The following is a 115040-nucleotide window of genomic DNA, read 5'->3' on the forward strand; positions in this document are numbered from 1 at the left end:
TGCGGGGAGGCGCTGCTGCGGTCGACGGTGGCGTATGTGAAGCAGCGCACCCAGTTCGGGGTGCCCGTCGGCTCCTTCCAGGCCGTCAAGCACCGCCTCGCGGACACCCTGCTCGGCCTGGAGTTCGCGCGCCCGCTGCTGTACGGGGCGGCGGTGGAGCTGGCCGAGGGGGCGCCCGGGGCCGGGGCGGCGGTCGCGGCGGCGAAGGTGGCGGCGGGCGAGGCGGGGTACGCGGCGGCCCGCACCGCGCTGCAACTGCACGGCGCGGTGGGGTACACCGAGGAGCTGGACCTCGCGTGGTGGCTGCGCCGGGCCCGGCCGCTGCGCGACGCGTGGGGGACGCCGTCGGAGTGCCGGGCCCGGGTGCTGGCGGGGTGAGTGTCCCCTGAGCCGGGGACGCCTCGGCCGCCGGGCGTCGTCACTTCCGGCGTACCGTGCGCAGCGGCTGCCCCGGCCGCCAGGACTGGATGACCAGGGAGTCGCCGTCAAGACCGATGCGGACCACCTCGGTCAGCTCCGCACGGAAGAGGTGGAACGGTTCGGGCGGGGTGGCCTCCTCGATGAAGCGGGCGATGACCGCCGGGTCGGTGATCTCCACGGCCCGGCCGCTGACGCGGACGTCGCCGTCCTTCATCTCGGCGTCGGGGCCCGGGTTGGCGTGGAGCGCGAAGCGCGGGTCGCGTCGCAGGTCCAGGGCCTTGCGGGAGTCCGGCATCATGCCGAGCAGCAGCTCGTCGAAGCGGAAGTCGGCCTCCAGGCCGGTGACGCGGGGCGAGCCGTCCTTCCGCAGGGTGGCCAGGACGTGGTGCTTGTAGAGCCGGAAGCGGCGTTGCACGGTGGCGGCGAAGTCGGGCTCGGCGGTGGCGAAGCCGCCCCAGGAAACCGGTGCGGGCGAAGGCGATGAAGATGTCATGGGCGCTATGGAACACCGGATACCCGACATCTCCTGTCGTCATTCGGGCGCGACAGGCGGACGGGCCCCGGGACGGAGTCGGGCCGGGCCGTCCGTCGCACCGCTCCGGGCCGGGTTCTCCGGGGCCGGGCGGATGAGCCGGAGCATGACCTCGTCGTACTCCTCGTCGACGCGGCGGCTCTGCTCCACGAAGCCCATCCGGGCGTAGAAGCCACGGGCCCGCGTGTTCTTCTCGTACACCTCCAGGGTCAATGAGCCGTGCAGCGCCGCCGCGTGCTCGACGAGACGCCGGCCCACCCCCGTGCCCTGTGCTTCCGGAGCCACGAAGAGGCCGCCGATCTCGGCGTCCAGCAGGCCCAGGAGAGCCACCACACGGCCGTTCGACTCGGCGACCCAGTTCTCGGCGTGGACGAGGTAGATCTCGCGCATCTTGCGGGCGCGCTCGCCCTCGCCCTCGCCGGGGATGAAGGGATGGGCCAGGCTGCCGGCCCGGGACCAGAGGTCCATCGAGGCGTTCTCGTCCGTGGCGGCATAACGGCGGATCACGGTGCGTCCGGATACGTATGCGGGCATGCGGATCACCGTATCCGGCGGCAGGGAACCCGTCAGCCGGATATTTCGCACGCCGCCGGCCGGACGATCACCCGTCCGAGAACGTGATCAGCACCGCCTGGCCCATCGTCCGCAGGACCCCGGGCGACGCCCCGGCAGCCAGCACCGCGTCGTAGCGGTCCAGCCGGACACCGTCCGCGCCTTCCAGCACCGCGCCGTCGTCCAGCGAGAGGGCCAGCACCGCGCCGCCCGGGGGCGGCAGCAGACGGACGGTGCCGCAGACGACCGCGGTCTCCGCCCGCGTGGACGCCCTGCGGTACATGACGTTGAGGTTGACGACGGGCCCGCCCAGCAGGAAGCCGTCGGTGGGCAGATCGCCGGGGAAGTCGTGCGGCCACAACGGCTCGTCGACGATGTGGTGCTCGCCGCCCACGACGAGGTCCATGCCCGGCCCCTCGACCACGGTCAGGGTGCGGTCCACCCCGGGGAAGACGGAGAACGGCCCGTCGGCGGTGACGTCCGCGAGGCTCACCCGCCAGGCGAAGGCGTCGGCCCCCGCGCCCCCGGGGCCGGTGGCGACCTCCCGAGTGAGCCCGCCGCCGTTCTTCCAGGGCACCGGCGCACGGTCGGCGGCGCGCAGGACGCGTGCGGTCATCGGACGATCCCCTGGGCCCCGGCGGCGGCCAGCCAGGACGGGAACTCGGCGACCAGCCGGTCGTACAGTTCGCCGTCCGGGACCTTCCGGGGGTCGAGCCCGGCGTGGAAGTACCCGGCGTTGTCGACGGGCCGCTTGGCGGGGACGGGCAGTTCGTCGAGCCGGCGCAGGAAGTCGAACTGGCTGCTGCGGGTGTTGCCGAAGCCGACGAACTGCCAGAACAGCGGCAGCCGGGCGGCCTTGCAGAGGTAGCGCTCGGCGGCGAGCTTGTTGATCGGCCCGCCGTCCGTCTGGAAGACGACCAGGGCGGGCGCGGTGGAGCCGCTGTCGAGGTAATGGTCGATGACGGCGTCCATGGCCAGGTGGTAGCTGGTCTTCCCCATGTGCCCGAGGCCCGCCACGATCTCGTCGATCCGGCCGTGGTGGTCGTCGAGTGCGATGTCGGTGACCGCGTCGACATCGGTGGAGAAGAAGACCACGGGCACCGTGCCGTCGTCGTCGAGGTTGGCCGACAGGCCCAGCACCCGGTCGGCCAGCGCCTGGACGCTGCCGTCCTTGTAATAGGGCTTCATCGAGCCGGAGTAGTCCAGGACCAGGTAGACGGCCGCGCGGTGACCGCCCAGTCCGTGCTTCTCCAGCGAGATCCCGGCGCTCTTGTAGAGGCTGACCAGGTCCGGAGCCGTCTCCTGCACCTTGGTGAGGCTGATGGCCGGGCCAGTGCCCACCACCGTGTTCACACCGTTCATGACGCCCCCCGTTCTGCGCTCTGCGGACCTTGAGCGTAGGCCACCGCCGGGCCCCGGGCACACGGTCCCCCGTACCGGTTCGCTATCTTGATCGCCGCCGCCCCCACCGGCCCCGTTGCGCACCCCAGTGAAGGAGCCGGCCATGGAGGCCGCCGCCACCGCGTGTTACCGCCATCCGTCCTACGAGGCGTATGTCCGCTGCACCCGCTGCGACCGCCGCATCTGCCCGGACTGCATGCGTGAGGCGGCCGTCGGCCACCAGTGCGTGGAGTGCGTGAAGGAGGGGCAGCGCTCGGTGCGACGGGCCCGCACGGTCTTCGGCGGTGCGGTGTCCGCGGTGACCACGCCGGTGGTGACGTACGCCCTGATGGCGCTCAACGTACTGGCCTACCTCGGCGAGGTGGTCCGGCCGGAGGCCGTGGACCGGTTCGGGGTGCTGGGCGCCGTGCTCACCGGGCCGGACGGCGAGCAGTACTACTACCGGGGGGACACGTACGCCGGGTACGAGCTGACGGGGATCGCGGACGGGGAGTGGTACCGGCTGGTGACCGGGGCGTTTCTGCATCTGCCGCCGGACACCTCGTTCGGGGTGATGCACCTGGTCTTCAACATGTTCGCGCTGTGGAACATCGGGCGGGCGGTGGAGGGGCAGCTCGGCCGGGTCAGGTATCTGGCGCTGTATCTGCTGGCCGCGGTGGGCGGTTCCGTCCTGGTGTACCTGCTGGCACCGGACACGTCCACGGTCGGCGCGTCCGGGGCGGTGTTCGGGCTGGCCGCCTCGTACTGGGTCATCAACCGGCGGCTCGGCCGTGACATGGCGGCGGTCAACAGGTTCATGGCGGGGTTCCTGCTCTGGATGGTGCTCTCGGCCCTGTTCACCTCGTGGCAGGGGCACCTGGGCGGGCTGCTGACCGGGGCGCTGGTGACGTACGGGCTCGCCTACGCACCGGCGAAGCTGCGGACCTGGCCGGTTCAGCTCGCGGGCGGGGCGGTGCTGGTGGCGCTGTTCGCCGTGGCCGTGGCGGCGCAGACCTCGGCGCTGACCGGCGGGTGAGGGCTCCCGGGGCGACCGGCCCCGGACGCGCCACGGCGCCCGCTGAGTCCGGTCGGGGACAGGCAGGCGCCGCGTTCAGTTCCGCACGCCGTTGTACGGGACGTCTTGAGGGGGCTCCCCCGGGCCGCGTGGCCCAGGGGGAACCCGGGTGGTGCTCAGACCAGCAGGGACCGGTCCGTCGGACGGATCGGGGCCGGCAGGGCGCTGGTCCCGGTCAGGAAGCGGTCCACTCCGCGGGCGGCGGAGCGGCCTTCGGCGATCGCCCAGACGATCAGCGACTGGCCGCGTCCCGCGTCACCGGCGACGAAGACGCCGTCGACGTTGGTCGCGTAGTGCTCGTCGCGGGCGACGTTGCCGCGCTGGTCGAGCTCCAGGCCGAACTGCTGGACCAGGCCATTGGACTGGTCGGTTCCGGTGAAGCCCATGGCGAGGGTGACGAGCTGCGCCGGAAGGCGCCGCTCCGTGCCGGGCTTCTGCTCCAGCTTACCGTCCTTGAACTCGACCTCGACCAGGTGGAGGGCCGCGACGTTTCCGTCCTCGTCGCCCTCGAAGTGGGTGGTGGAGACGGAGTAGACCCGCTCGCCGCCCTCCTCGTGCGCGGAGGTGACCTTGTAGAGCATCGGGAAGGTCGGCCAGGGCTGGTTCGCGGTCCGCTCCTCGCCCGGCTTCGGCATGATCTCCAGCTGGGTGACGGAGGCCGCGCCCTGGCGGTGGGCGGTGCCCACGCAGTCGGCGCCGGTGTCGCCGCCGCCGATGACGACGACGTGCTTGCCGCCGGCGTGGATCGGGGAGACCGTGAGGTCGCCCTCCTGCACCTTGTTGGCGAGCGGCAGGTACTCCATCGCGAAGTGGATGCCGCCCAGCTCACGGCCGGGGACCGGCAGGTCGCGGGAGACGGTGGCACCGGCCGCGATGACGACCGCGTCGTAGCGGCGGCGGAGCTTCGCGGCGTCGATGTCCTTGCCGATCTCCACCTCCGTACGGAACTTGGTGCCCTCCAGGCGCATCTGCTCGATGCGGCGGTTGATGTGCGACTTCTCCATCTTGAACTCGGGGATGCCGTAGCGGAGGAGGCCCCCGATGCGGTCCGCGCGCTCGTAGACGGCGACGGTGTGACCGGCCCGGGTCAGCTGCTGGGCGGCGGCGAGTCCCGCCGGGCCCGAGCCGATGACCGCGACGGTCTTGCCGGAGAGGCGCTCGGGCGGCTGCGGGGTGACGTCGCCGCTGTCCCACGCCTTGTCGATGATGGAGACTTCGACGTTCTTGATGGTGACGGCGGGCTGGTTGATGCCGAGCACACACGCCGACTCGCACGGGGCCGGGCACAGCCGCCCGGTGAACTCCGGGAAGTTGTTCGTGGCGTGCAGCCGCTCGGAGGCCGCGGTCCAGTCCTCGCGGTAGGCGTAGTCGTTCCACTCGGGGATGAGGTTTCCGAGCGGGCAGCCGTTGTGGCAGAACGGGATGCCGCAGTCCATGCAGCGTCCGGCCTGCTTGCTGATGATCGGGAGCAGCGAGCCCGGAACGTAGACCTCGTTCCAGTCCTTGACGCGCTCGGCCACGGGGCGGGTCTGGGCGACCTCGCGTCCGGTGGTCAGGAAGCCCTTGGGGTCAGCCATGGGTCGCCGCCTCCATCATCTTCTCGGTGGTCTCCTGCTCGGAGAGACCGGCGAGCTCAGCGGCGTCCTTGGCGGCGAGCACTGCCTTGTACGTGGTCGGGATGATCTTGCTGAAGCGGGCCACCGCGCTGTCCCACTCGGCGAGGAGCTTCCCGGCGACGGTGGAGCCGGTCTCCTCGTGGTGGCGGCGCACCACGTCGTGCAGCCACTGCTTGTCGGTGTCGTCGAGCTCCTCGATGGCGCCGAGGTTGCCGACGTTGACGTTGTCGCGGTTCAGGTCGATGACGTAGGCGATGCCGCCCGACATACCGGCGGCGAAGTTGCGGCCGGTCTCGCCGAGGACGACGGCCTGGCCGCCGGTCATGTACTCGCAGCCGTGGTCGCCCACGCCCTCGGAGACGACCAGCGCCCCGGAGTTGCGGACGCAGAAGCGCTCGCCGGTGCGGCCGCGGAGGAAGACCTCGCCGCCGGTCGCGCCGTAGCCGATGGTGTTGCCGGCGATGGTCGAGTACTCGGCGAGGTGGTCGGCGCCCCGGTCCGGGCGGACGATGACGCGGCCGCCGGAGAGGCCCTTGCCGACGTAGTCGTTGGCGTCGCCCTCCAGGCGCAGGGTCACCCCGCGCGGCACGAACGCGCCGAAGGACTGGCCGGCCGAGCCGGTGAAGGTGATGTCGATGGTGTTCTCGGGCAGGCCCGCACCGCCGAACTTCTTGGTCACCTCGTGGCCGAGCATGGTGCCGACGGTGCGGTTGATGTTGCGGATCGCGACCTGGGCGCGGACCGGCTGGGCGGCCTCGGCGCTGTCGGCGCCGAGCGCGTCGGCGGCCAGCTTGATCAGCTGGTTGTCGAGCGCCTTGGTCAGTCCGTGGTCCTGCCCGATGATCTGGTGGCGGACCGCGCCCTCGGGCAGTTCGGGCACGTGGAAGAGCGGGGCGAGGTCGAGGCCCTGCGCCTTCCAGTGGGTGACCGCCCGGTCGGTGTCGAGGAGTTCGGCGTGGCCGACGGCCTCCTCGATGGTCCGGAAGCCCAGCTCGGCGAGGATCTCGCGGACCTCTTCGGCGATGAACTCGAAGAAGTTGACGACGTACTCGGCCTTGCCGGAGAACCGGTCACGCAGGACCGGGTTCTGGGTGGCGATGCCGACCGGGCAGGTGTCCAGGTGGCAGACGCGCATCATGACGCAGCCGGAGACGACGAGCGGCGCGGTCGCGAAACCGAACTCCTCGGCGCCGAGCAGCGCGGCGATGACGACGTCGCGGCCGGTCTTGAGCTGGCCGTCGGTCTGCACGACGATGCGGTCGCGCAGGCCGTTGAGCAGCAGGGTCTGCTGGGTCTCGGCGAGGCCGAGCTCCCAGGGGCCGCCCGCGTGCTTGAGGGAGGTGAGCGGGGAGGCGCCCGTTCCGCCGTCGTGGCCGGAGATGAGGACGACGTCCGCGTGGGCCTTGGAGACACCGGCGGCGACCGTGCCGACGCCGACCTCGGAGACCAGCTTCACGTGGATGCGGGCCACGGGGTTGGCGTTCTTGAGGTCGTGGATCAGCTGCGCGAGGTCTTCGATGGAGTAGATGTCGTGGTGCGGCGGCGGCGAGATGAGGCCGACGCCGGGCGTCGAGTGACGCGTCTTGGCGACCCACGGGTAGACCTTGTGGCCGGGCAGCTGGCCGCCCTCGCCGGGCTTGGCGCCCTGGGCCATCTTGATCTGGATGTCGTCCGCGTTGACCAGGTATTCGCTGGTCACACCGAAGCGGCCGGAGGCGACCTGCTTGATGGAGGAGCGGCGTGCCGGGTCGTAGAGGCGGTCGGGGTCCTCGCCACCCTCGCCGGTGTTGGACTTGCCGCCGAGCTGGTTCATCGCGATGGCGAGCGTCTCGTGCGCCTCGCGGGAGATCGAGCCGTACGACATGGCACCGGTGGAGAACCGCTTGACGATCTCGGAGGCGGGCTCGACCTCGTCGAGGGGGATCGGGGCCCGGTCCGAGGTGAAGCCGAAGAGGCCGCGAAGCGTCATCAGCCGCTCGGACTGCTCGTTCACCCGGTCCGTGTACTGCTTGAAGATGTCGTAGCGCCTGTTGCGGGTGGCGTGCTGGAGGCGGAAGACCGTCTCCGGGTCGAACAGGTGCGGCTCACCCTCACGCCGCCACTGGTACTCGCCGCCGATGTCCAGGGCACGGTGGGAGGCCGCGATGCCGGAGGCGGGGTACGCCTTGGTGTGCCGGGCGGCGACCTCCTTGGCGATGACGTCCAGGCCCGCGCCGCCGATCTTGGTGGCGGTGCCGTTGAAGTACGTCGCGACGAAGGCCTCGTCGAGGCCGACGGCCTCGAAGACCTGCGCGCCGCGGTAGGAGGCGACGGTGGAGATGCCCATCTTGGACATGACCTTCAGGACGCCCTTGCCGAGCGCGTAGATCAGGTTCCGGATGGCCTGCTCGGCCTCGATGTTCTCGATGAACGTGCCCGCGCGGACCAGGTCCTCGACGGACTCCATGGCGAGGTACGGGTTGACCGCGGCGGCGCCGTAACCGATCAGCAGGGCGACGTGGTGGACCTCGCGGACGTCCCCGGCCTCGACCAGCAGGCCCACCTGGGTGCGCTGCTTGGTGCGGATGAGGTGGTGGTGGACGGCGGAGGTGAGCAGCAGCGAGGGGATCGGCGCGTGCTCGGCGTCGGAGTGCCGGTCGGAGAGGACGATCAGGCGGGCGCCGTCCTCGATGGCGGCGTCGACCTCGGTGCAGATCTCCTCGATCCGCGCGGCCAGCGCGTCACCGCCGCCGCCGACCCGGTAGAGACCGGCGAGAGTGGCGGCCTTCATGCCCGGCATGTCGCCGTCGGCGTTGATGTGTATCAGCTTGGCGAGCTCGTCGTTGTCGATCACCGGGAACGGCAGCGTGACGCTGCGGCAGGCCGCGGCGGTCGGCTCCAGGATGTTGCCCTGGGGACCGAGCGAGGAGCGCAGCGAGGTGACGAGCTCCTCGCGGATGGCGTCCAGCGGCGGGTTGGTGACCTGGGCGAAGAGCTGGGTGAAGTAGTCGAAGAGGAGCCGGGGGCGCTCGGAGAGCGCGGCGATCGGCGAGTCGGTGCCCATGGAGCCGAGCGGCTCACCGGCGGTCCGGGCCATCGGCGCGAGGATGACGCGCAGCTCTTCCTCGGTGTAGCCGAAGGTCTGCTGGCGGCGGGTGACCGAGGCGTGGGTGTGCACGATGTGCTCGCGCTCGGGCAGGTCGCTCAGCTCGATCTCGCCGGTCGCCAGCCACTCCTGGTAGGGCTGCTCGGCGGCGAGGGACGCCTTGATCTCGTCGTCCTCGATGATGCGGTGCTCGGCGGTGTCGACGAGGAACATCTTGCCGGGCTGGAGGCGGCCCTTGCGGACGACCTTGGCCGGGTCGATGTCGAGGACGCCGACCTCGGAGGAGAGCACGACGAGGCCCTCGTCGGTGACCCAGTAGCGGCCGGGGCGCAGCCCGTTGCGGTCGAGGACCGCGCCGACCTGGACGCCGTCGGTGAAGGTGACACAGGCCGGGCCGTCCCAGGGCTCCATCATCGTGGCGTGGTACTGGTAGAAGGCGCGCCGCGCCGGGTCCATGGAGTCGTGGTTCTCCCACGCCTCGGGGACCATCATCAGCACCGCGTGCGGCAGCGAGCGGCCGCCGAGGTGGAGCAGCTCCAGGACCTCGTCGAAGGAGGCCGAGTCGGAGGCGTCCGGGGTGCAGACGGGGAAGATCCGGTCGAGCTGCGCCTGACCGAACAGGCCGGAGGCGAGCTGCGACTCGCGGGCCTTCATCCAGTTGCGGTTGCCCTTGACCGTGTTGATCTCGCCGTTGTGCGCGACGAAGCGGTACGGGTGGGCCAGCGGCCAGCTCGGGAAGGTGTTGGTGGAGAAGCGGGAGTGGACCAGCGCGACCGCGGAGGCGAAGCGGCGGTCGGAGAGGTCCGGGAAGAACGGCTCCAGCTGTCCGGTGGTGAGCATGCCCTTGTAGACAATGGTGCGGGCGGAGAGCGAGGGGAAGTACACCCCGGCCTCGCGCTCGGCACGCTTGCGCAGGACGAACGCCTTGCGGTCCAGGACGATGCCGGTGGACTCGCCGTCGGCGACGAAGACCTGGCGGAACTCGGGCATGGTGGCGCGCGCGCCGTTGCCGAGGAGTGCGGGGGTGACCGGGACGTCGCGCCAGCCGAGGACCTTCAGGCCCTCCTGGGTCGCGATCTTCTCGATCGTGCGGACGGCCTCGGTGGAGGCGTCGGCGGGGAGGAAGGCGATGCCCACGGCGTAGGCGCCGGCCTCGGGAAGCTCAAAAGGGGTCTCGGCGCGCAGGAAGGCGTCGGGCACCTGGCAGAGAATGCCGGCGCCGTCGCCGGAGTCGGGCTCGGAGCCGGTGGCACCGCGGTGTTCGAGGTTGCGCAGTACGGTCAGCGCCTGCTCGACCAGCTCATGGCTGGCCACACCGGTCAGAGTGGCCACGAACCCGACGCCACAGGCGTCGTGCTCGTTGCGGGGGTCGTACATCCCCTGCTGGGCGGGGCGACCGTCCATGGGCGACCAGGCGTCGATACGCATCGGCTCTCCCGTCGTCGTCGTGGCATGTGCAGTGCCGAGGGACGACGTTGGCCCTCTGCGAAATTTCGTGCAGGTTACATGATGGGGCGCTTCTCAAGAAGCGGAAGGCTCGTTCCAGCATACGGACACCGTGGTGACCGGAAGTGACCGGACGGCCAGGGGGCGGGTCGCCGTCAAAAGGGTCGGCGCCCGGGGGTTCGCAGAGAGCAGGCGTCGTTGCCTGCGGTGCTTACGGCTCTTGCCCGGCGGCAAAGGAAACGAAACCACCGAGTAACGGCTACTTATGTGTAGCGCTGCATAGCGTCTCATTTTACGGCCGCGGAGCCGGTCGCGCCCAGTGGGCGGCGCCAAGACGTACGTCACACGGGCTGCCGCACGGTTGGGCCGTTCGGGCGGCCCGGTTACGCCGTTCGCCGGGCCGCTGCCGGATTCACCCGACCGCCACACCGAACAGCGTGCCGAGTCCGTACGTCATCGCCGCGGCCGCACCGCCGAGCGCGAGCTGGCGCAGTCCGCTGAACCACCAGCTGCGGGCCGTCACCCGGGCCACGACCGCGCCGCAGGCGAACAGCCCGGCCAGGGCGAGCAGCACCGCGGGCCACAGGGCGCTCGCGCCGAGCAGGTAGGGCAGGACGGGCAGCAGGGCACCCAGCGCGAAGGCCCCGAACGAGGAGACGGCGGCCACGAGCGGCGAGGGCAGGTCGCCCGGGTCGATGCCGAGCTCCTCGCGGGCGTGGATCTCCAGCGCCTGGTCCGGGTCGCGGGAGAGCTGACGGGCGACCTCAAGGGCGAGCGGGGCGTCGACCCCCCGGGACTCGTAGAGCGCGGCCAGCTCCGCCATCTCGTCCTTGGGGTGCTTACGGAGCTCCCGGCGTTCGACGTCGAGCTCGGCCTCGACCAGCTCGCGCTGCGAGGCGACGGAGGTGTACTCGCCGGCCGCCATGGAGAACGCCCCGGCGGCCAGACCCGCGAGCCCGGTGATCACAATGGCCTGCTGGGAGACCGCACCGCCCGCGACCCCGGTCATCAGGGCGAGGTTGGAGACCAGACCGTCCATCGCACCGAAGACGGCGGGGCGCAGCCAGCCGCCGTTCACATCCCGGTGGGTGTGGTTGTCCCGGTGCGCCTCGTGCAGGACGGCGTCGGTCTCGATGATGGCCACGATGCACTTCTCCCCTGTGAGTACAACTCTCGACAAAGTCCAAAGTACGCCGGTCGGGCGACCGCCGCCAGCAAGGCAGGCCTGGCTTACCACCTCTCTGACCTGCGAAGAAAGGCCAGCCTCAGCTATCCGGCCGGGATCATCCGAGTGGCTCTTTTCCCGCCGTTTCCCGCCTCCGGCGGCCCTGTGCGTGGCACAGATACGGACAGGGCCCGGATACGGACTCGCCGGACGAGCGGAAGGGCGACGCGATGGACACGGCCGTCGGCAAGGAACGGGCCAGGGGTGCGCTGCTGGGCCTGGCGGTCGGGGACGCGCTCGGCGCCCCGGCGGAGAATCTGCGGCCCTCCGAGATCCGCCGCCGCTGGGGCCGGATCGAGGGCTTCGTGAACGAGGACCCGGCGGGCACGGACGACACGGAGTACGCGATCTTCTCCGGGCTGCTGCTGGCCCGGCACGGCTCCGCGCTCAGCGTCACCCAGGTGGAGCGGGCCTGGCACCACTGGATCGCCGATCTCGACGAGGGCCCGTTCCGGGGGGCCGGGTTCAGCGAGCGCGGCACCCTGGAGAACCTGCGCCGGGGCCTCGCCGCACCGATCTCCGCCCAGCACCGGCACGCCTGGAGCGACGGGCTCGCGATGCGGGCGGCCCCCTTCGGAGTGTTCGCGGCGGGCCGCCCCGCCGAGGCGGCCCGGCTGGTGGCGGTGGACGGCCGGGTCAGCCACGAGGGCGAGGGGATCTACGGGGGCCAGGCGGTGGCGGCCGGGGTGGCGGCGGCCATGGTCGGCTCGGGCCTCGCCTCGGTGATCGCGGCCGCACTGTCGGTGGTCCCGATGGATTCCTGGACGGCCCGCTCGCTGCGCCGGGCGGTGGCGGCGGCCCAGCGGCCCTACCCGGACCGGCTCACGATGGAGCGGGCGGTGCGCTCGGCGGTGGTGATCGCCGGCTACCCGTGGACGGACCTCGCGCCGGAGGCGGTGGGCCTGGCCTTCGGGGCGTTCACGGCGGCGCGGGGCGACTTCCGTACGGCGGTGCTGACGGCCGTCAACATGGGCCGGGACGCGGACACGACGGCGGCGGTGGCGGGGGCGCTGGCCGGGGCGCTGAACGGGCAGAGCGCGATCCCGCCGGACTGGGCGGGCGCGATCGGCCCGGTCCGGGGCAGCTGTCTGCCCTCGATGCGCGGCTACCACGTACTGGACATCGCGGAACTGCTCACCCCGGAGGACCCGGACACGGCGGACACCCCGCAGGAGCGGGGCGGCGGCCGAGAGCCCGCGGCCGTACGGGACATGGCATCGGTGGCGGCCGCCTTCGAGCCGGTACGGGAGGAGCGGCGATGACGGAGCCACGCGAGGCGGGCCGCACCGGGGCCCGTACCCCCTCCCGCCGCGCCCGGATCGAGGGACTGCTTCTCGGGCTCGCGGCCGGGGACGCCGCCGGGTGGCCCGCCGCGCGGCACCGGGCGGCCCGGATGCCCGAGTGGACCCGGCGGCTCACCCGGGAGCTGGACACCTTCGCCGAGCAGAACGCGACCACCACGCTCCCGGTGCCCATCGCCCTCAACCAGCCGCCCGAGCCGCTGCGGCTCGGGCCCTCCGACGACGCCGAGTGGGCCGCGTTCGCCGCCCGTACGGTGCTGGCGGCGGCCGCCGACGGGGCGGACGGCCTCTCCCCCGGGCGCCGGATGCGGGACGCGGTCGACCGGGCCTGGAACGCGCTGGCCGCCGCGGTCGCCGCCGCCAGTGCCCGGGCCCCCGAGGTCGAGGCGGCGGTGCTGCCGCTGCGGGCCCGGATCTCGGTGCGGGCCGGGCTGGGCAATCTGGCCGCCGGGCTGCGGCCGCCCGCCACCGGGCACGACAACCCGCACTACTTCGACGACGCCGCGTGCGTACGGGCCGCCGTCCTCGCCGTGGTCCACCCGGGCGACCCGCAGGAGGCCGCCGCGCTCGCGGAGTTCGACGCCCGCTACACGCAGGACGGCGACGGGGTGCACGGGGCGCGGGCCATGGCCGCCGCGATCGCCGAGGCGCTGGCCGGGGCGGACGTCGACACGGTGGTCGACGCGGCCCTGGCCCAGCTCCCCGACGGCACCGAGATCGCCCGTAACGCCGCGCACGCGGTCCGTCTCGCCCGGGAGTTCACGGACGAGAGCGCCGGGGCGTTCGCGCTGGTCCCGGTCCTGGAACACCAGATCGTGGACCACGTCTACAGCTACGGGATCGCGGCGGCGGAGACCGTACCCGTCGCCCTCGCCCTCACCACCGCCGCCCGGGGCGAGATCGCCCAGGCGCTCCCGGCCGCCGCCTGCCTCTCCCGGGTAGCGGACTCCGCGCCCGCCCTCGCCGGGGCGCTGACCGGGGCGATCGGCTCGGTCTCCGCCGTACCGGCGGGCTGGCGCGAGGCGTGCCGGACGCTCGCCGGCTGCGCGCTGCCCCGGCTCGCGGGCACGGATCTGATCGAACTCGCCGGGCTGCTGGCAGCCACGGAACCGGCCACCCCGGGTGGACAATTCCGGCATGACGCCTACAACGGCCGTGGAACCCGCCCTCTCGGTACCGCACCCCTCCCCCAGCACGCCCGGACTCGATGACCGCATCACCCGGTCCCTCGTCGGAGCCGCCGTCGGCGACGCCCTCGGCGGGCCGGTCGAGGGCTGGACGCCCGAGCAGATCGCCGAGCGCCACGGCGGCCGGGTGACCGGGATCGTCGGCCCCTGGCACGGCGAGAACTGGCGCACCGCGCGCCCCGTCGCCCCGTACCACAAGGGCGACGGGCACGTCACCGACGACACCCTGATGACCCACGCCCTGGTCCGGGTCTACGACCGGGTCCGCGATCATCTCGACGCGTACGACATCGCCGACCACCTCGTACCGGATCTGCTCTCGCCCCGCTGGATTCCCGAGCTGGAGGCCGAGGCGCTGCCGCTCCAGCGGATCTTCCTGGCGGAGAAGTGGCTCGTGGCCCGGCTGCACTACGGGCACGTCGACCCGCGCGAGGCCGGTGCGGGCAACATCGTCAACTGCGGGGCCGCGATGTACATGGCCCCGGTCGGCCTGGTCAACGCCGGTCACCCTCAGGCCGCGTACGCCGAGTCCCTGGAGGTCTCCGCGCCCCACCAGTCCTCCTACGGACGGGAGGCCGCCGGGGTCTTCGCGGCCGCCGTCGCCGCCGCCTGCCACCCGGACGCCACGCCGGACACGGTGGTCGACGCGACCCTCGCGCTGGCCAAGGACGGCACCCGGTCCGCGATCGAGGCCGTCTGCGAAGTCGCCTCGCACCACGACGGCTTCGAGTCCGCGCTCGCCCCGCTGCGCGCCGCCGTGGAGCCGTTCGACACCGTCGGCCCCGACTACCGCAGCCCCTCCCTCGGTGCCCGCCGCCCCTCCCGGCTGCACACCATCGAGGAACTGCCCATCGCGCTGGGCATGCTGCTGGTCGGCGGTGGCGACTACCGGCGTACGGTGCTCGGTTCGGTCAACTACGGGCGGGACTGCGACTCCATCGCCACGATGGGCGGCGCCATCGCGGGCGCGCTCGGCAGCGAGGTGCCCGCCGACTGGGCGGCCACGGTCGCGGAGGCGAGCCGACTGGACCTGGAGGCCCCGGGCCGGACGCTGGCTCAGGTCGCCCGGGAGGTCTTCGCCCGGGACCTGGAGCGCCGCCGGGCCCACGAAGAGGCGTTCACCGCGCTGGCCGGTGAGTGGTGAGCGTCCGGCTGACCTGGGTGCAGCCCGAGGACCTGGTCGGGCACGAGCTGCGGCAGGCCGCGCAGGACGGCCGGGACGCCCGGGAGATCGAGGAGCGCTGGTACGCGGCCGGGGGCGGCCCCGCCCCGGACCGCGCGGGCGCGTCCGAGCCGCCCGCACCACCCCGCCTGCGGGCGCTGGCCGGTGAGCTCCTGGACGAACTCGCCCTGCTGGAGTCGCCGTTGGCGGCCGATGAGCCGACCGCGCTGGACGAGATCGTGGCCGCCTGCCCGCACTGGCCGGGCGTGCCCGAGGCCGCACCCCTCGTCGGGCGGGACCGGCTGCACGCCGCCTGGCTCGGCCGGGCGGCGGGCTGCCTGCTCGGCAAACCGGTCGAGAAGCTGCCGCTGACCGGCATCCGCGCGCTCGCCCGCCCCACCGGCAACTGGCCGCTCACCACCTGGTTCAGCGCGCGCGGGGTGCCCCCCGAACTGCTGGCCGCCCACCCCTGGAACCGCCGCTCGGCCCCCACCTCCCTCGCCGAGAACATCGACGGGATGCCGGAGGACGACGACCTCAACCACCCCCTGCTCACTCTCCTGTTGCTCCAGCGGCACGGACACGCCTTCACCACCGCCGACCTGGCCCGCCTCTGGCTCGACGCGCTCCCGGCCGGGCGCACCTTCACCGCCGAGCGCATCGCGTACGGCAACCTCCTCGCAGGCGTCGAACCGCCGGAGACGGCCCGCCGCCGCAACCCGTTCCGCGAGTGGATCGGCGCCCAGATCCGGGCCGACGTACACGGCTGGACCCACCCCGGCGACCCGGCCGGGGCCGCCGCCCAGGCCCACCGCGACGCGGTCCTCACCCACACCGCCAACGGGGTGTACGGCGCGATGTTCACCGCGGCCGCGCTCGCTGTGGCGGCGGGCGGCGAGAGCGATGTGCACGGCTGTCTGGCCGCCGGGCTGCGGGTGGTGCCGCCGCACTCGCGGTACGCCCGCGCGATCCGCCTCGGCATCGAAACCGCCCGCACGGAAAGGGAGTTCGATGTCGTCGTGGACCGGCTGCACGACACGTACGCCGACACCCACCACTGGGTCCATGTGCTGCCGAACGCCGCCCTGCTCGCCGCCGCCCTCACCCACGCCGACGGCGACTTCACCCGGTCGATCGGCAGTGCGGTCTCCGGCGGCTGGGACACCGACTCCAACGGGGCCACCGCGGGCTCGCTCGCCGGGCTCCTCGCCGGCGCCCCGGACGCCCTGCCCGAGCACTGGACCGCCCCGCTGAAGAACCGCCTCGCCACCTCGGTACCCGGCTTCGACCAGGTCGGGTTCGACACCCTCGCCGCACTGACCCACCAGGAGGCTCTGCGCCCATGACCCGCATCGCGGTGCTCGGCAGCACCAATATGGACCTCGTCGTCTACACGGCCCGCGCCCCGGAGCGCGGCGAGACAGTCACCGGCCGGGAGTTCCGGACGGTTCCCGGCGGCAAGGGCGCCAACCAGGCCGTGGCCGCCGCCCGCGCGGGCGGCGAGGTGACGATGATCGGCGCGGTCGGCGACGACGCGTACGGCGCCCAGCTGCGCGACGGCCTCGAACACGCGGGGGTCGACACCGACCTCCTGCACACCGCCGAGGGCCCCAGCGGCACCGCGCACATCGTGGTCGACGACGCCGGGTCCAACGCCATCGTGGTGATCCCCGGCGCGAACGGCGTCCTCACCGCGCTCGGGCCCGGGGAGATCGCGGCGATCGCCGCGTCCGAGCTGCTGCTGACGCAGCTCGAACTGCCGCTGTCCGCGGTCGTGGAGGGCGCCCGCGCCGCCCGCTCCCAGGGCGTGCGGACCCTCCTCACCCCCTCCCCCGTACAGCCGCTGCCCGAGGAACTCCTCGACCACATCGATCTGCTGATCCCGAACGAGCACGAGGCCGCCGCGCTCTCCGGGCAGGCCGAACCGCACGCCGCCGCCCAGATCCTGCTGCGGCAGGTGCCCGAGGTCATCGTCACGCTCGGCGCGAAGGGCTGCCTGTACGCGGCCCGGGGCGGCGAGCCGGTGCTCTTCGAGGCGCCCGAGGTGAAGGCCGTCGACACGACCGGGGCCGGGGACACCTTCGTCGGGGCGCTGGCGGTGGCGCTCGGCGAGAAGCGGCCCGTCGCCGAGGCGCTGGCCTTCGCGTCCTCGGCCGCCGCGCTCTGCGTCCAGAAACCGGGCGCGTCCACGTCCATGCCGTACCGGAGCGAGATCGAGGCCGAGTCCGTATGAGTACGACAGCAGGCCCCCTGACCGGGCTGAAGGTCATCGACCTCGCCACCCTCTTCGCCGGACCGCTCGCCGCCACCGTGCTCGGGGACTTCGGCGCCGATGTGATCAAGGTCGAGCACCCCCGTAAACCGGACCCCTCGCGCGGGCACGGGCCCGCCAAGGACGGTGTCGGCCTGTGGTGGAAGCTGCTCGGCCGCAACAAGCGCACCCTCACCCTCGACCTGTCCGCGCCCGGCGGCCGGGACGTGGCTCTCCAGCTGGCTGCCGAGACCGACGTGATCATCGAGAACTTCCGGCCGGGGACGCTGGAGCGCTGGGGGCTCGGCCCCGAGGAACTGCACGCCGTCAACCCGCGCCTGGTGCTGGCCCGGGTCACCGGCTTCGGCCAGTTCGGGCCGTACGCCCACCGCCCCGGATTCGGGACGCTGGCGGAGGCGATGAGCGGGTTCGCGGCGATCACCGGGGAGCCGGACGGGCCGCCGACGCTGCCGCCGTTCGGGCTGGCGGACTCGATCGCGGCACTGGCCGCGGCGTACGCGGTGATGGCCGCGCTCGCCGGGCGGGAGAAGACCGGCGAGGGGCAGGTGGTGGACCTGGCGATCATCGAGCCGATCCTCACCGTGCTGGGCCCGCATCCGCTCTGGTACGACCAGCTCGGATACGTCCAGCCGCGCACCGGCAACCGCTCCCGCAACAACGCCCCGCGCAACACCTACCGCACCGCCGACGGCCACTGGGTCGCGGTCTCCACCTCCGCCCAGTCCGTCGCGGAGCGGGTGATGCGCCTGGTCGGCCGCCCGGACCTGATCGAGGAGCCCTGGTTCGGAGCGGGCACCACCCGGGCCGAGCACACCGAGGAGCTGGACGAGGCGGTCGGCCACTGGATCTCCCGCCACAGCCGCGAAGAGGTCCTGAACGGCTTCGAGAAGGCGGAGGCGGCCGTCGCGCCGATCCATGACGTACGGGAGGTGATGGAGGACCCGCAGTACCGGGCACTGGGCACGCTCGCGGAGGTCGACGATCCGGAGCTGGGGCCGCTGCGGATGCAGAACGTCCTCTTCCGGCTCTCCGGGACGCCGGGCGGGATCCGCTGGGCGGGCCGCCCGCACGGCGCGGACACCGACGACATCCTCGCCGGGCTCGGCCTCTCGGAGAACCGGATCGCGGCGCTGCGGGCCCAAGGGGCGCTGTGACCGGCCACGGCACCCCGGTCCCCCCGCTGACCTGGCTGTACGTCCCCGGGGACCGGCCGGAGATGGTGGCCAAGGCGCTGGGCTGCGGGGCGGACGTGGTGATCGTCGACCTGGAGGACGCGGTCGCCCCCGACCGCAAGGAGTACGCGCGCGCCGCCACCGCCGAGCTCCTCGCGGACCAGGTCACGGCGGCCCCGGACGCGGTGCCGGTGCATGTCCGGGTGCACGGCGAGGACGACGTCCGGGCGCTGGCGGGGCTCCCGGGCCTCTCCGGGTTCCGGCTGCCGAAGATCACCCATGCGGTCTCGGTGCACCACGTGGCGGCGGTGGCCCCGGACGTACCGCTGTATCCGCTGCTGGAGTCGGCGCTCGCGATCGAGCACGCGTACTCGATCGCCACCGCCCATCACGACGTACGGGGCATCGCCCTGGGTGAGGCGGATCTCCGGGCCGATCTGGGCGTACGGGAGGACGCCGGGCTCGACTGGCCGCGCAGCCGGGCCGTGGTCGCGGCCCGGGCGGCCGCGCTGCCGCCGCCCGCCCAGTCGGTGTTCCCGGACGTCCGGGACCTGGACGGGCTGTGGGCGTCGTGCGTACGGGGGCGGGGGCTCGGGCTGCTGGGGCGGGCGGCGATCCATCCGCGCCAGCTGGAGACGATCGAGCGGGCGTTCCGGCCGACGGCCGAGGAGATCGAGGCGGCCGAGCAGATCGTGGCGGCGTCCGCCGTGGAGGCGGGCGCGCTGGCGCTGCCGGACGGCCGGTTCGTGGACGCTGCCGTGGTGGCGTCGGCCCGCCGCACACTGGCGATCGCCGGGCGGTCCTGAGGCCTGTCCTCGGGTCCGCCCGGCGATCGGGGGGTGCGGGGTGCGCCGGGTGACGGGCGCGCGAAGGTCAGCTCTTGTCGGCTGCCTCGGGGGCGGGCTCCTTCTTGAGCAGGTCGCTGCCCGTGCTGTCGGGCTCGGGCGCGTCCTCGGCGCCTTCCTGCTTCTCGGCGGAGTCGGCGTCGGCGGTCTTCGCGGCCTCGGCGTCCCGGTCCGGCTCGACGATCTCCTCACGGCCCGGGCGCAGCTTCGCGGAGATCACGATGTAGGTGACGGCCAGGACGAAGACGATGATCGCGGTCCACACGTTCAGGCGCAGGCCGAGGACGTGGTGGGCCTCGTCGACCCGCATGTACTCGATCCAGCCGCGACCGGCGCAGTAGGCCGCGACGTACAGCGCGAACGCCCGCCCGTGGCCGAGCCTGAAGCGGCGGTCGGCCCAGATGACCAGCAGCGCGACGCCGATGCACCACAGCGACTCGTAGAGGAAGGTCGGGTGGTAGGTCCCGGCGACCCGGTTCGGGCCCTCGCTGATCTCCAGCGCCCAGGGGAGGTCGGTGGGCTTGCCGTACAGCTCCTGGTTGAACCAGTTGCCCCAGCGGCCGATGGCCTGGGCGATGGCGAGGCCCGGGGCCAGCGCGTCCGCCCAGGCGGGCAGCGGGATGCCCCGGCGGCGGCAGCCGATCCAGGCGCCGACCGCGCCGAAGGCGACCGCGCCCCAGATGCCGAGGCCACCCTCCCAGATCTTGAAGGCGTCGATCCAGTTCTGGCCTTCGCTGAAGTAGAGCTGGTAGTCGGTGATCACGTGGTAGAGCCGGCCGCCGACGAGGCCGAAGGGCACCGCCCAGACAGCGATGTCGGCGACGGTGCCGGCTTTGCCGCCACGGGCGACCCAGCGCTTGTTGCCGAACCAGACGGCGACGAAGACACCGATGATGATGCAGAACGCGTAGCCGCGCAGCGGGATCGGGCCGAGCTCGATCACGCCGGTCGACGGGCTGGGAATGGAGGCAAGGTTCATGACGGAGTCGACGCTACCTTGCCGGGCGGTGGGTAGGCCAAGCCACCCGGCAACGTCTGCGTAACAGGGGCACGGCCACGGGTCCGTACGTCGGCTCCTTCCGGGGCTGTCCCGGGCCGTACCCAGGGATCAGGAAGCGGGGGCGGACGGGGTGGCGGTGCCCGGCTTCTTGCCCTTGTTGTCCTCGGCGACCCACTTCTTCAGGTTCTCCGGGGAGATCTGCTCGTCGCCCTTGCTCGGGAAGACGGACTCCCCGTTGAGCAGCACGGTCGGCGTGCCCTGGAAGCCGCCCTCGCGGAACGCCGTGTCGGACTTCCTCACCCAGCTGTCGTGCTCGCCGTCCTCCACGCAGCTGCGGAAGGCCGGCGTGTCGAGCCCCTCGACCTCACCGGCCAGCTCGATCAGCCGCCTGTTCTTGCCGAAGGCGTCGTCCGGCTCGGGAGGCTGGTTGCGGAAGAGGACGTCGTGATACGGGGCGAACTTGCCGACGTCCTGGGCGCAGGCGGCGGCGTTGGCGGCGCGCAGCGATCCGTTACCGCCGAGGTTGCCGTCAATGATCGTGGCGAGGTGATACTCCACCTTGACCTGGCCCTGGTCGGCCAGGTCCGTGATGGTGTCCCGGAAGGCGTTCTCGAACTGGGCGCAGACCGGACAGCGGAAGTCCTCCCAGATCGTGAGGGTGGACGGGGCGTCGGAGGCGCCGACCGGCAGCGTCAGGGAGTCCTCGCCGGTAGCGCCCGAGGGGGCGATGGCGGGGCCCGACGCGGTGTCCCCGCCGTCGTCCTTGCCCGCGTTGGCGGCGATCAGGCCGACCACGGCGGCCAGTGCCAGCACCCCGACCACCGCCGAGGCGACGATCAGCGTGCGGCGCCGCTTCTCGCGCCCCTTCTCCCGCTCGCGCTGCTGGGCCAGGCGCTCGCGCGCGCTTCTGTTTCCCTCAGGGATCTTGTCGCTCACACCCGGGGAACGAACCGGGGAGGCACCTCCGCGCCTCCCCGGCCCATAATCCACCCATTCGGGTGATTCAAGGCGTCAGCGCTTTCGAACGCCTACGGCCAGGTCGCCCGCCAGGGAGCGGACGGCGTCCAGACCCGCGGCCTCGTCGGGGGCGTCCAGCATGGCCTTGACGAAGGCCGAGCCGACGATCACGCCGTCGGCGAATCCGGCGACCTCGGCGGCCTGTGCGGCGTTGGAGACACCGAGTCCGACGCAGACCGGCAGCTCGGTGGTGGCGCGGGTGCGGACCACCAGCTCCTGGGCCTGGGCGCCGACGGAGGCGCGGGTGCCGGTGACGCCCATCAGGGAGGCGGCGTAGACGAAGCCGCTCCCGGCCGCCGTGATGGTGGCGAGGCGGGCGTCCTGACTGCTGGGGGCGACGACGAACACGGTCGCGAGGCCGTGCTTGTCGGCGTGCTCGCGCCACAGCGCGGACTCCTGGACCGGCAGGTCGGGCAGGATGCACCCGGCGCCGCCCGCCTCGGCCAGCTCGGCGGTGAAGCGCTCCACGCCGTACCGGTCGATGGGGTTCCAGTACGTCATGACCAGGATCGGGACGCCGGTGGCCTCGTGCGCCTCGCGGACCGTACGCATCACGTCGGCGATGCGGACCCCGCCGCGCAGGGCGATGTCGTCGGCGGTCTGGATGACCGGGCCGTCCAGGACCGGGTCGCTGTGCGGGAGGCCGACCTCGACGATGTCCGCGCCGCCCGCGACGACGGCCTTGACCGCCTCGATGCCGCCGTCGACGGTCGGGAACCCGGCGGGCAGGTAGGCGATGAGCGCCGCCCGGTCCTCGGCCTTCGCGGCGGCCAGGGTGGTGTTCAACAGCTCGATGTTGCCGCTCACTTGGCGTCCCCCTCGATCTCGGCGCGGTCGCTGTCGGCGTCCGCCTCGACGGCGGCGTCGGGGTCGTAGAGACCGAAGTAGCGGGCGGCGGTGTCCATGTCCTTGTCGCCGCGCCCGGACAGGTTGACGAGGATCAGCCCGTCCTTGCCGAGCTCCTTGCCCAGGTCCAGGGCACCGGCGAGCGCGTGGGCGCTCTCGATGGCCGGGATGATCCCCTCGGTGCGGGAGAGAAGGCGCAGGGCCTGCATGGCCGCGTCGTCGGTGACCGCGCGGTACTCGCCGCGCCCGATGTCCTTGAGGTAGGAGTGTTCCGGGCCGATGCCCGGGTAGTCCAGACCGGCCGAGATGGAGTACGGCTCGGTGATCTGGCCCTCGTCGTCCTGGAGGACGTAGGAGCGCGAACCGTGCAGGATGCCCGGCTCGCCCGCGGTCAGGGTCGCCGCGTGCTCGCCGGTCTCCACGCCGTGCCCGGCGGGCTCGCAGCCGACCAGGCGGACCCCGGCGTCCGGGATGAAGGCGTGGAAGAGGCCGATGGCGTTGGAGCCGCCGCCGACACAGGCGACCGCCGCGTCCGGGAGGCGGCCCGCGCGCTCCAGGAGCTGGCGGCGGGCCTCGACGCCGATGACCCGGTGGAAGTCGCGGACCATCGCCGGGAAGGGGTGCGGGCCCGCGACCGTGCCGAAGAGGTAGTGCGTACGGTCCACGTTGGCGACCCAGTCGCGGAACGCCTCGTTGATGGCGTCCTTCAGGGTGCGCGAGCCGGACTTCACGGCGACGACCTCGGCGCCGAGCATCCGCATCCGGGCCACGTTCAGCGCCTGGCGCTGGGTGTCGATCTCGCCCATGTAGATGGTGCAGTCGAGGCCGAAGAGGGCGCAGGCGGTCGCGGTGGCGACCCCGTGCTGACCGGCTCCCGTCTCGGCGATGACCCGGGTCTTGCCCATGCGCCTGGTGAGCAGCGCCTGGCCCAGCACATTGTTGATCTTGTGCGAGCCGGTGTGGTTCAGGTCCTCCCGCTTGAGGAAGATCCGGGCGCCGCCGGCGTGTTCGGCGAAGCGCGGGACCTCGGTCAGCGCGCTGGGCCGTCCCGTGTAATCGACCATAAGCGCGTTGAGCTCGGCGGCGAAGGCCGGGTCGGCCTTCGCCTTGTCGTACTCGACGGCGACCTCGTCCACAGCGGCGACGAGCGCCTCCGGGATGAACTTGCCGCCGTACGCGCCGAAATAGCCCTCGGCGCTGGGGATCAGACCCTCCGGGTCCGGAATGAAGAAGTCGGACGACATGTGACGTGCTCCTTGGCATGGCAACAGGTGGGTTCACCGTATGCGCGGAGCAGCGAGCGCCACCGGGATAGCGTGCGGTCGTACGTACGAAATACGACAGGTACCGCGGTACGTCGGCCGGGGCTCGCTACAGCGCGGACCCCGGGCGCCATCGCATCCCGTTGACCTGGCCAGGCTCGTCACCGATCACGTACCGCACCCGCCGTCCGTGCACGCGCCGGGCCGGGGCTCGGCAGCCTCGCGGCCTGCACCCCCGCGCCAGCGGGGCATGCGGGTCCCGGGCCGGGGCCCCGGCCGCCCTTCGGGCGACGACGGCAGTTTGACGACAGGCCCTACCCGGCCGGGTGCGGGGCACGGGACGGTCGGTCATGGTCGCGGTCGCTCCCGGTCAGCCGCGGCCGTGGCGGAGCGCCGGGTGTGCGCCCGCGGCGACCAGGTCGGCGACGGCGGCGCGCGGGTCGCGGCCGGTGACCAGGGACTCGCCGACCAGGACGGCGTCGGCGCCGGCGTTGGCGTACGCGATCAGGTCGTGCGGGCCGCGGACGCCGGACTCGGCGACCTTGACGATGTGGTCGGGGATCTCGGGGGCGACGCGCTCGAAGATGGAGCGGTCGACCTTGAGGTCCTTCAGATTGCGCGCGTTGACACCGATGATCTTCGCTCCGGCGTCCACGGCGCGCTCCGCCTCCTCCTCGTCGTGCGCCTCGACGATCGGGGTGAGCCCGATCGACTCGGCGCGCTCGATCAGGGAGACGAGGGCCTCCTGGTCGAGGGCGGCGACGATCAGCAGGGCGAGGTCGGCACCGTAGGCGCGGGCCTCCCACAGCTGGTAGGAGGTGACGATGAAGTCCTTGCGCAGGACCGGGATGTCGACCTTGGCGCGGACGGCCTCCAGGTCGGCGAGCGAGCCGCCGAAGCGGCGCTCCTCGGTGAGGACCGAGATGACGGACGCGCCGCCGGCCTCGTAGTCCGCGGCGAGCGCGGCGGGGTCGGCGATGGCGGCAAGGGCCCCCTTGGAGGGGGACGAGCGCTTGACCTCGCAGATGACGGTCACGCCCTCGCCGCGCAGGGCGGCGACTCCGTCCTTGGCCTGGGGAGCGCGGGCTGCGCGCTCCTTCAGCTCGTCGAGGCTGACGCGCGCCTGCCGCTCCGCGAGGTCGGCGCGAACGCCGTCGATGATCTCGTCGAGCACACTCACGCGAGCGGCCCCCTTCCGGAACGGTGAATAGGGAACAGGATCAGCCATACCGATGGTATCCGCAGGAGGCCCCGGGGCTCGCATCCGGCCGCGCCGCGTCCCACTACCTGGGCATTCAGGGGGCCAGCGCCGATCCGAACGGCAGATTCCGGACCACGGAGAAGATCAGGAGCAGGGCTCCGACGCCCCACCACCAGGCGGGAGCGAGCCGGATCCGCAGGGGCTGCCCGCGCCAGGCCCGCACCAGCCACAGCACCCAGACCACGGCGAAGAGGAAGTAGCCGGCGGTGGCGACGGCGTTGGCGGAGAAGGCGGCGCCGAGATCGCCGTGGATGAACGCGTGCGCACTGCGCAGTCCGCCGCAGCCGGGGCAGAGCGCGCCGGTGATCTTGAGCAGCGGGCAGACGGGGTAGTGGCCGGGCTCGTTGGGATCGACGGTCCCGACGTACGCGAAGGCGCCTGCGACGGCGGCGAGGATACCGAGGGGGGTGGCGAGTCGGCGCAGGCGGGTGGGTCCGTCCCCGCCCGTCCGCGCCGGAACGGACCGGGCCCTGTCCGGAGTCGGGCAGCCGGTCGGCGGCACGGTCCGGGGTCCGGGGCCCGGCGGTGAGGCTTCCGCGCGGGCCGGGCCGGTGGGCCCGGGGCCCGGCGGAGGGCTGGTGTCGGAGTCCGGCGGCTGGGCGGCGGCGGGGGTTGGCGAGGCGTCCACCCGGTGATTGTCCCCGCTGACGCGGAAAGGCGCAGCCCCGGTGGGGCTGCGCCTCGCTGCGTGTCACTCCGGTCGGTCGCCGGTGCGGGCCGGCGGCCGGCTCAGTGGGAGGTCTGGGCCTGTCCGGCGCGGGCCCGGGCCTCGGCCATCTCGGCGGACTCCTTCGGCATGCCGAGACCGGCGGCCCTCATCGCGAGGCCCACGAGTCCACCGGCGAAGATGACGGCGATACCGACCCAGAAGCCGAGCGGGTTGTCCGCCACCATGAAGACGCCTGCGACGCAGAAGCCGATGAAGGAGATGATGACACCGGTCCAGGCGGCCGGGGTGTGTCCGTGGCTGCTGCCCGCCATGAGTTGCTCCTTGTTGGTGTTGCGCTGTGGGTATCGCGGTGACTGGGGCCGCCGCCCGGGGGACGGCGCGCTCCCATTGTCCCGTACGGGGTGGCAGGACGTGAGCGGGGGTCACTCCTCGCGCGTCGGGTCCTCGCCGCGGTCCAGGGCCTTCCACAGCTCCTCGGGCCGCTCCGGGTCGGGGGCGGTGCGGGGGGCCTTGCGGGGGCGGGGGGTGCCGTCGCGTTCGTACTTCGCGGACATGGCGGGCCAGCGGCCGCCGTAGCGCAGGGCGAGGAGCCCGGCGAGCAGGATCAGCAGGCCCCCGGCGGCCGTGACGTAGGGCCAGGCGGTGTGGCTGAGGGCGTGCACCGTGGCCGCCGCGTCACCGGTGGTGCGGGCGGCCTCCTCGTCGAGGGCGCTGCTGTCGCCCGCCCCGGCCCAGGCGCTGACCGCGGCTCCGAGGCCGCTGAGGGCGAGGAGGGCCGCGACGATCCGGCGCCCCGCGCCGCGCACCGCGAAGACGGCGACGAGGGCGGCGAGCCCGACGACGGCGAGAGCGGCGGGGACGCCCGTGACGTCCCGGCCGTCGGCGGTCAGCGGCAGTGCGCCGCCGCCGGTGGCCGCCTGCCCCTCCGCCCACGTCTGCCCGGAGGCGAGGAGCACGACGGTCGCGCCCGCCGCGCCGAGGAGCAGACCGGCCGCGAGACTGCGGCGGCTCCCGGCGGAGTCGGGGGCGGTGTCGGCGGTTCGGGCACGGGGCTGGGGTACGGGGACGGCACTCACGCCCTCCACTATCCCCTACCGGTTCAGCGTTCGTTGAGCCGGTTGGCCGTATGGACGGCGCGGAGCACGGCGGCGGCCTTGTTGCGGCACTCGGTGTCCTCGGCGACCGGGTCGGAGTCGGCGACGACACCCGCTCCGGCCTGTACGTACGCGGTGCCGTCGCGGAGCAGGGCGGTACGGATGGCGATGGCGGTGTCGGAGTCCCCGGCGAAGTCGAGGTAGCCGACGCAGCCCCCGTACAGGCCCCGGCGGCTCGGCTCCAGCTCCTCGATGATCTGCATCGCGCGGGGCTTGGGGGCGCCGGAGAGGGTGCCCGCGGGGAAGCAGGCGGTCAGTACGTCGAAGGCGGTGCGGTCCTCGGTGACGCGTCCGGTGACGGTGGAGACGATGTGCATGACGTGGGAGTACCGCTCGATCGACATGAAGTCGACGACCTCGACGCTGCCCGGTTCGCAGACCCGGCCCAGGTCGTTGCGTCCGAGGTCGACGAGCATCAGGTGCTCGGCGCGCTCCTTGGGGTCGGCGAGCAGCTCATCGGCGAGGGCCTGGTCCTCCTGCGGGGTGGCCCCGCGGTGCCGGGTCCCGGCGATCGGGTGGACCATGGCCCGCCCGTCCTCGACCTTGACGAGGGCCTCGGGGCTGGAGCCGACGACGTCGAACCCGTCGAAGCGGAAGAGGTACATGTACGGGGACGGGTTGGTGGCCCGCAGCACCCGGTAGACGTCCAGGGCGCTCGCGGTGCACGGGGTCTCGAAGCGCTGGGAGGGGACCACCTGGAAGGCCTCACCGGCGCGGATGCGCTCCTTAATGTCCTCGACGGCCGCCTGGTAGGCCTCGCCGCCCCACAGGGCGGTGTACGGGGGCAGCTCGGACGGGGGCAGGGCGGCGGGGGCGTTCTCGACGGGGCGGCGCAGGTCCTGTTCCATCGCGTCGAGGCGGGCGACGGCGTCGGCGTGGGCCTCGTCGACGCCGGTGGAGAGGTCGTTGTGGTTGATCGCGTTGGCGATCAGCAGGACGGTGCCGTTCTGGTGGTCGAGGACGGCGAGGTCCGAGGTGAGGAGCATGGTCAGCTCGGGGAGCTTCAGGTCGTCGCCGCCGTGCTCGCCGATCTTCTCCAGGCGGCGCACGATGTCGTAGCCGAGGTAGCCGACCATGCCGCCGGTGAAGGGCGGCAGTCCCTCGTCGACGACCAGGTCTCGCGGGGTGTGCAGGGTCTCGACGGTGGCCCGCAGGGCCTCCAGCGGATCGCCGTCCACCGGGACGCCGACGGGCGGGGTGCCCAGCCAGTGGGCCTCGCCGTCGCGGGCGGTGAGGGTGGCGTCGCTGCGGACGCCGATGAACGAGTAGCGCGACCAGGTCCGGCCGTTCTCCGCGGACTCCAGCAGGAAGGTGCCGGGGCGTTCGGCGGCGAGCTTGCGGTACAGGCCGACGGGGGTGTCGCCGTCCGCGAGGAGGCGGCGGCTGACGGGAACGACGCGCCGGTCGACGGCCAGCTTGCGGAAGGTGTCGAGATCCATGGCCGGTGACCTTACTGGTCGAGGAGGGGAAGCACGTCGGCGTCGAAGCAGGTGCGGTCGCCGGTGTGGCAGGCGGCGCCCGTCTGGTCGACCTTGACCAGCACGGTGTCGGCGTCGCAGTCCAGGGCGACGGACTTCACCCGCTGGATGTGGCCGGATGTGTCGCCCTTGACCCAGTACTCCTGGCGGCTGCGTGACCAGTAGGTGCAGCGGCCCGTGGTGAGGGTGCGGTGCAGTGCCTCGTCGTCCATCCAGCCGAGCATCAGCACCTCGCCGGTGTCGTACTGCTGGGCGATGGCCGGGACCAGGCCGTCGGCGCCGCGCTTGAGGCGGGCGGCGATGGCGGGGTCGAGGCTGCTGGCGGGCGGCGTGGGGCCGGGCGTGCTGGTCATGGGCCCATTGTGCCGTGACGGCGGAGGCCTTCCGGGCGGACGTCCACTGGGCGGACCCCGGGTGACGGTCGTACGCTGGCGGGCATGTCGACCCATGCGAAGCGTGAACGTCTTCTGCTCGCCGATCTGTTGGAGGCGGCCGGTCCCGAGGCACTGACCCTGTGCGACGGCTGGAAGACCCGCGATCTGGCCGCCCATGTGGTGGTCCGGGAACGCCGCGCGGACGCGGCGGGCGGGCTGGTGCTGGGGGCCCTGAAGGCCCGGCTGGAGCGGGTGCAGGCGGAGTTCGCGGCGAAGCCGTACGAGGAACTGATCCAGCTGATCCGGACGGGCCCGCCCCGGTTCTCCCCGATGTCCCTCAAGCAGATCGACGAGGCGGCGAACACCGTGGAGTTCTTCGTCCACACGGAGGACGTGCGGCGGGCCCAGCCCGACTGGTCGCGCCGCGAGCTGGACCCGGTCTTCACCGATGTGCTCTGGTCGCACATCGAGAAGACCGCCCGGCTGCTGGGCCGCCGCTCCCCGGTGGGCCTGGTGCTGCGCCGCCCGGACGGCCAGACGGCGGTGGCCCACAAGGGCACCCCGGTGGTGACGGTGACCGGGGAGCCCGCCGAGCTGCTGCTGTTCGCGTACGGCCGGCAGAGCGCGGCGGACGTCGAGCTGGAGGGCGACAAGGACGCGGTGGAGCGGGTGGGGACGGCCGAGCTGGGGATGTAGGGCCCCTGCGACCTGGAGGACCCGTAGCGGAAGCCGGACAGGTCAGCGGGGCAGTTCGGCGCGGCGCAGCGCGGTGACGGCGAGTCCCGCCGCGCCGCCGCTCGCGCACACCGCCGCGCTGACCGCGAAGACCGGACCGGTGCCCCAGAGGGCGACGGCGGCCCCGGTGACGGGGTGGCTGAGCGGGACGACCGCGTACGTGAAGAACGTCGATACGGAGGTGACCCGGCCCAGGTACGCCGGGTCCGCCGCGGTCTGGACGAGGGCCCCGCACAGGGCCCCGGCCAGGCCGCCGGAGAGGCCCACGAACGCGGCGGTCGCGGCGGCCAGGGCCACGGAGGGCACCTGTGCCACGGCGGCGATGCCCATCGCGCCGACGAATGCGGTCAGGCACATGACCAGCCCGGCGCGCGGCACCCGGCCCCGAACGGCGAGCAGGAGGGCGGAGGCGGCCGCCCCGGCGGCGAACCCGGCGACGATCCAGCCCATGCTAGGCCTTCAGGTGCCGAGCAGCCGCCGCGCGGCCAGGGCGAGCGAGACCTCGACCGCGTCCCGGGGGCGGGTCAGGCAGCGGCCGGTGAGCTGTTCGAAGCGGCGGAGGCGGTTGAGGACGGTGTTGCGGTGGCAGTACAGCCGCGCGCCCGCCCGCTGTGCCGAGCCGTCCGCGTCCAGCCAGGCGGTGAGGGTCTCCACGATGACGTCCCGGTCGGCGGGGTCGAGCCGGTCCAGCGGGCCCAGCACCCGGTCGGCCAGCGCGGAGCCGAGGGCCGGGGAGGACACGACGAGGGCATCCGGGAGGTGCTCGTCGAGCAGGACGGTGCCGCCGGAGGCGGGACAGGCGCGCAGCGCGGTCTCCGCCAGCCGCCGGGCGTCACCGAGCGCGGCCAGACCCTCGACGGCGGAGCCGATCGCGGCGCGGGTCCCGGCCGGGGCGGTCAGTTCGGCGGCCAGCGCGCTCAGCTCACCCGGCGGGCCCGTCAGCGGCAGGATCGCGAACTCGGCGTCCGGGCCCGGGTGCCAGAGCACCGCCGCCCCCGGGAACGAGGAGGGCAGCGTCAAGGGCGGACAGGCGGCCGGCTGCGCGGACCGCGGCCCCTGCTCGGCGTGCCGCGTCCGCTGCGGCCCGCCCGCAGCGACGGCCGGCTGCCGCCCGCGCCCGGTGGCGGCCACCGCGAGCACCGCGTACCGGCCCTGCTCCGGCAGCCCCAGCATGGCGGCCGCCTCGGCGAGGTCCGCGATCCGGGCGGTCCCGTCGAGCAGGGCTGCGACCATGAGCCGCTGACGGTTCTCGCGCCGCCAGGACAGCCGCCGCTCGGCCTGCCGGTAGGCGTCCGCGACGATTCCGCAGTGCTCGTCGACGAAGTTCCAGACGTCGGCGGCGACATGGACGAGCAGCCGTACGTCGTCCGGGTCACGGCGGGCGGTCTCGTCCACGAGGTCCTGCCAGACCATCGCGCCGCCCATCCGGAACGCGTGCAGGACGGCGTCGAGCGGGACGCCCTGTTCGGCGCGGATCTCGCCGATCCCCCGGGACGCGCGGTGGGCGGCCTCCCGGAACTCCCGGGGCCGGATGAGCGAGCCGACGTTGTGCCGCAGCGAGTGGTGGACCTCCTGCCAGACCTCGGCCCGGTCTGCGTCGATGGCCGCCCGGTAGCCGGGCTCCTGTTCGTACAGGGCCTCGACGAGCCTGTCGGTGAGGGCCGGCAGCCCGGCGACGAGGACCCGGGCGGCCCGGTGCAGCACATCGACGGCCTCGCGGTCGGCCAGGGAACGCAGGCGCTGCGGCAACGGCGTCGCGGCGGGCGGTCCGTACGGCGCCCCGATCCGCGAACGTACGAGCTGTGGCATGGCGGCCTCCACCGGGAATCGGCCGGCCGCGCGAATCGGCCGGCCCGGCGCACCCGGCCCGGCAGGGCGCGAGCGCGGCCGAACGATCCTGACGCCCGCAGAATGACATACCGCCCAGTCGGTACCTAGGGGTCTGCGCGGAACTGGTCATCACGGTCCTGCAACCCCCGGCGGCGGGCGGCGGGCGTTGCAGGACCCTGGGACACCCCCTGCGTCAGCGGACGGGGTGGCCCGCTTCCCGCAGGGCGCCCTTGACCTCGGAGATCCGCAGGTCCCCGAAGTGGAAGACGGAGGCGGCGAGCACCGCGTCGGCGCCCGCCTCGATCGCCGGGGCGAAGTCCGCGAGGCGGCCCGCGCCGCCGGAGGCGATGACGGGGACGGTGACGTGCCGCCGTACCGCCTCGATCATCTCGGTGTCGTAGCCGTCCTTCGTGCCGTCGGCGTCCATCGAGTTGAGCAGGATCTCGCCCGCACCCAGCTCGGCGGCCCGGTGCGCCCATTCGACGGCGTCGATGCCGGTGCCCCTGCGTCCGCCGTGGGTGGTGACCTCGAAGCTGCCCTCCGGGGTGCGGCGGGCGTCGACGGAGAGCACCAGGACCTGGCGTCCGAAGCGTTCGGCGATCTCGCGGATGAGGTCGGGGCGGGCGATGGCGGCGGTGTTGACGCCGACCTTGTCCGCTCCGGCGCGCAGCAGCTTGTCCACGTCGTCGGGGGTGCGGACGCCGCCGCCGACGGTGAGCGGGATGAAGACCTGCTCGGCGGTGCGGCGGACCACGTCGTACGTCGTCTCGCGGTCGCCGCTGGAGGCGGTGATGTCGAGGAAGGTCAGCTCGTCGGCGCCCTCGGCGTCGTACAGCTTGGCCATCTCGACGGGGTCACCGGCATCGCGCAGGTTCTGGAAGTTGACGCCCTTGACGACCCGGCCGTTGTCGACGTCCAGGCAGGGGATGACCCGTACGGCGAGGCTCACTTCGTGCCTCCCCGGTAGGCCTCGACCTCGACCTCGACGACCAGGCTCGGGTCGACGAACCCGGACACGATGATCATGGAGGCGGCGGGGCGCACGGCGTCGAACAGCTCCTTGTGGGCGCGGCCGACCTCGTCGACGTCCCGGGCGTGCGTGATGTACATCCGGGTGCGGACGACGTCCTCGCGGGCGAGGCCCGCCTGCTCCAGCGCCGCGAACGCGACGCCGAAGGCGGTGACCGCCTGCTCGTACGGGGAGCCCGCGGAGATCTGGCCGTTCACCACGGAGGTGCAGCCCGCCACCAGGACGAGCCCGTTGGGAAGCTCGACGGCGCGCGAGTAGCCGAACTTCTCCTCCCAGGGGGCGCCGGTGGAGATCCGGCGCACGGCGGTGGCGGAGGCGGGGGTGTCCGTCATACGGCTACCGCCTGGAGCGCCTCTTCCAGGGTGAACGCCTTCGCGTACAGCGCCTTGCCGACGATCGCGCCCTCGACGCCTTCGGGGACGAGGAGGGAGATCGCGCGGAGGTCGTCGAGCGAGGAGACCCCGCCGGAGGCGACGACCGGGCGGTCGGTGGCGGCGCAGACGTCCCGCAGCAGGCCCAGGTTGGGGCCCTGGAGGGTGCCGTCCTTGGCGATGTCGGTGACGACGTAGCGGGCGCAGCCCTCGGAGTCGAGGCGGGCCAGGGTCTCGTAGAGGTCGCCGCCGTCGCGGGTCCAGCCGCGGCCGCGCAGGGTGGTGCCCCGGACGTCGAGGCCGACGGCGATCTTGTCGCCGTGCTCGGCGATGACCTTGGCGACCCACTCCGGGGTCTCCAGGGCGGCGGTGCCGAGGTTGACGCGGCGGCAGCCGGTGGCGAGGGCGGCCTCCAGCGAGGCGTCGTCGCGGATGCCGCCGGACAGCTCGACCTTGATGTCCATGGCCCCGGCGACCTCGGCGATCAGTTCCCGGTTGTCACCGGTGCCGAAGGCGGCGTCCAGGTCGACGAGGTGCAGCCACTCGGCCCCGGCGCGCTGCCAGGCGAGGGCGGCCTCCAGCGGGGAGCCGTAGGAGGTCTCGGAGCCGGACTCACCGTGGACGAGGCGGACGGCCTGGCCGTCACGGACGTCGACGGCGGGGAGCAGTTCAAGCTTCGGCATTACAGCGTCTCGATCCAGTTGGTCAGCAGCTGGGCGCCGGCATCGCCGGACTTCTCGGGGTGGAACTGGGTGGCCCACAGCGCGCCGTTCTCCACGGCGGCCACGAACCGTTCGCCGTGCGTGGCCCAGGTGACCCTGGGAGCACGGATCTTGGCGTTGGTGACTTCGAGGGACCAGTCGTGCGCCGCGTAGGAGTGCACGAAGTAGAAGCGGGCCTCGGGGTCCAGGCCCGCGAAGAGCCGGGAGTCCTCGGGAGCCTCGACGGTGTTCCAGCCCATGTGCGGGACGACGTCGGCCTTCAGGGGTCCGACCGTACCGGGCCACTCGTCCAGGCCCTCGGTCTCCACACCGTGCTCGATGCCGCGCTCGAACAGGATCTGCATCCCGACGCAGATGCCCATGACGGGGCGGCCGCCGGAGAGCCTGCGGCCGATGATCCAGTCGCCGCGGGCCCGCTTCAGCCCGTCCATGCAGGCGGAGAACGCGCCGACGCCGGGGACGAGGAGCCCGTCGGCGGCCATCGCACGGTCGTAGTCGCGGGTGATCTCGACGTCCGCGCCGACGTGGGCGAGGGCCCGCTCCGCGGAGCGGACGTTGCCGAAGCCGTAGTCGAAGACGACGACCTTTTTCCTGCCAGTCGTTTTGTCAGTCACAGCGTGCCTCTCAGTCCCACAGGCCCTGGATCCGCAGGACGCCCGCCACCAGGCACATCACGGAGCCGATCGACAGCAGCACGATGACGCCCTTGGGCATCCCCTGCTTGGCGAAGGAGTAGACGCCGCCGGCCAGGAAGAGGCCGACGACGATCAGGATGGTGTTGAGGCCGGTCACAGGGCGCCCTTCGTGGAGGGCAGGATGCCCGCGGCGCGCGGGTCGTGCTCGGCGGCGTAGCGCAGGGCCCGGGCGAGCGCCTTGAACTGGCACTCGACGATGTGGTGGGCGTTGCGCCCGTACGGCACGTGGACGTGCAGGGCGATCTGGGCCTGGGCGACGAAGGACTCCAGGATGTGCCGGGTCATCGTCGTGTCGTACGTGCCGATCATCGGCGCGATGTTCTCCGGCTCGGTGTGCACCAGGTAGGGGCGGCCGGAGAGGTCGACGGTGACCTGGGCGAGCGACTCGTCCAGCGGGACGGTGCAGTTGCCGAAGCGGTAGATGCCGACCTTGTCGCCGAGGGCCTGCTTGAAGGCGGCGCCGAGCGCGAGGGCGGTGTCCTCGATGGTGTGGTGGGTGTCGATGTGCAGGTCGCCGTCGGTCTTGACCGTGAGGTCGAAGAGGCCGTGGCGGCCGAGCTGGTCGAGCATGTGGTCGTAGAAGCCGACCCCGGTGGCGACATCGACCTTTCCGGTGCCGTCGAGGTTGATCTCGACCAGCACGGACGTTTCCTTCGTGGTGCGTTCCACGCGGCCTACGCGGGGGCTCATGCGTCGTGCTCCTTCTTGATTTCGCGTACCGCATCGAGGAACGCGTCGTTCTCTGCCGGGGTTCCTGCGGTGACCCGCAGCCATCCCGGTACGCCGTTGTCCCGGACCAGGACGCCCCGGTCGAGGATCCGCTGCCAGACGGCGTGGCTGTCGTCGAAGCGGCCGAACTGGACGAAGTTGGCGTCCGACTCGGTGACCTCGTAGCCGATGGCGCGCAGCTCTGTCACCAGCCGGTCGCGTTCGCTCTTGAGCTGCGCGACGTACCCCAGCAGCGTATCGGTGTGCTCCAGGGCGGCGAGCGCGGTGGCCTGGGTGACGGAGGAGAGGTGGTACGGCAGGCGCACCAGCTGGACGGCGTCGACGACGGCCGCGTCGGCGGCGAGGTAGCCCAGGCGCAGTCCTGCCGCGCCGAACGCCTTGGACATGGTCCGCGAGACGATCAGGTTGCGGCGGCCCTCGATCAGCGGGAGCAGCGAGGGGTGGTGGCTGAACTCGCCGTACGCCTCGTCCACGACGACGACCGAGGGCCCGGCGGCCTGGGCGGCCTCGTACAGGGCGAGGACGGTCTCGGCCGCCACGGCGGTGCCGGTGGGGTTGTTGGGCGAGGTGATGAAGACGACCTCGGGCCGGTGCTCGGCGATGGCGGCGCGGGCGGCGTCCACGTCGATGGTGAAGTCCGCCGAGCGCGGGCCGGAGATCCAGCCGGTGCCGGTGCCCCGGGAGATCAGGGCGTGCATGGAGTAGGAGGGTTCGAAGCCGATCGCGGTGCGGCCGGGCCCGCCGAAGGTCTGGAGCAGCTGCTGAAGGACCTCGTTGGAGCCGTTGGCGGCCCAGACGTTGGCGGCCCTCACCTCGTACCCGGCGGTGCGGGTGAGGTAGCGGGCCAGCTCGGTGCGGAGCTCGACGGCGTCCCGGTCGGGATAGCGGTTGAGGTCGCGGGCGGCCTCGCGGACCCGCTCGGCGATCCGGTCGACGAGCGCTTCGGGCAGCGGGTAGGGGTTCTCGTTGGTGTTGAGGCGTACGGGGACGTCGAGCTGGGGTGCTCCGTACGGGGACTGGCCGCGCAGTTCGTCGCGGATGGGGAGTTCGTCCCAGGGGTTGCGCGGGGTGGTGTCGCTGCCGTTCGTCACTGCTGCGGGACCTTCCATCCGAACCGTGCCTTCATCGCGGCGCCGTGGGCGGGGAGGTCCTCCGCCTCGGCGAGGGTCACGACATGGTGGGTGACCTCGGCGAGCGCGTCGCGGGTGTAGTCGACGATGTGGATGCCGCGCAGGAAGGACTGCACGGAGAGGCCCGAGGAGTGGCAGGCGCAGCCGCCGGTGGGCAGGACGTGGTTGGAACCGGCGCAGTAGTCGCCCAGCGAGACCGGGGACCAGGGGCCGACGAAGATCGCCCCGGCGTTCCGGACCCGGTCGGCGACGGCGGCGGCGTCGGCGGTCTGGATCTCCAGGTGCTCGGCGCCGTACGCGTCGACGACCTTGAGGCCGTCCTCGACCGAGGAGACCAGGACGATCGCGGACTGGCGGCCCGCGAGGGCGGGCTCGATGCGGTCCTTGACGTGCTTGGAGGCGGCGACCTGCGGGACCAGCTCGGCCTCCGTCGCGGCGGCCAGCTCCTCGGAGTCGGTGACCAGGACGGCGGCGGCCATCGGGTCGTGCTCGGCCTGGCTGATCAGGTCGGCGGCCACGTGCGCCGGGTCGGCTGTGGCGTCGGCGAGGATCGCGATCTCGGTGGGCCCGGCCTCGGCGTCGATGCCGATACGGCCCTTGAGGAGGCGCTTGGCGGCTGCGACGTAGATGTTGCCGGGGCCGGTGACCAGGTTGACCGGGAGGCAGTCCTCGGTGCCGTACGCGAACATCGCGACGGCCTGGGCGCCGCCCGCCGCGTACACCTCGTCCACACCGAGCAGGGCGCACGCGGCGAGGATCGTGGGGTGCGGCAGCCCGTCGAAGTCCTTCTGCGGCGGGGAGGCCACGGCGACGCCCTCGACGCCCGCCTCCTGGGCCGGGACGACGTTCATCACGACGGAGGAGGGGTAGACCGAGCGGCCGCCGGGGACGTAGAGCCCGACGCGCTCGACGGGGACCCACTTCTCGGTGACGGTGCCGCCGGGGACGACCTGGGTGGTGTGCGTGGTGCGGCGCTGCTCGCGGTGGACGAGGCGGGCGCGGCGGATCGACTCCTCCAGCGCCGCGCGGACGGCGGGATCCAGCTCCTTCAGGGCCAGGGAGAGGGCCTCGGCGGGCACCCGGACCGACGGGATCCGGACACCGTCGAACCTCTCCCCCCACTCGATCACTGCCGCGGAGCCACGATGGCGTACGTCCTCGCAGATGGGCCGCACCGTCTCCAGGGCGGCTTCCACGTCGAACTCGGCACGGGGCAGCAGGTCGCGCAGGGCGGCACCCTCGGGGAGGACGTCACCGCGCAGATCGATTCGAGAGATCACACGGCAATTCTCGCAGACCGCCGCAGGCCGCCGGTCGCCCGTATCACTGGCTGATACATGTCTCGGCCATGTCCGGCTGTCACTGCTGACCGCTAGCTTTCATCGCGTCACAGAGAGGGAAGAACAGCACTACAGCACGTGTGCACGGAGGGAGCGGCCGTGACCGAGCCGCACGAAGGCGATATCCCGGACGGCCTCAGCGCAGCGGAGCTGGGCATGTGGCAGTCCTTCCGCAACGGGACCACCTACGACTTACGTACCTACGACACGACCCGCAACGATCCGTTCGCCCCGCACGCGTGGGGCCCCGAGCGAAGTGTCGGAGCGCGCACGGTGGCGCGGCTGCTGCTGAGCGGGCCGCCCGCCCGGCCCGGCCGGGTGGCGGCGCTGAAGCTCCGGGGAGTGCGGATCACCGGGAAGCTGGATCTGGCGGGCGGCCGGGTGGCTCCGTACGTGGAGCTGACCGGCTGCCGGATCGAGCAGGAGCTGGTGCTCCCGGAGTGCCACTTCACGACCTTGCGGCTGGTGGGATGCGCGCTGCCCCGCCTGGAGGCCGCGCGGCTGCACACTGAGGGCGATCTGCATCTGCCGCGCTGCCGGATCGAGCGGGGCATCCGGCTGACCGACGCCCAGATCGGCACGGATTTACTGATCAACCAGCTCAGCGTGGGCCCCGACCGGCACGGGCAGGCCTTCGCCGGGGACGGTATGGCGGTCGCGCAGGACCTCCAGGCCGAGATGATCGAGACGCGCGGCGAGCTGAGCCTGCGCGGGGCGAAGGTGGGCGGTTCGCTGAGCCTGCGGGGCAGCCGGCTGCGTGCCGGAACGGACCGGCGCGCGCTGAACGCCCCGCAGCTGACGGTGGAGCGCACGCTCTACATGACCGAGGCGTGGGTGAACGTCGACACGGGGAACCAGGGCACCACTCCCCCGTACGGCGTGGTCTACGCCCCGACCCCGGCGCGCGGCACCCGGTCGCAGATCTTCGAGTGCAGGGGCGGGGTGCGGCTGGACGACGGGCGGTTCGGGGACGCGGTGGACCTGCACAAGGCCCGGTTCACGATGACCCGGCAGGAGGAGCTGTCGCTGCGCCGGATCGTCACGCCGGAGCTGCGGTTCAACGCGGAGCGCCCCGAGGAGGGCCGGGTCGTGCTGAACGGGGCGAAGGTGGTCACGCTGATCGACCTGTCGACGAGCTGGCCGGGCCCGGGCGGTCTGGCGATGGGCGGCTTCGTCTACGAGAACCTCGTCCCGTACGGCCACTTCCCGCTCTCGCGGCGGCTGGAGTGGGTGTCGGCGGCGACCCCGGAGTACGTGCCGGAGCCGTACGAGCGGCTGGCGACGGTGTTGCGGGGCAGCGGGGAGGACGCGGATGCGCGGGAGGTGCTGCTGGCCAAGCAGCGCCGCCGCCGGGAGACGCTGCCGCCCGCCGCGAAGGCCTGGGGGTTCCTCCAGGACTGGACGGTGGCGTACGGCTACCGGCCGGGGCGCGCGGCGGTGTGGATGGCGCTGCTCTGGGCGGCGGGCGCCGCGGCGTTCGCGCAGTACGACCCGGCGCCGATCCAGGACGACGGGGCGCCGCTGTGGAATCCGACGCTCTACGCGTTGGACCTGCTGATCCCGGTGATCAACCTCGGCCAGGACGGCTACTGGCGGATGGAGGGTGGCTGGCAGTGGGCGGCGGCCGCCCTGGTGCTGGTGGGGTGGGTTCTGGCCACCACGGTGGCGGCGGGGGCGTCCCGGCTGCTGCGCAGGGGCTGATCGAAAGGCCAGGTCGAACCGGTCGGAAGGCGTCCGGGACCGGGCATCCAGGCCCCCCGCGAGCGGTGACCACCGAGAGGAACGAGCACGAAAGGAGGTCGCATTCAAGCCATCGGATGCCCTTTTCTTTGCCTTTTCTTGACCCGGTCCGATACAACCCATTCACTCGGCACAGAAGCTTCACAGCACACCTCTGGCGCGGCCCTCACCAGCGCTTTTCAATGGTCTGCACCATGGCTTTCCTTCGCGCTCTGCTCCGTACCGCGCGCATGGTCCGGCACAGCCCTCCGCTGTCCGCCGGCCTGTCCGCGGATGACGCGGTACTGCTCGACGCCCCCGACGAGCGGCTCTCTCCCGCGCTGGTCGCCGCCGCCCTGGGCGACTACGAACCGGCCGCCAAGCTGCTCGCCACCACCCGGGACGCGGCCGAGTGGGAGAACCGCGACCGCTACCTCGGGCGGCTCGTCGCGTTCGCCCGCAGCCGGGACGGCTGGCTCGTCGACTGGCTGGCCGCCGCCCCGCGCGACCCGGACGCGCTGCTCGTCAAGGCGGAGCTGTCGGTGCGCCGGGCCTGGGAGTCGCCCGCCCGCGCGGAACGGCTCCGCGAGGTCGGCCCGATGATCACCGCGGCCGCCGAGGCCGACCCGCGCGACCCGGTGCCGTGGCGGCTCGCCCTGGACCACGCTCGCGGCACCCACGCCACGCACACCGCCTTCGAGACGCTGTGGGAACAGGCGGTGCGCCGCTCCCCGCACCACTACGGCTGCCATGTGGCGGCCCTGCGCTACCTGTCGGCCGCCTGGTACGGCTCGCACCGCGAGTGCTTCGACTTCGCCGAGCGGGCAGCCGAGGACGCGCCGCCCGACTCCCTCGTGCAGGCGCTGCCGGTCCGGGCGGCCTTCGCACTGCTCCTGGACAGCCAGGCGGCGGGCCGGACCACCTCCGTACTGGAGGAGCGGATCGACGCGGCGGTCGATCCGGCGATCAGACTCTCCGCCGCCTACCGCCCCGGCGACCCGTGGCCCGCCGAGGTCCGCAACCTCCTCGCGTACGTCCTGCTCGCCCGGGGCCGCTGGGCCGAGGCGCTGGACCAGTTCACGCTGATCGGCCTGTACGCGACATCGTTCCCGTGGTCCTCCGTCTCCGACGACGCCCTGGGCCGGTTCCTCGACGCACGCGACGGAGCACGCCTCCAAGTGGCCTCCCTGACCCCTTTGCGCAACCGGGCCGACCTCGGCCGTCCCCGCGGCCATTACGCTTGAGCGCTGTGACCACCGCCCGACTTCCCCTTTTCCCGCTCAACGCGGTGCTGTTCCCCGGCCTGGTGCTGCCGCTCAACGTCTTCGAAGAGCGATATCGCGCCATGATGCGGGAGCTGCTGAAGAGCGACGAGGACGAACCTCGCCGCTTCGTCGTGGTCGCGATCCGCGACGGCCGCGAGATCGCCCCGACGGCCACCGGCATGCCGGACACCGTCGCGGCGGCCCCTCCCACCGAGCGCGCCCCGGCGGAGGGGTTCGGCCCGGACCCGATCCAGACCTTCCACCGGGTCGGCTGCGTCGCCGACGCGGCGACGATCCGCGAGCGTGCCGACGGCAGCTTCGAGGTCCTGGCCACCGGCACCACCCGGGTCAGGCTGCTCTCCGTCGACACCCGCGGCCCCTACCTCACCGCCGAGGTGGAGGAGGTGGCCGAGGAGCCGCCCGCCGACGACGAGGCCGACGAGGCCGGAGCCCTCGCGGAGGGCGTCCTGCGGGCGTTCCGCTCGTACCAGAAGCGCCTGGCCGGAGCGAGCGAACGCTCGCTGACGACCGGCGCGGACCTCCCCGACGACCCGGCCGTCGTCTCGTACCTGGTCGCGGCGGCCACCGTCCTGGACATCCCCACCAAGCAGCGCCTCCTCCAGGCCCCGGACACCGCGACCCGCCTGCGCGAGGAGCTGACGCTGCTGCGCAAGGAGACCGCGGTCATCCGGCACCTGCCGTCGCTGCCCGCGGCCGATCTGACCCGCGCCCCCACCCACCCCAACTGAGGAGGACCGGCCCCGGTGGCGAAGAAACCCAAGAAGCAGTCGGGCGGCACCCCCGCGACGGTCGCCCTGACCGCGTCGGGCACCGCCTTCACGGTCCACGCCTACGACCACGACCCGGCCTCCCCCTCCTACGGCGAGGAGGCCGCCGAGGCCCTGGGCGTCTCCCCCGACCGGGTCTTCAAGACCCTGGTGGCGGACGTGGACGGCGAACTGACGGTCGCGGTGGTCCCGGTGGCGGGCTCCCTGGACCTCAAGGCCCTGGCCGCCGCGGCGGGCGGCAAGCGCGCCACGATGGCGGACCCCACGGCCGCGGAACGCACCACCGGCTACGTACGCGGCGGCATCTCCCCCCTGGGCCAGCGCAAGCGCCTGCGCACGGTGCTGGACGCGTCGGCGCGGTCGCACCCCACGATCTGTGTGTCGGCAGGGCGGCGGGGCCTGGAAGTGGAGCTGGCGGCGAGTGATCTGGCGGAGCTGACGGGGGCGACGTTCGCGGAGATCGCGCGGGGGTGAGCCGCCCCATCGACCGCCCCTCCGGCGCTTGGGGAGGCTTCTTCAGCCCCTCCGGCGCTTGAGGAGCGGAGTACGGGGCAGCGCCCCGGTTTCGGGAGGGGGCGAGGCGGACGGGAACTGTCAGACAGGCCCTTGGGCCGACCCACCGTCCGCAGGGGGCGAGGCCGACGGCGACCCCGAGGACGACGGCGACGGAGGCCCAGCCAGGGGTCCCTGCACCGGCCCCCCGTAATACCCCGACCAATCCGGCTCCATGTCCCGCGGCCCGAACGCCGCGGTCAGCAGCAGATGGATCGCCATCGCCGCGAACGGCCACACCAGCGCCGCCACCCCCACCGCGTGCAGCTCAAGCGGCGCGTCGAACGTCACGCCCTGGCCCGCCTCCCGGGCCCGGCCCACCACGTCGGACGAGGGTCCCAGCCAGACGCCGACCCGCCACGCCAGCAGCGATCCGAGCAGCGCGCCCAGCGCCAGCCCCAGGACCACGAAGATGCCCCCGCGGCGCAGCCGCCAGAAGACGGCGGCCGCCGTGAGCACACCGAACCCGATCGCCAGCAGGACGAATGTTCCGTCCGCCCCGATCGCCTCCTCGCCCTCGCTGTTCTTCAGGAAGACGGCGGTTTCGTCGGAGACCAGCGGGACCCGCGGCGCGAGCCACAGCCACAGCAGCCCGAGCCCGATGCCCGCGAGCGCGACCAGGACGACGACCGCGGCGGCCTGACGGAGCTCCGTGGCGGTGTCCGGGTCGTCCGGCGAGCCGGAGGAGGGGACGAAGTGGGAGCCCGAGGGCGGGGCCTGCCACGGATCGTGGGGGTTCGGCTGGTGCGGCGGCGTCAACGGTGCGGTCACCGTGCCATCGTGCCAGGCCACCCTGTGCGCCGCCTCACCGGCTGCCGCACCCGTGCCCGGGACCGCGGTCCGGACCGCGACCGGACGCACGACCCGGCCCCGGCCGTCCCGCAGCAGGGCCCTACCGTACGGCCGCCCGCCGGTACGCCCACGTGGCCACGGCCAGCGACAGCACCCCCACCACCGCGCAGATCGCGAGGAAGAAGGCGATCAGCCCCCAGTCCGGGCGGGCGTCGAAGGAACGGGCCAGCGCCTCGACCCCGTACGTGGAGGGAAGCAGGTCACGCGCCCACCCCACCGGCTCCGGCAGCCGGTCGGCCGGCAGCACTCCGAGCAGCAGGGCGGCGGACATGCCGAGCTGCCCCAGCAGGGTGGCCAGCTCCTGGCGCGGGGCGAGCAACCCGAGGGCGGCGCCCAGACCGGCCAGCGCCGCGCCGGAGAGCGGGATGACGGCGGCCAGGACCCACAGATGGGTCAGCGGCAGCTGGAACAGCACGCTCCCGGCGACCGCCGTGAAGACCGTGCCGGGCACGGTGAACGAGGCGTACGCGGCGGCCGCCCCGAGCACCACCGCCGCGGGCGGCACGGGCAGGGTGGCGTAGTGGTCGAGCCCACCGCCCGCCCGGAGCTGGCCGAAGTACTGGGCGAGCAGGTTGAGCGCGACGAACGCGACGACCAGGACGCTGGAGCCGGCGACCACCGCGCGGGCCTCGGACCCGCCGTCCACGACGCCCCGCATCAGGACCATGATCCCGACGGACTGGAAGGTCGCCACGAAGAGCAGCGGAATCCGGGCGACCCGCGCCCGGGAGAGCTGGGCGCGGTAGACGGCGGCCAGCGAGGGCAGCAGCCGGGCGCGCGGCGCGAGGGGCGCGGAGACGGTACGGGCGGGGGCCGTGCCGGAGGTGCCGGGCACGGGCCGGACACGCGAGGGTGCGGTCCCGGCCGGAATGATGCTCGTCACCTGAGGCCGCTCCCCTTGCACCCGTCCGGTACCCGCACCGGGCCCACCACGTCCCGTACACCGACTGCGTACAGCGTCGGCGCGGTGTTCAGCACCCGCGCCCCACGTCCGATCCTCACGCCTTCACCAGCCCCTTGGTCGCATTGGCCGCGTCTCCCCCGAGGGCGAGATAGACATCCTCCAGGCTGGGCGTGGCCAGGGTGAAATCGTCGAGCGCGGCGAAGGCCGCGCCGCCGGTCACCGCGGCGACCGCCGCCCGTGCCTCGTCCGGGCCGAGCCGCAGCACCCAGCGCCGCCCGGACTCCTGCGCGGAGGGCCTCAGCGCCGCCACCTCCGGGACGTCCAGCGGGGCCCGCTCGCGCCACACCAGCTCGACGCGGACCTCCCCGGCCACCTGCTCCTTGAGCCCGGCGGGGGTGTCGCAGGCGATGACCCGGCCGCGTTCGAGGACGGCGACCCGGTCGAGGACGGTCTCGGCCTCGATGACGTTGTGGGTGACCAGCAGGACCGTGGCCCCGCGCTCCGCCCGGCGCCGGTCGACGGCGGCCCAGACCGCGCGGCGGGCGACCGGGTCCATGCCGGTGGTCGGTTCGTCGAGGACCAGGACGGGCCGGTCGCCGACGAGTGTGGCGGCGAAGCAGGCGAGCCGCCGCTGACCGCCGGAGAGCTTCTTCAGGGGCCGCCCGGCCAGCGGGGTGAGGCCCAGCTCCTCCAGGACGGCGTCGCGTTCGGCACGGGCCTCGCGGACCGGTAGTCCGCGCAGCCGTCCGGTGGTCTCGGCGGCCAGGGAGACCGTCAGTTCGTCGAGGGCGGTGGACTCCTGCCCCAGATAGCCGATCAGCCGGGAGGCGCGCTCGGGGTGGCGCACGAGGTCGTGGCCCAGCACCTCGACGCTGCCGGAGTCGGGCCGCATCAGCCCGGTGAGCTGGCGGACCAGGGTGGACTTTCCGGCGCCGTTGGGGCCGAGGAGTCCGAAGATCTCGCCGCGCTCGACGTCCAGGCTGATCCCGTCGGTGGCACGGACCTCGGGCGTCGCGGGGGCTCCCCGGCGGCCCCGGACGGCGGGATAGGTCTTGACCAGATCCCGCACCGCGCACACGGTGCCGGTGCCCCTCTGCGCCTGTGCTGTGCCCGTACTCACGAGGTACGAGGGTACGGGGTCACACGCACCGGTTTACGCCCGGGGGGACCACGCGTCGCGGGGCCCGCGGGATCGGCCGGGGACGCCCGGCCGCGCGGCTGGGGCAGGCCCTACTCCCCGGCGGGCACGTGTTCGGCGGCCGCGCGCACGTCGATCTCGCGCCAGAAGCCCGCCCGGATCGCGTAGCGGTCGTGCTCGTCGATCTGGTCGTCCTTGTGGGCGAGGAGGCCGAAGCGGGCCGCGTACCGGAGCAGTTCGCCGTCGATGCGGTGCGGGATGCGCGGGTACATGGTGGACAGCTTCTGGAGGTGGACGGTCTCCGGGAGGCGTTCCATCCAGCGGCGGGCGAAGACCTGGCCCACCTCGAAGGGGTCGCCGCCCACGGTGGTGATGTCCTCCTCCCGGTCCGCCCAGCGCTGTTCGGCGCTGGTGAGCTGGGCGAGGGTCGGCAGGGACGCGGTCTCCGCCGGTTCCCCGAGGGGGCCGCCGCGCTCCACCCATCCCTTGTCGGAGGACCAGCGCAGGGTGGCGCTCGCGGGCTGGACCGGCTGCTGGCGGTCCGGGTGGGTGGCGTGGGCGCGCAGGGCGGCCAGGTCCTTCGGGGTGGGGACGCCCTTGTGGCCACCGGGGGCCGCGGGGGCGGCTGCGGGGGGCTCCGGGCTCTCGGCGGGGGCGGCCGGGCCGTTGCGGGCGGCGGCCGCCTGGGCCTCGGAGGCGCGCTCGGCGGAGGCGGCGAGGGCGGCCTCGGGCAGCGGTGCGGAGAGGATCGCGGCGATCTCGGGGCGCGGGGCGGGCTGCGGGGCGCAGGCGCCGCCGGTGTCCTTGGCGCGTACGGCCTTGGTGATCCAGGCCCGGTCGAGGACCCGGCGTTCGTCCGCCTCGGCGACCAGGTCCTCGGACTGGTTGTAGTCGCCGTCGGCGGCCTGGACGGCCCACAGATGGACGGCGACGCCGTGTTCCTTGGCTGACATCAGACCGGGCAGCAGATCGCCGTCGCCGGTCACCAGGACAACATCGGAGCAGGCGCGGTTCCGGGCCAGTTCGGTCAGCTCCGCGTGCATGGCCGCGTCGACGCCCTTCTGCGCCCAGCGCCCGTCGCTGCGGGTCAGGGCGCCCAGCCGTACGGTCACCCGGGGCATGACGCGCAGCCTGCGGTGTTCGGGCTGGGGCACCCGGTCGGGGGCGCCGTCGAACCAGTAGATGCGCAGCAGGGGTTGCTGGGTATCGGCCTCGGCCCGTTCCCGCAGCCCCTGGATGAGGGCCGCGTGGTCGACGGTGATACGGGATCGGGCGGGCTCTCCGGCCAGCAGACTCGCGGCTGCGCCCAGCAAGTAGCCGGCGTCCACCAGGACGACGCAACGGTCCACGCTTTCCACCCTCTTCCAGAATTCGGGAACGGTTCAGCGGCCCGCCCCTCGATGACCGGGTCCGCTTACCCAGGGTTTCCTTCGAGTCTGCCCGACCGCGGAAGGGTTAACGGCCGGAACTGGATCATCGGCGTGGCGGATCGGGAAAGAGCTGGAAAAGGCCCGGGCGGATGACGGGGAAGCAAGGCCACCGCGAATACCACTACGCACAGTAATGATCCAACATGCGGCTTTTGCGGTGCCATGTGAGTCTGACAGCGGTCCTGGCCCCCCAGGATTCCCCACAGGAGGCATTCACCATGGCCAAGAACAAGAACCGCAAGCAGGGCAGCCAGCACGACCGCGCGTCCGCGTCGGAGCGTAGTGCGGAGCAGGCGAAGTCGACGGCGTACGAGTCGCAGACCCAGCCGCAGGCGCAGGCCCAGGGCAGTCCCGCCGACGTGGCACGCAAGCATCAGCGGCGCTTCGGCCACAACTGACGCGTCGGCCGCTCGCGGTAAAGACATGCGTTGAGGACAGCGAGAGGGCGTCCCGCACCGGCGGGACGCCCCTCTCGTCGTACGCGGCCGCTCAGCCGGCCAGGCAGGAGGGCCCGAGCAGCACCTTCAGGTCACCGAAGAGCGCCGGGTCGGGCTTGACCCGGTGCCGGTCCAGGCGCAGCACTGTCGTCGTGCGCGGCCCCTGGAGCTTGATCCGCACCTCGGTGTCGCCCCGGTGGTGGCTGAGCACCTCGCCGAGCCGGGTGACCATCGGCGGGGTGATCTTCACGGTGGGGATGGTGAGGACGACCGGGGCATTGGTCCCGGCGTTGGAGATGTCGGGGACCTGCATCTCCATGGCGACCAGCCGGGGCACGTCCTCGCGCTTGTCCAGACGTCCCTTGACGAAGACGACGGTGTCCTCGACGAGCTGGGTGGAGACCAGCTGGTAGGTGGCGGGGAAGAACATGCACTCGATGGAGCCCGCGAGGTCCTCCACGGTGGCGATGGCCCAGGCGTTGCCCTGCTTGGTCATCTTGCGCTGGAGGCCGGAGATGATGCCGCCGACGGTGACGACGGAGCCGTCCGAGTAGTCCCCCCCGGTGAGCTGGGAGATCGAGGCGTCGGCCTTGTCGGACAGCACGTGCTCCAGGCCGAAGAGCGGGTGGTCGGAGACGTACAGACCGAGCATCTCCCGCTCCTGGGCGAGCAGGTAGGCCTTCTCCCACTCGACGTCGGAGAACTCCACGTCGAGCCCGAAGCCCGGCTCGTCGCTCTCCTCCTCGCCCATGCCGCCGAAGAGGTCGAACTGGCCCTCGGCCTCCTTGCGCTTGACCTGGACCACGTTGTCGATCATCGGCTCGTGGTGGGCGACGAGGCCCTTGCGGGTGTGGCCCATCTCGTCGAAGGCGCCGGCCTTGATCAGCGATTCGACGGTGCGCTTGTTGCAGACGACCGCCTCGACCTTGTCGAGGAAGTCGGGGAAGGAGCTGTACTTCCCCTTCGCCTTGCGGGAGCGGATGATCGAGTCGACGACGTTCTGGCCGACGTTGCGGACGGCGGTCAGGCCGAACAGGATCACGTCGTCGCCCTGGGCTGCGAAGTTGGACAGCGACTCGTTGACGTTCGGCGGGAGCACCTTGATGCCCATGCGGCGGCACTCGTTGAGGTAGACCGCGGACTTGTCCTTGTCGTCCTTGACCGAGGTCAGCAGGGCCGCCATGTACTCGGCGGGGTAGTTCGCCTTGAGGTACGCGGTCCAGTAGGTGACGAGACCGTACGCCGAGGAGTGCGCCTTGTTGAACGCGTATCCGGCGAACGGCACCAGGACGTCCCACAGCGCCTTGATCGCCGCGTCGGAGAACCCCTTCTCCTTGGCGCCCTTCTCGAAGAGGACGAAGTTCTTCGCCAGCTCCTCGGGCTTCTTCTTGCCCATCACGCGGCGCAGGATGTCGGCCTCGCCGAGCGAGTACCCCGCGACGATCTGGGCGGCCTTCTGGACCTGCTCCTGGTAGACGATCAGGCCGTAGGTGAGGCCGAGGACCTCCTTGAGGGGCTCCTCCAGCTCCGGATGGATCGGGGTGATCTCCTGGCGGCCGTTCTTGCGCTCCGCGTAGTTCGTGTGCGAGTTCATGCCCATCGGGCCCGGCCGGTAGAGGGCCGAGACGGCGGAGATGTCCTCGAAGTTGTCGGGCTGCATCTGGCGGAGCAGGGAGCGCATCGGGCCGCCGTCGAACTGGAAGACGCCGAGCGTGTCACCCCGGCAGAGCAGTTCGTACGTCTTGGGGTCGTCCAGCGGCAGGTGGAGCATCTCCAGGTCGATGCCCTTGTTGGACTTCACCATCTTGATGGCGTCGTCCATGATCGTCAGGTTGCGCAGGCCGAGGAAGTCCATCTTCAGCAGGCCGAGCGACTCGCACTGCGGGTAGTCCCACTGCGTGATGGTGACGCCGTCGGTGTGTCGCGTCCAGAGCGGCGCGTGGTCGACGATCGGCTCGCTGGACATGATGACGCCGGCGGCGTGCACGCCCATCTGCCGGACCAGGCCCTCGACGCCCTTGGCGGTGTCGATGACCTTCTTGACGTCGGGCTCGCTCTCGTACATCCCCCGGATCTCGCCCGCCTCGCTGTAGCGGGGGTGCTTGGGATCGGTGATGCCGTTGAGGTCGATGCCCTTGCCGAGGACGTCGGCGGGCATGGCCTTGGTGAGCCGGTCGCCCATCGCGTACGGGTAGCCCAGCACACGGGCCGAGTCCTTGATGGCGTTCTTCGCCTTGATCTTGCCGTACGTGCCGATCATGGCGACCTTGTCGGCGCCGTACTTCTCGGTCACGTACCGGATCACCTCGACGCGCCGGCGCTCGTCGAAGTCGATGTCGACATCGGGCATCGAGACGCGCTCGGGGTTGAGGAACCGCTCGAAGATCAGCCCGTGCTCGATCGGGTCGAGGTCGGTGATGCCCATCGCGTACGCCACGATCGAACCGGCCGCCGAACCACGCCCGGGGCCGACCGCGATGCCGTTGTTCTTGGCCCACATGATGAAGTCGGCGACGACCAGGAAGTACCCCGGGAACCCCATCTGGATGATGATGTCCATCTCGTACTCGACCTGCTTCTGCCGGTCGTCGGGCACGCCGTTCGGGAAGCGGCGCTTCATCCCGTTCCGGACTTCCTCCTGGAACCAGGTGATCTCCGTGAAGCCGTCCGGGATCTCGAACTTCGGCATGAGGTTCTTCGCCTCGAACATGCCGGTGGTGTCGATCTGCTGGGCGACCAGGAGGGTGTTGGCGCACCCCTCCTGCCAGGCGTCGGAGGAGTCGATGGCGTACATCTCCTCCGTCGTCTTCAGGTAGTAGCCGGTGCCGTCGAAGCGGAAGCGGTCCGGGTCGGAGAGGTTCTTGCCGGTCTGGATGCACAGCAGCGCGTCGTGGGCGGTGGCCTCGTGCGCGTACGTGTAGTGGGAGTCGTTGGTGACCAGCGGCGGGATGCCGAGCTTCCGGCCGATCTCCAGGAGCCCGTCGCGGACCCGGCGCTCGATCTCGATGCCGTGGTCCATCAGCTCCAGGAAGTACTTGTCCGCCCCGAAGATGTCCTTGTAGTCGGAGGCCGCCTGGACCGCCTCGTCGAACTGGCCGAGCCGCAGCCGGGTCTGCACCTCGCCGGAGGGGCAGCCGGTGGACGCGATCAGGCCCTCGGACCACTGGGCGATGGTCTCCTTGTCCATCCGGGGCCACTTCTGGAGCCAGCCCTCGGCGTACGCGTCGGAGGAGAGCCGGAAGAGGTTGTGCAGCCCCGTCTTGTTGGACGCCCAGATCGTCTTGTGGGTGTAACCACCGGAACCGGACACGTCGTCGCGCTTCTGGTGCGGCTGCCCCCACTGCACCTTGCGCTTGTGCTTGCGCGACTCGGGGGCGACGTACGCCTCGATGCCGATGATCGGTGTGACGTCCGCCTTCTTCGCGGAGTGGAAGAAGTCGTACGCCCCGTGGAGGTTGCCGTGGTCGGTCATCGCGATGTGCGTCATGCCCATCTCGTTGGCCGCCTCGAACATGTCCTTGAGCCGCGCGGCACCGTCCAGCAGCGAGTACTGGGTGTGGACGTGCAGGTGCGTGAAGGGCGGCTTGGTCACGGCGTCGGGCCTCCGGGAAGTCGGGCGATGACGGACGGGGGGACAGCGTGGAAGTCTACGACGTGAAGGAGCCCGACAGCGGGCACTCCGGGCCTCCGCCGAGCGTTGGACAGGGCGGAACCGGTGTCCGTTTTGTCATGCACTCGGTCACGTGGGCCGTTGGCCCGCCAGGTACGCCAACGACAGCAGGAGGCAGCAAGAGATGTCGGAAACGCAGACCGGCGCAGCGCGGCGCGGGGAGCAGATTCTCGCCGTTTTCGACACCGCCTTCGGGGAGCTGCTGGCCGCCGATCCGGCCGCCTTCCGGGTCAAGTTCCGCAAGATGGCGGGCTCGGCCTTCGCCTTCTACCGGGGCACGGCCTGCCTGTTCTACGACGACCTGGAGCGGGAGCGGCACGGCGGCCCGTTCCTCGACGAGCGCACCGGCCGGGTGTGGATCCACGGCGATCTGCACGCGGAGAATTTCGGCACCTACATGGACGCCAACGGCCGCCTCGTCTTCAACGTCAACGACTTCGACGAGGCGTATGTCGGCCCCTTCACCTGGGACCTGAAGCGCTTCGCCGCCTCCGTGGCCCTGATCGGCTACGCGAAGGCGCTGGCCGACGAGCAGATCAGCGAGCTGGTCCGGATCTTCGCCGGGGCCTACCGCCATCGCATCCACGCGCTGGCGACGGGCGCGAAGAACGACGAGGTGCCGCCCTTCACCCTGGACACGGCGGAAGGCCCGCTGCTGGGCGCGCTGCGCGCCGCCCGCTCGCTGACCCGCTTCTCGCTGCTGGACTCGATGACCGTGATCCGGGACTTCGAGCGCCGGTTCGCCGACGGCGGCGGGGCGATCGATCTGGACGCCGCGACGCGCTACAAGGTGCTGGCCGCCTTCGACGGCTATCTGGAGACGCTGCCGGAGTCGAGCCTGAGCCGCCCCGATTCCTACCGGGTGAAGGACGTCGTGGGCCGCCGGGGCATCGGCATCGGATCGGCCGGGCTCCCCTCGTACAACATCCTGCTGGAGGGCAACAGCGACGCCCTGGAGAACGATGTGGTGATCTACCTCAAGCAGGCGCAGACCCCGGCGGTCGCCCGGCACATCACGGACGCCGCCGTGCGGGACTACTTCCAGCACGAGGGGCACCGCACGGTGATCTCGCAGCGCGCGCTCCAGGCGCACGCGGACCCCTGGCTGGGCTGGACCGAGCTGGACGGCATGGGCCAGCTGGTCGCCGAGGTCTCCCCGTACGCGGTCGATCTGGACTGGTCCGACATCGACGAGGTGGACGAGATCGCGGCGGTCGTCGCCGATCTGGGCCGGGCGACGGCGACCATGCACGCGGCGGCCGACGACGAGAGCGGTCACTCGCTGGTGCCGTTCTCCACGGAGCGGGCGATCGACGCGGCCATCGCGGCCGACGAGGAGAGCTTCGCGCCGCTGCTGGTCGACTTCGCCCACAGCTACGGCTCCCGGGCCCGCGCGGACCACCAGATCTTCGTGGACCTCTTCCGCAACGGCCGGATCCCGGGGCTGTAGTCCCGCACAACCGCACGGGCCACGGCTCTCAGCCTCTTTTAAGGCCCGCTTACCTCAGTACATGACACACTTTCCGGCGATGGACATCTCAGGGACGCAGCTCAGGGTGGCGCGCGCGGCGCTCTTCACCGCGCTCGTCGTCACCCTGTCCACCGCGTCCCATGTGCTGCTCTCCCGGGTCCCGCTGCCGCTGACCGCGGTCGCGCTGCTCGCGGCGGTCGTGTTCGCCGTGGCGTACGCCCTGGCCGGCCGGGAGCGCGGCTTCTGGCCGATCGCGGGGCTGCTGGTCCCGCTGGAGCTGGCGGCCGACACGCTCTTCACCACCGGCCAGCACCTCTGTTACGGGGCGGCCGGCGGCCCGGTCGCGGGGCCGCTGCGCGCGGTGGGCTTCGACGTCCTCTGCGGCGGCGGCGAGGTCGGTGCGGGCGGGGCCCGGATCGCGGGCGTCGGCGCGATGGGCACGCCGCTGGCCGACGTGGCCGGTGCGGGCGACCGTGCGGCGGCCCTGCTGGCGCACCCCGGGCCCGCCGTGCCGTGGCTGCTGCTCGTCGCCCATGTGTCCGTGGGACTGCTCGCCGCGGCCTGGCTGCGGCGCGGTGAGGCCGCCCTGGCCGGGCTGCTGCGCGCGGCGGCCCTGACGACGTTCCGGCCGATGCTCGTCGCGGCCGCCGTGGTGCGGGCGAGCCTTCCCTCCCTGGGCCCCCGCCCGCGCCCCGCCGGGCGCCCGCGCCCGCGCCTGACCGCCCGCTTCCTCGTGCACTGTGTGGGACGCAGGGGCCCGCCGCCCGCGCTGTACGCCGCTGCCTGAGGCCGCGGCGACGCATGCGCGCAGCGCACCGCCCACTCCCCGCACGTACCACGCATTCACGGAGAACGATCATGAGCAAGCGCAACAGCCAGGCGAACAAGGCAGCGGCCCGCGAGCGGCTGCGTGCCGAGCGGGAGCGGCAGGCGAAGAAGGACCGGACCCGCAAGCAGCTCGTCGTCGCGGTCTCGGTCGTCGCCGCCCTGGCCGTGGTCGGCGGCATCAGCTACGGCGTGATGCAGCTGAACAAGCCCGACGCCTGGGAGGCCGCCGCCGACGCGAAGAACGTGACGGCGCCCAAGAACACCTCCGGCGACGACGGCACCACCGTGGTGATCGGCGAGCCGAGCGCCAAGAAGACCCTGGAGCTGTACGAGGACTCGCGCTGTCCGGTCTGCGCCACCTTCGAGCAGGGCATCGGCGAGACCCTCGCGAAGGACGTCGAGGCCGGCAAGTACAAGGTCAAGTACGTCGGCGCGACCTTCATCGACAACACCGACAACGGCGAGGGCTCCAAGAACGCCCTGAGCGCGCTCGGCGCGGCGCTGAACGTGAGCCCCGAGGCGTTCCTGGACTTCAAGGCCGCGCTGTACTCGGAGGAGTTCCACCCGCAGGAGAGCGAGGACAAGTTCGCCAAGGACAGCTACCTGATCGAGATCGCGGACTCGGTCGACGCCCTGAAGGGCAACAAGGCCTTCCAGAAGGACGTCGAGGACGGCACGTACGACGCCTGGGCGATGAAGATGTCCAAGGCGTTCAACGACAGCGATGTGAAGGGCACGCCGACGCTGAAGATGGACGGCAAGACGGTCACCAGCGAGGGCAGCAGCAACGCCCCGATGACGGCGGCCGAGTTCACGGCGGCTGTCGACAAGGCGCTCAAGGCGTAGCAGCCGGGGCGCCTGCCCCTCCTCCCCGCCGACCGGCGGGCCGCCTTCCGGCGACGGTTTCCCGACGGGCGGGCGAACTTACGCTGTTCGCCCGCCCGCTCGCCGTACGCGCCCGTAGGGTGATCGGCCGTGACCAGTCGACACCCTTCCTCGCCGCGCCGCCGCACGGTCGTACGGGCCGCCGCCGCGAGCGCCGCCGCCGCCCCCGTACTCGCCACGGCCACCACCACCTCCGCCGCCCCCGCCCACCCGGCCGGGCCGCCCGCCTTCCTCCACGGCGTCGCCTCCGGTGACCCGCTGCCCGACGGTGTCCTGCTGTGGACGCGCGTCACCCCCGAACCCGGCGCGGAGCCCGGCTCGGGCCGCGGCGCGGCCACCCCCGTGCACTGGGAAGTCGCTGAGGACCGGGAGTTCGCGCGAATATCCGCGAGCGGCACCGCCGTCGCCTCGGCCGCCTCCGACCACACCGTGAAGGCCGACGTACGGGGGCTGCGCCCGGCCACGGCGTACTACTTCCGATTCACCGCGGGCGACGACCACACCGCGGGCGACGCGACGACCGGTGTGGTCTCCCCCGTCGGCCGCACCCGCACCGCCCCCGCGGCCGACGCCGCCGCCCCCGGCATCCGCTTCGGCGTGGTGTCGTGCGCCAACTGGGAGGCCGGCTGGTTCTCCGCGTACCGCCATCTCGCCGCCCGTCCGGATCTGGACGCTGTCCTGCACCTGGGCGACTACCTCTACGAGTACGGCACCGGCCAGTACCCCACGCAGGGCACGGCGCTGCGCGAGCACCTGCCCGCCCACGAGATCCTGAGCCTCACCGACTACCGCACCCGGCACGGGAACTACAAGACCGACGCCGACCTCCAGGCGCTGCACGCGGCGCACCCGGTGATCGCGATCTGGGACGACCACGAGTTCGCCAACAACGCCTGGTCGGGCGGGGCGCAGAACCACACCCCGGACACGGAGGGGGCGTGGGAGCAGCGGGTGGCCGCGGCCAAACGGGCGTACTTCGAGTGGATGCCGGTCCGCGCCTCCACCGAGGGCACTGTCTACCGGCGGCTCCGCTTCGGGCGGCTCGCCGATCTCCATCTGCTGGATCTGCGCAGCTTCCGCTCCCAGCAGGCGTCCATCGGCAGCGGGCGGGTGGACGACCCGGAGCGCACGGTCACCGGCCGGGCCCAGCTGGACTGGCTGAAAGCGGGCCTCGCCGCCTCGGGTGCGGCCTGGCAGCTGGTCGGTACGTCGGTGATGATCTCCCCGGTCGCCTTCGGCGCGCTCCCCGCCCATCTGCTGGAGCCGCTGGCGGGGCTGCTGGGGCTGCCGAAGGAGGGCCTCGCGGTCAACGTCGACCAGTGGGACGGCTACACCGACGACCGCAGGGAGCTGATCGCGCATCTGCGGGACCGGTCCATCGCGGACACGGTGTTCCTGACCGGCGACGTCCATATGGCCTGGGCCAACGACGTACCCACGAGGGCGGCCACCTATCCGCTGTCGCCGTCGGCCGCCACGGAGTTCGTGGTCACGTCGGTGACCTCGGACAACCTCGACGACATCCTGCGGGTCGCCCCACGGACCGTGTCGCTGGTCGCAGCCGCGGCCGTACGGGCGGCCAACCGCCATGTGAAGTGGGTCGACATGGACGCGCACGGCTACGGGGTGCTGGACGTGACCGCGGAGCGGGCGCAGATGGACTACTACGTGCTCTCCGACAGGACGGCCAAGGACGCCACCTCCGCCTGGGCCCGCTCCTACCGCACCCGCCGGGGTACCCAGCGCGTCGAGCGGGCCGACCGTCCGGTGCGCTGAGCGCCGCGCACCGGGCTACAGCGTGGCGAGGAAGCCGAGCGCGACCTTCCAGGTCTGCTCGGCGGCCGCCTGGTCGTAGTCGTGCAGATCGGGGTCGGTGAACAGGTGCCCGGCCCCGGGGTAGCGGTAGACCTCCACGTCCGCACCGGTCCGCTGCATCTGGAGGTACCAGCTGTTCAGCCAGTCGTGGGACTCGAAGGGGTCCGGGTCCGCGACGTGCAGCTGGACGGGGAGGTCGTCGACCGAGGCGTTCTCGGCGATGTCCGAGGTGCCGTGGAACAGCAGCAGCCCGCGCGCCTTCGCGTCGCCGAGGGCCAGGGTCTGCGCGGTCGCCGCCCCCAGGGAGAAGCCCGCGTAGACGAGCCCCTGGTCGGAGTAGGGTGCGGCGGCCAGCACGGCGCGCTTCAGCAGCTCCTCCTTGCCGACCTCGTCCTTGTAGGCCATGCCCTCTTCCACCGTGTCAAAGGTGTGCCCCTCGAACAGATCGGGCACGCGCACCTGGTGGCCGGCGTCCCGGAGACGCGCGGCAGCCGCGTGCACGGCGGGCCTGAGCCCGTACGTCGAGTGGAAAAGCATGATGTTCATGAGGCCTATGGTGCCATTGGTGCCCTGAGGGCTGCCCTAACAGCTTGGAGAACGAAAGCAATGGAGAGCGTGCTGCGCCCGCTGATCGTCATCGGCGGTTCCGTGGTGATCACCCTGCTGGTCGGCTGGCTGGTCGACCGGCTGCTGCGGCGGGCCGACAGCCGTCACCACGAGACCCCGCTGTGGGGGCTGCTGCGGCGCTGCAGGCCTCCGTTGCAGGTGGTGATCATCACGGCGCTGCTGAGCGCCAGTTACCGCCAGTCGGGCATCGCCTGGGTGCGGGAGCACCGGGCCGGGATAGGCCAGGTCCTGACCCTGGTACTGATCGGCGCGTCCGCCTGGCTGGTGGTGCGGATCGCGGCGATGATCGTGGAGGCCAGTTACAGCCGGTACGCGGCGGCCACCCGTGATCCGGCCCGGGTCCGCCGGGTCCGTACGCAGGTGACGCTGATCCAGCGGGTGGTCATCGCCGTGGTGACGGTGGTCGCCATCGCGGCGATGCTGCTGACGTTCCCCCCGATGCGGGCGGTCGGCACGTCGATGCTGGCCTCGGCCGGTCTGCTCGGCATCGTCGCGGGCGTCGCCGCCCAGTCGACGCTCGGCAATCTCTTCGCCGGGCTCCAGATCGCGTTCGGCGACATGGTGCGGATCGGCGACACCGTGGTGGTGGACGGCGAGTGGGGCACGATCGACGAGATCACCCTGACGTTCCTGTCGGTACGTACCTGGGACGAGCGGCGGATCACGATGCCGGTCTCGTACTTCACCAGCAAGCCTTTCGAGAACTGGTCGCGCGGTGGGGCGCAGATGACCGGCACGGTCTACTTCCAGCTCGATCACTCCGCTCCGGTGGCCGCGATGCGGGAGAAACTGCGTGACGTCCTCGGCGACATCGGTGCCTGGGACGGCCGGGACTGGTCGCTGGCCGTCACCGACACCACGCCCACCACCATCGAGGTGCGCGCGGTGGTCACGGCGAAGGACGCGAACGACATCTGGACGGTGCGCTGCGCGGTGCGCGAGCAGCTGATCGGCTGGTTGCGCGACCACCATCCGTACGCGCTGCCGCGGATCGCCACCGCGCCCGCCGTGCTGCCGCCGGGCGAGCAGTGGGCCGATCCGGCGGACGGGCCCGGCCGCAACGGGAGCGCCCCGCCCGCCGGCAAGGCCCCCCGGACCGGCCGCGGCTGACCCCGTACCCGAAGGCCGGGGCGCGCAGCCGCTCAGCGCAGCGAGCGGAAGTCCAGATACCGCAGCACCCGGTCCACGACCTCGGGGTCGGCCCCGGCCTCGCTGCGCGCGGCGAGCACCTCGTGGCGGGCGGCCGACATCATCTCGCGCTGGACCCGGCTCACCGCCCTGAAGCGGTCGGCGCGCCGCGCGTACGCCTCGCGCCGCTCCTCGTCGACCATGTCCGGGCTGATCCGGGCCCCGATGTCGTACGCGGCGCGCTGGAGGCGCTCCACGACCTCCTCGGGGAACTCTTCCACCTCCTGGATCTCCTTGAGGCGGTACTTGGCGGCCTTGGCGGCCCGGATGGCAAGGTCCCGTTCCAGGGCCTCTTCGGCGGCGGTGTCGGCCCGGACCTTCAGCTTGCGGACCAGCCAGGGCAGGGTGAGCCCCTGGAAGACCAGGGTGACCATGATCACGGCGAACGCGATGAAGATGATCTCGTCGCGCCCGGGGAACGGGCGCCCGTCGTCCGTCTCCAGCGGGATCGCCAGCGCCAGGGCGACCGAGGCCACCCCGCGCATCCCGGCCCACCACATCACGACGGTCTCCCGCCAGCTGGTGGGAATCTCCTCGCTGACGTCCCGCCGGGTGTGCAGCCGCTTGGCGAGCCAGGTCGCGGGCAGCAGCCACAGCAGGCGTACGCCGACGACGACCACGACGACCGCGAGCCCCCAGCCGACCATCTCCAGTGCCCGCCCGTCGGCGGTGCCGAACACGCTGTGCAGCTCCAGGCCGATGAGCCCGAAGGCCACGCCGGTGACCAACGTGTCGACGATGTCCCAGAAGGTGCGACCGGTGAGCCGGCCGAGCACGTCGTCGGCGTCGGCGGTGTGCTCGGCGAGGAAGAGCGCGACGGTCAGGACGGCCAGCACACCGGAGCCCATCAGCTCCTCCGCCAGGACGTAGGCGACGAAGGGCACCAGCAGGGTCAGGCCGACCTGGAGGGTGGCGTCGCCGAGCAGGTTCATCAGCTTGATGGTCAGCCAGCCGAGCGCGAGGCCGACGACGACCGCGACGACGGCGGAGAGGATCAGCAGCCCGAAGGCCTCGGGGAGCGAGAAGGTTCCGCTGACGGCGGCGGCGATGGCCACGTGGTAGAGCACGATGGCGGTGACGTCGTTGAAGAGCCCCTCGCCCTCCAGGATGGAGACGAGCCGGCGCGGCAGCCCCACGGAACCCGCCACGGCGGTCGCCGCCACCGGGTCCGGCGGGGCGACGAGGGCGCCGAGCACGACGGCCGCGGCGATGGGCAGCCCCGGCACGATCGAGTTGGCGACCGCGGCGACGGCGGCGGTGGTGACGAAGACCAGGGCGACGGCCAGCAGGAAGATCGGGCGTTTGTTGGCGGCGAACTGCCGCCAGGAGGTGCGCTGCACGGTGGCGTAGAGCAGCGGCGGGAGCAGCGCGGGAAGAATGATCTCCGGCGGGATGTCGACACTCGGAACGAACGGCGTGAACGCCATCGCGATGCCCGCCAGGGTCATCAGCACCGGCGCCGGGAGGCCCAGCCGTGCGCCGAGCGGCACCGTGACCACAGCTCCGAGCAACAGCAGGAGCAGCAGTGTCAGTTGATCCACGGTGTGCCTTCCGGAGCGCAAGGGTCCGGGCCGTCGCCCACGGCCGGACAAGGCTTCCACCCTGCCACGCGCGGTGTGCGATTCGGTCGATACCCTCTGCTTCGGTCCCTTTCGGGGTACTCAGGCCGGGCGGATGTCCCGTCGCATGGCGCGGTGCGGGATGCCCGCGTCGGGGAACTCGGGGCCGTACGCGACGTATCCGAGCCGCTCGTAGAAGCCGAGGGCGTGGGTCTGGGCGTGCAGGTCGACGGCGGCCAGGCCGAGCCGGCCCGCCTCGTCCTCCAGGGCGCGTACGAGGGCCGCGCCGACCCCGAGGCCGCGGGCCTCCCGGGTCACCGCGAGCCGGCCCAGCGAGCCGACGGTGAGATCGCCACCGGTCCTGCCCGACGCGGCCTCCCCGTGGAGCAGCCGTCCCGTACCCAGCGCCGTGCCGTCCGGCGCGACGGCGAGCACATGCACGGCGGTCGCGTCGTGGGCGTCGTACTCGATCTCCTCGGGCACGTTCTGCTCACCGACGAAGACGTCCTTGCGCACCTGGAAACAGGCCGCGAGGTCGCTCTCCTCGACGGCCCTGCGGGTGCTGTACGCGGATGGCGCCGAGGTCACTGGCTCTCCGCGGAGATGGTGTCGAGGGCCTTCTGGAGGTCGGCCGGATAGCTGCTGGAGAACTCCACCCAGCTGCCGTCGGCCGGATGCTCGAAGCCCAGGCGCACCGCGTGCAGCCACTGCCGGGTCAGCCCGAGCCGCTTGGCGAGGGTCGGGTCGGCGCCGTACGTCAGGTCGCCGACGCAGGGGTGGCGGTGTGCGGACATGTGGACCCGGATCTGGTGCGTGCGGCCGGTCTCCAGCTTGATGTCCAGGAGGCTGGCGGCACGGTAGGCCTCGATGAGGTCGTAGTGGGTCACCGACGGCTTGCCCTCGGCGGTGACCGCCCACTTGTAGTCGTGGTTGGGGTGGCGCCCGATGGGGGCGTCGATGGTGCCGCTCATCGGGTCCGGGTGGCCCTGGACGAGCGCGTGGTACTTCTTCTCGACGACCCGGTCGCGGAACTGGGCCTTGAGCAGGGTGTAGGCGCGCTCGGACTTGGCGACGACCATCAGGCCGGAGGTGCCGACGTCGAGGCGGTGCACGATGCCCTGGCGCTCGGCGGCGCCGGAGGTCGAGATCCGGTACCCGGCGGCGGCGAGTCCGCCGATGACGGTGGTGCCGGTCCAGCCGGGGCTGGGGTGGGCGGCGACGCCGACGGGCTTCACGATGACCACGATGTCGTCGTCGTCGTGGACGATCTCCATGCCCTCGACGGGCTCGGCGACGATCTGGACGGGAGGGGCCGCCTGCGGCATCTCCACTTCCAGCCAGGCGCCGCCGTGGACCCGCTCGGACTTTCCGGCCACCGAACCGTCCACCTGCACCTTCCCGGCTGCGGCCAGCTCGGCGGCCTTGGTGCGGGAGAAACCGAACATCCGGGAGATGGCGGCGTCGACGCGCTCGCCCTCCAGGCCGTCCGGTACGGGCAGGGTGCGGATCTCGGGGTGCGTACTCACCTGTCGAGTATGCCTTGCGCCCGCGGGTCCCCGCGCCGGGCGGTCGGTCCGCCCGGAGCCGTCAGTCCTTGTGGACGGTCCCGTCGGGGTCCAGGCCCTTGAAGGAGAGGATCACGATGAGGATGCCGCCGCACACGATCGCGGAGTCGGCGAGGTTGAAGACCGCGAAGTGCTTGGGGGCGATGAAGTCCACCACCGCGCCCTCGAACACGCCGGGCGCCCGGAAGAGCCGGTCGGTGAGGTTGCCGAGCGCACCGCCCAGGAGCAGTCCCAGGGCGATGGCCCACGGCAGGCTGTAGAGCTTGCGGGCGAGCCGGACGATGACCACGATCACCCCGGCGGCGATGATGGTGAAGATCACCGTGAACGCCTCGCCGAACCCGAAGGCGGCGCCCGGGTTGCGGAGCGCGCGGAACTGGAGCCAGTCGCCGATGATGTCGATCGGCGGCTGGTGCTCCAGCTTGGCGACCACGATCATCTTGCTGATCAGGTCGAGCAGGTAGGCGACGACGGAGACGCCGATGAGCACGAGGATCCTGCGCTTGCCCGTGCCCGCGTTCACGGCGGCGTCGGCGGCCGTGCTGCCGCCCTCGTCCGTGCCCTCGGCCTCGGGATTGTCCGGCGTACCGATGATGCGCTCCGCCTCTGCCACGTGAGTCCCTCAACCTAGATGCCTGACTGAGGATGAGGGTACGACACACCTGTGCGGATCAGCCGCGCCGCTCCTGCTTCTGTTTGTCCTCGACGCACAGGGTGGCCCGGGGGAACGCCTGCATCCGGGCCTTCCCGATCGGTTTGCCGCAGACCTCGCAGAGCCCGTAGGTCCCCGCCTCCAGCCGGGCGAGCGCCCGCTCGGTCTGCTCCAGCATCTCCTGGGCGTTGGCGGCGAGCGACAGCTCGTGCTCGCGGGTGATGTTCTTGGTGCCGGTGTCGGCCTCGTCGTCGCCCGCGCCGTCGCCGGAGTCCCGCATCAGCCCGGCGAGCGCCGCGCCCGAGGCCTCCAGCTCGCTGCGCAGCCGCAGGGTCTCGCTGGTCAGCAGCGTCCGTGCCTCGTCGACCTCCGCGGGCGTCCAGGGGTCCTCCCCGGGCCGTACGGCCAGCTCGCCGGGGGCGGCCGCGCGGGCCGGCGGCACCGGGGCCGTCGCCTGTGCGCCTGCTGCGGGGCGACTAGCGCTCTTCTTGGCTACCACCGTGTGGGCTCCCGTCTGCTCGGCGGCCTCGGCCGCCCCCGTGGCCGTCGTCGCGGCCTTCTTCGCGGCCTTCTTGGCCCCGGTCTTCTTGGCGGTGCTCTTCTTGGGGACGGCTTTCCCGTCGGCGGTCTTCTTCGCGGCCGCCTTCTTGGCCACGGCCTTCCGGGGGGCCGTTGGGGGGGCCGTCTTCTTCGCTGCCTTCTTGGTAGTCGTCTTCTTGGCGGCGCTCTTCTTCGCCGTCTCCTCCGCGGGCTCGGCCGGTGGCTCGTGGGCGCCGTCGTGCTCGGCCGCGGTCTCTTCCGCCGTCTTCTTCGCCACCATGGCCGCGGCCCCTTCACATATTGTGATCTTGCTCGCGAATCGTGCTGGGACGATAAATCGACCCCAGCGCCGCGGCAACGGGGCACGCCGCCGTTCCTCCTCTCCCGGGACCCGGTCGTGGCGCGCCTGCATCCGTTGTTCCCAGCTCCCCGCCGGGTAATCCGGCCCGCGCGGCCCGCCGGGAAGTCCGTACGCCCCGTCCGCCCACTCGGGTCACGCCCGCGCGCCCCCGATAACCGGTCGGCCGTCGGCCGTACGGGCCCGTACACTGGGCCCAGCGAGAGGCATGGATGGGACGAGTAGCGCCGTACGCAGCCAGCAGCGACCCGGGGACGGTGGGAGCCCGGGGGCGAGCGCGACGTGAAGATCACCCCGGAGCCGCCGGAAGAACGCCTTGGGGCCACTAGACCCGGCATCGCGACCCCAATGAGGGGGCCACGGGCGCACGCCCGCGGCCAAGGAGGGTGGTACCGCGGGAGCCGAGGCGCTCTCGTCCCTCCGACGGAAGTGGAAGACGTCCGCCGGAGGAAGCCGCACATGACATCGCCGCAGTACCGCCAGGTACCCGCCCAGGTCGACCTGCCCGCGCTGGAGCACGCCGTGCTCGACTTCTGGCGCGAGAGCAAGATCTTCGCCCGGAGCCTCGAACAGTCCGAGGGCCGCCCCGAGTGGGTCTTCTACGAGGGCCCGCCCACCGCCAACGGCATGCCGGGCGCCCACCACATCGAGGCCCGCGTCTTCAAGGACGTCTTCCCCCGCTTCCGCACCATGCAGGGCTACCACGTGGGCCGCAAGGCCGGCTGGGACTGCCACGGCCTGCCGGTCGAACTCGCGGTGGAGAAGGAACTGGGCTTCAACGGCAAGAAGGACATCGAGGCGTTCGGCATCGCCGAGTTCAACGCCAAGTGCCGTGAGTCCGTGACCCGGCACACCGACGCCTTCGCCGAGCTCACGACCCGTATGGGCTACTGGGTCGACCTGGACGACGCGTACCGCACGATGGACCCCGAGTACGTCGACTCCGTGTGGTGGTCGCTGAAGGAGATCTTCAACAAGGACCTGCTGGTCCAGGACCACCGGGTCGCCCCCTGGTGCCCCCGCTGCGGCACGGGCCTGTCCGACCACGAGCTGGCCCAGGGCTACGAGACGGTCGTCGACCCCTCGGTCTTCGTCCGCTTCCCCCTGACCTCCGGCCCGCTGGCGGGCGAGGCGGCCCTCCTGGTGTGGACGACCACCCCCTGGACCCTGGTGTCCAATACGGCGGTCGCCGCGCACCCCGAGGTCCGCTATGTCGTCGCGACGAACGGCGAGGAGAAGCTCGTCGTCGCCGAACCGCTCCTGGAGAAGGCCCTCGGCGAGGGCTGGGAGGTGACCGGCCAGTCGTTCACCGGCGCGGAGATGGAGCGCTGGACCTACGAGCGCCCCTTCGCCCTGGTCGAGTTCCCGGCGGAAGCCCACTACGTGGTCAACGCCGAGTACGTCACGACCGAGGACGGTACGGGTCTGGTCCACCAGTCCCCCGCGTTCGGCGCCGACGACCTCGTGGTCTGCCGTGCGTACGGCCTCCCGGTGGTCAATCCGGTCCGCCCCGACGGCACTTTCGAAGAGGATCTCCCGCTGGTCGGCGGCGTCTTCTTCAAGAAGGCCGACGAGGCGCTCACCGCGGACCTGGAGGCGCGGGGCAAGCTCTTCCGCCACGTCCCGTACGAGCACAGCTACCCGCACTGCTGGCGCTGCCACACGGCGCTGCTCTACTACGCGCAGCCGTCCTGGTACATCAGGACGACGGCGATCAAGGACCGCCTCCTTGAGGAGAACGAGAAGACCAACTGGTTCCCGGACACGGTCAAGAACGGCCGCTTCGGCGACTGGCTGAACAACAACGTCGACTGGGCGCTCTCCCGCAACCGCTACTGGGGTACGCCGCTGCCGATCTGGCGGTGCGAGGACAACCACCTGACGTGCGTGGGCTCACGCGCGGAGCTGACGGAACTGACGGGCGCCGACCAGTCGAACCTGGACCCCCACCGTCCGTTCATCGACGAGATCACCTTCACCTGCCCGCACGAGGACTGCCGGCTGGAGGCGTACCGCGTCCCGGAGGTCATCGACGCCTGGTACGACTCGGGTTCGATGCCGTTCGCGCAGTGGGGCTACCCGTACAAGAACAAGGAGATCTTCGAGAGCCGCTACCCGGCGCAGTTCATCTCGGAGGCCATCGACCAGACCCGCGGCTGGTTCTACACGCTGATGGCGGTAGGCACCCTGGTCTTCGACAAGTCGTCCTACGAGAACGTGGTCTGCCTGGGCCACATCCTCGCCGAGGACGGCCGCAAGATGTCCAAGCACCTGGGGAACATCCTCCAGCCGATCCCGCTGATGGACCAGCACGGGGCGGACGCGGTGCGGTGGTTCATGGCGGCGGGCGGCTCCCCCTGGGCGGCACGACGGGTGGGCCACGGCACCATCCAGGAGGTCGTCCGCAAGACGCTCCTCACCTACTGGAACACGGTCGCCTTCCAGGCCCTGTACGCGCGCACCTCGGGCTGGGCCCCCTCGGCGGCCGACCCGGCCCCTGCGGACCGCACGGTCCTGGACCGCTGGCTGCTGAGCGAACTGAACGCGCTGGTGGACCAGATGACGGTCTCCATGGAGGGCTACGACACCCAGCGCGCGGGCAAGCTGCTCTCCGCGTTCGTGGACGACCTGTCCAACTGGTACGTACGCCGCTCGCGCCGCCGCTTCTGGCAGGGCGACAAGGCGGCGCTGCGCACGCTGCACGAGGTCGTCGAGACGGTGACGCGTCTGATGGCCCCGCTGACCCCGTTCATCACGGAGCGGGTCTGGCAGGACCTGATCGCCCCGGTCACCCCCGACGCCCCGGAATCGGTGCACCTGTCCACCTGGCCCAAGGCGGAGGTCTCCGCGATCGATCCGACGCTCTCCACGCAGATGGCGCTGGTGCGCCGCCTCGTGGAGCTGGGCCGGGCGACGCGCGCCGAGTCGGGTGTGAAGACGCGGCAGCCGCTGTCGCGCGCACTCGTCGCGGCGAACGGCTTCGACGCCCTCTCCCCGGAGCTGCGCGCGCAGATCACGGAGGAGCTGAACGTCACGTCCCTGGCCTCGCTCTCCGAGGTGGGCGGCTCGCTGGTCGACACGACGGCGAAGGCGAACTTCCGGGCACTGGGCAAGCGGTTCGGCAAGGGTGTGCAGGCGGTGGCCAAGGCGGTGGCCGAGGCGGACGCGGCGGCTCTCTCCCTCGCCCTGCGCGAGGGCACGGCGACGGTTGAGGTGGAGGGCGAGCGGATCACCCTCTCCCCCGACGAGGTGATCATCACGGAGACCCCCCGCGAGGGCTGGTCGGTCGCCTCGGACTCGGGCGCGACGGTCGCCCTGGACCTGGAGATCACCCCGGAACTGCGCCGCGCGGGCCTGGCCCGCGACGCGATCCGCCTGATCCAGGAGGCCCGCAAGAACAGCGGCCTGGACGTCGCGGACCGCATCGCCGTCCGCTGGACCTCCACGTCCCCGGCGACGGTCGAGGCCCTCACCGAGCACACCCCGCTGATCGCGGACGAGGTCCTCGCCCTGGACTACGCGCAAGGCGAGGCGGACGACACGTACGGCGAGGTGTTCGAGGACGAAGGCCTGGCGCTCACGTTCCGCCTGCGCAAGCGGTAGCCACAGCGCGACAGCCCGCACGATCAGGGGCCCGGCCGACACAAGTCGACCGGGCCCCTTCGCCGTCCCCCTCAGGGGCTCCGCCCCCGAACCCCCGCGCCCGCCTCCAACATCCGGCCAGACCCAGCCCCTCCGGCTTCTGCGGGGCGGGCTCCGGGGCGGCGCCCCTGTTTCGGGCCCGCCGCAGGCGCCCCACCCACACCCGGCAACCGCGTACCCGCCCACGGCAAAGGGCCGGGCCCCGGGAAATCCCGGGGCCCGGCCCTTTGCCTGCCGACGGCTACGCGCTCAGCGAGCGCGCACCGCTCAGTTGTCGTCCTCGTCGATCAGAAACCCGCGCATCGGCGACGGCGCCTGCTGCATCGGCTGCGGCGCCTGCGGCCGCACCGGTGCCATCGGCTGCGTCATCGCGGGCGACATCTGCTGCTGCCCGCCGTAGGACGGCGCACTGCCCATGGACTGGCCGCCACCCATCTGCTGGCCGCCATGGCCACCGTGGTTGGAGCCGCCCATGGAGTGACCCATCGCGCCCGCACCGGCCGGGGCCAGCGAGGGGGACGGCGGCAGCGAAGCGGTCGCCGGGGTCCGCGGCGGGGCGAGCGAGTCGTCCGCCTGGGTCTCCAGCTGACGCAGCTGGCTCTCCAGGTACGACTTCAGCCGCGTGCGGTACTCGCGCTCGAAGCCGCGCAGGTCCTCGACCTTGCGCTCCAGCGTCGCGCGGGCCGACTCCAGCGAGCCCATCGCCACACGGTGCTTCTCCTGCGCGTCCCGCTCCAGGGCGTCGGCCTTGGCGCGCGCGTCGCGCTCCAGGCCCTCGGCACGGCTGCGCGCCTCGCCGACGATCTTGTTGGCCTCGGATCGGGCCTCCGCGATCGCCTGGTCGGCGGTCTGCTGCGCGAGCGAGAGGACACGGGCGGCGCTGTCGCCACCGGGGCCCTGACCCTGCTGCTGCATCTGCGGCTGCTGCATCTGCTGCATCTGCTGCTGGGGGTTGTGACCCATCGGACCGCCCATGGGGCCACCCATGGGACCGCCCTGCATCTGGCCGGGGCCGTGCGGGCCCTGCTGACCGGGGCCGTGGCCGCCCTGGGGGCCGTGGCCGCTGGGACCTGCGGGCAGCTGCGGCGCGCCGCCGGGCAGCTGGGGCGGACCCATCTGCGGGGGCTGCTGCTGCTGCGGCGGTCCGGATATGGCGGCGGGAACGGGCGCGCCCGGGCGATCCTGCTGTTCCGGCGGCTTGCGCATACCCTGCTGCTGTTGCTGCTGTTGCTGCTGGTTCTGCGCGGCGGCGCGCGTCGCAGCGGCCAGCTTGGCGCGCAGGTCCTCGTTCTCACGGAGCAGACGGGTCAGCTCCGATTCGACCTCGTCGAGAAAGGCATCGACCTCGTCCTCGTCATAGCCTTCTCGGAGGCGGACGGTCGTGAACTGCTTGTTCCGCACGTCCTCGGGGGTCAACGGCATCTCTTCTTCACCTCTACGTAGTCGTCGGCAGTCGGCAAGACCGTATCGCTCACAACCTGACCACAACGCTGATCAGGATGTAGACGATGATCATCAGAACGAAGAAGGACAGGTCGAGTGCCACGCCCCCGAGACGCAGCGGCGGGATGAACCGCCGCAGAAGCTTGAGCGGTGGATCGGTGACAGTGTAGGTGGCCTCAAGTACGACCACCATCGCCTTGCCGGGTTGCCATGAACGTGCGAACTGGAAGACGTAGTCCATGACCAGCCGGAAGATCAGCACGATGAGGAAACACATCAGCGCGATATAGACCACATCCAGTGCGACGCCCATGTCCCGCGCTTCCCTCTCCCCTGGCTCTCGTAGCTCCGGCCGGGTGGCCGGTTTCCGGCCTTGCGGCCGGGTCGTTCCCGGTGTCGTGTTCTCAGCTCTGGTTGAAGAATCCGCCCTCTGCGATGCGGGCCTTGTCCTCCGCCGTGACATCGACGTTAGCAGGCGACAACAGGAACACCTTCTGCGTCACGCGTTCAATGCTGCCATGGAGACCGAAGACGAGTCCTGCGGCAAAGTCGACAAGTCGCTTCGCATCCGTATCGTCCATCTCCGTGAGATTCATGATCACCGGAGTGCCTTCACGGAAGTGTTCCCCGATGGTACGGGCCTCGTTGTAGGTCCTGGGGTGCAGCGTGGTGATGCGGTACGGCTCCCGCTCGGACACGACCTTGGGCATGATCACCGGTGCGTTCTTCTCCAGACTCGGACGTTCGGGTGTGATGGATGCCACGGGGGCGATTCGGGCGGGTCGCCCGCTTTCCGCGGGGAGCTGAACCGGCTCGCGCTGAGCGGGCGGCTGTACTACTCGTACCGGTTCGTCCCTTTCGCGCTCCCGCTCGCGATCGCGCTCACGGTCCCGCTCCACCTGGTGGGGGGGCTGGTGCCGGCGCCGGTCGCGCTCGGGCTCCGGCTCAGGTTCGAATTCGTCATCGGGGTCGAACCCCGGACCGTCGTACCCATCGTCCTCCACGAGGCCGAGGTAGACCGCCATCTTGCGCATCGCGCCGGCCATGCTCCGAGTCCTCCGCTCTGTGGTGGATCGGCATTCGTCACCAAGTGCCCGCGATCCACTGTGGTCTGCCCCGTTTTGTGTGGGAATGACCATATTTTCTGCTGTGGTCCGACTTGCTTCGCGACGTTACCCGAGCCGGGGTCGGTCTCCGAGTACCGCCGTACCGACGCGTACATGTGTCGCTCCGGCCGCCACCGCGTCCTCCAAGTCCCCGCTCATACCTGCGGAGACCATGTTCGCAGCCGGACGGGCGACGCGCAGGCGGGATGAGATTTCCATCAGCCGGTCGAAAGCGGCCCGTTGCCGTCCCGCAAACGGTCCGGCCAGCGGCGCCACGGTCATCAGACCGTCGAGCCGGAGTCCGTCGGCCGCGTCCACCGCGGCCGCCAACTCCTCGACCCCGTCAGGCGCGACCCCACCGCGCTCACCGCGCTCACCGCTCCCGGCGTCCAGGGCGACCTGGATGAGGCAGCCGAGCTCGCGGTCCGCGCGGACCGCGGCGGCCGAGAGGGCGGTGACCAGCTTGGCCCGGTCCACCGACTGCACGACATCGGCATAACTCGTCACAGACCGAACCTTGTTCGTCTGCAACTGTCCGACAAAGTGCCATGTCAGAGAAAGATCCGCACAAGCGGTGGCTTTGGGCGCCGCGTCCTGGTCACGATTCTCCGCGACATGGCGCACACCGAGTTCGTGCAGGATCCGCACATCGCTCGCGGGGTAGGTCTTGGTGACCACGATCAGGGTCACATCCTCGCGCTTGCGACCGGCCGCGGCGCAGGCGGAGGAGATCCTTTCCTCCACCTGTGCGAGATTCGCCGCGAGTTGAGCCTTACGGTCCGTCATGCCCTATCCGCCCAACCAGACATATCCGGCGAGCCGCCCGGTGGTGCGGTCGCGGCGGTACGAGAAGTGGTCGCCCGATTCCCGGGTGCAGACCGGCGAACGGTGCCGGTCGGTCACGCCGAAAGCGGCGAGCTGGGCGTGCACTCCGCCGGTGACATCCACCGCCGGGGTCCCCCAGCTGGTCTCGGACCAGGTGCCGGGAACGGCTTCCGCGATCTCGGCCCGCATCTCCGCCGGGACTTCGTAGCACCGTCCGCAGACGGCCGGTCCGGTGTGCGCGGTGATCCGGGCGGGTTGTGCGCCCAGCGCGACCATGACCTCGACCGCCGCCGGCACGATTCCGGCGACCAGTCCCGGCCGCCCGGCGTGCGCCGCTCCGACGACTCCGGCGACCGGGTCGGCGAGCAGTACGGGGGTGCAGTCGGCGGTGAGCACCGCGAGCGGCAGTCCGCGCCGGGCGGTCACCACCGCGTCCACCGCCGGAATCTCCGTGTCCGCACCCCAGGGCCCGTCCACCACCGCGACATCCCGGCCGTGCACCTGGTTCATCCAGACGACCGAGGCCGGGTCGATGCCGAGGTCGCGGGCGGCGCGCTCGCGGTTCGCGCCGACGGCGGCGGGGTCGTCGCCGACCGCGCCGCCGAGGTTGAGCTCCTCGTACGGAGCGGCGCTCACTCCGCCCCACCGATCGGTGAAGGCGAAATGAGCGCTGCCCGTGACGGGTTCTGCCCGATGCTGACCTATCACTTCAAGAAGTCCGGAACATCCAGCTCTTCGGCCTGGGCGTCCTGGTAGGGACGGGCCGGCGGGACGTGCGGCGGAGAGACCGGCGGAAGCGTGCTCTCGCTCGAAGCCGACGCGGGGGCGGGCTCGGCCGGGGCCGGGCTCTCCTCGCGCGGGGGTACGGAACCGAGTCCGCCCGTCGGCCGCACGGACTCGGCGGAGGACCTGGCCGGAGCGGCCGGCTCCTCGCGCTTGTTGGAGTTCGCGCCGAGGACGTTCTCGCGGCGGGCCGGCGGCTGTCCGCCGTCGAAACCCGCGGCGATCACGGTGACCCGCACCTCGTCGCCCAGGGCGTCGTCGATGACGGCGCCGAAGATGATGTTGGCCTCGGGGTGGGCCGCCTCGCTCACCAGCTGGGCGGCCTCGTTGATCTCGAAGAGACCGAGGTCGCTGCCGCCGGAGATGGAGAGCAGGACACCGCGGGCGCCGTCGATGGACGCCTCCAGGAGCGGCGAGGAGATCGCCATCTCCGCCGCCGCGACCGCACGGTCGTCGCCGCGCGCCGAGCCGATGCCCATGAGCGCCGATCCGGCCTCGGACATGACCGACTTGACGTCGGCGAAGTCGAGGTTGATCAGACCCGGCGTGGTGATGAGGTCGGTGATGCCCTGGACACCCGAGAGCAGCACCTGGTCGGCCGACTTGAACGCGTCGAGCACGCTGACCTGGCGGTCCGAGATGGACAGCAGGCGGTCGTTGGGGATGACGATGAGGGTGTCGACCTCTTCGCGGAGCTCGGCGATGCCGTCCTCCGCCTGGTTCGCGCGTCGCCGGCCCTCGAAGGTGAACGGGCGGGTGACCACACCGATCGTCAGGGCGCCCAGCGAGCGAGCGATGTTGGCGACGACAGGTGCGCCGCCGGTGCCGGTGCCGCCGCCTTCTCCGGCGGTGACGAAGACCATGTCGGCCCCCTTGAGGACCTCCTCGATCTCCTCACGGTGGTCCTCTGCCGCCTTGCGACCGACGGCCGGGTTCGCCCCGGCGCCGAGGCCACGGGTGAGTTCGCGGCCGACGTCGAGCTTGACGTCGGCGTCGCTCATCAACAGGGCCTGTGCATCCGTGTTGATCGCGATGAACTCAACGCCCTTGAGGCCGACCTCGATCATTCGGTTGATGGCATTGACACCACCGCCGCCGACACCGATGACCTTGATGACTGCGAGGTAGTTCTGCGGTGCTGCCACGTCGAAGGCCTCTCGCCTCGAGTTACGTGTCGTCGCTCTGCGGTGGCCCCGCGGCGACGACTGATGTCGATGGGGACGGTCCGAACGCCGACCCAAACCCTAACGTTGAAGTTTAGGGTTACCAGTGTGTCTGCTTCCTGGACTCTTCCGAACAGGACACTAAGTCGACAAGTGGCGCACGTTCAACGAACACGCCGAACCTCCCGTTTTTCTTTTCACCCTATGTGATCACCCGTAGCGCTGACCAACCAGGGTGCTGGCCAGCACAAATGCCCGTCAACTCGCTGATACCGCCGGGGCGCTCGGAGCGCTTACGTCGAAGTGTCCCGCTTTGGGGGCGGCTTTCATGAGCGCGGTGAGAACACGTGCCTTCACCGGCCCGCCCTCGCCGCTGCCCCAGGTCACCACACGATCCCGGGTCAGCCGCAAGGAGATCGCGTCGTACGAGATGACCCGTACGGCTTCGGTATCCTTGGCGACGCCCGCGGGAAGGTCTCCGGCGACCCGTACCGCTTCCCGCAGCAGACGGTCGTCACCGAAACGGCGAAGGCTCGCGGAGGGGGCGGGGGCCAGCTCCAGCAGGGGCACACCCTTCGGCGCCTTGTCCACGGTGGCGAAGCGGACGCCCTTCGCGTCCACTTCCACGAACTTCCCGCCCTTCTCGACCAGCAGGACCGGCTTCCGTTCCGTCACCTTAAGGCTGATGCCGTGGGGCCAGGAACGAGCGACATCCACTGTGTCGATACGAGGCAACCTCTGGCGCAACCTGCTCTCCATGGCGTCGGTGTCCACGGAGACCAGCGGGGCGCCCAGCGGTACGGCCGCCACCGCTTCCACCTCTGCGCGGGTGAGCACCTCGACGCCGCTCGTACGGACGCGTTCGACGCGCAGCCAGGAGGAGCCGTAGAGCACCCAGATCACGAACGCGGTGAGCAGGGCCGCCGTGAGGGTGATCAGGATCAGCAGCGTACGGCGGCTGATCCCGCGCCCCTCGGGGCCGGTCCGCGGCGGGCGGGCGGGGGTGTCCGCCCGCTCGGGGGCGCCGCGCTGGGCGGTCGTCGGTCCGGCCACGCTCGCTCCTTCGCCGGGCCCGGGGCGTGTGCCCCGGGCCCGAACCGCCTCGCGCCGCACGCCTAGCGGCGTGCGGCGATCGCTTCGTACACCATGCCGACGAGCAGGTCGTCGGCGTCGCGCCGGCCGAACTCCGCGGCCGCACGGGACATTTCGTACAGCCGGTGGGGGTCCGACAGCACCGGCAGGACGTTGGCCTGCACCCACTCCGGGGTGAGCGCCGCGTCGTCGACCAGCAGGCCGCCGCCGGCGTTGACCACCGGCTGGGCGTTGAGCCGCTGTTCGCCGTTGCCGATGGGCAGCGGGACGTAGGCGGCGGGGAGCCCGACGGCGGAGAGTTCGGCGACGGTCATCGCGCCCGCACGGCAGAGCATCATGTCGGCCGCGGCGTACGCGAGGTCCATCCGGTCCACGTACGGTACCGGGATGTACGGCGGCATCCCGGGCATGTTGTCGATACGCGGCAATTCGTTCTTCGGGCCGACCACATGCAGGATCTGGATCCCGGAGCGCTGGAGCAACGGCGCGACCCGCTGGACGACCTCGTTGAGGTGGCGGGCGCCCTGCGAGCCGCCGGAGACCAGCAGCGTCGGCAGGTTGGGGTCGAGGCCGAAGGAGGCGCGGGCCTCCGGGCGGACCCGGGCGCGGTCCAGGGTGGCGATGGTGCGGCGCAGCGGGATGCCGATGTAGCGGGCGCCGCGCAGTTTGCTGTCCGGCGTGGATACGGCGACCCCGTGGGCGTACCGCGAGCCGATCTTGTTGGCCAGGCCCGGGCGGGCGTTGGCCTCGTGGACGACGATGGGCACGCCGACCCGCTTGGCCGCGAGGTAGCCGGGCAGGGCGACATAGCCGCCGAAGCCGACCACGCAGTCCGCCTTGGTGCGCTCCAGGACCTGCTCGGCCGCCTTGATGGTGCCGCGCAGCCGGCCCGGGACGGTGATCAGTTCGGGCGTGGGCTTGCGGGGCAGCGGGACGGCGGGGATGAGCGCCAGCTCGTATCCCCGCTCGGGTACGAGCCTGGTCTCCAGTCCGCGTTCCGTGCCGAGGGCAGTGATTCCCACGGTCGGGTCCTGCCTGCGCAGGGCGTCTGCGAGGGCAAGCGCGGGCTCGATGTGTCCGGCGGTCCCCCCGCCGGCGAGTACGACATGCACCGAAATTCACCGCTCTCCGGACGGACGCTTCTTGACGCGCCGTCTCATCGTCTTCCATCTCACCCCGGGCTTCCGCATGGCCAGGGCCGCCTTCGCGGCGGGATCCTCCCGCGCGAAGGCGATCATCAGCCCGACCGCGAACATCGTCGGCAGCAGAGCCGATCTCCCGTAGGAGAACAGCGGGAGCGGGACCCCGGCGATCGGCAACAGGCCGAGCACCGCACCGATGTTGATCACGGCCTGGGCCGTGATCCACGTGGTCACGCCTCCCGCGGCATACCTCACGAAGGGGTCCTCCGTGCGTCCGGCCACGCGGATACCCGCATAGCCTAGAGCCGCGAACAGGGCGAGCACGGACAGCGTCCCCGCCAGACCCAGTTCCTCACCGGTGATGGCGAAGATGAAGTCGGTGTGAGGTTCGGGGAGTTGCCCCCATTTTTCCACACTCGCACCCAGTCCGGAACCGAACCATCCGCCGGACGCCAGAGCATAGATTCCGTGTGCGGCCTGCCAGCAGCCGTCCTCCGGGTCGGGTTCGCCGACGATGCCCATGCAGGAGAGCCGGGACATCCGGTTGGGGCTGGTCCAGATCAGCAGGAACGCGATGACGGCGGCGAAGCCGAGCACACCCGCGAACAGCCGGGTGGGGGCCCCGGCCAGCCAGAGCAGGCCGAACAGGATAGCCGCGAGAATGATCGCGGTTCCCATGTCGCCACCGAGCATGATCAGTCCGAGCAGCATGAAGGCGACCGGCACAAGCGGCACGAGCATGTGCTTCCACTGGGTCAGCAGCCGCTTGTCCTGTTTGCGGGCGAGCAGGTCCGCGCCCCACAGAATCAGGGCGAGCTTGCCGAACTCGCTGGGCTGGAGCTGGAAGGAGCCGCCCAGAGAGAGCCAGTTCTGGTTGCCGTTGACCGACATCCCTATCCCGGGGACCTGGACCAGGACCATCAGGAAGGCGGTGATCATCAGCAGCGGGTAGGCCAGGGCCCGGTGGAGTTTGACCGGCATCCGGGCGGCGATCAGCATCAGTGCGCCGCCGATGACGGCGGCGAGGAACTGCTTCCCGAAGAAGTACGTCGAGGGCTTGCTGATGTCCAGCGCCTTGATCATCGAGGCGGAGTAGACCATCACCAGGCCCAGCACCGTGATCAGGAGGCTGGAGCCGAGGATCACGTAGTAGGCGGTCAGGGGCCGGTCCCAGGCCCGTCGTGCCCGCTCGAAGGCCCGGCGCGGTCCGCCGCCGCGTCCGGAGCGCGGGGTACGGGGGCCCGAACCGCCGCGTGCGGGGCCGCGGGCCGTCTCCGGACGGCGGGCGCCGGTGGCGAGGCGTCCGCGCAGGGCGAGCCCGGGGGGCAGCGGTACTCCGGAGGGCGCGGGCGCCACGGCGAGGGGGCTGGGAACGGACGCCCGTGTGCGCATCCGCCGTACGGCGGATCTCTCGTCGGCCGGCATGGTCGCTGTCCCCTCCACTGCTCGTGCCCGGGGCCGCGGCCCCGGGCGCGGAGGCCCGGTCGGTCAGGCGCTCTCGTCGGCGCGCGCGCGGACGGCGTCCGCGAACGCCTCGCCCCGCTTGTTGTAGTTGGTGAACATGTCCATCGAGGCACAGGCCGGGGCCAGCAGTACCGTATCGCCCGGCCGGGCGAGCGCGGCCGCCTGCGCGACCGCTTCGGACATCGCCCCAGTGTCGGTCCGTTCGAGGTCGACCACCGGGACTTCGGGGGCGTGTCGCGTCAGGGCTTCGCGGATCAGGGCCCGGTCGGCGCCCATCAGCACGGCCCCGCGCAGCCGCTTCGCGGCGCCGGTCACCAGCGCGTCGAAGGCCGCGCCCTTGGCGAGGCCCCCGGCGATCCAGACGACGGAGTCGTAGGCGGCGAGGGAGGCCTCCGCCGCATGGGTGTTGGTGGCCTTGGAGTCGTCGACGTAGGCCACCTCCCCGATGTCCGCGATGTGTTCGATGCGGTGTGCGTCCGGGCGGAAGGCCCGCAGTCCGTCGCGTACGGCGGCCGCCTCCACGCCGAAGGCGCGGGCGAGGGCGGCGGCGGCCAGCGCGTTGGCGATGTTGTGCGGGGCCGGCGGGTGGACGTCGGAGACCTCGGCGAGCTCCTGGGCCTGCTTGTGCCGGTTGGCGACGAACGCCCGGTCGACGAGGATGCCGTCGACCACGCCGAGCTGCGAGGGGCCGGGGGCGCCGAGGGTGAAGCCGATGGCCCGGCAGCCCTCCTCGACGTCGGCCTCACGGACCAGGTCCTCGGTGGCCGGGTCGGCCGCGTTGTAGACGCAGGCGACCGTGTTGCCCTCGTAGACGCGCCCCTTGTCGGCGGCGTACGCCGCCATCGAGCCGTGCCAGTCGAGGTGGTCGGGGGCCAGGTTGAGGACGGCCGCGGAGTGGGCGCGCAGGGAGGGCGCCCAGTGCAGCTGGTAGCTGGAGAGTTCGACGGCGAGGACGTCGTACTCCTGATCGCCGAGCACGGCGTCCAGCAGCGATACACCGATGTTGCCGACGGCCGCGGTGCGCAGGCCCGCCGCTTCGAGGATCGAGGCCAGCATCCGTACGGTGGTGGTCTTGCCGTTGGTGCCGGTGACCGCGAGCCAGGGTGCGGGCTTCCGGCCGCCTGAGCCGCGCAGTCGCCAGGCCAGTTCGACATCGCCCCAGACCGGGACGCCCGCCTCGGCGGCAGCCAGGAAGAGCGGCTTGTCCGGCTGCCAGCCGGGGGCGGTGACGACGAGGTCCGTGGACGGCGGCAGGGTGGCGCCGTCGCCGAGGCGCACGGTGATGCCGAGCGCCTCCAGTTCGGCCGCCTGCGCACGGGCGCGGTCGTCGTCGCCGTCGTTGACGACGGTGACGCGCGCGCCGCGCTCGTTGAGGGCGCGGGCCGCGGGGATGCCGCTGACGCCGAGCCCGGCGACGGTGACGTGCTTGCCCTGCCAGTCCACGGAGCTCACTTCTTGGCTGCCCATCCCGCGTAGAAGAGGCCGAGGCCGACGATCACGCACATGCCCTGGATGATCCAGAAGCGGACCACGACAAGGACCTCGGACCACCCCTTGAGTTCGAAGTGGTGCTGGAGCGGCGCCATCCGGAAGACCCGCTTGCCGGTCATCTTGAACGAACCGACCTGGATGACCACGGACATGGTGATCATCACGAAGAGGCCGCCGAGGATGGCGAGCAGGAACTCGGTGCGGGACAGGATCGCGAGGCCCGCGAGGGCTCCGCCGAGGGCGAGCGAACCGGTGTCGCCCATGAAGATCTTGGCGGGCGAGGTGTTCCACCACAGGAAGCCGAAGCAGGCGCCCATCAGGGCGGAGGCGACGACGGCGAGGTCGAGTGGGTCGCGTACCTCGAAACAGGCGCTCGGGTTGGTCAGGTTGGCCGCGTTGGCGCAGGACTCCTGGAACTGCCAGAGGCCGATGAAGGTGTAGGCGCCGAAGACCATCACCGAGGCACCGGTGGCCAGACCGTCCAGACCGTCCGTGAGGTTCACGCCGTTGGACATGGCGAGGATCATGAACAGTGCCCAGACGCAGAACAGCACCGGGCCGATCGACCAGCCGAAGTCCTCCACGAAGGAGAGGTGGGTGGAGGCGGGGGTGTTGCCCCGGGAGTCCGCGAACTGGAGCGAGAGCACGGCGAAGGCGATACCGACGATCAGCTGGCCGGCCATCTTCGCCTTGGCCCGCAGACCGAGCGACCGCTGCTTGACGATCTTGATGTAGTCGTCGAGGAAGCCGACGAGGCCCATCCCGGCCATCAGGAACAGGACGAGGGCCCCGGAGAAGCTCATCGGCTCACCCGTGATGACCTTCGCGAGGATGTACGCGATGATCGTCGCCAGGATGAAGGCGATGCCGCCCATCGTGGGCGTGCCCTTCTTGCTGCCGTGCGTGCGCGGGCCGTCGTCCCGGATGAACTGCCCGTACCCCTTGCGGGCCAGCAGCTTGATCAGCAGCGGGGTACCGACCAGGGTCAGGAAGAGCCCGATGGCCCCCGCGAAGAGGATCTGCCTCATCGGCCGGCGACCTCGCCCTCGGTCGAGTTCTCCAGCAGTGCCAGGGCGACCTTCTCCAGACCGACCGACCGGGACGCCTTCACCAGCACGACGTCTCCCGGGCGCAGTTCACTGCGCAGCAGGTCGACGGCCGCCTGTGCGTCGGACACGTGCACCGACTCCTCACCCCACGAACCCTCGTTATATGCGCCCAGTTGCAGCCAGGAGGCTTCTCTCCCCCCGACAGCGACGAGCTTGCTGACGTTGAGCCGGACGGCGAGCCGTCCGACCGCGTCGTGCTCGGCGAGCGACGCGTCACCGAGCTCGGCCATCTGACCGAGCACCGCCCAGGTGCGCCCCCCGTCGGCCGCTCGGGCCTGGCCCATGGCAGCCAGCGCACGCAGTGCGGCTCTCATGGATTCGGGGTTCGCGTTGTAGGCGTCGTTGACAACCGTCACACCGTCCCCGCGCTCGGTGACCTCCATGCGCCAGCGGGAGAGGGTGCCCGCCTCCGAGAGCGCCTCGGCGATCTCGGTCACGGACATGCCCAACTCATGGGCGACGGCGGCCGCGGCGAGCGCGTTCGACACGTGGTGCTCACCGTACAGGCGCAAGGTCACGTCGCTGCACCCGGTGGGTGTGTGGAGCTGGAAAGCGGGCCGCCCGTCGGCGGTCATCCGGACCTTCTCGCCCCGTACGTCCGCTTCCGGGGCTTCTCCGAAGAGCAGGACGCGGGCCTTGGTGCGCGAGGCCATCGCGCGTACGAGGGGGTCGTCGGCGTTGAGCACGGCACAGCCGTCCTCGGGGAGGACCTCGACCAGCTCGCCCTTGGCCTGGGCGATGGCCTCGCGGCTGCCGAACTCGCCGAGGTGGGCGGAGCCGACGTTGAGGACCAGACCGATGCGGGGCGGGGTCAGCTCGGCCAGGTATCGGATGTGCCCGATACCGCGGGCGCCCATCTCAAGAACCAGGTGCTCGGTCTCGGCGGTGGCGCTCAGGGCCGTGAGAGGCAGGCCGATCTCGTTGTTGAGGGAGCCGGGCGTCCAGACCGTGGGGGCCTTGCGCTGAAGGAGCTGGGCGATCAGGTCCTTGGTGGACGTCTTGCCCGCGGAGCCGGTGAGGCCGACGACGGTGGTGCCGAGGCGTTCCACGACGGTACGGGCGAGCGCGCCGAGTGCGGCGACGACGTCGTCCACGACGATCGCCGGAACACCGACGGGGCGGGCGGCCAGGACGGCTGCCGCGCCCGCCTCGACGGCGCGCTGCGCGTAGTCGTGGCCGTCGACCCGTTCGCCGGCGAACGCGGCGAACAGACTGCCGGACACGACCTCGCGGGAGTCGATGACGACGGGTCCGGTCACGGTGACTGCCGGGTCCGGTATGTCGTGCGGCTGCCCGCCGACGATTCCGGCGATCTCGGCGAGGGAAAGGGTGATCACTCGGTCATCCCTGACTGTTGTTCTCGTGGTGAGGGGCACGGTCCGCGGCGCCGGTGCGCGCCTGGGACCACTCGATGGCTGCGTGCAGGACCTTGCGGTCGTCGAAGGGGCGTACGACTCCGTGGATGTCCTGGCCCTGCTCGTGGCCCTTGCCCGCGACGAGGACGGTGTCGCCCGGTTCGGCGCGGGCGACGGCGGCGGCGATCGCCGAGGCTCGGTCGGCGTCGACCAGGACGTCGCCGCGCTCGTGGACGGGCACCTCGGCGGCGCCGGAGAGCATGGCGGCGAGGATCGCGAGGGGGTCCTCGGAGCGGGGGTTGTCGGAGGTCAGTACGGCGGTGTCGGCGAGACGGGCGGCGGCTGCGCCCATCGGGCCGCGTTTGGTGGTGTCGCGGTCGCCTCCGCAGCCGAGGACGATGTGCACCCGGCCCTCGGTGACCTTGCGCAGGGAGCGGAGCACCGACTCGACGGCGTCGGTCTTGTGCGCGTAGTCGACGACGGCGAGGTAGGGCTGTCCGGCGTCCACCCGCTCCAGTCGCCCGGGCACGCCGGGGACGGCGGCGACGCCGTCTGCGGCGGTCTGCGGGTCGACGCCCGCGACGGCCAGCGTGACGATCGCGGCGAGGGTGTTGGCGACGTTGAACGGGCCGGGCAGCGGGGCGCGGGCGGCGATCCGCTCACCCTTCGGGCCGACTGCGGTGAAGGTGCTGTCCTGCGGGCCGACCTCGACGTCCTCGGCGTGCCAGTCGGCGTCGGGGTGGCCCTCGGCCGAGAAGCTGGTGACCGGGACGCCGGACTCGGTGATGAGCCTGCGGCCGTACTCGTCGTCGAAGTTCACCACGCCGCGGTGGCTGCGCTCGGGGGTGAAGAGCTGGGCCTTGGCCTGGAAGTAGTCCTCCATGCCGGAGTGGAACTCCATGTGCTCCGGGCTGAGGTTGTTGAAGACGGCGACGTCGAAGACGCAGCCGTCGACCCGGCCGAGCACCAGGGCGTGGCTGGAGACCTCCATCGCGACGGCCTCGACACCGCGCTCGCGCATGACGGCGAACAGGGCCTGGAGGTCGGTGGCTTCGGGGGTGGTGCGCTCGGACTTGATGCGCTCGTCGCCGATGCGCATCTCGACGGTGCCGATCAGTCCGGTGGGGCGTCCGGCGGCGCGCAGTCCGCCCTCGACCAGGTACGCGGTGGTGGTCTTGCCCGAGGTGCCGGTGATGCCGATCTGGAGGAGACCGATGCCGGGCCGCCCGTAGATGTCGGCGGCCAGCTCACCCATGACGGCGCGCGGGTTCTCGGCGACAAGGACCGGCAGGCCGGTGGCGGCGGCGCGTTCGGCGCCCGCGGGGTCGGTGAGGACGGCGGCGGCGCCGAGGCCCGCGGCCTGGGCGGCGAAGTCGGCGCCGTGGAAGCGGGCGCCGGGCAGGGCCGCGTACACGTCACCGGGACGCACGGCCCGTGAGTCGTGCGTGATGCCGGTGGCCTCACCGGAGGCCGGTGCTTCGATGCCGAGCCGGCCGGCCAGCTCGCCGAGGGGGGTGGGCCGGAGCCGGTCCGGTCGGGGCGCTCCCGGATAGGTCACAGGCGCGTCCTTCTGGGTGGTTTGGGACTGATCAGCGTGGGGCACGGCGGTGAGCGTACCGGGCCGGTGCGGCGTCTCGCGAAGCGAGGGACCCGGGTTCCGGTGGTTCTCGTTCCGGTTCCCGGGATCGGGGGTGATGGTTGTCACTGAGGGTTCCCTTGGAGGAGATGCTCGCGCATCCCCGTGTTCACTCGCCGGGCTTGAAGGACACCGGCAGCCGGGGCGGCTCGCTGCCGGACGGTGGGGTCTGGAGCGTCTTGAGTGCGAACTCCATGACCTGCTTGTAGATCGGGCCGCAGATCTGGCCGCCGAAGTAGCTGCCCTTGGTGGGGTTCTGGATCGCGCAGTACACGGTGACCTGCGGGTTGTCGGCCGGGGCGAATCCGGCGAAGGAGGCGGTGTAGCCCTTGTAGACACCGCGGACCGGGTCGACCCGGTTGGCGGTGCCGGTCTTGCCCGCGACCCGGTAGCCGGGGATCGCGGCCTTGGTGCCGGTGCCCTCCTGGTCCTCGACGACCGACTCCAGCATCGTCGACAGGGTCCTGGCGGTCTTCTCGCTGACCACCCGGGTCTCCTCGGGGGCCTCGGCGGGGGTGAAGCGGCCGTCGGAGCCCTTGGTTCCGCGTACCAGGGTGGGGGCGATCCGGACTCCGCCGTTGGCGACCGTGGAGTAGACCGAGGCGGCCTGGACGGCGTTGATGGAGAGCCCCTGGCCGAAGGGGATCGTGTACTGCTGCGAGGTCGACCAGTCCTTGGGGGGGGCGAGGAGGCCGGGCGACTCGCCGGGGTAGCCGAGGCCCGTCTTGGAGCCGAGGCCGAACTTGCGCAGGTAGTCGTAGAGGACCTGGTTGGACTCGGCCTGGGTCTTGCCGAGCTGACCGGTCGCCAGGATGGTCCCGATGTTGCTGGACTTGGCGAGGACCCCGTTGAGCGTGAGGTACCAGGTGGGGTGGTCGACGTCGTCCTTGAAGAGCCGGTCGCCGCGGTGCAGCCGGTTGGGCACGGTGACATGGGTGCCGGGCGTGGCGGCCTTCTCCTCCAGCACGGCGGCCATGGACATGACCTTGCTGGTGGAGCCGGGCTCGTACACGTCCTGGAGGGCGGCGTTGCCCAGGGAGGCGGAGGTGGCCTGGGAGAGGTCGTTGGGGTCGTAGCCGGGCGCGTTCGCCATGGCCAGCAGCTCACCGGTCCTGCTGTTCTGCACGATGACGTAGCCGCGGTCGGCCTTGGACTTCTCGACCTGGTCGCTGATGGCCTTCTGGGCGGCCCACTGGATGTCGCGGTCGATGGTCAGCTCGATGTCGGAGCCGGGCACGGCCGGGATCTCGCGGGTGCCCGCGGTGGGGACGTGGCGGCCGCCGGCCTGGGCGTAGCGGATCTTGCCGTCCTCGCCCGCGAGCTCCTTGTTCAGCTGCGATTCCAGGCCCCCGCCGCCCTTGCCGTCGTCGCTGACGAATCCCAGTATCCCGGCGGCGAGATCCCCGTTGGGGTAGACCCTCTTGGTGGTCGGCTCCTGGAAGACCCCCGCCAGGACATTGGCCCCCGGGCCGCCGTTCGCCTTGTCCTCGGCGGCCTTCTCGGCGAATGCGGCCTTGAGGTCCTTGATCTGCTTCCAGACCTGGGGCGTCTGCCGGTAGGCCAGGACGGTGTAGCGGCTCTTCGGCGCGGAGAGCTTCTTGGCCAGCTCCTCGGCGTCCTTGCCGAGGATCGGGGCGAGCAGGGCGGCCGCCTGCTGGGGGGCGTCGGGGGCCCCGCTGTCCTTGGGCGTGAACATCTTGGGGTCGGCCGTGATGTTGTGCGCGTCGACGCTGGTGGCGAGCGCGATGCCGTTGCGGTCGGTGATCTCCCCGCGCTCCGCGGCGACCGTGTGCTCCCAGTACCGGTTCTTCTCGGCCTTGGCCGCGTACGCACTGGCGTCGACGGCCTGGACCTGGAGCAGCCGGGCCACGAAGGCCAGCATGACCAGCGTCAGCCCGAGGCTGACCAGCCGCAGCCGGGGGCGCGGGCTGCCCAGACGCAGGGAGCGCGGCGCCCGGCCGCGTGCGGTGCTGCGCCCCGGGGCGGGGCGTGGGCGGCGCGCCGGGGGGCGCGCGCCGGAGCGAGGGGTGCGGCTCGATCCGTTACGGGGACGGGCCGGGCCGGGCACACGGCGGCGCGGCGGTTCCTTGGACGGCACTGCGTCACCTGCCGGGGCTCGTCGGGGGCGGGCTGCTCTCCGCCTCGGGGGCGGTCGCGGCGTCCGGCCCGGTCGCGGGTGCGGAGGTCGTGGGTACGGCCTCGGAGGGCGACGCGGAACCGGCGGCCGGGGCGTCGGGGCCCGGTGAGGCGTCGGCGTCGGCCGAAGCGCTGGGGCTGGGGCTGGGGCTGGGCGACGGCGGGGCGGTGGCCTCGGTGGGTACGCCGCGGACCGTGCCGTCCGGATTGAGGAAGGCGGGGTTGCCGCCGGGGACCATGCCCAGCTCCCGGGCGCGGCGCTCCAGGGCATCGGGCTGGGAGCGGCTGTCGACGTCGCGCTGGAGGGCCTGCTGCTCGTCGGTGAGCTCGGTGGTCTCCCGCTTGAGCTTGCTGAGCCTGAACGACCCTTCGTTGAGCGCGGAGTTCAGCAGGAGCAGGGCGATGAGCCCACCGCCCAGGAGCAGGACGACCAGCAGGACGAAGGGGGTGCGGGCCGCGGTGCTGGGCCCGGTGGACGGCATCAGCCGGGCGAGCCGTCCGGCCCGCCCCTTCAGCGGTGCGGCCGGTTTGCTCACCGCCCGGCTCCCGTGGCGCTCATCGCTCCTCCTCGCGGATGCGCTGGGCGCCGCGCAGCCGGGCGGGGGCTGCGCGCCGGTTCTCGGCGACCTCCTCCTCGGTGGGGAGCTCCGCGCCCCGGGTGAGGAGCTTCAGGCGGGGCTGGTAGCGCTCGGGGACGACGGGGAGTCCGGGCGGCGCGGTGTTGGCGGCGCCTGCCGCGAAGACCTGCTTGACGAGCCGGTCCTCCAGCGAGTGGTAGGACAGGACGGCGACCCGGCCCCCGACGGCGAGGCTGTCAACGGCCGCCGGGATGGCCCGCTCCAGGACGCTGAGCTCGCCGTTGACCTCGATGCGCAGGGCCTGGAAGGTGCGCTTGGCGGGGTTGCCGCCGGTGCGCTTGGCGGCCTGCGGCAGCGCGTCGCGGATCAGCTCGACGAGCCGGGCGCTGTTGCTGAACGGCTCCTTGTCGCGCTCGCGCACGATGGCCGAGACGATCCGCTTGGCCTGCTTCTCCTCGCCGTACGCCCGCAGGATCCGGACCAGTTCGCCGGGCGGGTAGGTGTTGAGCACCTCGGCGGCGCCCATGCCGGTGGACTGGTCCATGCGCATGTCGAGCGGGGCGTCCTGGGCGTACGCGAATCCGCGGTCGGCCTCGTCGAGCTGCATGGAGGAGACGCCGAGGTCGAAGAGCACGCCCTGGACCTTGGGGGTCCCGAGGCGGGCGAGGACGTCGGGAAGTTCGTCGTAGACCGCGTGGACGAGGGTGGCCCGGTCTCCGTAGGGGGCGAGCCGTTCGCCGGAGAGGCGCAGGGCTTCCTTGTCCCGGTCCAGGGCGATCAGCCGGGCGGTGGGGAAGGAGGCGAGCAGGGCCTCGCTGTGACCGCCGAGGCCGAGGGTGCAGTCGACGACCACGGGCTCCGGGTGGGCCGGGTCCTGGAGAGCCGGGGCCAACAGGTCCAGACACCTCTGGAGCATCACCGGGACGTGTCGGGTCTGGCTCAATGCGCCCTCTCAGGCTCTGTCCCGCGCGGCCGGCACGTACGTCCTGGTCCCCGCCCGCTCCGAAGGGGAGGTCCGCCGGCGCCGGGGAAGGGGCGTCGGCCGACCGGGAGCGGGAGAGGGCCGGGCCGCACGTACGCCGCACATCACGGGGAAAAAACGGGAATATGCAGGGGGTGCGATGGGGCGGTGGGTTATGGAAGGGGGATGGTGACTTCGCGTTACTTTAGTCCACCCTGCCATTCGATCGATTCGCGATCAACGAACCAGGCAGCGAGTCGTCCCACCCGTCCGGACGCGGCGATCTCACTCGAACGGGCGCACTCCAGGGCCTGTGGGTTACCTCACAACAAGCCGCGTTGATGTTCTTTGTCCGCTTCTCACAGCACTCCCGGACCAGGTGGGAAGGCTAACGTCGTAGCCATGTCGACTTCCGCTCACTCCTCCACCGAGCCCGTGACGCCCACCGCCGCAGCGGTCCGCGAGAGCGGCGAGGTCACCGACCAGCTGGTCGCACTGAACTCCCGGTACGCGAAGGACTTCCGCGATCCGGGCATGGACGCTCGGCCCGTCCTCCAGGTCGCCATCGTCGCCTGCATGGACGCCCGCCTCGACCTCCACGCCGCGCTGGGTCTGGAACTCGGCGACTGCCACACCATCCGCAACGCGGGCGGCGTGGTCACCGACGACGTGATCCGCTCGCTGACCATCAGCCAGCGGGCGCTCGGCACCCGCAGCATCATCCTCATCCACCACACCAACTGCGGCCTGGAATCCCTCACCGAGGACTTCCGGCAGGAGCTGGAGCGTGAGGTGGGGCAGCGGCCCGTGTGGGCGGTGGAGGCCTACACCGACGCCGACCAGGACGTACGCCAGTCCATGCAGCGGGTCCGCACCTCGCCGTTCCTCCTGCACAACGACGACGTCCGGGGCTTCGTCTTCGACGTGACCACCGGTCTGCTGCGCGAGATCCACTCCGAGTCCTGAACGGTTCGGGCCACCCCCTCCCCGGCCTCCCGTCTCCACCTCACACATCCACCACAGTGCCGAAATCGCGACAGACGCTGACATTTCGCACGCACTTATCCACAGGCGAGTGACACGAAGCGGTAGCGGCAACAAGAATGCGGGTGTGACGTCCTCCGGGCCTTCCGGAAGGGTGTCCGAATTTCGGGGTGGGCCGTGCGGGATGCGTCGGCCCATGCGCAAAGGGCCGAGGAGGGCCGGGTGACGACCTATGACGATCGAGCGAGCCTCACTGATCTGACCACCACAGCGGAGCGGGTGCGCAGGTCGGTGGAGGGTGTGATCGAGGGCAAGCCCGAGGTCGTACGGCTTTCGCTGACCGTGCTGCTCGCCGAGGGGCATCTCCTCATCGAGGATGTCCCCGGGGTGGGCAAGACCATGCTGGCCAAGGCGCTGGCCAGGTCCATCGACTGTTCCGTGCGGCGGATCCAGTTCACGCCGGACCTGCTGCCCTCGGACATCACCGGTGTGTCGATCTTCGACCAGCAGCGGCGGGACTTCGAGTTCAAGCCGGGCGCGATCTTCGCTCAGATCGTGATCGGCGACGAGATCAACCGCGCATCGCCGAAGACGCAGTCGGCGCTGCTGGAGTCGATGGAGGAGCGCCAGGTCACCATCGACGGGCACACCTACGAGCTGCCCGACCCGTTCATGGTGGTGGCCACGCAGAATCCGGTCGAGATGGAGGGCACCTACCCGCTGCCCGAGGCCCAGCGCGACCGCTTCATGGCGCGCGTGTCCATCGGCTACCCCAGCCCGGACGCCGAGCTCCAGATGCTCGATGTGCACGGCGGGCTCTCGCCGCTGGACGACCTCCAGCCGGTGGCCCACGCCCACGACATCGTGAAGCTCATCGACGCCGTCCGTACGGTGCACGTGGCCGACGCGGTCCGGCGGTATGCCGTGGAGCTCGTCGGGGCCACCCGCAGCCACCCGGACCTCAGACTCGGGGCCTCGCCGCGCGCCACCCTGCATCTGCTGCGCGCCGCGAAGGCGTCCGCCGCGCTCAGCGGGCGCGACTACGCCCTGCCGGACGACGTCCAGGCACTGGCCACCCCGGTGCTCGCACACCGGCTGCTGCCCACCGCCCAGGCCCAGCTGAACCGCCGCACGGCGGAGCAGGTGGTCCTGGAGATCATCCAGCGCACTCCGGTCCCGACCTCGGCCGGCGGCACCGCGCCGCCCGTGCCGGGCCTGCACGAGCCGGGCCGCCCGCTGTACAACCAGCAGCAGCCCGGGGCACGGCGGCTGTGATGGCGGCCGGCGAGCCCGGCGCCGTGGAGGACGGCGGCAGGAAGGGCGGCCTGCGGGCCGCGCTGGGCGGGCTGACCACGCGGGGGCGTTCGTTCCTGGCCGCCGGGGTGGCCGCCGCCGTCTGTGCGTACGTCCTCGGCCAGGGCGACCTGCTGCGCGTCGGGCTGCTGCTGGCCGTACTGCCCCTGGTCTGCGTGACCGTGCTCTACCGCACCCGCTACCGGGTCACGGGCACCCGGCGGCTCTCGCCGTCCCGGGTGCCCGCGGGCTCGGAGGCCCGGGTCCATCTGCGGATGGACAACGTGTCCCGGCTGCCCACCGGTCTGCTGATGCTCCAGGACCGCGTGCCGTACGTGCTGGGGCCGCGGCCCCGCTTCGTGCTGGACCGGGTGGAGGCGGGCGGGCGGCGCGAGGTGTCCTACCGGGTCCGTTCCGATCTGCGCGGCCGCTATCCGCTCGGCCCGTTGCAGCTGCGGCTCAGCGACCCGTTCGGGATGTGCGAGCTGACCCGTTCCTTCAGTGCGTACGACACCCTCGTCGTCATCCCGCGGACGGTGCCGCTGCCCGCGCTGCGGCTGGCGGGCGAGGCCTCCGGGTACGGGGACGGGCGGCAGCGCTCGCTCGCGCTCGCCGGCGAGGACGACATCATTCCGCGCGGCTACCGCCACGGCGACGATCTGCGCCGGGTCCACTGGCGCTCCACCGCACGCCACGGCGAGCTGATGGTGCGCCGGGAGGAACAGCCGCAGCGCGCCCGGTGCACGGTCCTCCTGGACACCCGGCGCATCGGCTATCACGGGGCCGGGCCGGACTCCGCCTTCGAGTGGGCGGTGTCGGGAGCGGCCTCCGCGCTGGTGCACATGCTGGAGCGCGGCTTCGCCGTACGCCTGCTCACCGACGACGGGAACGCGGTGCCCGGCGAAGGGGCCGGCGGCTTCGCCGGTTCCACCCAGGAGTCCGCGGACTCGGCCGGGCTGATGCTCGACACCCTCGCGGTCGTCGGCCATTCCGAGGGCGGCGGCCTCTCGCGCGCACATGACGTGCTGCGCGGCGGCAACGAGGGGCTGCTCATCGCCTTCTTCGGCGATCTCGACGAGGAGCAGGCCGAGGTCGCGGCCCGGATGCGGCAGCGGGCCGGCGCGGCGGTCGCCTTCGTCCTGGAGAGCGCCTCCTGGGCGGGCGAGGTGCCCTCCGCGGCCGCCGCCGAGAAGCGGCTGCGGCGGCTGCGCGAGTCGGGCTGGATCGCGGTGCTGGTCGGGCCGGGCGCCGAGCTGCCCGCGCTGTGGCAGCAGGTGGGCCGGATGCGCACGGACACACAGTCCGCCGGGAGCGGCGGTCAGACAGGTTTCGCGGGGGGATGGTCATGAGCGGGCGGACCCGGCTGGCGCTGTGCGCCTACGCGGCGACGCTGCTGGCGACGGGGGCACTGCTCCCGCTGGTGGACGGCGTGGGCTGGCTGTTCCAGGCTGCGTTGGTCCTCGGCGTCCAGAGCGGGGTGGGTGCTCTCGCGCGCCGGGTTCCGCTGGCGCGGTCGCTGACCATCGCCAGCCAGGCCCTGGTCACCCTGCTGCTGCTGACCGTCCTGTTCGCCCGGGATCACGCCCTGTTCGGGGTGGTGCCGGGCCCGGAGGCCGTGATGCGGCTCGGTGAGCTGCTGGTGGCGGGCGGTGAGGACGTCGGCACGTACGCCATCCCGGCCCCGCTGACGGACGGCATCCGGCTGATGGTGATCGGCGGGGTGGTGCTCATCGGGCTCGTGGTGGACGCCCTGGCGGTGTCCTTCCGCAGCGCGGCCCCGGCCGGGCTGCCGCTGCTCGCCCTCTATTCAGTGGCGGCCGGGCTCTCCGGCGGCGGGGCGGGCTGGCTGTGGTTCCTGCTCGCCGCCTGCGGCTATCTGCTGCTCCTGCTGGCGGAGGGCCGGGACCGGCTCTCCCAGTGGGGCCGGGTCTTCAGCGGCGCCTCGCGCTCCTCGGGCGGCCTGTCGGACGGGCTGGCCGGGGCGGGCGGTGGGTCCTCCCCGGTCCGCACAGGGCGGCGGATCGGCGTGCTGGCGCTCGGTATCGCCCTGGTCGTCCCGCTGGCCCTGCCCACCCTGGACAGCGGCCTGCTGGGCGGCGACGGCCCCGGGACCGGCAAGGGCAGCGGGGGCGGCACCATCTCCGCGGTGAACCCCCTGGTGTCACTGCAGAACAACCTCAACCAGCCGGAGAACCGGGAGGTGATGACGTACCGCAGCAACATCCAGGACCCGCAGAGCCTGTACCTCCGGATCCTGGCCCTGGACGAGTTCAACGGCAGCGAGTGGCGCTCCTCCACGCGCCGGCTGACGGACGTTCCCAACCGCCTCCCGCAGCCGACCGGGCTCGGCCGGGATGTCTCCGTCACCGAGGTCCGGACGAACATCTCCGCCTCGCGTTCGTACCAGCAGACCTATCTGCCGCTCCCCTACCCGGCGAGCGAGGTCCGCATCGACGGCCGCTGGCGGTACGAACCGGAGGGCCGCACCCTCGTCGGCGACGACGGGCAGACCACACGCGGTGCGCAGTACGAGGTCGGCAGTCTGGTCGTCGAGCCGACGGCGGAGCAGCTGGCGGCGGCCGGACCGCCGTCGCAGAGCCTGTCCCAGGAGTACACCCGGGTCCCCGAATCGCTGCCGAGCGTGGTCGCGGAGACCGCCGAGAAGGTCACGGAGGGCTCGGCCAACGCCTACGAGCAGGCCGTGAAGCTCCAGGACTGGTTCGCCTCCGACGGCGGCTTCACCTACGACACGTCCGTCGCCTCGGGGACCGGGTCCTCGGCCATCGCACGATTCCTCCGCGACAAGGAGGGCTTCTGCGTCCACTTCTCGTTCTCGATGGCCGCGATGGCCCGGACGCTGGGCATCCCGTCCCGGGTCGCGGTGGGCTTCACCCCGGGCACCGTCAAGGCGAACGGGGCGACCTCGGTGGGGCTGCGCGACGCGCACGCCTGGCCCGAGCTGTATTTCGAGGGGGTGGGGTGGACCCGCTTCGAGCCCACCCCGAGCCGGGGCAGCGCTCCGGAGTACACCCGGCCCCAGGTCCCCACGGACGACGCGAGCGACCCGGCGCAGCCCTCGGCGGACACCTCGGTCGCCCCGTCGGCCGCCCCGTCCGCCGACGACAGCTGCCCGCCGCAGCTGCGTCAGGAAGGCGGATGCGGCCCTTCGCAGGAGCCGGGGGCGGCGCTGCCGACCGACCGGGGCACTCCGGCGGGCACGGTGCTGCTGCTGATCCTCGGCGCGGTCCTGGTCCTGGTGCTGCCCTTGGCACCGCTGCTCTGGCGCACCCGGACGAGGAACCGGCGGCTGGGCTCGGGGGGCCGGACACCCTCGGACGCCGCCGCGCGGACGCTGGCGGCCTGGCAGGAGGTCATCGACACGGCCTGGGACCACGGCATCGCGCCGGACGAATCGCTGACGCCCCGGAAGGCGGCGGCCAGGATCGTGCGGCTGGGCCGGCTGGACACCACCGCGGCCGAGGCCGTGCACCGGATCGCGAGCGCGGTGGAGCAGGTGCTGTACGCCCCCGGGCCTCGCCCGGCGTCCGGCCTGACCGAGGACGCGCTGGCGGTACGGGCGGGCCTCCAGGCCTCGGCCGACCGCGGGGCACGGCTCCGGGCAACGCTGCTGCCCCGCTCGTCCGTCCGGGTGGTGTGGGCGGTCGCGGACCGTCGGACGGCACTCGCGGAGCGCTGGGTGAACCGTCCGGGACACGGCCGCTGGACGGCCCGGCTGCGCCGCCTCGCCCGCCAGCACGGCTGACCGCGAGGCGCGGGCCACCACGCGCGGCATGGGCGAGGGCCCCTGGCCAGGACCGGCTTCGGTCCCTTGGCCGGGGGCCTCGCGGTTGCCGCTCCGGGCCGACCCGGCGGGGTCCGAGCGCACATGGCTGAGGGGCGCCCGCAGAAATACGGGCGCCCCTCAGCCATCGGTGTCATACGTCGTACGCCCGCCAGGGATGACGGGGCAGCACCTAGCCCTGTTCGTCGCGGCGGCGCTGCCACCGCTGCTCGATGCGGTTCATCATCGACCGGCGTTGTCTGGGTCGGCGGCGTGCACCGCTCTCCCCGCTGCCTGCGGCGGCCTGCTGCTGTTCACCAGGCTTGGGCACCTTGCGCCATCCGGTGACCGCGAGCACGGCGCAGCCGAGCATGACGAGGAACCCCACCACGCTGATCCAGATCTGCTGGGCGACCATTCCGGCCATGAGGAGCGCGATACCCACCAGGAAGCCAGCGACCGCCTGGTAGACCCTTTTCCGGGTGTACGTACGCAGTCCGCTTCCCTCGAGCGCTGTCGCGAACTTGGGATCTTCGGCGTACAGCGCTCGCTCCATCTGCTCGAGCATGCGCTGCTCGTGCTCCGAGAGCGGCACGGGATCCTCCTCGTCGTCGGCCGCGGGGGCGACCGGTATGCGGCCCTTCCAGGATAGGCAGGGATTCGCCCCCGTGAAACCCGCCCTCTAGCGTTCAGCCAGTCCGGACCGCTATGTCGGCTCGGCTGCTGAGGCGTAGATTCCCCGACGACCGATCCGTCATGCCGGATGGTGTCACCCGATCATACGGGGCGTACGCCCCGTACGGGGGTCCTGAGACCGACTCCGTCCGGAGCTGCGTTGCTGATCAGCGGCGCTTCTCGCCCAGAACGTGCAGTTGCGTGGCGACGGAGTGGAACGCGGGCTGCTCGGCGGCGGCCGCTTCGAGCTTCAGGAGGGCCTCGACGGCACCGGGCTCGGTGTCCACCAGGACGCCGGGCACGAGGTCGGCGAAGACCCGCACGCCGTGCACCGCGCCGACCTCCAGACCGGCCCCGGAAACCAGGTCGGCGAGCTGCTCGGCGGTGAAGCGGCGGGGCACCGGGTCGCCCTCGCCCCAGCGGCCCGCCGGGTCGGTCAGCGCGTGGCGGGCCTCGGTGAAGTGACCGGCGAGCGCGCGGGCCAGGACGGCTCCGCCCACTCCGGCGGCCAACAGGCTGAGCGCGCCGGAGGGGCGCAGCGCCTCGACCGCGTTGCGTACGCCCTCGGCGGGCTGGTCGACATACTCCAGAACGCCGTGGCAGAGCACCGCGTCGAAGCCGCCGCGCTCCACCACGTCGAACAGGCCGAGGATGTCGCCCTGGACCCCGCGGACCCGGTCGGCGACGCCGGCCTCGGCCGCGCGGCGCTCCAGGGCGAAGAGCGCGTTGGGGCTGGGGTCGACGACCGTGACCCGGTGGCCGAGCCGGGCGGCGGGCACCGCGAAGTTGCCGGTGCCGCCGCCGGTGTCCAGGACGTCCAGGGCGTCCCTGCCGGTCGCCTTGACCTGACGGTCCAGGGCGTCCTTGAGGACCTCCCAGACCACGGCGGTACGGAGGGAGGCGCGGGGGCGCGGCTGGTCCGACACGGCAGATGACTCCTCGGCACGGTGCCGCCGGGGGCGGCGGAGCGTGAACAGTGCGGGTGGTGATGTGAGCGGTCACCACCCTATTGCCTCGCCCCGCCGTCCAGGTCACCCGCCGCCGGGGCGCTCCGGACGAGGTTGGGGAAGCACCGGCTGGAGCGCCAGCAGCCGTTCCACCAGGCGCAGGAACATGGCCGCGTCGCGCAGCAGATCATCCGCGTCCCGTCCGCTGGCCGCCCCCGGCATGCCCGCCTCCGCACGGGCCCGTCGCAGGGCTCCCGCGGCGAACAGGGCGCTCCACTCGGTCAGCTCGGGGGCTATCTCCGGGAGGACTTCCCAGGCACTCCGGATGCGCTCACGGCGGCGCTTGTTCGTCTCGGGGCGGCCGCGGGCGGCCAGCACGGCCGCCGCGGTGCGCAGGGCGGCCAGGTGGGCGGTGGCATAGCGCTCGTTGGGCTCGTGGAGCACGGCGGCCTCGTCCAGGCCGGACCTGGCCTTGGCGAGCAGATCGAGCGCGGCGGGCGGCGCCGAGGCACGGCGCAGAACGGGGTGGACATCGCTGGGCGCACCGGTCAGTGAGGGGGCAGGGCTGCCTGCGCGGCGCCGCGGGGCGGCGGCTGCGGACGAGCTGGCCATGACGAACCTCCTGTCGTCGTGTGACGGCTTCGTGGCCGTCTGTGTCCATGGTGGCGGCCCCCACTGACAATCGACCCGACCACCCCTCTGACCTGCCACTTTGCTTCGAGTGCGAGTTCGGACTACTTTTTGCACTGACCGGTCAGTTTAAATAGGGGAGGGTCTGTGGAGAGCCCACACGGCGCCGCGGTACGCGCCGAGGACTTTGGACTCAAGGGGCCGCGCGGCTGGGCCTTTCGGAACGTGGAGTTCAGCGCCGAGCCAGGTGCGCTGGTGGCGATCGAGGGGCCTTCGGGGACGGGCCGCACCTGCCTGCTGCTCGCCCTGACCGGCCGGATGCGCACCACCGAGGGGCACGCGGAGGTCGGTGGGCTGCAGCTGCCCAAGCAGGCCGCCGCAGTCCGCCGGATCGCCGCCCTCGGCCCGGTCCCGGCGGTCAGCGAGCTGGACCCCGCCTTCACCGTCGCCGAGCACCTGGGCGAGCGCTCCCTGCTCCAGGGCCGCTACGGAACCTCCCTGCGCACCCTGCTGCGCCCGCGCGCCGAGCGCCGGGCCGCCGCCGAGGCCCGGGTCGACGAGGCCCTCGAAGCCGCGGGGCTCGACCCCGCCGCCCTGCCGAAGTCGGGGCGCACCTCCGTACGGGACCTGGAGCGTCTTGAGGCGCTGCGGCTCTCCGTCGCCCTGGCGCTCATCGGCAAGCCGCATCTGCTCGCCGTCGACGACACCGACCTCAAGCTCTCGGACGCCGAACGCGCCGAGGCCTGGGCGCTGCTGCGCTCCGTGGCCGAGGCCGGGACGACCGTGCTCGCCGTGTGCAGCGAGGCCCCCGAGGACACCCACGTCGTGCGTACCGCGCCCGCACTCGCCCCCGCACCCACCACCGAAGAGGAGACGGCCGATGCGTTCGCCGAAGCTGGCCGCGCTTGAGCTGAAGCGGTTCGGCAGGGGGAAGCTGCCCGCCGCCGCACTGGTCGCCCTGCTGCTCCTGCCGCTGCTCTACGGCGCCCTGTACCTGTGCTCCTTCTGGGACCCGTACGGGAAGCTCGACAAGCTGCCCGTCGCGCTGGTCAACAACGACAAGGGGGCCACCAGCGACGGCAAGCGCGTCACCGCAGGGGACGAGATCAGCAAGAAGCTGCTCGACTCCAAGGTGTTCGCCTGGGACGAGGTGAGCTCCGCCGAGGCCCTCAAGGGCGTCGAGGACGGCACGTACTACCTCTCGCTGACCATGCCGTCCGAGTTCAGTAAGAAGATCGCGTCCAGCGGCGGGGACTCCCCCGAGACCGGCGCGCTCCAGGTGCGGACGAACGACGCCAACAACTACATCGTCGGGCAGATCTCCAAGACGGTCTTCGGCGAGGTGCGCAACGCCGCCTCCACGAACGCCTCCCGGGGCTTCCTGGACCGCATCTTCATCAACTTCTCCGATCTGCACGACAAGACCGCCGAGGCGGCCAAGGGCGCCGACGACCTCAAGGGCGGCATCTCCAAGGCGAAGCAGGGGTCCAAGGACCTCGCGGACGGACTCAAGGACTCCAAGGCGGGCAGCAAGAAGCTCTCCGACGGGATCGTCAAGCTGAACCAGGGCTCCCGCGACCTCGTGACGGGCTCCCGTCAGGTCGCCGGAGGCACCCAGGTCCTGGCCGACAAGGTCAACGGGATCGCCGGGGACGTACGCCCGTTCTTCAAGGACAACGGGAAGTCCATCGGGGACACCGCCCGGCTGGTCGCCGACACCTCGGGGGCCGTACGGCACAACCTCGACCTGCTCGTGAAGAGCGCGCCCACCGCGGCCACCCGCGCCAGGAAGTCCGCCGACGACCTCGCCGAGATCCACCGCACCCAGTGCGAGGAGGCCGCGGAGCCCGACGCGACGGCCTGCCCGCCGCTGGAACGGGCCAAGGTCGCGGCCGACGATGGTGCGAAGATCGCCGCCGATGTGAACACCCTGGTCAGCAACCAGAACGGCGACCTGAAGAAGCTGAGCAGCCAGCTGGTCACCTTCCAGAAGCAGGCCGAGGCGCTCGCGAAGCGCGCCCCCACGCTGGACGACGACCTGGCGGCGGCCGTCAGCAAGGTCAACGAGCTCAACACCGGCGCCCACAAGGTCGCCAAGGGCGCACAGGCGCTGCACATCGGACTCGGCAACGCGCAGACCGGCTCCAGCAACCTGGACACCGGTGTCGGCAAGCTGAAGACCGGTGCGGAGAACCTGGACGGCGGGCTGTTCCGGCTCGGCGACGGCTCGGCCGAGCTGGCCCAGGGCCTCCACGACGGCGCGGACAAGATCCCGAACTATGACAAGAAGGACCGCGACGCGCGGACCGACGTCATGGCCGACCCGGTGCAGCTGGCCTCCAAGTCGCTGCACGCGGCACCCAACTACGGCACCGGCTTCGCCCCCTACTTCATCCCGCTGTCCCTGTGGGTCGGCGCGATGGTGGCGTACATGCTGATCCAGCCGCTCAACCGGCGGGCGCTCGCCGCCGGAGCCTCCTCGTGGCGGATCGCGCTGGCCGGCTGGCTGCCGGTCGCTTCCCTCGGCGCCCTCCAGGTCGGTGCCCTGATGGCCGTCCTGCACTGGGGTCTCGGCCTCCAGATGGAGCACGCCGCCGGAACCCTCGGCTTCCTGGCCCTGGTGACCTGCTGCTTCGCCGCGATCGTGCAGTGGCTGAACGCCTGCTTCGGGGCGGCCGGGCGGATCCTGGTACTGGTGGTACTGATGCTCCAGCTGACCTCGGCCGGGGGGACCTACCCCGTCCAGACCAGCCCCGGCTTCTTCGGTGCGATCCACCCGTTCCTCCCCATGACGTACGTCGTCGAGGGGCTGCGCAGGCTGATCACGGGCGGCCCGCTCACCCCGGTCTGGGTGGGCTGCGCGGTGCTGGCGGCCTTCACCGTCGGCGCGCTCGCCCTCACCGCGTTCACGGCGCGCCGCAAGCAGGTGTGGAGCCTGAGCAGGCTGCACCCGGAGCTGAGCCTGTGAGCACGGCGGGACCTGGGAGAATCGGTGTCATGGAAAGCAGCGGCACGACGCGGCGCCAGGCCACGCGGCAGAGGCTCTACGAGGCGGCGGTGACCCTCATCGCCGAGAAGGGCTTCTCGACGACCACCGTCGACGAGATCGCCGAGCGGGCCGGGGTCGCCAAGGGCACGGTCTACTACAACTTCAAGAGCAAGACCGAGCTGTTCGAGGAGCTGCTCCGGCACGGCGTGGGGCTGCTCACCGCCTCGCTGCGGGCCGCCGCCGAGGAGTCTGCGGAGCGCGGTGGCACCCGGGTCGAGGCCCTGGACGCGATGATCCGGGCCGGGCTCGACTTCATCGACCGCTACCCGGCCTTCACCCAGCTGTACGTGGCCGAGCTCTGGCGCACCAACCGCGCCTGGCAGTCCACGCTGCTGGTGGTACGTCAGGAGGCCGTCGCGGTCGTCGAGGACGTGCTGCGGGAGGCGGTGCGCACGGGTGAGCTGAGCGAGGAGATCGACATCCCGCTGACGGCCGCCGCACTGGTCGGGATGGTGCTGGTGGCGGCGCTGGACTGGCAGGCGTTCCAGCCGGAGCGCTCGATCGACGAGGTCCACTCGGCGCTGTCCCTGCTGCTGCACGGGCGGGTCAGCGGGCACTGAAGCCGCCCGGGGCGTGCGGTACCGGAAAAGCCGAAGACGCCGGCCGCTGGAGTTCGCGTCCCCCGTGAACTCCATCGGACCGGCGTCTTCCGTGCTGCGGAAACCCGTTTCCCGTGACCCCGTATGTCCCCCGTGGTCCCCGGGCCTCCGTCGTGCACCCCCGTTGCGTCGGGGGAACCGCGCCGTTCCGCCGCCCCGTGCCGGCGGTCCTGGCGCAGCGCCCCTTCCGTGGTCATCACTCTGCCGTCCGCGCAGGTGGGGGCCTATCCGCGCAGCTACTCATCTGTGTCCCTAGGTACGGATACTCAGGGCTGCGCGCCGGACCCCATCCCGGGCGTGGCGAGGGGGTCGTTACGATCACCTCCGTGTCCGTAATCCCCCTGGTGTTCACAAGCGGCTGGGCGAGCGGGATCAACGCCTATGCGGTGGTCCTGTTGCTCGGCGTCTTCGGCGCGACCGGAGTGTCCGACGAGGTGCCCGCCGCACTCCAGCGCACCGATGTCCTGATCGTGGCCGGTGTGCTGTTCCTCTGCGAGGTGGTCGCGGACAAGATCCCCTATGTGGACTCGGTCTGGGACACGGCGCACACCGTGATCCGGCCGGTGGCCGGGGCGGTGGTGGCCGCGCTGCTGGCCGGGGAGAGCGGTTCGCTGCCGGAGCTGACGGCGGGGGCGATCGGCGGTTCCACCGCGCTGATGAGCCACCTGGTGAAGGCGGGCACGCGGATGGCCGTCAACACCTCCCCCGAGCCCTTCAGCAACATCGGGATCAGCATCGCCGAGGACCTCGGGGTCGCGGGGATCGTCACCTTCGCCATATTCAATCCGGTCGCGGCCGCGGTGATCGCCGGGGTTCTCCTGGTGCTCGGGATCGTCATAGTGATCTTCCTGGCCTCGCGCATCCGCCGCTTCCTGCGCCGCCGGGCACAGCGCCGCGAGGAGAAACGCCTGGCGGGAACGGGTGGCACCTGGCCTCCCGGCTGAGAGCCCGCCGAGTGTCCGCCATCCGGCCGAGGACACCCGGCGGGCTCTCAGCTGTCAGTGGTGGTCGCTAAAGTCGGCGGCATGGCACGAATTGCGGTGATCGGCGCCGGGACGGGCGCCATGGCGGCGGCGGCCCGGCTCGCCGTGGCGGGCAACAAGGTGACGGTGTACGAGCGCTCCACGAGCTACGGCGGCTCGGTCGGCCGCCATGCGCACGAGGGCTTCGTCTTCGACACCGGTCCGGGACTGCTGCATCTGCCCGCCGTCCAGCGGGACCTCTTCGTGAAGACCGGCAAGGAGCCGCTGGAGCAGTGCGTCACACTGACCCAGGTCGATCCGGCGAGCCGCCACGTCTTCGCCGACGGCACCGCGGTGTCCCTGCCCAACGCGTCCCGGGCCGGGGTGGCCGACGCTCTGGACGGGGCCCTCGGCGCGGGTGCCGGTGAGCGCTGGAGCGGCTTCATGGACCGGGCGCGGGACGCCTGGGACCGGTCTCGGCGGCCGTTGCTGGAGGAGCCGCTGCGGGCGGACCACCGGGTGCTGGCGCGCGACCCGTATCCGGCGCTGCGGCAGCGCCGTCTGCTGCGCGGGGCCCGGCAGGCGGGCACGGTCGCGGAGATCGGCGCGTGGGAGCTGGCTGACCCGCGCCTGGCCGCCCTGCTCGACGGGTACGCGCTCTCCTACGGTCTCGACCCGCGCACCGCCCCCGCGAGCGCGGCGCTCCTGCCGTACATGGAGCAGACCTTCGGCAGCTGGTACGTGATGGGCGGGATACGGGAGCTGGCCCGGGCGGTGTACGAGCGGTGCCTGGCCCGGCGGGTGGAGTTCGTCTTCGGGGCCGAGGTGGTCCGGGTCGTGGAGAAGGACGGCCGGGCGGCGGGCGTGGAGCTGACGGGCGGTGAGGTCGCCGAGGCCGACCGGGTGGTGCTCGGGGTGCGGCCGCGCCCCGGTCTGGTGCCGGGTCAGCAGCTGTGGGGCGCGGACGACGTGGCGGTCAGGGAGGCTGCGGTGCCGGGACGGTTCTCGGTGCTGCTGTCCTTGCGCGGGGCCCGGGAGGCGGACGCCGTGCACCGGACCGTGGTGCACAGCGCGGACGGGGCGGCGGAGCAGGAGGCGGTGTTCGGGGGCCGGGTCGCCGAGCACCCCACGGTGACGGTGCTGCGGCCCGACGACCCGGCGACCCGCCCGGACGCGGCGCACGAGGCGGTGACGCTCACGGCGACGGTGGCGCCGCAGGGCCCGGTCGACTGGACGGACCCGGCGCTGCGGCAGCGGTTCACGGACGTCCTGGTGGAGCGGGCGGGGGCAGCCGTTCCCGGGCTGCGGGAGCGCGTCCGGTGGACGGAGGTCCGTACGCCGGCGGAGACCGAGGCCGAGACGGGGGCCGAGGGCGGTGCGGTGCCGCCGCCCGCGCTGGCCGGGGCCGGCGGCGCGCAGCTGCACCCGGGCAACCTCACCCGGCTGCCGGGGCTGTATCTCGCGGGCGGCTGGTCTCACCCGGGCGGCGGGCTCGCGCACGCCGGGATGTCGGGGACGCTGGTGGCCGGACTCATCGTGGAGGGGGACGACTTCCGCGGCTCCCGGTGAGGAGGGGCGCCGTCCGGCATCTGCTTGCGCCCGGCGGCCGCCCTTGAGCCCCGCTGCAACCCCGCAGCAATCCCGCTGCCGACGGAGCGATCCCTCGGCAGCGGTGCGGTTCTCAGTAGCGGTACTGCTCGTTCTGGCCGGTGTCGTAGCCGTTGCCGTACGGAGCGGGCTGTGCGGGCTGCTCCGGGGGCATCGGGGGGTAGTGCTCGGCGTCGCGCTGCTGCGGGACCCACACACCGCCGGGCGGTGTGTCGGTGCCGTAAGCCTCCGCGCCGTAGCTCTGGGCGTAGGGGTCGGCGTACTGCTGCTGGCCGCCCTGGCTGTCGTTGCCGTTGCCGTAGCTGTCGTAACCGCCGTAGGAAGGGCTCGGGCTGGTGGTGCCGATGTACGGGTCGGAGTAGGCGGCGTAGCTCTGCTGCCCGGTGCCGTAGTCGTATGTTCCGGCGTAGGGGTCCTGGGCGGGCTGCTGGTCGTAGCCGGTGTAGGGGTCGTACGAGGCGTAGTGCGGCTGGGCCGAGGGGCCCGCCTCCTGGCCGGTGCCGTTGGTGCCGTTGTCGAAGCCGGTGTCGCCGTACACGCCGTACTGGCCGGTGTCGTCGGGAAGCGGCTGCGGTTCGTGGACGGACTCCGCGGGCGGGGCGGCCGGGGGCTGGTCGTAGCCGGGGGCGGCGCCCTCCAGGTCCGAGACTTCCAGGTCCGAGACCTCCAGCGTGGGTTCCTTCACGGCGGCGCGCCCGCCGCCCTTGCGGCGGCGGCTCTCTCCCGGGCTGCCCCCTATGGCCCAGCCGGTGGAGAAGCCGCGCCGGAAGGAGAGCGTGACGAAGGTCTGGCCGGTGGCGAAGGCGAGCGTCCCGATGACGATGACCGGGACGGAGGCCAGCAGCACGCCGACGACCACGCCGAGGAATCCGGTGAAGGCGAGGAGCCGCCACCGCAGTCGTGCCTTGTACTGAAGCAGTACCTCGCCCAGCAGCCAGAGCGCCACCAGGCCGAATGCGATGTAGAGGACCGTCCAGCCCACGCCCGCCCCCTCCTTCGGCCGCAGCCGCTCGGGGGGCGGGTACGGCCGGTCACGACTGCTTGTGCAGTCCGAGTTTCTCGTAGATTTCGAGCGTTGCCGTCGAGTTGTTGAGCGTGATGAAGTGCAGTCCGGGCACACCTTCGGACAGCAGCTCCGCGCAGAACTCCGTTGCGAACTCGATGCCAATGGAGCGTACAGCGGCCGGATCGTCCTTGGCTGCGAGGATGCGCTCTTTCAACGACGCGGGCACGGTCGCGTTGCTGAGCTGGGGGAACTTTTCCAATTGCTTGACGCTGGTGAGCGGCATGACCTCGGGGATCACGGGCGTTTCACAACCCGCAGCGACCACCCGGTCACGCATCCGGAGATAGTCCGCCGGACGGAAGAACATCTGGGTGATCGCGTAATCCGCTCCGGCGCGGCACTTGTCGACGAAATGACCGATGTCGGTCTCCCAGTCGGTGGACCGGGGGTGCATTTCGGGGAATGCGGCGACGCCGACGCAGAAGTCCCCCGCTTCCTTGATGAGCCGGACGAGGTCGGCCGCGTACTTCACGCCCTGCGGGTGCTCGATCCACTGGCCCATCGGGTCGCCCGGCGGGTCGCCGCGGACCGCGAGGATGTTCCTGATGCCCGCGTCGGCGTACTGCCCGACCATGTTGCGCAGCTCGGCGACCGAGTGGTTGACCGCGGTGAGGTGGGCGACCGGGGTGAGCGTGGAGTCGGCGGCGATCTCCTGGGTGGCCTTGACCGTCCCGGCGCGGGTCGAGCCGCCGGCGCCGTAGGTCACGGAGACGAAGCTCGGGCGCACCGCCTCGACCCGGCGCAGCGCGTTCCAGAGGTTCCGCTCGCCCTTCTCGGTCTTGGGCGCCCAGAACTCGAAGGAGTACGAGGTCTTGCCGGTCGCGAGCAGGTCACGCACGGTACGCGCGTGGTCTGTCCTGGTGGAGGGGGTGCCGAGGGCCATAAGGCGAGGTTAACCAGGGTGTGGACACTCACCCAACCAGAGCAGGGGACTTTGTCTTGTTTTGCCGGACTGTTGTCCACTCCTCGGACAATCGCCCCGAGATTCCCTCGACGGAGGTGAGGGGACTTCAGTGCGCGCGGGCCCTGATCCGCTTCGCCAGACCGGCGGTGGCGGTGGCCGGGTCGTCGGCCTCGGTGATCGCCCGGACGACGACGATCCGGCGGGCCCCGGCGTCCAGCACCTGGTCCAGGTTGTCCGCGTCGATCCCGCCGATGGCGAACCAGGGGCGCGGCTGGTCGAGCGACGCGGCGTAGCGCACGAGGTCGAGGCCGGGGGCGTACCGGCCGGGCTTGGTGGGGGTGGGCCAGCAGGGGCCGGTGCAGAAGTAGTCCACGCCGTCCTGGGCGACGGCGGCGTCGACCTCGGACTCGGCGTGCGTGGAGCGGCCGATCACCCGGTCCGTGCCGATGATCGCGCGGGCCGCGGGGACCGGAAGGTCGCCCTGGCCGAGGTGCAGGACGTCCGCGCCGATGGCGTGGGCCACGTCCGCGCGGTCGTTCACCGCGAGCAGCTTGCCGTGCCGACGGCAGGCGTCGGCGAACACCGCGAGGTGCTCCAACTCCTCGGCGGCCTCCATGCCCTTGTCCCGGAGCTGGACGATGTCGACACCGGCGGTCAGCACGGCATCCAGGAAGGCGGGGAGGTCCCCCTGCCGCTTGCGGGCGTCCGTGCACAGGTAGAGCCGGGCATCGGACAGCTGCTCGCGAGGCGTGGGCATGGTGTGGCTCCCCCGTGGTCGTGGCGGTGTGCGGGCCGCGCCCGGCGGCCCGCACACCACTCTCTGTCGTGTCGGTCAGACGGCGAGCGCCTGGGCGCGGCGCTTCACCTCCGTACCGCGATTCTCGCTCAGGGCCTGCGCGGGGGTGCCGGGCAGGGTCGGGTCGGGGGTGAAGAGCCACTCCAGCATCTCTTCGTCGGAGAAGCCGTCGTCCCTCAGGAGGGTCAGGGTGCCGGAGAGGCCCTTGACCACCTTGTCGCCGTCGATGAAGGCGGCGGGCACCTGAAGCGTCCGGTTCTCACCACGGCGTACGGCGATGAGCTGGCCTTCCTTGACCAGCTGCCGTACACGCGTCACCTCGACATCGAGCATTTCCGCGATGTCGGGAAGGTGGAGCCAGGCGGGGACGAGAGCATCGGTCTTTGCGTCAATCTCGGTCACAGGGACAAGCGTGCCACCTGGGACTGACAGTCGGTAGCCGGGTCCGACCGTACGGGGGTCGGGCACGAGGGGCCCCGGTCGTCACAGGGCAGCGGACTTGAGCGGTACGGCCGGGTCGGCGGCCCGCTCCGGGTCGAGGACGGCCCCCGATTCGATGAGCTTGCGGCCCTGGGCGAGGTCGCGCGGGCGGCCCACGGCGAGCACGGCGACCAGTGCGCCGTCGCGCAGCCAGCACACCGACCAGGCGGCCTCGGCCCCGTCCCCGCGCCACAGCAGGGTGTCGGCGTGCGCGTGGTGGCCCGCGTACTGCACGAAACGGCCGAACTGCTCGGACCAGAAGTACGGGACGGGGTCGTAGACGGGCATCGGCTCGCCGTTCTCGGCGGCCAGGATCGCGGCGGCCACGGTGCGCGGGCCCTGGAGGGCGTTGTCCCAGTGGTGGACCAGCAGGCGTGCCCCGTAGCGGGCGGAGGGGAAGGAGGCGCAGTCGCCGACCGCGTACACATCGGGCAGCGAGGTGCGCAGCGCGCTGTCGGCGGTGACCGAGCCGTCCGGGCCGAGCGCGACCCCGGACCCGGCGAGCCAGCCCGTGGCGGGGCGGGCGCCGATGCCGACGACCACGGCCCCGGCGGGCAGGGACCGGCCGTCCGCGAGGACCACGGCCCCCTCCTCGACGCGGTCGACCCGGGCGCCGGTGAGGAGTTCGGCGCCGCTCGCCGCGTACCAGTCGGCCATGGGCGCGGCCACCTCGGCGGGCAGGGCGCCCGCGAGCGGGCGGGCGGCGGCCTCGACGACGGTGACCGAGCAGCCCGCGGCGCGGGCGGCGGTGGCGAACTCCGCACCGATCCAGCCCGCGCCGACGACGACCACGTCGTGCTGCCGGTCCAGGACGGGCCGCAGCCGGGCGGCGTCGTCCAGGGTGCGCAGGAGATGGACGCCGGGCACGCCTTCGGAGCCGGGCAGGGTGACGGGCTCCGCGCCGGTCGCGAGGACCAGGACGTCGTAGCGGACGGGCCCCTCGACGGTGTCCAGGACGTGGTCGGCGGCGCGCAGGGCCGTGACGTCAAGACCGAGGCGCAGGGTGATGTCCAGGGCCTCGAAATCCACGTCGAAGGCGGAGTCCTCGGCCTTGCCGAGCAGGACAGCCTTGGACAGGGGCGGGCGGTCGTAGGGCTGGTGGGGCTCGGCGCCGATCAGGGTGACGGCTCCGGTGAAGCCCGCCTCCCGCAGGGCCACGGCGCTCTGCACCCCCGCCATGCCCGCTCCGACGACCACGACGTGCCGGGTCCGCTGTCGCGTCGCGTGGTGTTCCGTCTGCTCGCTCACACGTACCAGTCTATTCATCTGACGTACCGTCAGATAACGGCTTCCTCCACCACGCTCGTTCCGCTGCCCTCCTGGGACTCCCATTCCCAGCGCTCCTCCAGCCGCACCCTGCCGTCCGCGAGGTCGACGACGGTGGAGACGCAGTGGCCGGAGGATGTCGTTCCGTCCCGCTTGAGCTGGACGTAGCGGAAGTCGAGCGCGTCCCCGTCCCGGGTGCCGACGAGATGGCCGCGGACCACGTCGCCACCCGCGTACTCGGCCCAGATCCGGCCGTCCCGCTCGTGGTAGGTGAAGCGGGTACGGGCGCCCACCTGGCCCGGGGCCTGGTCGGCCACGGGCGAGAGGACGAGTCCGTCGAGCGAACGGGCCACGGTGGCTGCTCCCTTACTGGCGGCCTTACTGGCCATGGGCGGGTGGGTTTAGGGTGGCCAAGGTAGAACACTCGCGGGAGCCCGGACGCACCGGGCTGAGAGGGAGGCTGGACGGCCTCCGACCGTACGAACCTGATCCGGGTCATGCCGGCGAAGGGAGGGGCTGGACACCCATGCGCGTCTCGGGGAAGACCTCCGGATCCGACGGATCCGACGTCCTCGTCATCGGGGGCGGAATCATCGGCCTGGTCACCGCCTGGCGGGCCGCCCAGCGCGGTCTGCGGGTCACGGTGGCCGATCCCGGTCCGGGCGGCGGCGCCGCCCGGGTCGCGGCGGGCATGCTGGCCGCCGTCACCGAACTGCACTACGGCGAGGAGACGCTGCTCGGGCTCAGCCTCGCCTCCGCCGCCCGCTATCCGGCGTTCGTGGCGGAGCTGGAGGAGGCGAGCGGCCAGGACACCGGCTTCCGCGCCTGCGGCACCCTCGCGGTCGCCCTGGACGCCGACGACCGCGCGCATCTGCGCGAACTGCACGCCCTCCAGGAGCGTTCGGGCCTGGAGTCGGTCTGGCTGAGCGGCCGCGAGTGCCGCCGTCTGGAGCCGATGCTGGCCCCGGGCGTCCGGGGCGGGCTGCGGGTCGACGGCGACCACCAGGTGGACCCCCGCCGCCTCGCCGCGGCGCTGCTGACCGCGTGCGAGCGGGCCGGGGTCGGCTTCCGCAGGGCGGCCGCCGAGCGGCTCACGGTAGCCGGGGGCCGGGCCGCCGGGGCGCTGCTCGGCGACGGTACGGAGTTCGCGGCCGACCAGGTCGTGCTCGCCGCGGGCAGCCTCAGCGGCCGGCTCGCGGGGCTCCCGCCGGAGCTCGTGCCGCCGGTCCGCCCGGTCAAGGGCCAGGTCCTCCGGCTCACCGTGCCCCCGGCGTACGCCCCCTTCCTCAGCCGCACCGTGCGCGCCGTGGTCCGCGGCGGCCACCTCTATCTCGTACCGCGCGAGAACGGCGAGCTGGTCGTCGGCGCCACCAGCGAGGAGATGGGCTGGGACACCACGGTGACCGCGGGCGGGGTGTACGAGCTGCTGCGCGACGCCCACGAGCTGGTGCCCGGCATCACCGAACTGCCGCTCACCGAGACCCGGGCCGGTCTGCGCCCCGCATCGCCCGACAACGCACCGCTGCTCGGCCCGACCGCCCTGCCCGGCCTCCTGCTCGCCACCGGCCACCACCGCAACGGGGTCCTGCTGACACCCGTCACCGGTGAGGCGCTGGCCGACGCCCTGACCACCGGCGAGCTGCCCGAGGTGGCCCGCCCCTTCGCCCCCTCCCGCTTCGCGCCCGCCGCCGCCCCCGTACTCCAGGAGCAGCCCGTATGACCCAGCAGCCCACCGCACCGGAACCCGCCGCCACCGTCTCCGTCTCCGTCAACGGCGCGGCGCGTGCCGTTCCCGCAGGGACGGTTCTGGACGCCCTCGTGGCCACCCTCACCCCGGCCCGCTCGGGGGTCGCCGCCGCTGTCAACGAGAGCGTCGTCCCGCGCAGCCAGTGGGCCGCCACCACGCTCGGCGAGGGCGACCGCGTCGAAGTGCTCACCGCCGTACAGGGAGGCTGACCGTGTCCGACGACGTCTTCACACTGGGACCGGCCACCTTCGGCTCCCGGCTCATCATGGGCACCGGCGGGGCGCCCAGCCTGGAGGTCCTGGAGCGCTCGCTGATCGCGTCCGGGACCGAGCTGACCACGGTCGCGATGCGCCGGCTCGACCCGACCGTGCAGGGCTCGGTCCTCTCGGTGCTGGAGCGGCTCTCCATCCAGGTCCTGCCGAACACCGCGGGCTGCTTCACCGCGGGCGAGGCCGTGCTGACCGCCCGGCTGGCCCGGGAGGCGCTCGGCACCGACTGGGTGAAGCTGGAGGTGGTGGCCGACGAGCGGACCCTGCTGCCCGACCCGATCGAGCTGCTGGACGCGGCGGAGATCCTGGTCGACGACGGGTTCACCGTGCTGCCCTACACCAACGACGACCCGGTCCTCGCCCGGAAACTGGAGGACGTGGGGTGCGCGGCGATCATGCCGCTCGGCTCCCCCATCGGCTCCGGGCTCGGCATCCGCAACCCGCACAACTTCGAGCTGATCGTCGAGCGGGCCGGGGTGCCGGTGATCCTCGACGCGGGGGCCGGGACCGCCTCGGACGCGGCACAGGCCATGGAGCTGGGGTGCGCCGCTGTGATGCTCGCCTCGGCGGTGACCCGGGCCCAGGAGCCGGAGCTGATGGCGGGCGCGATGCGGCACGCGGTGGAGGGCGGGCGGCTCGCGTACCGGGCGGGCCGGATTCCGCGCCGCCACTTCGCCGAGGCCTCGTCACCCGCGGAAGGGCGGGCCGTGCTCGATCCGGAGCGCCCGGCGTTCTGAGGCCGTCGCCCGCTCCCCACCTGGGGTCGTGTCCCGGTCACGGATCGGCTGCAGAACCGCCCCGGGAGTGCCCCGGACCGTCCGGAGCGCCGGCGGCGGCTCGTAGACTCTCCGGGTGGACACGACCCTCCAGGACCCTCTCGTAGGGCAGCTGCTCGACGGCCGGTATCGCATTGAGGCGCGCATCGCCGTCGGCGGGATGGCCACGGTCTACCGGGCCGTGGACACCCGCCTGGACCGGGTGCTCGCCCTCAAGGTGATGCACCCGGCGCTCGCCACCGACGTCTCGTTCGTCGAGCGTTTCATCCGTGAGGCCAAGTCGGTGGCCCGCCTCGCACACCCCAATGTGGTCGCGGTCTTCGACCAGGGCGCCCAGGGCGCGTACGTCTACCTCGCGATGGAGTACGTCGCGGGCTGCACCCTGCGCGATGTGCTGCGCGAGCGGGGCGCCCTGAAGCCCCGGGCGGCCCTGGACATCCTGGAGCCGGTCCTCGCCGCGCTGGGCGCAGCGCACCGGGCGGGGTTCGTACACCGGGACATGAAGCCGGAGAACGTCCTGATAGGGGACGACGGCCGGGTCAAGGTCGCCGACTTCGGCCTGGTCAGGGCGGTCGGCACGGCCACGGACACCACCGGTTCGCTACTGGGCACGGTGTCGTATCTGGCCCCCGAACAGATCGAGCACGGCTCGGCCGACACCCGCAGTGATGTGTACGCCTGCGGGGTCGTGCTGTACGAGATGCTGACCGGCACCAAGCCGCACACCGGCGAGAACGCCGCCCAGGTGATCTACCAGCACCTCAACGCCGATGTCCCGGCCCCGTCCGCCGTCGTGCCGGGGCTCCCCGTGGCGCTGGACAGCCTGGTGGCGAGCGCGACCGCACGCAATCCCGAGGTGCGCCCGCACGACGCGGTGCTGCTGCTGGCCGAGGCCCGGGAGGCCCGGGCCTCGCTGACCGACGCCGAGCTGGACGCCGTACCGCCGCAGGCGCTGTCGGAGGCGCACGACGGCGCGGACGACCGTACGAGCGTGATCCCCCGGGCTCTCCCGGCGAGCGGCGACGGCACGGGCAACAGCGCCGGCGACGGATTGCACCGCACGAGCCGTCTGGAGGCGCCGCCTCCGGGTCCCGCACAGCGGCGCGGGACGGGTCGGCGCGGCCCCTTCGGCGGGCCGCACCGCAAGCTGATCGCCGTGCTCACCGCCGTGCTGCTGACCCTGGGCGTCGGTGCGGGCGTCTGGTACATCAACTCCGGGCAGTTCACCCAGGTCCCCTCGCTGCTCGGCCAGACCCAGAAGACCGCCGAGCAGCGGCTCGCGGACTCCGGGCTCGGGCTCAAGGGCGTGGACCGGGTCTTCAGCGACACGGTCGAGCGGGGCTCGGTCGTCAGCAGCGATCCCGCGTCGGGCGAGCGGATCCGGGGCAACGGCTCGGTGCGGCTGGTCGTCTCGCGCGGCCCGGAGATCGTGCGGGTGCCCGATGTGGTGGGCAGCTCCCTCGCGGACGCGCGGCGTTCCCTGAAGAAGGTGGGCCTGATCCCCGGCATGGCGACCAGGGAGTTCAGCGAGGACGTGGCCCGGGGCGAGGTGATCCGCACGGACCCGCGCGCGGGCACCGACCGCCGCCCCGATACGGCGGTGGCCCTCGTCGTCAGCAAGGGCAGCCCCGTCGACGTCCCGGACGTCACCGGGCTTCCGGTCGAGGACGCCACCGCCGAGCTGGAGGCCGAGGGGCTCAAGGCCGAGGTGCTGCCCGGCCGGGTCCACTCCTCCGAGGCCGCGGGCGACATCGCCGAGCAGTCCCCGGGCAGGGGCGCCGAGGCCGCCGAGGGCGACACGATCCAGCTGACCGTCTCCAAGGGGCCCCGGATGCTGGACGTCCCGGACGTCACCGGACGGAACGTCGACGAGGCGCGGAGCACCCTGGAGGAGGCGGGCTTCGAGGTGAAGGTCGACCGGCCGTTCCTCTCCTTCAGCGACACGGTCGCGCGCCAGTCCGTGGAGGGCGGCGAACAGGCCCCCGAGGGCTCCACCATCACGATCAGGACCAAGGGGCTGTAGGACGACATGCGTAACCCTGTGGGCGGCCATGTACCGGTGGCGGGCGGTCTCGCCAAGGTCGGTCTGGAGTACGCCCGTGAGCTGGCGGCGGAGACCGTGCAGGTCTTCGTGGCCAACCCGCGCGGCTGGGCGACGCCCGCCGGGAACCCGGCCCAGGACGAGCTGTTCCGCGCCGAGTGCGCGGCGGCCTCGGTCCCGGCGTACGTCCACGCCCCGTATCTGATCAACTTCGGTTCGCACACCGAGGCGACCGTCGAGAAGTCCGTGGAGTCCCTGCGCCACTCGCTGCGGCGGGCCCGGGAGATCGGCGCGCTGGGCGTGGTGGTGCACACGGGGTCGGCGACCGGCGGGCGGCCGCGCGCCGAGGCGCTGGCCCAGGTGCGGACCCACCTGCGGCCGCTGCTGGACGAGCTGACGCACGAGGACGATCCGGATCTGCTACTGGAGTCGACCGCCGGGCAGGGGTCCTCGCTCTGCTCGCGGACCTGGGACTTCGGGCCGTACTTCGAGGCGCTGGACTCCCACCCGAAGCTGGGGATCTGTCTGGACACCTGCCACATCTACGCCGCCGGGCACGACCTGACCGGCCCCTCGGGGATGCGGCAGACGCTGGATCTGCTGGTGGACACGGTCGGGGAGGGCCGGCTGAAGCTGATCCACGCCAATGACTCCAAGGACGTGGTGGGCGCCCACAAGGACCGGCACGAGAACATCGGCGCCGGTCATATCGGGGCGGAGCCCTTCGGGGAGCTGTTCACGCACCCGGCGACCGAGGGCGTACCGCTGATCATCGAGACCCCCGGCGGCAAGGAGGGGCACGCGGCGGACGTGGCCCGGCTGAAGGCCCTTCGCGAGACCCGTCAGAGCGAGGCCCGTCAGAGCGAGGCCCGTCAGAGCTCGGGGCCGTCCCCGGGCTCCTCCTGATACGAATAGCGCTGCTCGCGCCAGGGATCGCCGATGTTGTGGTAGCCCCGCTCCTCCCAGAACCCGCGCCGGTCCGCCGTCATGTACTCGATGCCCCGGACCCACTTCGGGCCCTTCCAGGCGTACAGGTGGGGGACGACCAGGCGCAGTGGGAAGCCATGCTCCGCGGTCAGCAGTTCGCCGTCCTTGTGGGTGGCGAAGAGGGCGCGCTCCGAGGCGAAGTCGGCCAGGCGAAGGTTCGAGGAGAAGCCGTACTCGGCCCACACCATCACATGGGTGACATCGGGTGCGGGCGGTGCCAGGTCGAGCACCGTACGGGCGAGGACCCCGCCCCATTCGGCGCCGATCATGCTGAACTTCGTCACGCAGTGGAGATCGGCGACCACCGAGGAGAACGGCAGCGCCGAGAAGTCCTGGTGGTTCCAGCAGTGCTTGTCACCGTCGGCGGTGGCCCCGAAGACCCTGAACTCCCAGCGGTCGGGCTTGAACTTGGGAACGGGCCCGTAATGGGTGACCGGCCATCCGCGTTGCAGTCGCTGTCCCGGCGGAAGCTCGGACTGCTCTGATTCGCGGTATTCCCGGCTTTCCGGCTGACCCATGCCTCCATGGTGACAGACAGCCAGGGGTGGTCATGACCAGGGCGGACCCGCATCCGGGCAACTCGTACTAAGCGTGCACTTACTGGACGGCCGCTGAGCACGGTGCGAGGATCTGGCCAACTTGCCAGATCGATCACCGGTTGGAAGGAGCCTTTGCCATGCAGGGCGACCCCGAGGTCCTTGAGTTTCTCAATGAGCAGCTGACCGCCGAACTGACTGCGATCAACCAGTACTTCCTGCACGCCAAGATGCAGGACAACTTCGGTTGGACGAAGCTCGCCAAATACACCCGGGCCGAGTCCTTCGACGAGATGAAGCACGCCGAGATCCTCACCGACCGGATCCTGTTCCTGGACGGACTGCCCAACTACCAGCGGCTGTTCCACGTCCGGGTGGGCCAGACGGTCACCGAGATGTTCCAGGCGGACCGCCAGGTCGAGGTGGAGGCGATCGACCGCCTCAAGCGCGGTATCGAGGTGATGCGCGGCAAGGGCGACATCACGTCCGCGAACATCTTCGAGTCGATCCTTGAGGACGAGGAGCACCACATCGACTATCTCGACACTCAGCTGGAGCTGGTCGAGAAGCTCGGTGAGCCGCTCTACATCGCCCAGCTGATCGAGCAGCCGGAGAGCTGAACGCTCAGGCCGCGTCGGAGAGGACCGGGTGGGCCGCGGAGGCGGCCGCGGGCTCCTGCCGCTGGTCGAGCAGCTCGCGGCGCGGGCAGTCGCCGCGCCCCAGCAGGGCCTGGATACGGCGCACACAGCCACCGCAGTCCGTACCGGCCTTGCAGGCCGAGGCGATCTGGCGGGGGGTGCAGGCACCGGCGTCCGCATGCTTCTTGACCTGTGCCTCCGTGATGCCGAAGCAGGAGCAGACGTACATGCGGTTCACCTCCCTGCGGGTCGGTCACTGGCGCCGCCCCGGGTCTCTTTCGGTGAGGCTAACCTAACCTTACCCGTCCCTCAAGTGGCGTAAAAGTCCTGGAACGGCCTGTGGGGCACGGATCACATCGATCCGTGCCCCACAGGTGCGTCCAGTAAGGACTTCTACTGGTCGCGGTACATCTCGGCGACGAGGAAGGCCAGGTCGAGGGACTGGCTGCGGTTGAGCCGGGGGTCGCAGGCCGTCTCGTAGCGCTGGTGCAGGTCGTCCACGAAGATCTCGTGGCCGCCGCCCACGCACTCGGTGACGTCGTCGCCGGTCAGCTCCACGTGGATGCCGCCCGGGTGGGTGCCGAGGCTCTTGTGGACCTCGAAGAAGCCCTTGACCTCGTCCAGGACGTCGTCGAAGCGGCGCGTCTTGTGGCCGGAGGCGGCCTCGAAGGTGTTGCCGTGCATCGGGTCCGTCACCCACGCCACGGTGGCGCCGGAGGCGGTGACCTTCTCCACCAGCTCGGGGAGCTTGTCGCGGACCTTGTCGGCACCCATCCGGACGATGAAGGTCAGCCGGCCCGGCTCGCGCTCGGGGTCGAGGCGGTCGACGTAGCCGAGCGCCTCGTCGACGGTGGTCGTCGGGCCGAGCTTGATGCCGATCGGGTTGCGGATCTTCGAGGCGAACTCGATGTGCGCGCCGTCCATCTGGCGGGTGCGCTCACCGATCCAGACCATGTGTCCTGAGGTGTCGTACAGCTCGCCGGTGCGCGAGTCCGTACGGGTCAGAGCCGACTCGTAGTCCAGCAGCAGCCCCTCGTGCGAGGCGTAGAACTCGACCGCCTTGAACTCGGCCGGGTCGGTGCCGCACGCCTTCATGAAGTTCAGCGCGTTGTCGATCTCGCGGGCCAGGGCCTCGTAGCGCTGGCCGGAGGGCGACGACTTCACGAAGTCCTGGTTCCAGGCGTGGACCTGGCGCAGGTCGGCGTAACCGCCGGTGGTGAAGGCGCGGACCAGGTTCAGCGTGGAGGCGGATGCGTGGTACATCTGCTTCAGCCGCTGGGGGTCCGGGACCCGGGCCTCCTCGGTGAAGGCGAAGCCGTTCACCGAGTCGCCGCGGTAGGTCGGCAGGGTCACGCCGTCGCGGGTCTCGGTCGACTTGGAGCGGGGCTTGGAGTACTGGCCCGCGATCCGGCCGACCTTCACGACGGGTACGGAGGCGGCGTAGGTCAGGACGGCACTCATCTGGAGCAGCGTCTTCAGCTTGGCCCGGATGTGCTCGGCGGACACGGCGTCGAAGGCCTCGGCGCAGTCGCCGCCCTGCAGCAGGAACGCCTCGCCCTTGGCGACGGCTCCCATGCGGGCGCGCAGCTGGTCACACTCGCCCGCGAAGACGAGCGGCGGATACGACGCGAGGTCCGCGAGTACATCGCGCAGCGCCTCGGAGTCGGGGTACTCGGGCTGCTGCGCCGCGGGAAGGTCTCGCCAGGTGTTGCCACCGGCGGCGGAGGTATTGGCGTTCACGGTCACGGACACAACATTACGGGGTCGCGGAGCCCCTCCATTCGAACGCTCAGCAGATGAGACGTGAACCTCGCACTCTGTGATGTCCCCGTGACGTCCGCTAGGGTTCGGTTCATGTCGACGCGACAGATCCGGATCTCGATTCAGAACTGGTGGTGGACCGCTCATCCGGCGGCCCGCTGATTCATCGCGCTGACACTTCGCGAAGGCCGCCCGAGGGGCGGCCTTTCCCGCGTTGCGGAGCGGCCGTTCCTCCGTCCGGAAGGAACCTGCTCCCATGCCCCAGAACGCGCCCCGCCCCGCCTCCGAACTCCTCCGTCGGCTGCTGGCCGACGACGCCCCGCCGTTCGCCCTGCTGCGCCGCCGTACGCCCGGCCGTGACCACGATCACGTCGAACTGCTGATCGGCGAAGTGCGGCAGGTGGACCGGCTGGCCGATCTGCCGGTGGGCGCGTCGCCGGCGCTCGCCCTGGTGCCGTTCCGGCAGATCGCCGAGCGCGGTTTCGACGTGCGCGACGACGGGACGCCGCTGAGCGTGCTGGTGGCCGAGGAGACGCACGAGCTGGAGCTCGCGGAGGTGCTGGCGGCGCTGCCCGCCCATGACGTGACGGTGGAGGACCGCGGCTTCGATGTGGCGGACGACGTGTACGCGGACATCGTCCGGCGGGTGATCCGGGACGAGATCGGACAGGGCGAGGGCGCGAACTTCGTGATCCGGCGGACGTTCCGGGGCGAGATCCCGGGGTTCGGGCGGAAGGACGCCCTGGCGCTGTTCCGGCGGCTGCTGGCGGGTGAGCGTGGCGCGTACTGGACGTTCGTCGTGCACACAGGAGGCAGCGGTGCCGAAGGGGCCTCCGCTTCGGGGCGGCGGACGACGGGTGGGCGGACGCTGGTGGGGGCCAGCCCGGAGGTACACGTACGGATGTCCGGCGGGACGGTCGTGATGAACCCGATCAGCGGGACCTACCGCTACCCGGCCGAGGGGCCCACCCCCGAGGGCCTGCTGACGTTCCTCGGGGACCGCAAGGAGAGCGAGGAGCTGTCCATGGTGGTCGATGAGGAGCTGAAGATGATGTGCACGGTGGGCGACATGGGCGGGGTGGTGGTCGGGCCCCGGCTGAAGGAGATGGCGCACCTCGCGCACACCGAGTACGAGCTGCGCGGCCGGTCCTCGCTGGATGTGCGCGAGGTCCTGCGCGAGACGATGTTCGCCGCCACCGTCACCGGCTCGCCGGTGCAGAACGCCTGCCGGGTGATCGAGCGGTACGAGTCCGGGGGCCGCGGCTACTACGCGGGCGCGCTGGCCCTGCTGGGACAGGATGCGAACGGGGCGCAGACCCTGGACTCGCCGATCCTGATCCGTACCGCCGACATCGCTGCGGACGGCTCGCTGAAGGTGCCCGTCGGCGCCACGCTCGTACGGCACTCGGACCCGGAGAGCGAGGTGGCCGAGACCCATGCCAAGGCCGCCGGGGTGCTGGCCGCGCTGGGGGTGCGGCCGGGGCGGCCCGAGGCGGAGGCGGACCGTCCGCGGCTGGCGTCCGACCCCCGGGTGCAGGCGGCACTGGACGACCGGCGCGGCTCGCTGGCCCCGTTCTGGCTGCGGATGCAGGAGCGCACCCGGGATCTGGCCGGGCACGCTCTGGTGATCGACGGCGAGGACACGTTCACCGCGATGCTGGCCCATCTGCTGCGGGCTTCGGGGCTCGATGTGTCGGTGCGGCGGTACGACGAGCCGGGGCTGCGCGGGGTGGTCCGGGCGCACCCGGGGCCGGTCGTGCTCGGCCCCGGACCTGGGAACCCGGGCGACCTCACGGACCCGAAGATGCGGCTGCTGCGCGAGATCACCGCCGAGCTGGTGCGGGACCACCGGCACGGGCTGCTGGGGGTCTGCCTCGGGCATGAGCTGATCGCGGCCGAGCTGGGGTTGCCGATCGTGCGCAAGGCGGTGCCGTACCAGGGGGCGCAGACCCGGATCGAGCTGTTCGGGCGGCCGGAGACGGTGGGCTTCTACAACAGCTTCACCGGGCGGTGCGACGGCCCGGCCGCCGCCGAGCTGGCCGCGCACGGCATCGAGGTGAGCCGGGACGAGGAGAGCGGTGAGCTGCACGCGCTGCGCGGGCCGGGCTTCGCCTCGGTGCAGTTCCACCCGGAATCGGTGCTGACCGTGCGGGGCTCGGTGATCGTGACGGAGCTGCTGGCGGGGCTGCCCGTGCCGCGCTGAGCCTATGCGTTCCTCGGTACGAGGACGTTCTCGCTGTGGCGGCGGGCCAGGTGGTCGGTGACGTTCGTGACGGTCGCGTCGATGATCTGGCCCACCGCGTCCTCGGTGTAGTACGCCTGGTGGGAGGTGACGATGACGTTGGGGAAGGTCACCAGCCTGGCCAGGGTGTCGTCGTCGATGCCCTCCAGGGACTTGTCGAGGAAGAACAGCCCGGCCTCCGCCTCGTACACGTCGAGTCCGACGCCGAGGAATCGCCCGGCGCGCACTTCGGTGACCAGAGCGGCGGTGTCGATGAGGCCGCCGCGGCTGGAGTTGACGAGGATCGCGTCGTCCTTCATCGCCTTGAGGGCGGCCGCGTCGATGATGTGGTGGGTGGTGGGCAGCAGCGGGACGTGCAGGCTGACCAGGTCGGCCTCCGCGAGCAGCCGCTCCTTGTCGACGTACTCCATGCCCAGCTCGGTACAGGCCGGGTTCTCCACGACGTCCCAGCCGAGCAGTTTCATGCCGAAGCCGTGGGCGATCCGGGTGAACGCCTCACCGATCCTGCCGGTGCCGAGCACGCCGACGGTCCGGCCGTGCATGTCCCGGCCGAGTAGCCCGTCGAGGCGGAAGTCGAAGTCCCGGGTGCGGCTCGCGGCCCGGATGATGCGCCGGTTCACGGCCATGGCCAGGGTCCAGGCGAATTCGGCGACGGAGTACGGCGAGTAGTACGAGACGCGGGCGACGCGCAGGGCGAGGCGTTCGGCGACGTCCAGGTCGATGTTGTTGAAGCCGGTGGAGCGCTGGGCGATCATCTGCGTGCCGCCCGCGGCGAGCGTCTGGAGCACCTTGCTGCCGAGGTCGGCGTTGACGCTGGTGGAGATGATCTCGTAGCCCGCCGCGATCGGGGCGGTGTCCTGGTTCAGGAAGACGTCCAGACAGCGGACCTCGTGCAGCCCCTCGAAGGCCTTCTCGATCAGGGGCTTCTCGTCGGACTGCACACCGAAGGCGAGGATTTCCACGGGTTCTCCCGATCTGGGGCGGTACACAGGGCAGGGCCGGACATGCGCGGATATCGCGAATATACGGCCCTGCCCCCGGGCCCGCCCGGGTCGAACGGCCCGGTCAGACGTCGTCGAGGCCGCGCTCGATCGCGTACCGCACAAGCTCCACCCGGTTGTGCAGCTGGAGCTTGCCCAGGGTGTTCTGCACGTGGTTCTGCACGGTGCGGTGCGAGATGACCAGGCGTTCGGCGATCTGCTTGTACGAGAGTCCCTTGGCGACCAGCCGCAGCACCTCGGTCTCCCGGTCGGTGAGCTGCGGGGCCCTGGGCTCGTCCGGCGCGGCGGGTGCGGGGTCGGAGGCGAGCCTGCGGTACTCACCGAGGACGAGTCCGGCCAGGCCCGGGGTGAAGACCGGGTCGCCGACGGCGGTGGAGCGGACGGCGTCGGTCAGCTCCTGGGTGGAGGCGGACTTCAGGAGATAACCGGTGGCGCCGGACTTCACCGCCTCCAGGACGTCGGCGTGCTCGCCGCTCGCGGAGAGGACCAGGACGCGCAGGCCCGGGTGCGAGCCGACGAGCTCCTTGCAGACCTGGACGCCGGGCATACCGGGGAGGTTCAGGTCGAGGACCAGGACGTCCGGCTGGGCCGCCCCGGCCCGGCGGACCGCCCCCGGGCCGTCCCCGGCGGTCGCCACGACCTCGAAACCGGACTCGGTCAGATCGCGGGCGACCGCGTCGCGCCACATCGGGTGGTCGTCGACGACCATGACCCTGATGGGCCGGTCGGGGGCTCCTCGCTGTTCGTCCTTGGGTGTGTGCTGCGTGCTCATCGGGCCGATCCTGCCTTCCCCCGGGAAACCCTCGGTGCTTTGGGAACCTTCAACTCGACCTCGGTGCCCTGTCCGGGGACCGAGATCAGCTCTGCCGTGCCGCCCAGATCGCGCAGCCGGCCGCGGATGGACAGCGCGACACCGAGC

At 72.0% G+C, this 115040-nt stretch carries 107 protein-coding genes, 1 pseudogene and 1 riboswitch (2 of these 109 only partly in view); of the genes and pseudogenes, 38 read left to right on the plus strand and 70 right to left on the minus strand.

Annotated elements, in window-relative coordinates; translation table 11 throughout:
- Positions 1 to 378, plus strand: the 3' end of a protein-coding gene (locus tag RI138_RS06510) for an acyl-CoA dehydrogenase family protein (RefSeq protein WP_311119132.1). The gene continues 609 nt to the left of window position 1, outside the view; 378 of the gene's 987 nt are visible here — the last part of the coding sequence; its start codon lies off the left edge, out of view; the stop codon is at positions 376 to 378.
- Between the two features lie 40 nt (positions 379 to 418).
- Here RI138_RS06510 and RI138_RS06515 read toward each other — a convergent pair whose 3' ends face one another.
- The 4 genes from RI138_RS06515 to RI138_RS06530 all read right to left on the minus strand — a co-directional run bounded on the left by RI138_RS06515 (position 419) and on the right by RI138_RS06530 (position 2866).
- Positions 419 to 913 carry a pyridoxamine 5'-phosphate oxidase family protein gene (locus RI138_RS06515; RefSeq protein ID WP_311119133.1) on the minus strand — a complete coding sequence of 165 codons (495 nt, stop codon included), beginning with the start codon at positions 911 to 913 and terminating at the stop codon, positions 419 to 421.
- 39 nt (positions 914 to 952) lie between these two features.
- Positions 953 to 1486: a GNAT family N-acetyltransferase gene (locus RI138_RS06520; RefSeq protein WP_311119134.1), complete on the minus strand. Its 534-nt coding sequence runs from the start codon at positions 1484 to 1486 to the stop codon at positions 953 to 955.
- Positions 1487 to 1553: 67 nt separating this feature from the next.
- Positions 1554 to 2120 (minus strand): HutD/Ves family protein, encoded by a 567-nt coding sequence (locus RI138_RS06525; protein ID WP_311119135.1) that lies wholly within the window; start codon positions 2118 to 2120, stop codon positions 1554 to 1556.
- Positions 2117 to 2866, minus strand: coding sequence for a vWA domain-containing protein (locus tag RI138_RS06530; RefSeq protein WP_311119136.1), 750 nt, complete (start codon positions 2864 to 2866; stop codon positions 2117 to 2119). The genes RI138_RS06525 and RI138_RS06530 overlap by 4 nt, the downstream gene beginning before the upstream one ends.
- A 142-nt stretch (positions 2867 to 3008) precedes the next feature.
- On the opposite strand from RI138_RS06530, the gene RI138_RS06535 reads away from it, so the two are divergent.
- Entirely contained in the window at positions 3009 to 3920 is a 912-nt protein-coding gene (locus tag RI138_RS06535; RefSeq protein ID WP_311119137.1) for a rhomboid family intramembrane serine protease, read from the plus strand.
- Between the two features lie 155 nt (positions 3921 to 4075).
- Here the strand turns inward: RI138_RS06535 and RI138_RS06540 are convergent, their stop codons facing one another.
- The 3 genes from RI138_RS06540 to RI138_RS06550 all read right to left on the minus strand — a co-directional run bounded on the left by RI138_RS06540 (position 4076) and on the right by RI138_RS06550 (position 11250).
- On the minus strand, positions 4076 to 5536 hold the full coding sequence (locus RI138_RS06540; RefSeq protein WP_096632060.1) for a glutamate synthase subunit beta: 1461 nt from the start codon (positions 5534 to 5536) through the stop codon (positions 4076 to 4078).
- Positions 5529 to 10088 carry a glutamate synthase large subunit gene (gene gltB / locus RI138_RS06545; RefSeq protein WP_311119138.1) on the minus strand — a complete coding sequence of 1520 codons (4560 nt, stop codon included), beginning with the start codon at positions 10086 to 10088 and terminating at the stop codon, positions 5529 to 5531. Before gltB ends, RI138_RS06540 begins: the two co-directional genes overlap by 8 nt.
- Before the next feature lie 430 nt (positions 10089 to 10518).
- The gene (locus RI138_RS06550; protein ID WP_096632064.1) at positions 10519 to 11250 is read right to left on the minus strand and encodes a VIT1/CCC1 transporter family protein; all 732 of its coding nucleotides are present in this window, start codon (positions 11248 to 11250) and stop codon (positions 10519 to 10521) included.
- A 251-nt stretch (positions 11251 to 11501) separates the two neighbouring features.
- On the opposite strand from RI138_RS06550, the gene RI138_RS06555 reads away from it, so the two are divergent.
- From RI138_RS06555 to RI138_RS06585, 7 genes are read left to right on the plus strand one after another with little or no spacing between them, the layout of a single operon-like run.
- Positions 11502 to 12593 (plus strand): ADP-ribosylglycohydrolase family protein, encoded by a 1092-nt coding sequence (locus RI138_RS06555; RefSeq protein ID WP_311119139.1) that lies wholly within the window; start codon positions 11502 to 11504, stop codon positions 12591 to 12593.
- A complete protein-coding gene (locus RI138_RS06560) occupies positions 12590 to 13843 on the plus strand; it encodes an ADP-ribosylglycohydrolase family protein (RefSeq protein WP_311119140.1) in 1254 nt (417 codons plus the stop codon). Before RI138_RS06555 ends, RI138_RS06560 begins: the two co-directional genes overlap by 4 nt.
- The gene (locus tag RI138_RS06565; protein ID WP_311119141.1) at positions 13770 to 14963 is read left to right on the plus strand and encodes an ADP-ribosylglycohydrolase family protein; all 1194 of its coding nucleotides are present in this window, start codon (positions 13770 to 13772) and stop codon (positions 14961 to 14963) included. The genes RI138_RS06560 and RI138_RS06565 overlap by 74 nt, the downstream gene beginning before the upstream one ends.
- Positions 14960 to 16327, plus strand: coding sequence for an ADP-ribosylglycohydrolase family protein (locus RI138_RS06570; RefSeq protein ID WP_311119142.1), 1368 nt, complete (start codon positions 14960 to 14962; stop codon positions 16325 to 16327). Before RI138_RS06565 ends, RI138_RS06570 begins: the two co-directional genes overlap by 4 nt.
- Positions 16324 to 17214: a ribokinase gene (rbsK, locus tag RI138_RS06575; RefSeq protein ID WP_311119143.1), complete on the plus strand. Its 891-nt coding sequence runs from the start codon at positions 16324 to 16326 to the stop codon at positions 17212 to 17214. Before RI138_RS06570 ends, rbsK begins: the two co-directional genes overlap by 4 nt.
- Positions 17211 to 18407, plus strand: coding sequence for a CaiB/BaiF CoA transferase family protein (locus tag RI138_RS06580; protein ID WP_311119144.1), 1197 nt, complete (start codon positions 17211 to 17213; stop codon positions 18405 to 18407). Before rbsK ends, RI138_RS06580 begins: the two co-directional genes overlap by 4 nt.
- Positions 18404 to 19231, plus strand: a complete 828-nt coding sequence (locus RI138_RS06585) for an HpcH/HpaI aldolase/citrate lyase family protein (protein ID WP_311119145.1) — start codon at positions 18404 to 18406, stop codon at positions 19229 to 19231. The genes RI138_RS06580 and RI138_RS06585 overlap by 4 nt, the downstream gene beginning before the upstream one ends.
- Before the next feature lie 67 nt (positions 19232 to 19298).
- On the opposite strand, the gene lgt is transcribed toward RI138_RS06585, so the two are convergent.
- The 11 genes from lgt to hisI all read right to left on the minus strand — a co-directional run bounded on the left by lgt (position 19299) and on the right by hisI (position 28311).
- Entirely contained in the window at positions 19299 to 20249 is a 951-nt protein-coding gene (gene lgt / locus RI138_RS06590; protein ID WP_311119146.1) for a prolipoprotein diacylglyceryl transferase, read from the minus strand.
- 129 nt (positions 20250 to 20378) lie between these two features.
- Positions 20379 to 21206 carry a DsbA family protein gene (locus RI138_RS06595; protein WP_311119147.1) on the minus strand — a complete coding sequence of 276 codons (828 nt, stop codon included), beginning with the start codon at positions 21204 to 21206 and terminating at the stop codon, positions 20379 to 20381.
- Between the two features lie 75 nt (positions 21207 to 21281).
- Positions 21282 to 22094 (minus strand): tryptophan synthase subunit alpha, encoded by an 813-nt coding sequence (gene trpA, locus RI138_RS06600; protein ID WP_311119148.1) that lies wholly within the window; start codon positions 22092 to 22094, stop codon positions 21282 to 21284.
- Positions 22091 to 23377, minus strand: coding sequence for a tryptophan synthase subunit beta (gene trpB / locus RI138_RS06605; RefSeq protein WP_311119149.1), 1287 nt, complete (start codon positions 23375 to 23377; stop codon positions 22091 to 22093). Before trpB ends, trpA begins: the two co-directional genes overlap by 4 nt.
- A 127-nt stretch (positions 23378 to 23504) precedes the next feature.
- Positions 23505 to 23747, minus strand: coding sequence for a tryptophan biosynthesis modulator TrpM (trpM, locus tag RI138_RS06610; protein ID WP_311119150.1), 243 nt, complete (start codon positions 23745 to 23747; stop codon positions 23505 to 23507).
- An 18-nt stretch (positions 23748 to 23765) separates the two neighbouring features.
- Positions 23766 to 24575, minus strand: a complete 810-nt coding sequence (trpC, locus tag RI138_RS06615) for an indole-3-glycerol phosphate synthase TrpC (RefSeq protein WP_096632082.1) — start codon at positions 24573 to 24575, stop codon at positions 23766 to 23768.
- Positions 24576 to 24690: 115 nt separating this feature from the next.
- Positions 24691 to 25284: a DUF2752 domain-containing protein gene (locus RI138_RS06620; RefSeq protein WP_311119151.1), complete on the minus strand. Its 594-nt coding sequence runs from the start codon at positions 25282 to 25284 to the stop codon at positions 24691 to 24693.
- 101 nt (positions 25285 to 25385) lie between these two features.
- On the minus strand, positions 25386 to 25637 hold the full coding sequence (locus RI138_RS06625) for an HGxxPAAW family protein (RefSeq protein WP_311119152.1): 252 nt from the start codon (positions 25635 to 25637) through the stop codon (positions 25386 to 25388).
- 111 nt (positions 25638 to 25748) lie between these two features.
- A complete protein-coding gene (locus RI138_RS06630; protein ID WP_311119153.1) occupies positions 25749 to 26411 on the minus strand; it encodes a TIGR02234 family membrane protein in 663 nt (220 codons plus the stop codon).
- Positions 26412 to 26425: 14 nt separating this feature from the next.
- Positions 26426 to 27919, minus strand: a complete 1494-nt coding sequence (locus RI138_RS06635; protein ID WP_311119154.1) for an anthranilate synthase component I — start codon at positions 27917 to 27919, stop codon at positions 26426 to 26428.
- A gap of 11 nt (positions 27920 to 27930) precedes the next feature.
- Positions 27931 to 28311: a phosphoribosyl-AMP cyclohydrolase gene (hisI, locus tag RI138_RS06640; RefSeq protein WP_311119155.1), complete on the minus strand. Its 381-nt coding sequence runs from the start codon at positions 28309 to 28311 to the stop codon at positions 27931 to 27933.
- 84 nt (positions 28312 to 28395) lie between these two features.
- Between hisI and RI138_RS06645 the strand changes: the two genes are divergently transcribed.
- Entirely contained in the window at positions 28396 to 29028 is a 633-nt protein-coding gene (locus tag RI138_RS06645) for a TIGR03085 family metal-binding protein (protein WP_311119156.1), read from the plus strand.
- A 42-nt stretch (positions 29029 to 29070) separates the two neighbouring features.
- Here the strand turns inward: RI138_RS06645 and RI138_RS06650 are convergent.
- The 10 genes and pseudogenes from RI138_RS06650 to hisD all read right to left on the minus strand — a co-directional run.
- Positions 29071 to 29517: pseudogene (locus RI138_RS06650) on the minus strand (MFS transporter); the annotation flags it as partial.
- 9 nt (positions 29518 to 29526) lie between these two features.
- Positions 29527 to 30876, minus strand: coding sequence for a PucR family transcriptional regulator (locus RI138_RS06655; RefSeq protein WP_311119157.1), 1350 nt, complete (start codon positions 30874 to 30876; stop codon positions 29527 to 29529).
- A 214-nt stretch (positions 30877 to 31090) separates the two neighbouring features.
- Positions 31091 to 31846 carry an imidazole glycerol phosphate synthase subunit HisF gene (hisF, locus tag RI138_RS06660; protein WP_096631057.1) on the minus strand — a complete coding sequence of 252 codons (756 nt, stop codon included), beginning with the start codon at positions 31844 to 31846 and terminating at the stop codon, positions 31091 to 31093.
- The gene (locus tag RI138_RS06665; RefSeq protein WP_311119158.1) at positions 31843 to 32259 is read right to left on the minus strand and encodes a RidA family protein; all 417 of its coding nucleotides are present in this window, start codon (positions 32257 to 32259) and stop codon (positions 31843 to 31845) included. The genes hisF and RI138_RS06665 overlap by 4 nt, the downstream gene beginning before the upstream one ends.
- On the minus strand, positions 32256 to 32981 hold the full coding sequence (priA, locus tag RI138_RS06670) for a bifunctional 1-(5-phosphoribosyl)-5-((5-phosphoribosylamino)methylideneamino)imidazole-4-carboxamide isomerase/phosphoribosylanthranilate isomerase PriA (RefSeq protein ID WP_096631060.1): 726 nt from the start codon (positions 32979 to 32981) through the stop codon (positions 32256 to 32258). The genes RI138_RS06665 and priA overlap by 4 nt, the downstream gene beginning before the upstream one ends.
- Complete coding sequence (gene hisH / locus RI138_RS06675) at positions 32981 to 33634, minus strand: imidazole glycerol phosphate synthase subunit HisH (protein WP_096631062.1); 654 nt, start codon at positions 33632 to 33634, stop codon at positions 32981 to 32983. Before hisH ends, priA begins: the two co-directional genes overlap by 1 nt.
- A 10-nt stretch (positions 33635 to 33644) precedes the next feature.
- Entirely contained in the window at positions 33645 to 33812 is a 168-nt protein-coding gene (locus tag RI138_RS06680; RefSeq protein ID WP_179500280.1) for a hypothetical protein, read from the minus strand.
- Positions 33809 to 34405, minus strand: coding sequence for an imidazoleglycerol-phosphate dehydratase HisB (gene hisB, locus RI138_RS06685; RefSeq protein WP_096631064.1), 597 nt, complete (start codon positions 34403 to 34405; stop codon positions 33809 to 33811). Before hisB ends, RI138_RS06680 begins: the two co-directional genes overlap by 4 nt.
- On the minus strand, positions 34402 to 35535 hold the full coding sequence (locus RI138_RS06690; RefSeq protein WP_311119159.1) for a histidinol-phosphate transaminase: 1134 nt from the start codon (positions 35533 to 35535) through the stop codon (positions 34402 to 34404). Before RI138_RS06690 ends, hisB begins: the two co-directional genes overlap by 4 nt.
- A complete protein-coding gene (gene hisD / locus RI138_RS06695) occupies positions 35532 to 36854 on the minus strand; it encodes a histidinol dehydrogenase (protein WP_311119160.1) in 1323 nt (440 codons plus the stop codon). Before hisD ends, RI138_RS06690 begins: the two co-directional genes overlap by 4 nt.
- 159 nt (positions 36855 to 37013) lie before the next feature.
- Here hisD and RI138_RS06700 point away from each other — a divergent pair, with 159 nt between their 5' ends.
- The 4 genes from RI138_RS06700 to ybaK all read left to right on the plus strand — a co-directional run bounded on the left by RI138_RS06700 (position 37014) and on the right by ybaK (position 41160).
- Positions 37014 to 38615 (plus strand): oxidoreductase, encoded by a 1602-nt coding sequence (locus RI138_RS06700; RefSeq protein ID WP_096631069.1) that lies wholly within the window; start codon positions 37014 to 37016, stop codon positions 38613 to 38615.
- A gap of 221 nt (positions 38616 to 38836) precedes the next feature.
- The gene (locus RI138_RS06705) at positions 38837 to 39877 is read left to right on the plus strand and encodes a hypothetical protein (protein WP_311119161.1); all 1041 of its coding nucleotides are present in this window, start codon (positions 38837 to 38839) and stop codon (positions 39875 to 39877) included.
- A 5-nt stretch (positions 39878 to 39882) separates the two neighbouring features.
- Entirely contained in the window at positions 39883 to 40647 is a 765-nt protein-coding gene (locus tag RI138_RS06710) for an LON peptidase substrate-binding domain-containing protein (RefSeq protein ID WP_311119162.1), read from the plus strand.
- Positions 40648 to 40662: 15 nt separating this feature from the next.
- The gene (ybaK, locus tag RI138_RS06715) at positions 40663 to 41160 is read left to right on the plus strand and encodes a Cys-tRNA(Pro) deacylase (protein ID WP_311119163.1); all 498 of its coding nucleotides are present in this window, start codon (positions 40663 to 40665) and stop codon (positions 41158 to 41160) included.
- A 120-nt stretch (positions 41161 to 41280) separates the two neighbouring features.
- Here the strand turns inward: ybaK and RI138_RS06720 are convergent, their stop codons facing one another.
- From RI138_RS06720 to RI138_RS06735, 4 genes are all read right to left on the minus strand, one after another.
- Positions 41281 to 42030 (minus strand): ABC transporter permease, encoded by a 750-nt coding sequence (locus tag RI138_RS06720; RefSeq protein ID WP_311119164.1) that lies wholly within the window; start codon positions 42028 to 42030, stop codon positions 41281 to 41283.
- A gap of 100 nt (positions 42031 to 42130) precedes the next feature.
- Positions 42131 to 42973: an ABC transporter permease gene (locus RI138_RS06725; protein ID WP_311119165.1), complete on the minus strand. Its 843-nt coding sequence runs from the start codon at positions 42971 to 42973 to the stop codon at positions 42131 to 42133.
- Positions 42974 to 43088: 115 nt separating this feature from the next.
- Entirely contained in the window at positions 43089 to 44072 is a 984-nt protein-coding gene (locus tag RI138_RS06730; RefSeq protein ID WP_096631080.1) for an ABC transporter ATP-binding protein, read from the minus strand.
- 152 nt (positions 44073 to 44224) lie between these two features.
- The gene (locus tag RI138_RS06735) at positions 44225 to 45490 is read right to left on the minus strand and encodes an NYN domain-containing protein (protein ID WP_311119166.1); all 1266 of its coding nucleotides are present in this window, start codon (positions 45488 to 45490) and stop codon (positions 44225 to 44227) included.
- A gap of 290 nt (positions 45491 to 45780) precedes the next feature.
- On the opposite strand from RI138_RS06735, the gene RI138_RS06740 reads away from it, so the two are divergent.
- Complete coding sequence (locus RI138_RS06740; protein ID WP_096631082.1) at positions 45781 to 45960, plus strand: hypothetical protein; 180 nt, start codon at positions 45781 to 45783, stop codon at positions 45958 to 45960.
- Positions 45961 to 46051: 91 nt separating this feature from the next.
- On the opposite strand, the gene dnaE is transcribed toward RI138_RS06740, so the two are convergent.
- Positions 46052 to 49591, minus strand: a complete 3540-nt coding sequence (gene dnaE, locus RI138_RS06745) for a DNA polymerase III subunit alpha (protein ID WP_311119167.1) — start codon at positions 49589 to 49591, stop codon at positions 46052 to 46054.
- 202 nt (positions 49592 to 49793) lie between these two features.
- Between dnaE and RI138_RS06750 the strand changes: the two genes are divergently transcribed.
- The 4 genes from RI138_RS06750 to RI138_RS06765 all read left to right on the plus strand — a co-directional run bounded on the left by RI138_RS06750 (position 49794) and on the right by RI138_RS06765 (position 54629).
- Positions 49794 to 51119: a DUF2252 domain-containing protein gene (locus RI138_RS06750; protein WP_398862502.1), complete on the plus strand. Its 1326-nt coding sequence runs from the start codon at positions 49794 to 49796 to the stop codon at positions 51117 to 51119.
- Between the two features lie 79 nt (positions 51120 to 51198).
- On the plus strand, positions 51199 to 51927 hold the full coding sequence (locus tag RI138_RS06755; protein WP_311119169.1) for a hypothetical protein: 729 nt from the start codon (positions 51199 to 51201) through the stop codon (positions 51925 to 51927).
- A gap of 71 nt (positions 51928 to 51998) precedes the next feature.
- The gene (locus tag RI138_RS06760; protein ID WP_311119170.1) at positions 51999 to 52814 is read left to right on the plus strand and encodes a DsbA family protein; all 816 of its coding nucleotides are present in this window, start codon (positions 51999 to 52001) and stop codon (positions 52812 to 52814) included.
- A 129-nt stretch (positions 52815 to 52943) separates the two neighbouring features.
- Complete coding sequence (locus RI138_RS06765) at positions 52944 to 54629, plus strand: alkaline phosphatase D family protein (protein ID WP_311119171.1); 1686 nt, start codon at positions 52944 to 52946, stop codon at positions 54627 to 54629.
- Between the two features lie 15 nt (positions 54630 to 54644).
- Here the strand turns inward: RI138_RS06765 and RI138_RS06770 are convergent, their stop codons facing one another.
- The gene (locus RI138_RS06770; protein WP_311122813.1) at positions 54645 to 55223 is read right to left on the minus strand and encodes a dienelactone hydrolase family protein; all 579 of its coding nucleotides are present in this window, start codon (positions 55221 to 55223) and stop codon (positions 54645 to 54647) included.
- Between the two features lie 51 nt (positions 55224 to 55274).
- On the opposite strand from RI138_RS06770, the gene RI138_RS06775 reads away from it, so the two are divergent.
- On the plus strand, positions 55275 to 56405 hold the full coding sequence (locus RI138_RS06775) for a mechanosensitive ion channel family protein (protein ID WP_311119172.1): 1131 nt from the start codon (positions 55275 to 55277) through the stop codon (positions 56403 to 56405).
- A 32-nt stretch (positions 56406 to 56437) separates the two neighbouring features.
- On the opposite strand, the gene RI138_RS06780 is transcribed toward RI138_RS06775, so the two are convergent.
- The 5 genes from RI138_RS06780 to RI138_RS06800 form a co-directional block, all read right to left on the minus strand.
- On the minus strand, positions 56438 to 58024 hold the full coding sequence (locus RI138_RS06780) for a Na+/H+ antiporter (protein ID WP_311119173.1): 1587 nt from the start codon (positions 58022 to 58024) through the stop codon (positions 56438 to 56440).
- 120 nt (positions 58025 to 58144) lie between these two features.
- Positions 58145 to 58630, minus strand: coding sequence for a GNAT family N-acetyltransferase (locus RI138_RS06785; protein WP_311119174.1), 486 nt, complete (start codon positions 58628 to 58630; stop codon positions 58145 to 58147).
- Complete coding sequence (locus RI138_RS06790) at positions 58627 to 59568, minus strand: RluA family pseudouridine synthase (protein ID WP_096631099.1); 942 nt, start codon at positions 59566 to 59568, stop codon at positions 58627 to 58629. Before RI138_RS06790 ends, RI138_RS06785 begins: the two co-directional genes overlap by 4 nt.
- A 61-nt stretch (positions 59569 to 59629) precedes the next feature.
- Positions 59630 to 60220, minus strand: coding sequence for a signal peptidase II (gene lspA / locus RI138_RS06795; RefSeq protein ID WP_311119175.1), 591 nt, complete (start codon positions 60218 to 60220; stop codon positions 59630 to 59632).
- A 58-nt stretch (positions 60221 to 60278) separates the two neighbouring features.
- Entirely contained in the window at positions 60279 to 61079 is an 801-nt protein-coding gene (locus RI138_RS06800; RefSeq protein ID WP_311119176.1) for a TraR/DksA family transcriptional regulator, read from the minus strand.
- Positions 61080 to 61616: 537 nt separating this feature from the next.
- On the opposite strand from RI138_RS06800, the gene ileS reads away from it, so the two are divergent.
- Positions 61617 to 64760, plus strand: a complete 3144-nt coding sequence (gene ileS / locus RI138_RS06805) for an isoleucine--tRNA ligase (RefSeq protein ID WP_311119177.1) — start codon at positions 61617 to 61619, stop codon at positions 64758 to 64760.
- A 306-nt stretch (positions 64761 to 65066) separates the two neighbouring features.
- On the opposite strand, the gene RI138_RS06810 is transcribed toward ileS, so the two are convergent.
- The 16 genes from RI138_RS06810 to rsmH form a co-directional block, all read right to left on the minus strand.
- Positions 65067 to 66221, minus strand: a complete 1155-nt coding sequence (locus RI138_RS06810) for a DivIVA domain-containing protein (RefSeq protein ID WP_311119178.1) — start codon at positions 66219 to 66221, stop codon at positions 65067 to 65069.
- Positions 66222 to 66270: 49 nt separating this feature from the next.
- Entirely contained in the window at positions 66271 to 66555 is a 285-nt protein-coding gene (locus RI138_RS06815; protein WP_006123846.1) for a YggT family protein, read from the minus strand.
- 91 nt (positions 66556 to 66646) lie between these two features.
- Positions 66647 to 67288: a cell division protein SepF gene (locus RI138_RS06820; RefSeq protein WP_096631108.1), complete on the minus strand. Its 642-nt coding sequence runs from the start codon at positions 67286 to 67288 to the stop codon at positions 66647 to 66649.
- Positions 67289 to 67414: 126 nt separating this feature from the next.
- Positions 67415 to 68134 (minus strand): YggS family pyridoxal phosphate-dependent enzyme, encoded by a 720-nt coding sequence (locus tag RI138_RS06825; RefSeq protein WP_311119179.1) that lies wholly within the window; start codon positions 68132 to 68134, stop codon positions 67415 to 67417.
- Between the two features lie 3 nt (positions 68135 to 68137).
- The gene (gene pgeF / locus RI138_RS06830) at positions 68138 to 68881 is read right to left on the minus strand and encodes a peptidoglycan editing factor PgeF (RefSeq protein WP_311119180.1); all 744 of its coding nucleotides are present in this window, start codon (positions 68879 to 68881) and stop codon (positions 68138 to 68140) included.
- Positions 68878 to 70101, minus strand: coding sequence for a cell division protein FtsZ (ftsZ, locus tag RI138_RS06835; protein WP_096631113.1), 1224 nt, complete (start codon positions 70099 to 70101; stop codon positions 68878 to 68880). The genes pgeF and ftsZ overlap by 4 nt, the downstream gene beginning before the upstream one ends.
- 276 nt (positions 70102 to 70377) lie before the next feature.
- The gene (locus RI138_RS06840) at positions 70378 to 71172 is read right to left on the minus strand and encodes a cell division protein FtsQ/DivIB (protein ID WP_311119181.1); all 795 of its coding nucleotides are present in this window, start codon (positions 71170 to 71172) and stop codon (positions 70378 to 70380) included.
- A gap of 62 nt (positions 71173 to 71234) precedes the next feature.
- Positions 71235 to 72323 (minus strand): undecaprenyldiphospho-muramoylpentapeptide beta-N-acetylglucosaminyltransferase, encoded by a 1089-nt coding sequence (gene murG, locus RI138_RS06845; RefSeq protein WP_311119182.1) that lies wholly within the window; start codon positions 72321 to 72323, stop codon positions 71235 to 71237.
- 6 nt (positions 72324 to 72329) lie between these two features.
- The gene (ftsW, locus tag RI138_RS06850; protein ID WP_311119183.1) at positions 72330 to 73778 is read right to left on the minus strand and encodes a putative lipid II flippase FtsW; all 1449 of its coding nucleotides are present in this window, start codon (positions 73776 to 73778) and stop codon (positions 72330 to 72332) included.
- 63 nt (positions 73779 to 73841) lie between these two features.
- Positions 73842 to 75284: a UDP-N-acetylmuramoyl-L-alanine--D-glutamate ligase gene (gene murD / locus RI138_RS06855; protein WP_311119184.1), complete on the minus strand. Its 1443-nt coding sequence runs from the start codon at positions 75282 to 75284 to the stop codon at positions 73842 to 73844.
- Positions 75266 to 76336: a phospho-N-acetylmuramoyl-pentapeptide-transferase gene (gene mraY / locus RI138_RS06860; protein ID WP_096633043.1), complete on the minus strand. Its 1071-nt coding sequence runs from the start codon at positions 76334 to 76336 to the stop codon at positions 75266 to 75268. Before mraY ends, murD begins: the two co-directional genes overlap by 19 nt.
- Positions 76333 to 77754, minus strand: a complete 1422-nt coding sequence (locus RI138_RS06865; RefSeq protein WP_311119185.1) for a UDP-N-acetylmuramoyl-tripeptide--D-alanyl-D-alanine ligase — start codon at positions 77752 to 77754, stop codon at positions 76333 to 76335. Before RI138_RS06865 ends, mraY begins: the two co-directional genes overlap by 4 nt.
- Before the next feature lie 4 nt (positions 77755 to 77758).
- Positions 77759 to 79477, minus strand: a complete 1719-nt coding sequence (locus tag RI138_RS06870; protein ID WP_311119186.1) for a UDP-N-acetylmuramoyl-L-alanyl-D-glutamate--2,6-diaminopimelate ligase — start codon at positions 79475 to 79477, stop codon at positions 77759 to 77761.
- A 40-nt stretch (positions 79478 to 79517) separates the two neighbouring features.
- Positions 79518 to 81506, minus strand: a complete 1989-nt coding sequence (locus RI138_RS06875; RefSeq protein WP_311119187.1) for a peptidoglycan D,D-transpeptidase FtsI family protein — start codon at positions 81504 to 81506, stop codon at positions 79518 to 79520.
- 4 nt (positions 81507 to 81510) lie between these two features.
- On the minus strand, positions 81511 to 82080 hold the full coding sequence (locus RI138_RS06880; protein ID WP_311119188.1) for an FtsB family cell division protein: 570 nt from the start codon (positions 82078 to 82080) through the stop codon (positions 81511 to 81513).
- Positions 82081 to 82099: 19 nt separating this feature from the next.
- Entirely contained in the window at positions 82100 to 83065 is a 966-nt protein-coding gene (rsmH, locus tag RI138_RS06885; protein WP_096629355.1) for a 16S rRNA (cytosine(1402)-N(4))-methyltransferase RsmH, read from the minus strand.
- A gap of 420 nt (positions 83066 to 83485) precedes the next feature.
- Between rsmH and RI138_RS06890 the strand changes: the two genes are divergently transcribed.
- From RI138_RS06890 to RI138_RS06905, 4 genes are all read left to right on the plus strand, one after another.
- Entirely contained in the window at positions 83486 to 84049 is a 564-nt protein-coding gene (locus RI138_RS06890; protein ID WP_311119189.1) for a beta-class carbonic anhydrase, read from the plus strand.
- A 240-nt stretch (positions 84050 to 84289) separates the two neighbouring features.
- On the plus strand, positions 84290 to 85342 hold the full coding sequence (locus RI138_RS06895; protein WP_096629352.1) for an AAA family ATPase: 1053 nt from the start codon (positions 84290 to 84292) through the stop codon (positions 85340 to 85342).
- Positions 85342 to 86709 carry a DUF58 domain-containing protein gene (locus RI138_RS06900; RefSeq protein WP_311119190.1) on the plus strand — a complete coding sequence of 456 codons (1368 nt, stop codon included), beginning with the start codon at positions 85342 to 85344 and terminating at the stop codon, positions 86707 to 86709. The genes RI138_RS06895 and RI138_RS06900 overlap by 1 nt, the downstream gene beginning before the upstream one ends.
- Positions 86706 to 89123 (plus strand): transglutaminase TgpA family protein, encoded by a 2418-nt coding sequence (locus RI138_RS06905; RefSeq protein WP_311119191.1) that lies wholly within the window; start codon positions 86706 to 86708, stop codon positions 89121 to 89123. The genes RI138_RS06900 and RI138_RS06905 overlap by 4 nt, the downstream gene beginning before the upstream one ends.
- Before the next feature lie 211 nt (positions 89124 to 89334).
- Here RI138_RS06905 and RI138_RS06910 read toward each other — a convergent pair whose 3' ends face one another.
- The 3 genes from RI138_RS06910 to RI138_RS06920 all read right to left on the minus strand — a co-directional run bounded on the left by RI138_RS06910 (position 89335) and on the right by RI138_RS06920 (position 91375).
- Complete coding sequence (locus RI138_RS06910; protein WP_311119192.1) at positions 89335 to 89736, minus strand: DUF3040 domain-containing protein; 402 nt, start codon at positions 89734 to 89736, stop codon at positions 89335 to 89337.
- 247 nt (positions 89737 to 89983) lie between these two features.
- Positions 89984 to 90742 carry a class I SAM-dependent methyltransferase gene (locus tag RI138_RS06915; RefSeq protein WP_311119193.1) on the minus strand — a complete coding sequence of 253 codons (759 nt, stop codon included), beginning with the start codon at positions 90740 to 90742 and terminating at the stop codon, positions 89984 to 89986.
- Positions 90743 to 90847: 105 nt separating this feature from the next.
- The gene (locus RI138_RS06920) at positions 90848 to 91375 is read right to left on the minus strand and encodes an SAV_6107 family HEPN domain-containing protein (protein ID WP_311119194.1); all 528 of its coding nucleotides are present in this window, start codon (positions 91373 to 91375) and stop codon (positions 90848 to 90850) included.
- Between the two features lie 165 nt (positions 91376 to 91540).
- Here RI138_RS06920 and RI138_RS06925 point away from each other — a divergent pair, with 165 nt between their 5' ends.
- The 5 genes from RI138_RS06925 to RI138_RS06945 all read left to right on the plus strand — a co-directional run bounded on the left by RI138_RS06925 (position 91541) and on the right by RI138_RS06945 (position 97572).
- Positions 91541 to 92302, plus strand: coding sequence for an ATP-binding cassette domain-containing protein (locus RI138_RS06925; RefSeq protein WP_311119195.1), 762 nt, complete (start codon positions 91541 to 91543; stop codon positions 92300 to 92302).
- Positions 92274 to 94361 (plus strand): YhgE/Pip domain-containing protein, encoded by a 2088-nt coding sequence (locus tag RI138_RS06930; protein WP_311119196.1) that lies wholly within the window; start codon positions 92274 to 92276, stop codon positions 94359 to 94361. Before RI138_RS06925 ends, RI138_RS06930 begins: the two co-directional genes overlap by 29 nt.
- Positions 94362 to 94390: 29 nt before the next feature.
- Positions 94391 to 95002, plus strand: coding sequence for a TetR/AcrR family transcriptional regulator (locus RI138_RS06935; protein ID WP_096629340.1), 612 nt, complete (start codon positions 94391 to 94393; stop codon positions 95000 to 95002).
- Positions 95003 to 95367: 365 nt separating this feature from the next.
- Entirely contained in the window at positions 95368 to 95985 is a 618-nt protein-coding gene (locus RI138_RS06940) for a DUF4126 domain-containing protein (RefSeq protein ID WP_311119197.1), read from the plus strand.
- A gap of 81 nt (positions 95986 to 96066) precedes the next feature.
- The gene (locus RI138_RS06945; RefSeq protein ID WP_179500205.1) at positions 96067 to 97572 is read left to right on the plus strand and encodes a phytoene desaturase family protein; all 1506 of its coding nucleotides are present in this window, start codon (positions 96067 to 96069) and stop codon (positions 97570 to 97572) included.
- A 112-nt stretch (positions 97573 to 97684) separates the two neighbouring features.
- On the opposite strand, the gene RI138_RS06950 is transcribed toward RI138_RS06945, so the two are convergent.
- From RI138_RS06950 to RI138_RS06975, 6 genes are all read right to left on the minus strand, one after another.
- Complete coding sequence (locus tag RI138_RS06950) at positions 97685 to 98593, minus strand: hypothetical protein (RefSeq protein ID WP_311119198.1); 909 nt, start codon at positions 98591 to 98593, stop codon at positions 97685 to 97687.
- 49 nt (positions 98594 to 98642) lie between these two features.
- Positions 98643 to 99560, minus strand: a complete 918-nt coding sequence (metF, locus tag RI138_RS06955) for a methylenetetrahydrofolate reductase [NAD(P)H] (protein ID WP_096629334.1) — start codon at positions 99558 to 99560, stop codon at positions 98643 to 98645.
- Positions 99561 to 99687: 127 nt separating this feature from the next.
- On the minus strand, positions 99688 to 100338 hold the full coding sequence (gene thiE / locus RI138_RS06960; RefSeq protein ID WP_096629332.1) for a thiamine phosphate synthase: 651 nt from the start codon (positions 100336 to 100338) through the stop codon (positions 99688 to 99690).
- 75 nt (positions 100339 to 100413) lie between these two features.
- Entirely contained in the window at positions 100414 to 100779 is a 366-nt protein-coding gene (locus tag RI138_RS06965) for an Rv2175c family DNA-binding protein (protein ID WP_311119199.1), read from the minus strand.
- Between the two features lie 81 nt (positions 100780 to 100860).
- Positions 100861 to 102105 (minus strand): NAD(P)/FAD-dependent oxidoreductase, encoded by a 1245-nt coding sequence (locus RI138_RS06970; RefSeq protein WP_311119200.1) that lies wholly within the window; start codon positions 102103 to 102105, stop codon positions 100861 to 100863.
- 29 nt (positions 102106 to 102134) lie between these two features.
- Positions 102135 to 102476, minus strand: coding sequence for a hypothetical protein (locus RI138_RS06975; RefSeq protein ID WP_311119201.1), 342 nt, complete (start codon positions 102474 to 102476; stop codon positions 102135 to 102137).
- 63 nt (positions 102477 to 102539) lie between these two features.
- Positions 102540 to 102652, plus strand: a riboswitch (TPP riboswitch).
- On the opposite strand from RI138_RS06975, the gene thiO reads away from it, so the two are divergent.
- From thiO to RI138_RS07000, 5 genes are all read left to right on the plus strand, one after another.
- A complete protein-coding gene (gene thiO, locus RI138_RS06980) occupies positions 102650 to 103843 on the plus strand; it encodes a glycine oxidase ThiO (protein WP_311119202.1) in 1194 nt (397 codons plus the stop codon). It overlaps the preceding riboswitch by 3 nt.
- The gene (thiS, locus tag RI138_RS06985; RefSeq protein WP_096629324.1) at positions 103840 to 104079 is read left to right on the plus strand and encodes a sulfur carrier protein ThiS; all 240 of its coding nucleotides are present in this window, start codon (positions 103840 to 103842) and stop codon (positions 104077 to 104079) included. Before thiO ends, thiS begins: the two co-directional genes overlap by 4 nt.
- A gap of 2 nt (positions 104080 to 104081) precedes the next feature.
- Positions 104082 to 104876, plus strand: a complete 795-nt coding sequence (locus RI138_RS06990) for a thiazole synthase (RefSeq protein WP_311119203.1) — start codon at positions 104082 to 104084, stop codon at positions 104874 to 104876.
- Positions 104877 to 104991: 115 nt separating this feature from the next.
- On the plus strand, positions 104992 to 106938 hold the full coding sequence (gene pknB / locus RI138_RS06995; protein ID WP_311119204.1) for a Stk1 family PASTA domain-containing Ser/Thr kinase: 1947 nt from the start codon (positions 104992 to 104994) through the stop codon (positions 106936 to 106938).
- A 6-nt stretch (positions 106939 to 106944) separates the two neighbouring features.
- Positions 106945 to 107862, plus strand: coding sequence for a deoxyribonuclease IV (locus RI138_RS07000; protein WP_311119205.1), 918 nt, complete (start codon positions 106945 to 106947; stop codon positions 107860 to 107862).
- On the opposite strand, the gene RI138_RS07005 is transcribed toward RI138_RS07000, so the two are convergent.
- Complete coding sequence (locus RI138_RS07005; RefSeq protein ID WP_311119206.1) at positions 107829 to 108461, minus strand: sulfite oxidase-like oxidoreductase; 633 nt, start codon at positions 108459 to 108461, stop codon at positions 107829 to 107831. The two genes, RI138_RS07000 and RI138_RS07005, sit on opposite strands and share 34 nt — an antisense overlap.
- A 158-nt stretch (positions 108462 to 108619) precedes the next feature.
- Here RI138_RS07005 and bfr point away from each other — a divergent pair, with 158 nt between their 5' ends.
- Complete coding sequence (bfr, locus tag RI138_RS07010; RefSeq protein WP_007451289.1) at positions 108620 to 109099, plus strand: bacterioferritin; 480 nt, start codon at positions 108620 to 108622, stop codon at positions 109097 to 109099.
- Between the two features lie 4 nt (positions 109100 to 109103).
- On the opposite strand, the gene RI138_RS07015 is transcribed toward bfr, so the two are convergent.
- Both RI138_RS07015 and RI138_RS07020 read right to left on the minus strand, forming a co-directional pair.
- A complete protein-coding gene (locus RI138_RS07015) occupies positions 109104 to 109346 on the minus strand; it encodes a (2Fe-2S)-binding protein (protein ID WP_096629317.1) in 243 nt (80 codons plus the stop codon).
- Between the two features lie 164 nt (positions 109347 to 109510).
- The gene (locus RI138_RS07020) at positions 109511 to 110857 is read right to left on the minus strand and encodes a class II 3-deoxy-7-phosphoheptulonate synthase (protein ID WP_179500206.1); all 1347 of its coding nucleotides are present in this window, start codon (positions 110855 to 110857) and stop codon (positions 109511 to 109513) included.
- Between the two features lie 114 nt (positions 110858 to 110971).
- Between RI138_RS07020 and RI138_RS32365 the strand changes: the two genes are divergently transcribed.
- The gene (locus RI138_RS32365) at positions 110972 to 111040 is read left to right on the plus strand and encodes a trp operon leader peptide (RefSeq protein ID WP_107403777.1); all 69 of its coding nucleotides are present in this window, start codon (positions 110972 to 110974) and stop codon (positions 111038 to 111040) included.
- A 94-nt stretch (positions 111041 to 111134) separates the two neighbouring features.
- Positions 111135 to 113081 carry an anthranilate synthase family protein gene (locus RI138_RS07025; protein ID WP_311119207.1) on the plus strand — a complete coding sequence of 649 codons (1947 nt, stop codon included), beginning with the start codon at positions 111135 to 111137 and terminating at the stop codon, positions 113079 to 113081.
- Positions 113082 to 113083: 2 nt separating this feature from the next.
- On the opposite strand, the gene RI138_RS07030 is transcribed toward RI138_RS07025, so the two are convergent.
- From RI138_RS07030 to macS, 3 genes are all read right to left on the minus strand, one after another.
- Complete coding sequence (locus RI138_RS07030) at positions 113084 to 114082, minus strand: 2-hydroxyacid dehydrogenase (RefSeq protein WP_311119208.1); 999 nt, start codon at positions 114080 to 114082, stop codon at positions 113084 to 113086.
- A 103-nt stretch (positions 114083 to 114185) separates the two neighbouring features.
- Entirely contained in the window at positions 114186 to 114893 is a 708-nt protein-coding gene (locus RI138_RS07035) for a response regulator transcription factor (RefSeq protein ID WP_311119209.1), read from the minus strand.
- Positions 114890 to 115040, minus strand: the end of a protein-coding gene (gene macS / locus RI138_RS07040) for a MacS family sensor histidine kinase (RefSeq protein WP_311119210.1). 1097 nt of this gene lie beyond the right edge of the window; the window shows 151 of its 1248 coding nt (coding positions 1098-1248); its start codon lies beyond the right edge, outside the window; the stop codon is at positions 114890 to 114892. The genes RI138_RS07035 and macS overlap by 4 nt, the downstream gene beginning before the upstream one ends.

Source organism: Streptomyces durocortorensis (genome assembly GCF_031760065.1).
Taxonomy (GTDB): Bacteria; Actinomycetota; Actinomycetes; order Streptomycetales; family Streptomycetaceae; genus Streptomyces.

Excerpts from the sequence above, each read along its gene's own strand:
- RI138_RS06515 (WP_311119133.1), bottom strand. The coding sequence starts at position 913 with ATGACATCTTCATCGCCTTCGCCCGCACCGGTTTCCTGGGGCGGCTTC.
- RI138_RS06520 (WP_311119134.1), bottom strand. The coding sequence starts at position 1,486 with ATGCCCGCATACGTATCCGGACGCACCGTGATCCGCCGTTATGCCGCC.
- RI138_RS06525 (WP_311119135.1), bottom strand. The coding sequence starts at position 2,120 with ATGACCGCACGCGTCCTGCGCGCCGCCGACCGTGCGCCGGTGCCCTGG.
- RI138_RS06530 (WP_311119136.1), bottom strand. The coding sequence starts at position 2,866 with ATGAACGGTGTGAACACGGTGGTGGGCACTGGCCCGGCCATCAGCCTC.
- RI138_RS06535 (WP_311119137.1), top strand. The coding sequence starts at position 3,009 with ATGGAGGCCGCCGCCACCGCGTGTTACCGCCATCCGTCCTACGAGGCG.
- RI138_RS06540 (WP_096632060.1), bottom strand. The coding sequence starts at position 5,536 with ATGGCTGACCCCAAGGGCTTCCTGACCACCGGACGCGAGGTCGCCCAG.
- gltB (WP_311119138.1), bottom strand. The coding sequence starts at position 10,088 with ATGCGTATCGACGCCTGGTCGCCCATGGACGGTCGCCCCGCCCAGCAG.
- RI138_RS06555 (WP_311119139.1), top strand. The coding sequence starts at position 11,502 with ATGGACACGGCCGTCGGCAAGGAACGGGCCAGGGGTGCGCTGCTGGGC.
- RI138_RS06560 (WP_311119140.1), top strand. The coding sequence starts at position 12,590 with ATGACGGAGCCACGCGAGGCGGGCCGCACCGGGGCCCGTACCCCCTCC.
- RI138_RS06565 (WP_311119141.1), top strand. The coding sequence starts at position 13,770 with ATGACGCCTACAACGGCCGTGGAACCCGCCCTCTCGGTACCGCACCCC.
- rbsK (WP_311119143.1), top strand. The coding sequence starts at position 16,324 with ATGACCCGCATCGCGGTGCTCGGCAGCACCAATATGGACCTCGTCGTC.
- RI138_RS06580 (WP_311119144.1), top strand. The coding sequence starts at position 17,211 with ATGAGTACGACAGCAGGCCCCCTGACCGGGCTGAAGGTCATCGACCTC.
- lgt (WP_311119146.1), bottom strand. The coding sequence starts at position 20,249 with ATGAACCTTGCCTCCATTCCCAGCCCGTCGACCGGCGTGATCGAGCTC.
- trpB (WP_311119149.1), bottom strand. The coding sequence starts at position 23,377 with ATGTCGTCCGACTTCTTCATTCCGGACCCGGAGGGTCTGATCCCCAGC.
- trpM (WP_311119150.1), bottom strand. The coding sequence starts at position 23,747 with ATGACCGACCGTCCCGTGCCCCGCACCCGGCCGGGTAGGGCCTGTCGT.
- RI138_RS06625 (WP_311119152.1), bottom strand. The coding sequence starts at position 25,637 with ATGGCGGGCAGCAGCCACGGACACACCCCGGCCGCCTGGACCGGTGTC.
- RI138_RS06635 (WP_311119154.1), bottom strand. The coding sequence starts at position 27,919 with ATGGATCTCGACACCTTCCGCAAGCTGGCCGTCGACCGGCGCGTCGTT.
- hisI (WP_311119155.1), bottom strand. The coding sequence starts at position 28,311 with ATGACCAGCACGCCCGGCCCCACGCCGCCCGCCAGCAGCCTCGACCCC.
- RI138_RS06645 (WP_311119156.1), top strand. The coding sequence starts at position 28,396 with ATGTCGACCCATGCGAAGCGTGAACGTCTTCTGCTCGCCGATCTGTTG.
- RI138_RS06655 (WP_311119157.1), bottom strand. The coding sequence starts at position 30,876 with ATGCCACAGCTCGTACGTTCGCGGATCGGGGCGCCGTACGGACCGCCC.
- RI138_RS06665 (WP_311119158.1), bottom strand. The coding sequence starts at position 32,259 with ATGACGGACACCCCCGCCTCCGCCACCGCCGTGCGCCGGATCTCCACC.
- priA (WP_096631060.1), bottom strand. The coding sequence starts at position 32,981 with ATGCCGAAGCTTGAACTGCTCCCCGCCGTCGACGTCCGTGACGGCCAG.
- hisB (WP_096631064.1), bottom strand. The coding sequence starts at position 34,405 with ATGAGCCCCCGCGTAGGCCGCGTGGAACGCACCACGAAGGAAACGTCC.
- RI138_RS06705 (WP_311119161.1), top strand. The coding sequence starts at position 38,837 with ATGGTCTGCACCATGGCTTTCCTTCGCGCTCTGCTCCGTACCGCGCGC.
- RI138_RS06740 (WP_096631082.1), top strand. The coding sequence starts at position 45,781 with ATGGCCAAGAACAAGAACCGCAAGCAGGGCAGCCAGCACGACCGCGCG.
- RI138_RS06750 (WP_398862502.1), top strand. The coding sequence starts at position 49,794 with ATGTCGGAAACGCAGACCGGCGCAGCGCGGCGCGGGGAGCAGATTCTC.
- RI138_RS06755 (WP_311119169.1), top strand. The coding sequence starts at position 51,199 with ATGGACATCTCAGGGACGCAGCTCAGGGTGGCGCGCGCGGCGCTCTTC.
- RI138_RS06760 (WP_311119170.1), top strand. The coding sequence starts at position 51,999 with ATGAGCAAGCGCAACAGCCAGGCGAACAAGGCAGCGGCCCGCGAGCGG.
- RI138_RS06775 (WP_311119172.1), top strand. The coding sequence starts at position 55,275 with ATGGAGAGCGTGCTGCGCCCGCTGATCGTCATCGGCGGTTCCGTGGTG.
- RI138_RS06800 (WP_311119176.1), bottom strand. The coding sequence starts at position 61,079 with ATGGTGGCGAAGAAGACGGCGGAAGAGACCGCGGCCGAGCACGACGGC.
- ileS (WP_311119177.1), top strand. The coding sequence starts at position 61,617 with ATGACATCGCCGCAGTACCGCCAGGTACCCGCCCAGGTCGACCTGCCC.
- RI138_RS06810 (WP_311119178.1), bottom strand. The coding sequence starts at position 66,221 with ATGCCGTTGACCCCCGAGGACGTGCGGAACAAGCAGTTCACGACCGTC.
- RI138_RS06815 (WP_006123846.1), bottom strand. The coding sequence starts at position 66,555 with ATGGGCGTCGCACTGGATGTGGTCTATATCGCGCTGATGTGTTTCCTC.
- RI138_RS06820 (WP_096631108.1), bottom strand. The coding sequence starts at position 67,288 with ATGGCCGGCGCGATGCGCAAGATGGCGGTCTACCTCGGCCTCGTGGAG.
- RI138_RS06825 (WP_311119179.1), bottom strand. The coding sequence starts at position 68,134 with ATGACGGACCGTAAGGCTCAACTCGCGGCGAATCTCGCACAGGTGGAG.
- ftsW (WP_311119183.1), bottom strand. The coding sequence starts at position 73,778 with ATGCCGGCCGACGAGAGATCCGCCGTACGGCGGATGCGCACACGGGCG.
- murD (WP_311119184.1), bottom strand. The coding sequence starts at position 75,284 with ATGGGCAGCCAAGAAGTGAGCTCCGTGGACTGGCAGGGCAAGCACGTC.
- mraY (WP_096633043.1), bottom strand. The coding sequence starts at position 76,336 with ATGAGGCAGATCCTCTTCGCGGGGGCCATCGGGCTCTTCCTGACCCTG.
- RI138_RS06890 (WP_311119189.1), top strand. The coding sequence starts at position 83,486 with ATGTCGACTTCCGCTCACTCCTCCACCGAGCCCGTGACGCCCACCGCC.
- RI138_RS06900 (WP_311119190.1), top strand. The coding sequence starts at position 85,342 with ATGGCGGCCGGCGAGCCCGGCGCCGTGGAGGACGGCGGCAGGAAGGGC.
- RI138_RS06905 (WP_311119191.1), top strand. The coding sequence starts at position 86,706 with ATGAGCGGGCGGACCCGGCTGGCGCTGTGCGCCTACGCGGCGACGCTG.
- RI138_RS06920 (WP_311119194.1), bottom strand. The coding sequence starts at position 91,375 with ATGGCCAGCTCGTCCGCAGCCGCCGCCCCGCGGCGCCGCGCAGGCAGC.
- RI138_RS06930 (WP_311119196.1), top strand. The coding sequence starts at position 92,274 with ATGCGTTCGCCGAAGCTGGCCGCGCTTGAGCTGAAGCGGTTCGGCAGG.
- RI138_RS06935 (WP_096629340.1), top strand. The coding sequence starts at position 94,391 with ATGGAAAGCAGCGGCACGACGCGGCGCCAGGCCACGCGGCAGAGGCTC.
- RI138_RS06945 (WP_179500205.1), top strand. The coding sequence starts at position 96,067 with ATGGCACGAATTGCGGTGATCGGCGCCGGGACGGGCGCCATGGCGGCG.
- metF (WP_096629334.1), bottom strand. The coding sequence starts at position 99,560 with ATGGCCCTCGGCACCCCCTCCACCAGGACAGACCACGCGCGTACCGTG.
- thiE (WP_096629332.1), bottom strand. The coding sequence starts at position 100,338 with ATGCCCACGCCTCGCGAGCAGCTGTCCGATGCCCGGCTCTACCTGTGC.
- thiO (WP_311119202.1), top strand. The coding sequence starts at position 102,650 with ATGCGCGTCTCGGGGAAGACCTCCGGATCCGACGGATCCGACGTCCTC.
- thiS (WP_096629324.1), top strand. The coding sequence starts at position 103,840 with ATGACCCAGCAGCCCACCGCACCGGAACCCGCCGCCACCGTCTCCGTC.
- RI138_RS07000 (WP_311119205.1), top strand. The coding sequence starts at position 106,945 with ATGCGTAACCCTGTGGGCGGCCATGTACCGGTGGCGGGCGGTCTCGCC.
- RI138_RS07005 (WP_311119206.1), bottom strand. The coding sequence starts at position 108,461 with ATGGGTCAGCCGGAAAGCCGGGAATACCGCGAATCAGAGCAGTCCGAG.
- bfr (WP_007451289.1), top strand. The coding sequence starts at position 108,620 with ATGCAGGGCGACCCCGAGGTCCTTGAGTTTCTCAATGAGCAGCTGACC.
- RI138_RS07015 (WP_096629317.1), bottom strand. The coding sequence starts at position 109,346 with ATGTACGTCTGCTCCTGCTTCGGCATCACGGAGGCACAGGTCAAGAAG.
- RI138_RS07025 (WP_311119207.1), top strand. The coding sequence starts at position 111,135 with ATGCCCCAGAACGCGCCCCGCCCCGCCTCCGAACTCCTCCGTCGGCTG.
- RI138_RS07035 (WP_311119209.1), bottom strand. The coding sequence starts at position 114,893 with ATGAGCACGCAGCACACACCCAAGGACGAACAGCGAGGAGCCCCCGAC.